Source organism: Victivallis sp. Marseille-Q1083 (genome assembly GCF_903645315.1).
In the GTDB taxonomy this organism is placed as follows: domain Bacteria; phylum Verrucomicrobiota; class Lentisphaeria; order Victivallales; family Victivallaceae; genus UMGS1518.
The window spans coordinates 403,700-519,042 of sequence record NZ_CAHJXL010000001.1; the positions used below are offsets into that span (position 1 = coordinate 403,700).

The following is a 115,343-nucleotide window of genomic DNA, read 5'->3' on the forward strand; positions in this document are numbered from 1 at the left end:
AACCGACGACTGCGGTCATCGTTCTGGTTTTGAGTTTTCTTTTTCTGTACTGTCCCTGGCTGCTCGGCAGCAAGGAACTCTACTGGGAAGAGGTCAATTACGCAATTCAGGCGGTGGAAAACACCTGGTTTCCGCCGCTGAGCATCGAACAAGCCGTCGCCGTCGCCAACGGCTTCCCGCTCTATCCGCTGATGGCCAGGCTGCTCTATGAACTCGGCATTCCGATGGAGCTGGCATTGCGCTTGCTTTCCATCGCCTCGCTGGGCATCCTGGCGACAATGGTCTACCTGACCACCGTCCGCATCGGCGGTACGATGGCCGGCGCCACGGCAACCGTCACTTTGCTGGCCAGCAACATCGTCATCGAAAAAGCGCTCAACGGTTATCCGAACATGTTGATGCTGCTTTTGCTGACCGCCGGCCAGCTCAGTTGGTTCACGCTGGGCGCCCGCCGCGGCAACTGGAGCGCGGCATGGCTGGCGGGCTTCGGTTTCACCGCGCTGGCTTTTTACGTCGGCGGCTTCATGGCCATCGTCTATTTCATCTTTCCGCTGATTTTCCTGCGGCGGCCGCTGAGCGTCAGCACCAAGCTGAACCGTCCCGGCTTTTATCTCGGCCTGGTGCTGCTGGCGCTGGTGATTCTGTTCTGGAAACTGCCGATTCTGCTCTACGACGGCAATGTCCAGAGCGACCCGTTCTGGCTGGCCCTGCCGACCGTCGGCCAATACCTCTATCACCTCTGTTTCTTCCCGCTGGATGTGATCGTGCGGTTCCTGCCGTGGACGCTGATCGCCTGGACTCCGTTCTGCGTCGCTTTTCAGCCGCTGGACCCGGTGCCGATTTTCAGCCGGTATCTGCGCACGCTGTTCATTTCATTGTTCTTCCTGCTCTGGTTCAGTCCGCTGACCGAACCGCGCGACATCATTCTGCTGGCGCCGCCGCTGGGAATCATGACCGGCATCAACTACTGGCTGCTGGTCCGCCGTTACGGCGGCCAACTGCACAAGCTGCTGACGCCATTCCTCTGGCTGACCGCCGCCGCCGGGATTGCCATCCTGGGCTTTTATCTGCTGCCGCCGGAATGGTGGACGCAGTTTTTTCCGCTGGAACGCAGTCTGGAGTTCAGGCACTCGCTGTTCGCCAAGACCAACGGCATCCTGCTGGGCACGCTCGCACTTTTCATCGGCATTTTCCTGTGGAAAATGTACCGGCATATTCCGATTTGGCTGACGCTGCTGCTGCTGACCATGGCTCCGGTACTGTTCTACTGGAGCATCACCCGACCCTACAGCGATCAGGAGAACAGCAAGCGGAAATTCGCCCTCTCCCTGCGCAACGCGCTGCTGACGGACACCGGCGACCGGCTGCCGGCGGTTTACATCAACGACATCCGCGGGTTGTACGGCGAATGTTTTTACCTGGGCGGCAAGGTTTATAAATTATCCTCGCTGCGCGAATTGCCGCAGGATGCGCCGGTCGTCTATCTGATCAGCCCGGATTATCCGGAATCACGCGCCGGCCGGAACTGGAAAAATCTGCTGGACAAAACCTATCAAGAGAAACGCATCTGTCTGTGGCGGGGCGAACTGGACCCGACGACGACGGCGCCGGAGCCCTGACCATGTCGTCCTGCTTGCCATCCATCCTGACCGTGCCGGAGGCGGAATTACAGGCATTTTTCCGCGACAACGGCGAAAAATCGTTCCGGCGGAAACAACTGCAGGAGTGGCTGTACCGCCGTCACACGTTGCAGTTCGCCGCCATGACCGACCTGCCCGGCGCTCTGCGGCTGGCGCTGACCGAACGTTTTGCCGACTGCTCTTCCACGCTGGCCGCCACGCTGCCGGCGCCGGACGGGACGGAAAAGCTGCTGCTGCACCTGGCCGACGGCGAGGCGATCGAAATGGTGCTCATCCCCTCTCCCGGCCGCATGACATTCTGCCTGAGCACCCAGGTCGGCTGTCCGGTCGGCTGCCGTTTCTGCGCCAGCGGCCGCGACGGTTTGATCCGCAATCTGCACACCCACGAAATACTTGAGCAACTGTATCACGGCAGCGCCCGCATCGGCCGGCTGCCGGACAATATCGTTTTCATGGGCATCGGCGAAGGCCTGCTCAATTTGAAACAACTGCTGCCGGCCATCACGATGCTGATCGCGCCGGAGCGGTTCGGCATGGCGCCGCGACGGTTGACCGTCTCGACCAGCGGTTATGTCCCCGGCATTTATGAACTGGCGGCATTCGGCCGGGAGTTGAACCTGGCCGTTTCGCTGCACGCCGTCGACGATGCGACCCGGGCCGTCCTGATTCCGGACACCCTGCGCTATCCGCTCGCCGAAATCCTGGCCGCGGTGGATGACTACCAGCAGAAGATCGGCCGGATGGCGACTTTCGAATACACCCTGATCGAAGCCGTCAACGACCAGGACAGCGCCGCCCGGGCCCTGGCCCGGCTGGCCCGGCGTCATCACGCCAAAATCAACCTGATTCCCTACAACGCCACCACCGAACTTTTCCGGCGGCCTTCCAACGCGGTCATCCGGCGGTTTGCCGAACTTCTCGAGGCGGAGGGCGCCAAAATGACGCTGCGGCTGGAAAAAGGCGCCAAAGTCGCCGCCGCCTGCGGCCAGTTGCGGGCAACCCACCGCCGAACCCCAGCCGCGACGGAATGACGCACCGTAATTTCCAACGATTGAAAAGGTTCGCCGTCCTGCTGCTGGCCGGAGCATCGGCGCCGGCCGCGCTGGCAACGGCCGGCGGCGGCAATTTGTTCGGCGGCGGATTCGACGGCGGAGGGCTGCTTGACTTCGGCGGCGGCGGCGACGGGTTGCTTTACCTCTTCTGGTTTCTCCTTCGCCTGACAATTCAATATCCGCTCATCGGCATTCCGGCGGACATCCTCGTCATCGCATTTCTTTACTGGCAGATCTATCTGTTGAACCGGATGTACAAAGACCGTCTGAACCGCCGGAAACATCTGGCGCGGGAGCAGTTGAATTTCGACAAGCACAGCCGGGAATTCCGATTGCGCAATCCGGAATTCTCCGAAGCGGCGTTGTGCGGCCGGGTCGCCAGAGCATACCGCCTCATCCAGGAGTGCTGGAGCAACCAGGATATGACGCCGGCCCGGGCTTTTCTTTCCGACGGCATCTTCGAACGTTTCCAGCTTCAATTGCTGATGCAGCGTTCCACCGCGGTGCACAACGTCGTGACGGTGGAGGAAATCGAAAACGTCCGGATCGTCGCCTGCAACGCCGACAATTATTTCGACCGGATGGATTTCCTGGTTACCGCCCGGCAGAGTGATTACTATCTCCACGCGGCGACCGGCAAACAACTGTACGGAAGCCGGAAAGCGGAAAAGTTCTCCGAATACTGGACGCTGGTCCGCCGCAAGGGCGCCGGGGAGAAAAATAGCGCTTCTGTCTGGGAAAATTGCTGTCCGAATTGCGGCACGCCGCTGGAACGGCTGGACCGCTGCTGTTGTCCGAGCTGCGGCGCCATCGTCAATTCCGGCGATTACGACTGGGTGCTGACGAATCTGACGCAGGTGGAAGCCTACCGGCGTCTGGAAGACGAGGCTGTCCGGCCGGGGATCGCCCGGTTGCAGCAGCATGACCGGACCTTCAGCCCCTATGCCGTCGCCGACCGGACCGCGTTGATTTTTTACCGGTACCAGGCCGCCCGGCTGCTGGCCGACAGCCGCCAATTGCGCAAAGTGGCCACGCCGGAATTTATCGCGGCCAATGCCGCAACTTTCCAACCGGACGCCGGCGGCGAACACCGCTTCCTGGCGGACGCGGCAATCGGCAGCATCGAACTGCTCGGCTGCGACAGCGAAAGCTCGGCGGAATTCGACTTCCTCACCATGCTGGTGGTATTCAGCGGCCACGAAACCGCCGCGCCGATTCCATCGTCGCTGCCGGTCCGTCCGGACCGGTCGATCCTCTACCGCCAGGTCTTCGTCCTCGCCCGGCGCAAAGGGGTCAAAACATTTTCGGAACGGGTTTTGAGCAGTACGTTCTGTCCGAATTGCGGCGCGCCGGAAACGCCGGAGGGGGTCGACCGCTGTGAATATTGCGGGACGGTATGGTCCGACGGCAGCCGCAACTGGGTACTCACCGCCCTGCAGAATTATCTGGAACAAGCCGATTTCAGCGATCCCGGACTGCTGGCGGCGCCGGACCGGCCGGATAACGATTTGCAGCTCGACTCGATCCCGCATGTCGACACGCTGCTGGCCGCCGCAGCCTGGATGATGCTCAAAGACCACGAGGAAGCGCCGGAAGAGCGCCGGTTGCTGGAGCAACTGGCGCGGGCGGTCAACGTCAGCGACGCCCGCCTGAAGATGATTCTGTCCGCCGTCAAGGACAGCAGTTTCGAGCTGGTACTGCCAGAAGATCCGATCGCCGCCAACCAGTTTCTGCAGGCCATCGCCCGTATGGCGCTGATCGACGGCAAATTATCGCCGCGGGAAGAGAAACTGCTCCACGAAATCGGCGAAATGCTGCATTTCAGCCGTTACGACGTCAGGCAGGCCATCAACCGGCAGCGCACCTGCCTTTACCATCTGAACCGCCGCCGAAACGGCTGAGCCGCCCAACGCCGGCGCCGAATATTCCAATCAAGTTCGATAAGTATGGTTTGACAAGATTTTAATTCATGGCATAGTAGATTCGTACCGCCCTGAAGGGCGAAATATGGATCGAGAGAGCCAATGCGAAGATGTACAGCAACAACACTGCGGTCCTTCCTGGAACGTTGACGGCGGCGGCGAAAACGGCGCGTTACGGCGTACCGGCCGCGTTGAGCAACTGCGCGGTTTCCAGAAACGCGGTCAGATGATCCGGCGGCGTCGCCGGATCGAACGAGGATCCGACGATCTGGTAATGATCCTGCAATTCCGCCGCCATCCGTTCCAGATTGGCGCCGATCTGCTCCGGAGACTCATTGAGCAGCGCCGCCGCCGAATAAAAGGCGATGATTCTGGTGTCCGGAAACAGTCGACGTGCCTGGGCCAGGTCGGTGCCGTAGCCGAGCTGGAGCTCCTCCAGCTTCGGAATCCGGGTGAAGCTTTCCAGCAGATGACTGGACGGTCCGCAAGAGTGCTGGACGCAGCCGGTATAGCCGCCTTCCCCGATGATTTTTTCGGCCAACACCAGATTGAAGCGTTCAAACCAATCCGGCGACAGCATCGTCGCCGCACAGTCGCCAAAGTGAATTTTGGTGATCCTCCAACCGGCCAGCCGACAGAAATGTTCCGCCTGACGGCGGTACTGCCGGTAGATGTACTCGAACAGCGCCATCGCCACCTCCTCCTCGAACATCATCAGCTCGAAGATGCGGTCGCCCAGCAGCCGGAAAGCGGTCGTATAGGAGCTGTGGGTAATCAGGATCGCCTCATCCCCGCCGGCGTGGAACGCGCATTGCAGCCCGGTCGGCCGCCCGGCCGGATCGGCGGCCCGCAGTTGCTCGTACTGCGCCAGCAGATTCCGGTACAACGGTTCCGTCTCCCAGTCGATTTCCGGCAACGCCCTGACATCATCGAGCGTTTCAATGTGGCTCAGCGGCTTATCCGGCGTCCAGACCGCTTCCGCCGGCATGAATTCCAGCCGGCCGCCGAGCGCCGCATTCAAAAAATCGAGCGGCTGGATGCCGATGCCGTCGAGCACTCCGGCGTGTTCCGCCGCCGGCGCCGGAAAGAGGCCGTACTGTCCGAAACGGTTGTGCAGTTCCTGCTGCACACGCCGCCACTCGCGGGCCCGTAAAAACGGGTCGGCGTGATACGCTTCGCCAAAATCGACCCCGAAGTTATCGTGGAGAAACTTCGGATGAAAATCCACGGAGACTTTTTGCGTCATATGCTTCCCTCTTTTCCTGCTGGCGGCATTACTTTTTCACATCCGGCAACGTCAATTGGCGCGGATTGAAAATCCGGGAAATATCGGTTGTATTCACCCATCCTTCCGCGTTGTTGACGGTGCGGACCCGGTAATAATCCGTCCGGCTTTCCAGGATGGTCAGCGGCGTTCCGGCCGGCAGAGTCTGTTCCACCTGGCCGGTCGTCTCGCTCGGCAAACTCCGCAATCTGGTATGCGCGGCAATGGTCAACGCCCGGTCCGGATTGTACGGGCCGGAACGCTGGAAGCTGGCCGCCGTCAAACACAGCCCGATCAAAACGACCAGCATGCCGAGCAACACATAAAATTTCCCCGGTCCGATCCGGCGGCGCAGCAGCAGAAAGAGAAACGCCGCACTCCAGAAAACAGTCGCCGCCATCAGCCACTGATCCGGCCGCAGCAGGTCGCGCCAATAAACGATCAGCTCCTTCGGATTGGTGATCTGGCCGGTTTCCGGCAGAAACAGTTTGCGCCGGACGAAATTGAGATTCTCCTGTATCGCCGAATCGCGCGGCGCCAACAATTTCGCCTGCTCGAAAGCGAGCAGCGCTTCCGCATAGTCGCCGTTCTGGCACAACGCACAACCCAGGTTGTAAAGCAGGTTCGGCTGCGGCGCCTGACGGCTGAGCTCCTGCCGGAAATAACCGGCCGCCTGATTGTAATCGCCGCGGTCGTAAGCGGTCAAGGCATCGGTGAACTCCGCCGGCGTCCCGGCCTGGACGCCGAGCGCGCCGAACAGCACCGCCCAGACGGTAAAATGTTTCAACGCTTTCAACAGCTTATCCCGCATCCCGTCGACCCCGGCGGCCGCCGAATGGCCCGGCAAATAACTGGAGTTCTCCGCCGCGCTCAGACAGGAAGCCAGCTCTTGATTCTGTAATTTGGCAGCCAGCTCGCCGGAAGCAGTCCCCGGCGGCAAATCGAAATAGTCGTTGAGGAACGGCACCACTTCGGCGTTGACGAACTGCGGCAAATCGGCTTCCGGGGTCTGCCGCAGCTTGCGCAGCAGCGCACTGCGCCGCTGCCGGGCCAGCATCCGGCGCTGGCCCCCCTGGTCGGCCGCCAGTTTCTGCTGCTGGAACCGCCGCCAGGCTACCAGGCCGAAAATGACCGGTCCGAGCAGAAAAATCAGCGTATAGCTGAACAGATAATTGCGGTAAAGCGGCAAATAAACGCTGCCGCCCGGCTGCTGCTTCAAGTAAAGGATGCCGCTGCGCCTGGGCGCTGCGGCGGGTTCGGCCGGCAGCGGCGCCTCCGGCATCTCGATCGCCGTACTGACATGGCTGCTGCCGGCGGCGCCCGGCGCCGCCGGCTCCACATTCAACGTCCGGGTGAACGGAAATTGCTGGTACTGGCCGGTCTGAATGTTGAATGCGCCCAGATTGACCGACAACACGGCAGAACCGGCTTTCAACGGAATGAAAGTGTATTGAACCGTCCCCTGGCTGATGCTGCTGTTGGAACGGGTATTGTGAAGGATTTCCGGCGGATACACCCGGAAATCCGGAATTTTCAACCCCGGGGCGGACAAATTGTCCAGGGAACCTTCACCACTCAAGGTCACGGTCAGCGTCACCGGTTCGCCGACCCGGAACGTGTCGCTGGAAAGTTGATAGTCGATCTTCCAGTCGCCGATCAACCCCAGCGGCGTCACTTCGGCCGGAGCGGCCGGCAGCGGCTTGACGGTAAACGCCGGCAAATCGACATTCATATCGTAGGGGTAACGCTGGTAGGAACTGCCGAAAAAGCTGTCCCAGGGATCGCGGCTGCGGCTCTGATTGGGGATTAAAATCACGCTGGAAACGGTGATGTCCGGCCGGAATTCCCCGGCGCCGATCATCCGGAAAGCGGTGCGGAAGCGGTAGACGCCGAACGGTTGCCCCTGAATGGAAGCCGTGCCCTGCTGCGGCGGCGCAAAGCGGGAATCTTCCGGATTCAAATTGGCATAATCGTGAAAAACCGCCTTGTCCAACTGAATTTGCGGATAACTGGTCAACTGCAGTTCCAGCGGCTGCCGGTAGTAGACGTTGATCTCCAGCGGAATCTCCTCGCCGACGTAAAACACGGTCCGGTCGTTGAGGAAACGGGCGTTGGCAAATACGCTGTCCTTGACGGAACGGGCGCCCCCCTGGGCATCGGCTTCTTCCGGCAGTTTCACCTCGGCCGCCGGCACCGCCTTGACGACGATCCGCTCGGTCAGATAGGAGTTCCGGCCGACTTTGACCTCCAGCGGCGGAATGACGATCTCGCCCGCCGCCGTCGCCAGCAAATGATAGCTGACCGAAGATTCGACGTTGCGGTTGACCAACTGCATCGAACTGGAATAGCCCGGCAGCCAGCGGGCATTGGCGATGTCGGGCTGACTGTTAAGCACCGGCTGCTCGCGGCTTTCGGTTTTCAACGTCAAAGAAAACTGCCCGCCGACAATGACCTCCGGAGTATCGACCGAAACTTCCACTCCCGCCGCGCCGGCCAGCGGGCCGACCGCCAGCAACAGCAGAAAAATGAAACTGTACCAGATAATTTTCACTTTATAACCGCTCCTGTTCTGTAAACACGATCTCTTACCAGTCCTTCTCAACCTCTTGCAAACGCCCCGCCCGTTGGCGGGCCGCTTTGATCTGGTCCCGCAATTCCTGTTCCTGACGGGCCATCATTTCCAGAATAGCCTTGGCCTGCGCCGGATCGATTTCCGGCGGCTCTTCTTCCGAACCGGCCTGGCCGGCCGCTTCCGTGCCGGGCTGCTGGGGCAACTGCTGGTCGGACTGATTATTTTCCGAAGGCTGCGGCGGCTCCGGCGGTTGCTGGCCGCTGCCGTCCTCCGATTCCTTCTTCTCCTGTTCCTGTTGCCGGGACTCGGATTGATCCTCCTGGTTCATACCAAGCTTCTGCAACGCTTCCTGCAATTTTTCATCGGCGCTGCGGTAATCCTGCTGCTGTTGCGCCGCTTCCGCTTCCCGGAGATTCTCTTCCGCCTGCCGGGCATTTTCCTGCAAAGTCCGCTGCTGCAGGTTCTCCGCCTGCTTCTGCAGTTCCTTCACCGCCTCCTGCGCCTGCTGCATCGCATCGTTCAATTGCGATTGCTCGGCACCCTGCTGCTGATTTTGCGGTTCGGCATTTTGCTGATCCGGTCGGGACTGCTGATCTTGAGAGTCCTGCCGGTCCTGATTCGATTGGTCATCAGCGCCTTGCTGCTGGTCCTGACTTTGCTGCTGTTGATTATCAGCATTTTGCTGCTGTTGCGATTGCTGCTGGTCCTGACTTTGCTGCTGTTGCTGGTTCTGCTGTTGCGATTGCTGCTGGTCCTGACTTTGCTGATTATCAGCATTTTGCTGCTGTTGCTGATTCTGCTCTTGCGATTGCTGCTGGTCCTGCTGGTTCTGCTCTTGCGATTGCTGCTGGTCCTGACTTTGCTGCTGCTGGTTCTGCTGTTGCGCCTGCTGCGTCTGCTGCTGCGCTTCCTGTTGCTGTTTTTTCAGCTCTTCAATCGCTTTTTTCAAATTTTCGATATTTTCCCGGTCATCCAGCAACTGCTGCTGCTGTCGGGCGGTCAGCTCTTCCACCTCCTGCCACTCCTGCCGCTGCTCCGGCGTCACCGGTCCGGTCGGTTTGATGCTCAGGGATTTTACATACAGCTCTTCCGCCTTGTCCAACTGCCGGGCGGCTTCCGACAACGATTTCAAAGAACCATCCAGATCTTCGCTCTTCAATTGCTGGGCGACGGTCTCCAGAATCCGACGGGCCTGGCTGTGTTCCGCCACCGCCAGATTGTGGAAAGAGTGCTGGCGAACCACCGGCTGACTGTCGGCGGCGTTGATGGCATTCTCATACAATTTTATCGCATCTTTGGAACTGTTCTTCTGCAACTCCAACGCCTGGTTGTAAGCTTCGACCGCCGAAGCCGGCAGCAATTCGCCGGCCGGCAATTCCGCGGCAGCTTCCGGCTCCGCCGCACCGGGCAATGCCGTTTCCGCCGCCGGGGCCGCCGCCGCAATCCACGGCAGAACTCCCAGCAGCAGCCATACCGCCACTCCGGGAGAATGATATTTGTTCGGACGTTCGGAAAGAAAGAGATAGAGGAAAAACAGCACAAGCGCCGCCAGCAGGAAATAGTGGAACCGCTCGATCGGCAGAGTCCGTTCGCCGCTGCCGACCGTATCCGGCGTCAATTTCCGGATCGCGCTCAGCAATGTCTGTTCGCCATTGTCGGTCACGGTGCTGCGGACGTAGATGCCGCCGGATTCCAGGGCGATCTTTTCCAGCAGCGGTTCATTGAGCTTGCTTTTGACCAGTTCGCCGGAACGGTCGCGTTTGAATACGGTCGCGCCGGCACCGGACTCCGGCACCAGCGCCGGCACGTTCGGATCGCCGAGGCCGACGACGAAAAGCGGAATGTCCTGCTCCTTCAGTTTGGCCAGCGACCGGCCGGTATCGCCGGACAACTCGTCGCCGTCGGTAATCAGAATGATGGCGCGGTGATTGCCCTCCGCCGCATCGAAGGCCGCGACGGCGGTATTCAACGCCTGTTCCAGATTGGTGCCGCCGACCGGAATGCTGTCCGGCGACAATTCGTTGATATATTGTTCAAAACTGGTTTTGTCCGAAGTCAGCGGACACTCCAGAAACGCCGTACCGGCAAAAGCGATCAAACCGAAACGGTCGCCGCCGGTTTTCTGAACCAGATCATTGACCAGCATCCGGGCGTGCGCCAGCCGGGAGGGAGCGATATCGGTGGCCAACATGCTCTTGGAAACGTCGAAAACGAACAGCAGGTCGCGCCCTTTGCTTTCATAGGGAATCAGGCGCTGTCCCCACCACGGCCGGGCGACGGCGATGCCGAGCAGCGCGATGACCGCCAGCAACAGGACGAAACGCCATCCCCGCTTGAATTCCGACAGATGAACGGACGCCGCCGCTTCGGGCCGGTTGCCGGTTACCATTTTCAGCGCCGCCCGCCGTCTGGTATTGGCATGAAAATAAACGATGACCATCGCCGCCAGCACAAACGGCAGAATCCAGAATACATAGCCGTTGATAAAATTCATTCTCGTTTTTCTCCTGCTTTTGAAAGCGCTGTCTTCCATCGGCCTTTCCATCCCGCAGACGCCAAAAAAACGCTTCCGGAGAAAAACCGGTGAAATTCAAATTACATTATCCTCTACCGGTAATGTAGCATATGAATGCTAGACATGCAAAACATTTCAGCGTTCAATTTTTTCAACTTTTTTTCGGAATTTACCCGGCGGCGCCCGATTACAAACAATAGTTGACATCACAAGCGTTGCGCTGCCGCCATTCGCGCGGCGAACAGCCGACGGCCGCCTTGAACAGGCGGTTGAAGCTGGACAGCGAATTGAAACCGCTGCCGAAAGCGATCTCGCCGATCGACCGGTTGCGGTCGGCCAGTTGGGCCAGGATGCCGGCCAACTGAAGCTGCCGCTGATAGCCAAGCGGCGAAGCGCCGGTAAACCGCCGGAAAAGCCGGCGGAAATGGGTTTCACTCAAATTGCACAACCTGGCCAGGTCGGAAACCTGAAAATTCTCATGATAGTGGCCGTTCAGATAATGCAGCGCCGGGCTGAGCCGCTCAAGCAGCTCCGGCGAAATCTGCCGGGAAGGCGTTTCTGGCGACGACGGAAAAAGCGCCTGCAGATCGATCATCAACAGGCAGAATTCCGCGATAGTCTTTTCCCACCGGTAACGGTGCTCCTCCTGCATGCCGACCGCAATCTGCCGCAGCCGCCGGCTGATCGCCGGATAGCGCGACGCCGGCAGGATGCCGGGGAAATCCGCCCGCCAGCAGAAATGAAAGTTGCTCAGCGCAGTTTGACGGGTCAGCCGGCAGAACAGTTTCGGCAGGTCGACGTAAATCCAGTCCCAGCGGCTGCAGGAATTCGGCAAACTCTGCGCCAGATGCAACTGGCGGGCGTCGATCAAAGAAACATCGCCGGCCTGGTACGGAATCATCCGATTGTCGATCATGAAAATGCCGGCCCCTTCGTAACAGTACCCCAACTCCGGCAAGGAGTGGGCGTGCAGGAAGTCGATCGGCCGGTCATCCTGCCGGTCGGATGCGATAATTCTGACCGGCCAATCGGCATTCAACGCGACGGCATCGAAAACAATCGGCATATTTGGTCGTTTCTGCATAGTTTATGATTGAATGTAAGATGTTTTTAAAGTTAAAATACACTATATTATACAGTATTCAAATACCAACAGAAAGGGTTGCACACAATGTTGATCGCCGGTTATGACACGCCGCTGAATTTGCTGAAATTGGAACTGGTTCAATTGTCGGAAAGCGGCTACACGGTGCCTCCGTCGTTGAAGGCGCGCATCGAAGCACTGCATCCGGTCTACGATGCCTACAATGATTCCCTGCAGCATTTTTACGACGAATTACAGTCATTGGAGCGTTCCGCCGACTATCCCTACGTCGAGCCGGATGACCTGGCGGACATCCGCCGCGAACGGCCGGCCGGTCCGCGGCAACTGGTGCTGCAGTTGACCGAAGCGGAACTGATCGACCGCTGGCACGGCGCCTGGAGCGGCCGCTCGGCCGGTTGCGCCCTGGGTCAGGTGGTCGAAGGCTGGTCGGACGCGGCCATCAAGGAATATCTCCAGAAAATCGGCGACTGGCCGTTGACCGAGTACATCAGCCGGCGCGGCCTGGAACCGGACAGCTGGGTCTATAACCATCAGTCGGTCCGGGAAAATATCGACTGCATGGGGCCGGACGATGACATCCATTACACGCTGATCGGCCTCAAGGTTCTCGAGCAGTACGGCAGGGATTTTCAATGGAACAACGTCGCCGACACCTGGAACGATTCATTGCCCTACAACCAGATCTGCACCGCCGAAACCCAGGCCGTGCTCAATTACAACCTGCGGCGGACGCGCGCCGATACGGCGCGAAAAAGCGCCGCCACCAAGGAATTCACCCGCCGTTTCAACAACCCCTACCGGGAATGGATCGGCGCGCAAATCCGGGCCGACTTCTGGGGTTACATCAATCCGGGCAACCCGGAACTGGCGGCGGAATACGCCTGGCGCGACGCCTCCTGGACCCATGTCGCCAACGGCATTTACGGCGAAATGATGATGGCGGCGATCATCGCGGCCTCTTTCGTCGAAACGGATTTCGAGCGGCTCGTTGAAATCGGTCTTTCGGAAATTCCGGCCAACTGCCGCCTCGCCGCCGCCGTCCGGGAAGCGCTGGACTGGCTGCCGGAATGTCCGACCTTCGAACACTTCATGGTCAAACTCAACGAACGTTACGCGGCAATGCATCCGGTGCATACGATCAACAACGCGCTGATCGTCATCATGTCGCTGTATTACGGCCGAATGAATCCGGACCGTTCGCTCTGCATTGCGGTGATGGCCGGCAAGGACACCGACTGCAACGGCGCGACGGTCGGTTCGATCGTCGGGGCAGTGCACGGCCGCCGGAATTTCGGCGGAAAACTGCTGGAGCCGCTGCACGATCTGGTCAAACCGCTGGTTTTCGGTTTTCAGGAAATCACCATGCGCGCCCTGGCGGAACGGACCGCGGCACTCTATCGCAAGTTCAACTGAAAAAACGCGCCCGGCCGCGGCCTGTCCGCCGCAAACGGCCGGGCGCGGCCGCTTCACCGGTAGTATTTCTGCTGGAATGCCTTCAGCCGGCGCGCCATTTCCGGGACATCCCGACTTGACATGACAATTTCGATGTAGGCGCCGCCGTCATGGTGCTTCAAACGCGCCAGGACCGCCTCCCACTCCCGGCTCGAATGCACCTGCCCGACCAGAAACTCCCGGCAGCCCAAGGCGGCCGGCAACAGTTGATAATCCCAACGCGGCAAATCGTTGTAGCGGCGGTCGGGATCCGGATCCAGCAGCCGCTCGATCAGATAACCGTCATTGTTGACCACCAGAATCAACGGCCGCAGCCCGAACCGGCCGAATTGCGACACCTCCTGGGCGGTGAGCTGATGGGCACCCTCGCCGGTCAGGAGGATAGTGCGCCGCTCCGGCGCCGCCAGCGCCGCCCCGAAAGCGGCCGGCGTCGCCCAGCCGATCGCCCCCCACAACGTTTGATTGACAAAGGGAACGCCATGCGGCAATCTGGCCGTCATCATGCCGAACGCCACCGTGCCGGTTTCCGCCACCAGAATGTCGCCCGGAACGATGAAATCGGCCAACTGCCGGTAGACGCAATCGGCGTAGGACTCCTCCCAACCGCCCTCCTCTCCCCGTTCCGCGAAAGCCAGTTCGTGCGGTTCCAGCAATACCGCCAAGCCGTCGACGAAATCGGCCATTTCAACTTCGTGGAAGATGACATCGCCGATCTTCACCTGATGCAACCCGACGACGATCAACTTGTCCTTCAATACCTTCGCCGAAAAATTACCGGTGTTGAAATCGCTCCAGAGCGCACCGATGTTGATCAGGCAATCGGCATGTTCCACCCGGTCGTGCACCACTCCCGGCAACAGCTCGCCATCATAAAAGCCGAGGAAACGGTGCGACGTCTCGTTGAGCACCCCTTTGTCCATCATCATCGTCGCAAACGGCAGATTGCCGTACTCCAGAATCCGGTAGAGCGGTTCCTCGAGCCGAAGCCGCTGCACCAGGTAGCCGGGCAGCACCACCGGATTGCTCGCTTCATTGATCTTCTCCGACGCCAGTTTCAAGGCGGTCGCCAGCACTTCCGGATCGCTTTTCGGCAGCGTCAACGGCGCTATTTCCGCTTCGATCCGGCATTGGGCATAATCCAGCGGCAAAGCCAGATAGACCGGCTGCCGCTCATAAAGCGCCGCAGTCAATACCCGCTTGATCTCCCGGACCGCATTGTCCGGGGTCAACACCGTCCAGGCGCAAGCCACCCTGGCGGCCATTTTCGCATAGATGTCGAACCGGCCGCTGCCCAGCGTGTGATGAATGACCCGGCGGTCGGCCATGCTGTCGCTGGACGGCATTCCGACCAGATGAATGATCGGCAAATGTTCGGCAAAGGCGCCGGCAATCGCGCCGATGGCCGAAAGTTCTCCGACGCCGAAGGTCGTGCACAGCGCCGCCATTCCTCTGATCCGGGCGTAACCGTCGGCCGCATAGGCGGCATTCAGTTCATTGCAGCAGCCGATCCAGCGCAATTCCGGTTCATTTTCGATTGCGTCATCGATTGCAAACGCATAATCGCCCGGCACGCCGAAAATATCACGTATTCCCAACGCCTTCAACTGTTTCAGTAAATACTCGACAATGGTAACCGACATTTTTTCCACTCCTCATTTTGGTTTTTCCGGATACAAACGATCTGTAACGCCAGCAATTTCCTCCATCACTACAAGTATAAATCCGTTCGAGCTGTTTGTCAAATACGGCAGCCGTTCCTTTCGAACGGCAATGTTTTCCGGCTGGATTTTCCATCGGAAGACTTGTATTTCCACCCAAAAGCCGATACGGTATCGGAAAACCGCGAGGCATTCCGATGAAATTATTGTTCAAACAGCGTTTTTTCTCCTGGCTTGACAGTTACGATATCTTTGACGAAAACGGGACGCGCATTTTTACCGTAAAAGGCGTCCTCGCCTGGGGACACTGCCTGAAAATTTTCTCCGACGACGACCGGGAACTCGGCATGGTCAAAGAACGGCTGCTGACATTTCTGCGTCCCCGGTTCGACATTACCATCGCCGGGGAAGCAGCCGGCGTGCTGACCAAGGAATTCACGCTGTTCCGTCCGCGGTTCACGCTGGATTTCCGCAACTGGGAAATCATCGGCGATTGGCTCGAATGGAATTACCGCATTTCCGGCGCGGAAACGGTCGCGTCGCTCCACAAACGGCTATGGCAATTCACCGACACTTATGAAATCGACCTCAAACATCCGGAGGACGCCTTGAGCGCCCTGGCCGTCGCCCTCGCCATCGACGCGGTCAAATGCGGACAGAATAAATAGTGCTCTCCCAGTCCGTTCAGCCTCCGACGAATTTGCAATCCGCGGCAACCGGTTTATGTGAATGACCGGCGGATCTAAAAATTGCCAGAAGTGTCGGTTTTCCTTTTTACCGGCTCTTCCCACCGCATTGCCTGCCGGGGTTGCTGATCAGTGCACGCCCTATCTGATTCCGAATCGGCTCCACTCCGAACCGGTTTCTGGAGTGCTGGCCAAGCGCCTTCGTGAACGTTACTCGCGTTCGCCGGCGCGTGCCGGCGAGAGCAAGCCCAGCCGGGGGGAGCGTCGAAAAACTTTAACTCCGGCGTGGACAAATCAGCGTTTTTATGCTATTTTTCTAACAACGATAATGACAAAAAACACGAGCGACCGATGAAAAAGAAGATCATCTGGATTATTGTAATTCTGCTGCTGGCGGCCGGCGCATTTTTCGGTTACCGGCAATATAAAGCCCATCGGAAGCCGTCGGAATGGCTGACGCTGTACGGCAACGTCGACACCCGGCAGGTCACCGTCGGCTTCCGGGTGCCCGGACGCATCGAGTCGATGACCGTCGATGAAGGCGACGAAGTCAAGACCGGGCAGGTTTTGGCCACCCTGGACCAGACCGGTTACCGGGCGGCATTGCACCTGGCTCAAGGCGACCTGGCCCAGGCGGAGGCCAATCTGGCCAAACTGCAGAACGGCAACCGCCCCGAGGAAATCGAACGGGCCGAAGCATTGGTAAAAAGCCTCGAAGCGACGTTGAAAAACGCCGTCGCCCAGCATCGCCGCGACGCGGAGCTGATCGATACCAAAGTCATTTCCGAGCGCGAATTCGACCAATCGCTGGCCAAGCGTGACGAATCCGACGCTCAACTGGCGCTGGCCCGCGCCAATCTGCAATTGCTCCGGAGCGGTTTCCGGCAGGAAGAAATTCAGGCAGCCGAAGCCAAGGTACTGTCAGCCAGGGCCGTCGTCAACAGCCGGGCCTTCGATCTGGCCGACTGCACGTTAAAAGCTCCGGCGGACGGCATCATCCAGACCCGCATCCAGGAGCCCGGCGCCATCGTCGGCGCCGGCAGCGGCATTTTCACGATCACACTGCATTCGCCGGTCTGGGTGCGCGCTTATGTGCCGGAGCCCGAACTCGGCTGGCTGCGGCCCGGCATGCCGGTGGCCATCTACAACGACTCCGACCCGGAACAGCCGATTTCCGGCAGACTGGGCTTTATCTCGCCAGTGGCGGAATTCACCCCGAAGAGCGTCGAAAGCGCCACCCTGCGCACCGACCTGGTCTACCGGCTGCGGATCGTCGTCGACAATCCGGACGGCCGCCTGCTGCAGGGCATGCCGGTGACCATCCAGATCAAACGGGCCGATTGACATGGATTCCATCGTTGAAATTTCCGGTCTGGACAAAAGCTTTGCCGGCCAGCCGGCGATTTCCGATTTGACCGTCCAGCTTCCCCGCGGCCAATTGACCGGCCTGGTCGGCCCGGACGGCGCCGGCAAAACGACCCTGCTGCGGCTGATGACCGGCCTGCTGCGGCCCGATGCCGGCACAATCCGCCTCGAAGGCCGGAGCGTGATGGAACTGCGCAAAACGCAACCGGCTTTTTTCGGCTATATGCCGCAGAAGTTCGGCCTCTATGAAGATCTGACGGTTCAGGAAAACCTGAATCTTTACGCCAAACTGCACGACGTCACCGTCACGGAACAACCAAAACTGTTCCGGCAAATGCTCGAATTCACCGATCTGACCCGTTTCACCGACCGGCTGGCCGGCAACCTGTCCGGCGGCATGAAGCAAAAACTCGGACTGGCCTGTTCCCTGCTGGGCAAGCCGAAGCTGCTGCTGCTCGACGAACCGGGCGTCGGCGTCGACCCGATTTCCCGACGCGATTTGTGGGAGATGGTCAGAAGCCTGATGCGAGGCGGCATGACCGTGCTGTGGTCGACCTCCTATCTGGACGAAGCGGAAAAATGCGACCGGGTACTCCTGCTCAATGAAGCGAAACTGCTGTTCGACGGACTGCCCGGCCAATTGACCGGCCGCCTGGATGGCCGCGTCTACCAGGTGCGGCGGATTGCCGGCGACCGCCGGAAACTGCTCGGCGACCTGCTGAATCACCCGCAGATCATCGACGGCGTCATTCAAGGCAGCAGTTTGCGGCTGGTCGCCGGCGCCGGAGCGCCGCCGCTGACGTTGCAGAGCCTCGGAATTGCCGCGCAGGCCGAAGCGCTCACCCGGGTTCCGCCACGTTTTGAGGACGCTTTCATCGATCTGCTCGGCGGCGGCCCCGGCGGCAATTCCGCTCTGGCCGACCAGTTTCAAACCATCGGCGGCGATGACGCCGCCATCGTCGCCGCCGAACAATTGACCAAACGCTACGGCAATTTTACCGCCGCCGACCGGATCAGCTTTTCCATCCGGCGCGGCCGGATTTTCGGCCTGCTTGGCCCGAACGGCGCCGGCAAATCCACGACCTTCAAAATGCTTTGCGGGCTGTTGAAACCGACCGCCGGCCGCGCGTCGATCGACGGGGCCGATCTGGCCCGTTCCGGGGCCGCCGCCCGTCGGAAATTGGGCTATATGGCGCAGAAATTCTCGTTGTACGAAGGGTTGAACGTCCTGCAGAATTTGAAATTTTTCTCCGGCATTTACGGCTTGCGCGGCGTCACGCAGCAAACGGCCATCCGCCGGATGGTCGAAGTCTTTCACCTCAACAGCTACCTGAAAGCCAATGCCGGAGAACTGCCGCTCGGCATCAAACAGCAGTTGGCGCTGGCCTGTGCGGTCATGCACCAGCCGGCGGTGCTCTTTCTGGACGAACCGACTTCCGGCGTCTCTCCGGTCACCCGGCGGGAATTCTGGACGCACATCAACCATCTGGTCGAAAAGGGCGTGACGATCATGATCACCACCCACTTCATGGATGAAGCGGAATATTGCGACCAGATCAGCCTGATCTACCGCGGCCGCGCCATCGCCGACGGCACACCGGACGAATTGAAACAGCGGATCACCACGCTGGAACTGCCGGAACCGACGCTCGAAGACGCCTTCATCGCCCTGGTGAAACAATTCGACCGGGAGCACCCGCTATGAACCCCGCCCGTTTGAACGCCCTGATCCGCAAGGAGTGTTACCAGATCATCCGGGACCCCAGCAGCATCCTGATCGCGCTGGTATTGCCGATCCTGCTGATCTTTATTTTCACTTACGCGGTTTCCCTGGACATCAACCATTTGCGGCTCGGGGTGGTCATCGAGGAACAGACCGCCCCGGCCCGCGAACTGGCCGGAGCCTTCATCAACAATCCGGATTTCGACATCACCACCGCCACCGACCGGCGGCAGTTGGAGGACGCTCTTATCGCCGGTTCGCTGCGCGGTTTGTTCATCATTCCGGCCGATTTCAGCGCCCGGCTGCAGCGCGGCGACGCCGCCTTGCAGGTCATCACCGACGGCAGCGAGCCGAATACCGCCACCTTCGTCCGCAACTATTGCCTCGGCGTCTGGAGCAACTGGCTGGCCCAGCAGCAGAAATTGAGCGGCCGGGAACAGCTTCCGCCGGTCGACGCCGATATTCGCGTCTGGTACAATCCGGAACTGGAGAGCCGTAATTTCCTGCTGCCGGGCGCCCTGGCGCTGATCATGACGCTGATCGGCACCCTGCTGACGGCGCTGGTCATCGCCCGGGAATGGGAACGCGGCACGATGGAAGCGTTGCTGAGCACCGCCGTCACCCGCAGCGAATTGCTGCTCGGCAAACTGATCCCCTATTTTCTGCTGGGCATGGTGTCGCTGATTCTGTCGGTGGCGGCGATCATCCTGCTCTTCCAGGTGCCGTTCCGCGGCTCTTTCCTGCTGCTGCTGTTGACCGGAGCGGTATTTCTGTTCACCGCGCTGGGGCTGGGGTTGCTCATCTCGACGACGGCGCGCAACCAATTCGTCGCCTGTCAGATCGCCTTCCTGTCGGCCTTCATGCCTTCTCTGATGCTGTCCGGCTTCCTCTTTGAAATCAGCTCGATGCCGACGGTCATTCAATGGCTGTGCCAGGCAATTCCGGCCAAATATTTCATCAGTTGCCTCCACGCGCTCTTCCTGGTCGGCAACATCCGCGCCATCCTGCTGCCCAACCTGCTGCTGATGGCGGCGGTCGGCGCCATTCTGTTCGGCCTGACGTTCGTGAAAACCGGAAAGCGGCTCGACTGACATGTGGTATCGCATCAAAACCCTGATCATCAAGGAACTGCAAATCCTGCTGCGCGACCGGAAAACCCGGATCATCATCATCGTTCCGCCGATCCTGCAACTGGTGGTGTTTTCATTCGCCTCGACCCTGGAAGTCAAAAACATCACCATCGGCATCCTGAATCGCGACACCGGCGCCGAATCGCGCCAACTGATCGAATCCTTCCGTAATTCACCGTCCTTCACACAGCTCTTCTTCCTGAAAAATGAAGCGGAAATCCAGTCGTTTCTGGACGATCAGCAGGGTGTTATCGTTCTCAATATCGCTCCGGATTTCTCCCGGAAAATCGCCGCCGGCACGCCGACTTCGGTACAACTGCTGCTGGACGGCCGGCGCAGCAACGTCGCTCAAATCGTCAGCGGTTACGCCAGCACGATCATCACCAATTACAACCGGCAGCTCCAGCCGGTTCAGCAAATCCAGCCGCCGGCGGTCCGCAACTGGTTCAATCCCAATCTGGACTATCTATATTTCACCCTTCCTTCCCTGCTGGGAATCCTCTGCATGGTCATGGGCATCACCATTCCGGCCTTGTCCGTCGCCCGGGAACGGGAATTCGGCACCTTCGACCAAATCCTGGTGTCGCCGTTGAGCAGTACCGAAATCCTGATCGGCAAAACCGTCCCGTCACTGTTGATCGGCCTGGCCCAGGCAACCGGCATGTTTCTGGCGATCGTCTGGTGCTTCAAAGTGCCTTTCGTCGGTTCGCTGCTGTTGTTTTATCTGGGAATCGTCATTTTCATCACTTCGGTAACCGGTGTCGGCCTGTTCATCTCCGCGCTGTGCAAAACCCAGCAGCAGGCGATTCTCGGCGCTTTCGTCTTCACAGTGCCGGCAGTGCTGATCTCCGGGTATGCGACGCCGGTGGAAAATATGCCGCAATGGCTGCAGTACCTTGCGCTGCTCGACCCGCTGCGCCATTTTCTGGTGCTGATCAAAGGAATTTTTCTGAAAGCGATGCCGTGGAGCATCGCCTGGAACTGCATCTGGCCGCTGTTGTCGCTGACCGTCGCCAGCTTGGCCTTCGCCGGCTGGTTCTTCAAGAAAAAACTGGATTGACCGCCCGAACCTTTACGGCCATAACGTCTCTTCCAGAAACTGCCGATAGACCGGCTGATATTTTTCCAGCGAAAACTCCCGGCGACGGCCCAACGCCGCCCGATGCTGCGCCTCATAAACGGCCGGCTCCGTCGCCAGCGTCCGCAGCGCCGCCGCCCACTCTTCCGGCGCCGACGCCAGAAAACCGTTCCAACCGTGCTGCACCACCTGCCGGTTTTCACCGACGTCGCTGGCGATCGACGGCAGGCCGGCCGCCTGGTATTGAATCAGCTTGAAGGCCGATTTGCCGCGGGCGAAAGGTTCGTCGCGCAACGGCATGATGCCGACATGACTCCGGGCCAGCAGTTCCCCTTCCGTCGCCGCCGACCAGTCGACATAGCGGCACTTCACCCCCTCGACCGGCCGGGCCGCCAACTGCCGGCCGCCGATGATCAGCAATTCGAACGCCACCTGCCGCGCCATCGCCCGCAGCGCTTCCGACGCCTGCTGCAAATAAGGATAAGTCGCCGGCGAACCGATCCAAACGACGGTGAATTCCCGGAATTTCTCCAACCCGACCGGATAAAGGTTCAAATCCACCACCGTCGGAATTTTAATGACCCGGGTATGAAGCGGAGCTACGCGCTCACGCAGAAACTCGTTGGCGACAATCACCCCGGCCGATCCGCTTACCAAACAATCGAACTTATCATGGAGCCAGCCGATCCGCCGGTACTTTTCCCAGACGTTGTCATCGAAATTGAGCACATAACGCCGGTTGCGCAGGAAAACTTTTTCCAGGCCGTACGGCAGAAACGGCAGCAGTTCATATTCGATGACCGCCGGATTTTTCGTCACCAGCGCCTGCGGCAGCCGCCGCCCCAACGCCCGCGCCGCCGCCAATTTCGATTTGCCGCCGCCGCGGTAGAGCCGTGCCAGGTAACCGGCGGGAAAGAACGGCTCCAGTCGGACTTCCCAGCCGATTTCCCGCAAGTACGCCGCATACGAATAGAACCGGTAACGGCTCGAAGCGCCGGCCGCGTCATAACGGGTGAAAAAATCAACGCGCCGTTCCATATTCAGCGTTTCCCGGCAATACAGCGCATCAGCTTATGGCGGACACGCTGCCAGAAAGTCGGCAGGTTCCGGCGGTAGAACCGACGATAGGCCGCCGCGATTTCGGCAGTTTCCAGCGGCGGATTTTCATCCAATGCCAACGGCTGCCGCCACAACTCGGTGTCATAAAAACATTCCAGGCCGCAATGTTCGCCGCTGGCGTCGACGCCGATATTCCTCACCAGCGGCCGGCCGGCCTGCAGATAGAATTTTCCCGCCAGGAAGGTCGAAGCATGCCAGCGAATCGCCCAGGAGTCGATTTTCCCGGCCGCCTGCGCCTGCAACATTCTGGTATAAGGATAACAGCCCCCCAAATCGAATTCCCGGGTCAGATGACGGCGGCGCAGCTCCGCCAGCAGGGCCGTCGCGTCCGGATTGAACCATTGCCACCGGTCCCGCCAGGTCGCCCATCCCCAGCAATCCGCCCCGCGCCGCAGGAAACAATCCGGCAGCGGCACCTCCAGCCGGCTGAGATAGCCGTGAATCGAATCGATGCGCCGGTCCTCCGCCAGACGCTCCAGCGCTTCGTTCATGAAACGCAGGAAATAAGGGGCGCAAACCATGTCGTCCTCCAGCACGATCACCCGGTCGCATTCCCGCAATGTTTCGGAAACACCGGCAATCACCGACGCCGCCAGACCGCGGTTCACTGGAGACGCCGCCACCCGGACATGCCGGAAACCGGGCACCTCCCGCAGCAGCAGCCGGGTTTTCCGCACCCCCTCGGCGTCGGCGTCCCCTTTGGCGCCATCGGCGTAAACGATCAATTCGCTGTCCGCCGCTTCCGCATTCCGCCGGAGGGCTTCGAGCGTCCGCTGCAAATGGCCGGGCCGTTTATAGGCGAAAAGAACAATCGGAGCGAACCTTCTCATCTCTGCGTCCTCCAGCGCCACAGCCACCGCGGGTCCAGAGCCGCCAGTTGCAAAACCGCCAACCGGCGGGTCGTCCTGGATGACAGCGGCAGCAGATAGACCGCGATCAAATTGGTCAGCACCGCCGTCGCCGCCGCGCCGAGCACGCCGAAACGTCCGATCAGGATATAATTGAAGAGAACATTCAACCCCATCACCACCAGGGAAAACCACATCGAATAGTGCTGCAGATTCTCACTGAGATAATAGTTGCTCCCTCCCACTCCCATCGCGCAAAACAGAATGCGCCAGATATAGATCATGAAAATCGGATAGGAGGCGGCATAGGCGGCCCCGTACAAGCCGATCGCCAGATGGCCCAAACAGGCCATGCCCAGCACCAGTCCCAGATTCAGATAGAACAGCAATGAAAAAAAACCTTTCAACCGCCTTTGATAACCATCGATCGAATCCCGTTTGGCTTGCAGGATCGGCGGAAAAAGGGTCCCGCTGAGCGCAATGCCGACAAAATAAAAAATTTCCACCAGCCGGACCGCCGCCATATAGCAGCCGACTTCGGAATCGCCGAGCATATTTTTCAACATCACCTGATCGATGCGCATCGCGCTAATTCCAGCGGTGGCGGCAACCCACAACGGCCAGGTCTGGCGGAGCAGATAACCCATCTCTCCCCACCGGCAGGACCAGGACCACTGCCGCACCCGGCGATAATAGAAAAAACAATATCCGGCCTGGGTCAGCACCATATTGCCGACCTCGGCGGCAGCGAAACAGATGACCGGACAGTTGTTCCAAGCCAGCAACAACCGGACCGCCGACATCGCCAGCAAAGCGGTCATCTGAGCAATGGCGACATAACGGCTCTCAACCTTCGCCTGGAAATAGGAATCCAACACCAGCAGAGTTTGGCTGCAATAACCGCCCATCAACAGCAGAATCAGGCTTTTGGTCTCCCAATCCTGTTTCGAAACGGCCATCAGAATGCCGACGATCAGAAACGCCGGCAGCCAGGCGGCAAACTTCAACAGCCAGGCGCTGCCCAGAATCCGGTCCCGCGCCGCCGGGCGCAGCACCAGCTCCCGTACGACAACCGGTTCCAATCCCAAACCGCACATGACGCCCCAGATCGCACAATAGCTCAGGGAATAGCTCAGGACGCCGAATTCCGTCGTGCCCAATTGCCGGGCGACATAGGTGCCGACGCTGAATCCGACCGCCATCCGCAGAAATTTTTCGGCAAACAGCCACAGGAGGTTGACGCCGTACTGCCGGAAACCGACCTGCCGCAGCAGCCGGGTAAAAAATGCCACCACCTTTTCTTTCAACTGGACTCCCCGCCACATTCGGCCGCTTCTGAAAATTGCATGAGACGCCGCCACTCCGTCAGCCGAAATTCCGCTTCAAAGCCGTCCCAGCCGGGCCGCTTCGCGCACCAGCAGTTCGTCCAGCACCTTCCCGAGCAACTGCACCGTCCAGGCGACGTCCGCCCCGGCCCGGTGCGCCTGCATTCCTTCCAGCGTATCTTCCAGCCTGAAAATCCGGCGCAAATTCTGCAAGCTGTAGCTCGGCAATCCCTTGTAAGTCTGCCGCACCAGCCGCAGCGAATCCATCGTTTTCCCCTGCCACAGCGGCAGACCGCAACGCGCCAGGCTCTCCTGCAGAAACGACAAATCGAACCGCGCATTGTGCGCCACCAGCGTCGAACCGGCCGCCAATTCGAGGAACCGATAGGCCACCTCGCTGAATCCCGGCGCCGCCGCCACCATTTCATCGGTGATATGGTGGACGGCTGCCGCACCGTACGGAATCCGCCGGCCGGGATTGACCAACGACTGATACGCCGTCATCGTCCCGTCCAACTCGATCCGAACCGCCGCCAATTCGACGATCCGGTCATGAACGGCGCTCATGCCGGTCGTTTCCAGGTCGAAAACCGTGAACGGCCCGAGCGAATGCCAGCGCGGCGCCTTCGCCCCGGCCGCTTCGCCGCAACCATCCGGCACAGGAAATTCAGCGTTCGTAGCCATCCGGATATTTCTGCCGCCACTTCCAGGCCGACGCGATGATCGCTTCGGCATCTTCGTACTGCGGAGTCCACTTCAACAGCTCTTTCGCCCGGTCCGAACAGGCGATCAATTTCGCCGGGTCCCCCGGCCGGCGCGGCGCGATCTCCACCGGAATCGGCTGGCCGGTCACCTGACGGGCGGCCTCGATGATCTCCTTGACGCTCAAGCCATTGCCGGTACCCAGATTGTAATGACCGCTCTCCGGCGCGTCCAGCGCCAGCAGATGCGCCTGGGCCAAGTCCAGAATATGGATGTAATCGCGCACGCAAGTGCCGTCCGGCGTGTCGTAATCGTCGCCGTAAACCATGATCTTGTCCCGTTTGCCGGCGGCGACCTGCAGGATCAACGGGATCAGATGGCTTTCCGGCCGATGGTCTTCGCCGAATTTCTCCGTCGCACCGGCGGCATTGAAATAACGCAATGCCGCGTATTTGATACCGTGAATCCGGTTGTACCACTTCAAAACCTTCTCGAAGCACAGCTTGGATTCACCGTACGGGTTGATCGGCTCCTGCCGGTCGCCTTCGGCAATCGGAACGCGTTCCGGCTGGCCGAAGGTCGCCGCCGTACTGGAAAAAACGATCGTCTTCACTCCGCCGGCGACGGCGGCATCGGCCAGATTGATGCCGTTGGCCAGATTGTTGCGGAAATATTTCGACGGATCCTGCATCGACTCGCCGACCAGCGAAAAAGCGGCGAAATGCATGATCGCATCGAATTTCTCCTCCCGGCACAGCCGGATGATCAATTCCCGGTCGGCCAGGTCGCCGCAGACAAAATCGGCACGTTCATCCACCGCATCCTCATGGCCCGTCACCAGCGAATCGAACACCACCACCTCGTGATCCCGGTCCAGCAGATATTCGGCACAGGCGCTGCCGATATAGCCGGCGCCGCCGCAAACTAAAACTTTCATATTCTCATTTCCTATTGATTGGCCGGCCGGCCCGTCTTACTTGGAATGCAACCGGCACATTTTTCATTTCCTTAATATAGCATCCGAATCGGATTATTCAGCCCGCAAAACGGTAATCGGGTTCTGCTGCGCCGCTTTCCAGGCCGGATAAGTGCCGAAAACCACCCCGACCAGCGAGGAAATAATCAGCGACAGCACAATACTCCACCAGGAATATACCGTCGGCATATCCGCGTAAATGGTAATGAGTTGTGAAATCCCAACCCCGACGATAATGCCGAGCACGCCGCCCAGCGAAGTCAGAAAAACCGTCTCGATTAAAAATTGCAGCAAAATATCGGATTTCTGGGCGCCGAGCGCCCGGCGCGTCCCGATCTCCTTGCGCCGCTCAAAGACGCTGGCCAGCATGATATTCATGATGCCGATGCCGCCGACGATCAGCGAGATCGCCGCGATCGAGCTCATGACGATCGTAAAAATATTCTGGGTCGCCTCTCGTTGCTTCAACAGATCCAGCGGCACCAGAATATCCCAGTCCTTCGTCGCCGAATGGGTTTTCGTCAGGTAACCGCTGATCCGCTTGGAAGTGTCGTCGATGTAAGCGATATCCCGCACCTTGACGACGAAGACGTCGAACTCGATCAATTGAATACGGACATTCCAGCCATCGACCAGATAAGCGTAATTCTTGTACAATGCGTCGGACACCGTCATCGGAATATAAATGATGTCGTTGACGTTGCCGACTTCCGGGTACTGGGTGCCGCGGTCGTTGTCCAACACGCCGACAATCAGGAACCGGTCGCCTTCGACGACGACATGCCGGCCGATCACATCGGTGGTCCCCAGCGGAAACATCCGCCGTTTGACATTTTTGCCGATGACGCAAACTTTGGTGTAATTTTTGAAATCCGATGCCGAAAACCAGCGTCCCTGCTCCAACATCGAACCGGAATCCTCCAGAAAATTCATGCCGACGCCGGCCAGCTTCAAATCCAGCCGGGTCAGACCGCGCAGGATTTTCTTGCGGGCTTCCCGCACCTGCGTCACCCGCAGCACGTTGTCCATCCGGCTGATGTTGCTCAAATCGACGGCATTCAAGCCGTAAGGTTCATCGAACAATCCCTGCCCGGACTGCGACGCTTCGTTCTTGCCCTCCAGCGGCGGCTTCTTCGACGACACGATGATGTTGTCGATGCCCATCGCCTCGATCTGCGACAACGCTTTGCGCTTGGCGCCTTCGGAAATCGCCAGCATCGCGATCACGCTGCCGACGCCGAAAATCACGCCGAGCGACGTCAGCACCGACCTGACCTTGTGCAGCAGCAGATTGGAGAAGGACAACCGGAAAAGGTCGTGCACCAGCATCATGATTGCACCGCCATTTCCTCTTCCGGCAACCGCTCGGCCACCTGGCCGTCGCGCAGCCGCACCACCCGGTGAAACTCGTCGGACAACGCCGGGTTGTGGGTCACCATGATGATGGTCATGCCGTTCTCGTTCAGTTCGTGAAACAGCTTCATAATTTCACCGCTGGTCTTCTCGTCCAGATTGCCGGTCGGCTCGTCGGCCAGCAGAAAGGCCGGCTGATTGCTCAAGGCGCGGGCGATGGCCACGCGCTGGCACTCGCCGCCGGAGAGCTGGGTCGGCCGGTGGTCGAGCCGGTGGCCGAGCTTGACCCGCTCGGCCAATTCACGGGCTCGCGCCCGGCGGACCCGCGACGCAATCCGGCCGTAAATCATCGGCACTTCGATATTCTGCTCGACGGTCAGATGCGGAAACAGGTTGAAACTCTGGAAGATGAAGCCGATCTTCCTGTTGCGGATCGTCGCCAATTCGACGTCGGTCAGTTTATTGACCTCAATCGTTTCCAGAATGTATTTGCCGGAAGTCGGCACGTCGAGCATGCCCAGAATATTGAGCAGCGTCGACTTGCCGGAACCGGACGTGCCGATGATGCCGACGAACTCCTTGCGGCAAACCTTGCAGTTGACTCCCTTGAGCACCGGCACTTTCAGCAATCCGGTATCATAGGTTTTGCGCAAATCGATCAACTGGACGATCGGATCGTCGTAATCGATGCGGGTTTTATCGAATGCCATCGGCGCTATTCCTGTTTCTTCTGATAAGGCCGGTAAAGGTAGACGATGTCCCCTTCCTCGATCCCTTCGGTAATCTGCACGAAATTGTTGTTCGACTCGCCGATCTTCACATCGGCTTCCACCGGACTGCCGCTGACATACTTGTAGACGAAATAACGGTCCTTGTCCTCGAACACCGCCTCAACCGGCACAAACAGCGTCTGCGGAATCACCTTGGTCACCACATCGACCTGAACACTCATGCCGTTGACCAGGGCCGGATTCTGCTCATCGAGCACGACGCGCGATTTGTAGATCTTCGGCGACGCGGCATCCCAGATGATCAGCGGCACCGGCAGCGTGTCGATCGATTCGATCGAACCGGGCGCCTTGATCCCCGGCAGCGAATCCGGCGTGATCACCACTTTGTCCTTGACGTTGACCTTCGCCCGGAACTGCTCCGGCAGGTCGAAATCGACCAGCAGATTGCCCATGTCCGGAATCGTCATCAGCACCCGGCCCTTGTAGACATCCATACCGGTCTTGATATCCTCGTTGCCCCAGCGGCGGTCCGGGTCGCCGTAAATGACCACGCCATCCACCGGCGCCACCAGCTTCATCTGTTCCAGATAGGAATTGTGCCGTTCCAGGTCGCTGGTTTTCCGTCTGATCTGGACTTTCAGGTTGTCGATGGAGCGCTTCTTCTGCATCAGATTCGCCTCATTGGACACCTGGGTCTTCTCCAGGTCCAGCACCGCCTGATCCAATGTGTTGACCAACGTTTTCAGCTTGGTCGGGTGATCGTAACGCTTGAACACCTTGCGGTTGGTCTCCGCCTTGTCCAACGAGTTCTGGGCGGTGGCCAGCGCATCCTCGAGATTGCGCAGCTCTTTCTCGTTCGCCGCCTCGACCTCTTTGTCCACCGAACCGGCCTGCATGATTTCCACCTGCCGGGTATCGTAGGAATCCTTCGCCTCCTTGGCCTTGGTTTCGGCATTCTGAATGGCCAGCTCCAGGGAATCGCGCTGTTCGGCCCGCTCGAATTTGCGGTATTTCCGCAAAGCGTCCTCGGCCTGAACCACCCGGTCCTGGGCCGACCGCAGCGCCGCCTCGTTGCTGCTGACCAGAATACGTTCCGCTTCCTTTTCGACCAGCAGATCCTTTTCGAGATTTTCCAACTCGATCTTCAGGTCGTCAATTCGTTCTTTCAGCGTATCGGTTTCGAATTCGGCCAGCACATCGCCTTTTTTGACGATGCTGTTTTCATCGACCACCGACAGCAACTTGGTATTGAAGTTCGCCTGCAGCGACAGCCGGTATTTCTCCCGGGCGTTGACCGTCCCGCTCAACGTCAGCCCCAGCGTCAGGTCGCCGCGCTTCACCACATAGGTCCGGTCGACCACCCCGCTGGAATTCTGCGCGTCCGTCGCGGCGGCGTCCAACGCTTTCTGCATCCCCCGCCACAGCCAGTAACCGTAGATTCCGCCGCCGACCAGCAGCAGAACCACCACCGGCAGCAGATATTTTTTTATCTTCGCCTTATTCATCCTTGCTCATTCCGCCTCGGTTGTCGGATTTTTGATAAATTCGTCGTCGACCTGCTCGATCGTCGATTGAATTACCGGGAACGTCGGCGGTCCCTGCAGCATTTTGCCGATGCTCTCGCTCTCCGCCGCCAGCGCATCCGGATCGAAAAGGATGCCGGCCACCGTCTCATCCGGCTGGATGATATGCACCCGGAGCACGAACACCAGTTGAACGATTTCCTTGGTGCGACTCTTGGAAGTGAACAGTTCGCCGATGTACGGCACGTCGCTCAGGAACGGAATACGCTCCTGCATCAGCACCTCGCGGTTGCTGTACAGACCGCCCATCATCACCACCTGCCCGGACTCCATCGTCAGCTCGGTTTTGACGCTGCGCACCGAAATGACCGGCACCTGGAAACTCATCGCGTTACCGGAAGCATCCGTCCCCTGCGTCACCTTCTGGTACTGCAGCACGTTGGAAACCTGCGGATAAATCACCAGCGACACCGTGTTGCCGTCGATCAGCTTCGGCTCGACCTTCAGCGTCACACCGACATTTTTAAAGGTGGTGGCCACCTGGTTGCCGGAGGCGGTCGTCTGCAACGTCTGGATCGGGATGTCCTGACCGGTGTTGATCGTCGCATCCTGATTGCGCGACACGACGATATTCGGCGACGAAAGGATTTTGGCGTCCTGGGCATTGAGCAGCCACTGGAACGACAGTTTGATGTTTTCCTTGCCGTTGACGTACGGATACCAGTCCATCATCGCCCCCTGGTTGGGCGCATTGGAGCCGAGCACGCTGGTGGACGCTCCCAGCGACGAGTTCAAATCGGTCGGGCTGCCGGTGCCGGTCTCGCCTTCCTTGGCCTGGTTGAACATCACGCCGAGGTTGCGCTGCATGCCGTCGTTGAACAGAATTTCGACGACCTTGGCTTCCACCAGCACCTGCGGCGCCGGAATATCCATCGCCAGCACCGCTTCCTTGATTTCGTTGATCCGGCTGCTTTTTTCCTTCAGCACCAGCATATTCTGGCTCGGATTGCTCTCGACGTAGCCGTTGTCGACCAGGCTCTCGACGCTCTTGGCCAACTCCGCCGCATCGGTAAAGCGGCATTGATAGATCAACGTCGACGTCGCCTCCTGCAGATCGGTGCCGTCGGCATTGGGAATGACTTTGAGGTAAGGCTGAACATTTTCACGCTGCTTCAAGATTTTTTTATCGAGGCTGGCCGGCGTCAACAGCGCCTCCAACTGCTCGTAAACCGACTGGACATTGCGCTGCCCCTGCTCGACATCCGCTTCGGTCCGGACGATCGTCTTGGATTCCGAAGTGGTGGCATCAAAGTCCGGAATCCCCTCCTCCGCTGCCCAGCAACACGCCGGCATCAAAAATGCCGCCAACCAAACTTTCGACCGAAAAACCGCCCTGCTCGTCTTGTTACCCCGGGAACTCATGACCGATTGTCAACTCCGTGTTTCATAATGGATTAGCAACAACGTGAAAATACATATAAATTTGATAATAATACCGGAAAAACTTTTTTCAAACCGCTTTATCGTCTGCAATGATAAAAAACCGTTTTTTTTGACTACAAAATCTCCATTGCCGGATTATAGTATGGCATTGCAAAACTTTTTTAGACACCGGTATGATTCTCCAACCACGCAGAAAAAATTGGAATGATGAACGATAATCTACTCTCCGGACGGACCGTCGCCGTCATCGGACTCGGTTTGCTGGGCACTTCGCTGGCGATGGCGGCGCGGCAATTGCCGGTCCGGCTGACCGGCTGGACCCGCCGGCGCGAAATCCGCGACTGGGCAGTCGCCGAAAACATCCTCGACGACGCGGCGGCCGAACCGGACGGCCTTCTCAGCCGGGCCGACCTGACCATCCTCTGCCTGCCGGTCCCGGCAATCATCGAATTCGGCCGGGCCCATGCCGGCCATTTCCGGCCCGGCGCCGCCGTCACCGACATCGGCAGCGTCAAAGGCGTCATCGTCGCGGCGCTCGAACCGCTGCTGGCGGCGCACGGCAGCCGTTTTATCGGCAGCCATCCGATGGCCGGCACCGAAAAAAGCGGGCCGAGCGCCGCGTTTCCAACCTTGTACGCCCATGCCGAAGTGTTCGTCACCCCGACGGCGCAGAGCCATCCGGAAGCCTTGACCCTGGTCGAACAATTCTGGCAGGCGATCGGCACGACGACGCACCGGATCGCACCGGAGGCGCACGACATTCTGGTGGCCCACACCAGCCACATCTCCCATCTGCTGGCGATGGCGCTCACCCATGCGGTGCTGGGCTGCCCGGACGCCGCGGAAAAGGAACAGCGATTTTCCGGCTGCGCGACCGGTTTCCGCGACACGTCGCGCATCGCCTCGTCGTCGCCGGCGATGTGGCGGGAAATCATCGAAAACAATCGACCGGCAGTCCTCAATTCGATGGATTCGTTCGAACGCTACTGGCGGGAACTGCGCAAGATGATCGAACAAGGCGATTTCGACCGCTTCGAATCGGAGTTCGCCGAAAGCAAAACGATGCGGGACGCCTGGATCAAATACAAAAACGACAACTACAACTGCAACTGGTAATGCTTATGTCAGACTCTCCGGTTATTCAAGTGAAAAATGCCACCGTCTACCTCGGCGGCAAGGTTATCCTAAAAGACATCAACTGGCAGCTGAAAGCCGGCGCCCATCATTTTATCCTCGGCGCCAACGGCGCCGGCAAGACGACGCTGGTCAAAATGCTGATGGGCTACGCCTGGCCGCTTTACGGCGCCCAAATCCAGGTGCTCGGCCATACCTACGGCCAGGTCAACCTGGCCGAACTGCGCAAGCAGATCGCCTGGGTCAGTCCGTTCATGCAGCAATGGACCAGCCCGGACTGGACGGCGCTGGAAATGGTCATCTCCGGGCTGGACGGGACGCTCGGCTTGTTCCGCAAATTCACCGACGAGGAAGAAGCCGCCGCGCTGCAGGTCCTGTCGCAACTCGACGCGGTCAAGCTGCGCGACCGCAAACTGCACAACCTGTCCAGCGGCGAACAGGTCAAAGTCCTGATCGCCCGTTCGCTGATGACCGCGCCCCGGCTGATGATCCTCGACGAAGCAAGCGTCTATCTGGACATCACCAGCCGGGAATACCTGCTGAACAACATCGAAGCGATGGCCCGGACGATTCCCGGCCTGACCATTCTTTTCATCACCCAGCGCATCGAGGATATCACGCCGGTGTTCACCCGCGGCATGATTCTCTCCCACGGCCAAATCGTCGCCGAGGGCGAACGGGACGAGGTGCTGACCGAAAAGAATCTGGCCGACGCCTTCAACCTCAATATCAAGCTGGTGCGCAACGCGGCCGGCCGTTTCTGGCCGATCATCGAATAACTCGACCGAGGCGGCGCCCGGTTCGTTCCCAGCCGAAACCATGTCAAGGAGTTGCAAAATGCCGGAACCCGATGAAAATGAAATCAAACGTCTGTTGCTGGAAGTCGAAATGGCGGAAAAAGACCTGCCGAACGATTACCCGGATTGGGCGCGGGCGCGCCGCTGGCTGCTGTGCGGCGCACTGCCGATGATCGTCATCCTGCTCGGAATCGGCCTCGCCGGCCTGCTGGCCTGGAACTATCTGCTCTTCATCGGCGGAACGGCAATTCTGCTGTGCGGCGGCCTGGGCGCCTGCTATCCGCAGAAATGACCGCCATGCCGGAATCCCCCCTCCTCGTCCGCTTCATCCAGGGCACCCTCGTCGTCGAAAACTGCGACTACGCCCGACTGCCGCTCGCCGTGCGGATGCTGGTCAAGTTCGACGAACGCATCCAAGCCGGCCGGGCCCGCGCCTGCGATTACGCCGCGTTGATGCTGGCGCTGCGGGCCGCCGAACTGGCGGTCGAGGACCAGGCCGCCGAATTCGCGCCGCTGGCGCTGACGCTGCACGGCAGCTTTCAACCGCGGCCGCACCAGGCGACCGCATTCCAACGCTGGCGCGAAGCCGGTTACCGGGCGCTCGTCGCCCTGCCGACCGGCTCCGGCAAAACCTTTCTGGCGGTGCTGGCGATCCACCGTCTGCAGCGGCCGACGCTGGTGATGGTGCCGACCATCGACCTGGTTCAGCAATGGGCATCGACCCTGCAGCGCTTCTTTCAAATTCCGATCGGGCTGCTGGGCGGCGGCGCCCGCCAGATCGAGTCGATCACCGTCAGCACCTATGATTCCGCCGTGCTGAACATGGAATTTCTCGGCAATCAATTCGCTTTCCTGGTATTCGACGAGTGTCATCACCTGCCGGGCGCCGTCAACCGGACCGCGGCGGCGATGTCGCTGGCCCCCTACCGGCTCGGGCTGACCGCCACGCCGGAGGTCGGCGCCGAGCAGGAGGCGGTGCTGCACGATCTGATCGGACCGCTCGCCTGCCAAATTCACATCGACGAACTGGAAGGCCAGGTGCTCGCCCCCTACCGGACCATCCCGGTCGAACTCTCGCTGGATGCCGAAGAAAAGGAGCAGTACGTCGCCAAGCGGGCCATTTACACCGATTTCCTCAAGCGTCATCAGATCAGCTTCCGTTCGCCGGACGACTGGCGGCGTTTTCTCGGCTTGTGCGCCCGGCTGCCGGACGGCAAAGCGGTATTCGACGCTTTTCTGGAACAGCGCCGCATCGCCCGCAGCGGCCGGGCCAAAATCCGGGCGGTCTGGGAACTGCTGCAGCAACATGCCGGCGAGCAGATCATCATCTTCACCGCCGACAATGCCACCGCCTATCAACTGGGCCGGGAATTTTTCCTGCCGGTGCTGACCCACCACACCAAACTGGTCGAACGCAAAGCGATGCTGGAAGCGTTCCGTTCCGGGCGCTGGCCGGTGCTGGTCACCAGCAAAGTGCTGAACGAAGGCGTCGACGTGCCGGAAGCCAACATCGCCATCATTCTTTCCGGTTCCGGCAGCATCCGGGAACACGTCCAGCGGCTCGGCCGGATCCTGCGGGCCGCCCCCGGCAAAGAGGCGATCCTTTACGAGCTCTTAAATGCCGACACGGCGGAAATTTACGTCAGCCGCCGCCGCCGCGAACACCGCGCCTACCGCCACTAAATCGGCGGGAAGTCGACCGCCCGTATTGATCACTCGATCTCCGGCGGCCAGGAAATCAGCCACAAATTCGGACGGCCGTCAGTGACGGCGGTAAAAAGCAACTGGCGGCCGTCCGGAGAAAAAGCCGGCGGATAACGGCCGTCGAGTTCCGCCGACAACTCGACGGCGACACCGTCTTCCAGCGTCAGGCAGAACAACTTCGCCCGCTCCGGCGCCTCTCCGGACGCATAGAGCAGTTGGCGGCCGTCCGGCGTGAATACCGGAGCGTAAACACCGACTTTGCCCGTCCCGCCGAATCCTTCCAGCAAATGCCGCAGCTTGCCGGTGGCAATCTCAATGACTTCCAAAACCGGACGCTCCGCTTCTCGCCGCTCGACGACCGCCAGACGGCCGTCCGGAGAAACCGCCAGCGTATGATCCGGCAATTCGAACGCCGGCTCGACGAAATCCCGTTGATTCAGGTCATATGCCTGGGTCACCGCTTCGGCGGCCCAGTAAATCAGCCCGCCCGGCAGAACCACCGCCGGCCCGTCCGGCGTGGCTTTGTCGGTAAAATCCCGGCTCTGCCGGTCGGACGGCCGGAAGTATTCCAATACCGGGAAATGCCCCGGCGCCAGAAAGAGAATCCATTCGCTGTCCGGCACCCGCTGCAGCTTATCCCCCCTGACGCCAACCGCAACCGTTTCCAGCGTTTCCAGATTGCCGAGCCGCAGTTCCTCTTCCCCGTTTGTCCCCCTGGCCACATAGACAATTTCTCCGCCGTCCGGCGCAAAAACGCCATTCCAGCCGCCATCCGGCGTCACGCACCGCGGCAGTTCGGACCACGCCGCCATTCCCATCAGCAATCCACCAACCATTCCGTACCAGCCGGCCCGTTTCATCGTTGCTCCTTTCCCAGTCAGACATCAGCAATCAACCCGTCATTATTTCCCGGTAATATGTCCGGCGTTTCGGGGGTTGTCAAATTTGAACTGCCGCCCAAACCGGAGTATTTTATTTAAGAAGAAAACAAACGATCAATGCCAAGGACCATCGCCTGCTTATGACCACGCGTCCCAAACCCAAAATCATCGCCGCACTGTCCGGCGGCGTCGACTCTTCGGTCGCCGCGGCGCTCTACCAGCGCCGGGGCTACGAAGTCATCGGCGCCACCCTGCGGCTGAAACATCCCGATCCGGCATTTTCCGCCGCCCAGACCTGCGCTTCCCGCAGTGACCAGGAAGCAGTCGAGCAAGTGTGCGCCAAACTGGGCATCGAACACGTTTATCTCGATGAATACGCCGATTTCGCCGCCCGGGTCCTGCGCCCGGCCTATGACGAATACGCCGCCGGCCGCACCCCCAATCCCTGCTGCTGGTGCAATCCGCGCCTCAAATTCGGCAAACTGCTGGCGCTCGCCGAAACGCGCGGCGCCGCGGGCCTCATCACCGGTCATTACGCCCGGCTGGTGCGGACCGGCGACACCGTCCGGCTGCGGCGCGGCAGCGATCCGAACAAAGACCAGACCTATTTTCTCTACCGGCTGAGCGCCGAACAGTTGAACCGGCTTCATTTTCCGATCGGCGAGCTCGACAAAGCGACGGTCCGCGCTGTCGCCCGGCAGTTCGACCTGAAAAATTCCGAGAAAAAAGACAGCCAGGACGCCTGTTTCAACGTGCCGGGCGAGTGTTTCGCCGAAACGCTGCGCCGCCTGTTCGGCGCCGAGCCCCGGCCAGGTCATTTCCTTTACCACGGCAAGGTCGTCGGCCGCCATGCCGGCATTCACCGGTACACAATCGGCCAGCGCAAAGGGCTTGGCGTCGCCCTCGGCATTCCGGCTTACGTCCGAAGCATCGATCCCCTGTCCGGCGATATTGAACTGACCACCGACGGCGACGAACTGCTGACCGGCCGTTTCGAAGTGCATGACTGGCACCGGCAGTCCGCCCGGGAGGACTGGACCACCCCGCGGGAATGCCTCGTGCAGATCCGTTACCGCAGCCGGGCGGTTCCCGCCCGGCTGGAACCGTTGACCGCCACCAGTTGCCAAGTCACGCTGCAAACGCCGCAACGGGCGGTGACGCCGGGCCAGGCCGCCGTTTTTTACGACGGGGAATTCCTGCTCGGCGGCGGCGTCATCGTTTTGTAACGAAAGAACTTCACCATGCTGTTCAAGCTCATTTCCATCGGCAGATTCAAGGATCGCCACCTGCAGGCCAAAGCGGAAGAATTCCTCAAATGGCTGTCGCCCTACGCCAAAGTCGAACTGCTCGAGCTGCGCGACTCGACCAAAGAAAAAGAGTCGCAGGCCATTCTGAAAGCGCTGGACAAAAGCAAAGAGTTCGTCATCGTCCTCAGCGAGGAAGGCCGGGAATGCACTTCGGTGGAATTTGCCGGCTTATTGAACCGGATCGACCGCAAAATCACCTTCGTCATCGGCGGCCCTTACGGCATGACGCCGGAATTGAAAGCGCAGGCTGACCTGCTGCTTTCGCTGTCGAAGCTGACATTCACCCATGAGATGGCCAGACTGTTCCTGTTGGAGCAGCTCTACCGGGCAATTTCGATCACCAACGGCGGTAAATATCACAACATCTGATCCGGTTTCGCCATTCCATCATCATTCACGCCAGGAGCAGTTTTTTGGCCTCCCTTCCCGGGCCGCCGCTCCGCCGGTTCGGGCGTCGGCAGGCGCCGGAATACCGGCGGCGCATCAATTCGAAAAAACACCACCCCGGATATGTGGCCGAACAACTCGGCTTCCTGCAAAAAAACCGGGACCGGTCCGGCGAACACCCTCATATTCACCATCCCGATCCCGGTAACCGCCATGCCGATTTTTCACATTTACCCGATGGAACCCAAACAGAACTTTTTCATGGAATGCATGGCGGGCCAGGAGACACAATTACCCCGTCCTTTCCCTCTTTCTCACCTCATTCATGCTCATCTCCCTTTCGTTTGCGCAACAGCGCAAACAAAGAAATCAGAATCGCCGCTCCGATAAAGCAGAAAACGACGCAATTGTCCTTCAGCAACCGCTCCACCGTCTCCACCGTCTCATGCTTCTGCTCTTTGAGCTTCAAGCCCCGCACTTCCTCCTGAGCCTCCGCCGCCGTACCCCGGTTGCGGATGGCATCAAGTGTGGAACGGTAATTCTCCAGCAGCGCCGGGTCAACAAGCTGCTGCTCGATCATTTCCCTGAGCTTGGCGTTGTCGCAGACGAATCCACTGCAGCCGGCGCCGTGATCCCGGACCAGTTCGACATGCAGTTCGGCAATCTCCCGGATCGTCTCGGCATCGGCATTCCACAGGCCTTTGCGGACCGTTTCGAGCATGACAGCCGTCATTTCCTGCAGCGCATAAGGATTTTTCGCCTCGAAATAGGCCCGCATATTCAACTGCAGCGCGTCGTCGATATAAACGTGCTTGTACTCTTCCCAGAGGTGATCCTTGATCATGTCCGGCTTCATCACCTCCCAGCCGTAGGTGTTGCGGAATGCCTCGGCAAAGCTGCCCGCCGCCGACGGCCCTTCCTCCATCATCTCGATGATGAATTTCGGGTTGAGCAGCGTCGTCCGCGCTTCCGCCATCGCCGCCCGGCCGGCTTCCTGGATCACCGCCCGGCCCGGAGTCCGCAAATCGTTGAAATAGGCATCCGGTTCCCTGCCGGTGACATTTTTCACCGCCAGATTCATGCCGCCCATGAACTCATAAACATGGTCGAGCGACAGCGGACCGTAACTGTTGCTGGAACGCGGCTGGACCACCGTATCGGTATTGGTCAATTGCGCCGCAAACACCCCCGGCACCTGTTCGCCCCAATGCCCGTCGGTATAAAGCGCCCCCATGTTGTTCAGATAACGGTCGGCAATCGCCGCGGAATCCTCCCAGCGGTCGCCGGCTTCGACCATCCCCATGACGCCGGTGCCGAAATTGCCGTCGACGCCGCCGAAGATCCGGGCGTCGGCCAGTTCCTTGGCCTGCTGCGGCGGCAATCCACCGGCCAGCATCGCTTTCAACGCCGCTTCCGAACCTTCGGAGACGTAATTGCCGTATTCGCCGGCCGGGTCGGCGGCCGCCAGCCGGACCGCCTTGTCGATCAACGACATCCGGCTCGACGCGGCGCTGCGGAACTGTCCAGAAGTCTGAACGACGACGTCGATCCGCGGCCGCTTCAGCTCTTCCAGCGGAATCAATCTGACATCCAGTACCCGGCCACGGGAATCCCAGACCGGTTCGACGCCGAGCAGGAAGAAGATCTCCCCGATGTTGGTCCCGCTGCTGCGGATGAATTCTCCACCCCACAGCGTAAACGCCACCTTCTTCGGATATTCACCGGTCGCTTTCCGTTTTTCCGCCAGCAACGCTTCTCCAAGCAGCCTGCCGACCGCATAGCTTTCCCGGGTCGGGGTCCGCTCCGGATCGACGCCGTACAGATTGCGGCCGGTCGGTACCGTCGACGGGTTGCCGACCGGATCGCCGCCGGGACTCGGCGCCAGATAACCGCCGTTGAAAGCATTCACCAGCGCGGCCAATTCCGCCTCGGTCGATTGCAGCAGCGCCTGCCGCGCTTCGACGCCGGTCAAAACGGCCTGCCGGTAGGAATTCCCGGGAGTGTCCGGTAATTTCTTCTGCGACGCCGTCATCCCGGCGGCGACTGCCGCAGCCGGTTCCCGCAACGCCTGCTCCAGCGCTTCCCGGGCCGGCGTCAGATACTCCTTTTCATACCAGACCATATCGTCGCGCGCCTCTTTTGCCGCTTTGCCGGCCGCAACATCCGCTTGAAAACGGACATCGGCGACATGATCGACGCTCATCAGCACGGCGGTTTCAGCCGCCTCGGCCCCGGAATAAGGCCGGCCGATGACATACAAGCCGCGGTTGACTTTGCTGTGCTCCAATTCATGCAGATAATTATGCAACCGGCGTTCGTCTTCTCCGGTCAGCACCCCTTGTTTGAACTCCTCACTCAACGGCAATTCGTCATCGATCTTCTGTTCTTTCACCTTGGCGACAATCGAGTGAGCGTACTCCTCTTTCAGCAGCGGATTTTCCGCCATCTCCCGGTTGTGCAGCAACTCGTCGAGCGCGTGCAGTTCTCCATACAGCCCGGCGTTCATGAACGGCGCCGTCAGGTGGCTGACCATCGTCGCATAGCTGCGGCGCTTGGCCACCAGCGCTTCACCGATGTTGTTGATAACATACAGATAATAGTGCGGCATCTCACCGATCAATACATCCGGCCAGTCATGACTGGAAAGCGCCACATTTTTCCACGGCGTGAATTCCAGGCTGCCGTGGGTGCCGAAGTGCAGCAACGCGTCCGCCTGGAAACCGTAGCGAATCCACAAATAGGTGGCCAGATAACTGTGCGGCGGCGGCGCTTTGACGCCATGCACCAGCTTTTCACTGTCATCGCCGGTGCCCGGCATCATCTGCGGCAGCAGAACGATATTGCCGAAGCGCACCACGCCGAGCGCCAGATAATTCTGATTGTCGCGCCGGAAATTGAAATAATTGCCGGGCGCCGGCCCGAATTTCTCCTCGACGGAACGATAGAGGTCTTCCGGTATCGCCTGTTTCACCCATTGCAGATAAGTTTCCGGCACAATTAATTCCAGTTCGGCCGACGCCAGGAATTTTTCCATCGCGCCTTCGGCATAAGTGCCGAAAATGGCGGCATTGTCCTGGATTTTCCGCAGCAAATCCGCCGCCTTCTCCGGCAGTTCGCCGGTCGTATAGCCGGCCGCCTGCAATTTCCGCAGCGTATTCAGCAACGAATCGCCGACTTCCAGGCCGCCGGCCTCCAGCGCATTCTGACCCGGCCCTTTGTAATAAACGATAGCGATTTTTTTATCGGCGTTGTCCTTGCGCTGCAAGGTCAGGGTCTTCCGAACCAGATCGGCAAACCGTTCCACCCGGTCCGGAATCAGCCGATACTCCTGCAGCCCCCGTTCATTGCGAAACAGCGCCGACAGCACGAACGGCACCGCCGCGCCGTCCAGCTCCGGCATGGTGATGCTCTGGCTCATCATCCCGCCGGTCATGCCGCGCTGGTCGGTCAGGTATTCCTCGTAAAGCTGATTGACCTTGATCGGGCAGAAAAGCGGGATATTGCGCTCCGCCAACAGTTTGACAACTTCATCCGGCGTCGAACCGGTCAGCCGGCCATGCGGAAAATAGATCACCAGGTCGGGTTCGACTTCGTTGATCTTCAGCGCCGCATTCCACATGCCGGGGGTCGCCACCACCGTGATATGCCGCTTTTCCAATGCTTCGATCAAACCGGACAATGCGCCGCCGTTGCCGGCAAACAACAGCACTACCGGATTTTCCGCCGCATAGCCGGGCAGTTGCCGGTAATACTCCCGGAAGGAAGCCCAATCCTCAAAACCGTCCTCTTCGTCCCGATGGAAATAGGCAACCCGCTTCGGCGGAATCGGCGGCAGCGGCGCAGCGGCAAACAACCGCTTGCCGTCCAGTTCATAACGCGTATAATCCAGCAGGCGTTGAAAGTTCTCCCGGTCGCCGCCGTCCAGATAAGCGGCAACCAGCGCCGACTGTTCCTCCGTCAGCGTATCGAGGCCGGTTTCCACCCGGGTCGAAGCGGTGACGTAAAGCGGTACCTTCGCGGCGGCAAGCTCTTTCAGCAACACTTCCTGCCGCGGGGTAAACTTCAATCCCATGCCGAAAAAATAGATCGCATCAAATTTTTTCAGCTCCGGCCCGCTGGTTTCCGTCCATTTCATCACCTCGGGACGGACGAAAAAGTCCGGCTCCCCTTCCAGCAGCGGCGCGATAACGTATTCCGGATAATTCACCAGCGCAATCCTGGTCGGGCTCATATAACGCCAGCCGATGCCGGCGGCCACTGCCGCCGCCAGCAGGAGAACAACGATCAGCCAAACCGATTTTGAAATTTTCTTCTTCGACATCTTCTTGATTTACCTGTTCAATTTTCCGGCACGTAAATGATCTCGCCGTTCTCCAGTTCGTAGGCGACGCCGACCTTCCGGCCCTTGCCGTTGCCCCGGGAAGCCTCCGACTGATAACGGGTGATCTTGTTGTCCTTCTTGACGATGATCTCCATATCCGGCTTGCCGGCATTCTTGACGTAAGTGACGTCTTTGTCGGTCAGGAATTCGGTCAACTGCGTCCGCAGTACAAAAGCCACCATCAGCGCGACGGCGAAAACCATCGCCACGTCGAACAGATTGGCCAGCGAGGAAATCGGGTCGACGTCTTCGCCGTCATCCAACCAGTTGTAACGATTGCGCCGGTTCATGAGAAACCGCCTCCCTGAGTTTCAAATCCAGAATATATTGCAAGTCGGCGATTTCCGCCGCGTACCAGTGCCGTTTCACCGAATAGATCAACAAACCGATCCCGGCGATGACGATCCCGACCACCGTCGTCGCGAAAGCGATCTGCATGTTATAGGCCATCGACGCAATGTCGCCGGAAGCCAGACCGGCCAGCGCCGGCCCCATCGGAATCAACGTCCCCATCAAGCCCAGCATCGGCCCGATTTTCATCATGAATTTAGCCTGTTCCAATTCCCGGGCGCAGACCCGGTTGAAATCGGCAATCCGCTTCTCGCAGTGAATGGCGTCCCAGTTCAACGCCGCCAGTTCCCGGATCCGGCGGACAAATGTGCCGCTGCCGAGCGATTCCAGCGCGCCGGGCCCTTCCTCCTCCAGCCGCCGCATCACCGCCTGCTGCTTTTTCTGCTCCTTGACCTGTTCCCAAAGCCGGGAGCAGAAAGCGCCCAGCGAAAATAAGCCGATGACCACGCCGGCCAACAGCAGCACCACCACCGGCAACATCAGACTCATCGAAATCCAATTCAAAATTTCATTCAAATACTGCATTTTTTCTTCCAAGCTCACCATTCAAACGTTTTTTACGAATCCACCGGCCGGCAACCGCGCCACAGCCGACTATCGCCGCTAAAGTCAAAGCGGCGCCGGCTTCCCGCCAGCCCAACGGCACAACAGGCACTTCCCGCGCCCAGGCCGCCCGGTGCGCCAGCGGCAGAAACACCGCCAGCAAACCGGCCAGATAGCCCAGCACCAAACCGCTCCTCACCCGCGCATCCCACCGCCGGCAGCAGCGGAAAAGAATCCCGAATGCCAGCGTCGCCAGCCACAGCGCCCCGACCACCGTCCAGGCGGTCTTGCCGTAATCGAATTCCGGAAAGGCGTTCACCGCCAACGCCACCAGCCAAATCCCGCCCGGCACGATCAGCAGCGACGGCACCAGTACCGCATAATACCAGCGGCGGCTTTTTTCGCCCAGCTCGCGTTTCCGATACCAGACCAGGCCGAACGCCAGCGACAAGAGTTCCTGCGCCAACACCAGCACGCACCAATTGTTCAGCGTCGCTTCGTTTTCCCAGATCCGGCTGATCTGGGCCAGGCTGTACGCGGTGGCGGTATCGCTGTTCAAGCCGACCGCCAGCAACAGACCGCTCCAGATCAGCGCCGCATAACGGAACCGGACCAGCGACAGTTTGACGATACTCAACAGCCAGGCGCTCAGCAGCAGCAAACCGATCAGCAATTTCATTTCATCTCTCCCGGCAGCACGTAAAAGCCGCAGAATTTCCAACCGTCCGGACTGCCGGCCTCCCGGCTGAACGTGAACTGATAACGGCCGCCGGCCGGATTGGCGAAACAGACCGTCACCAGCCCCGGCTGTTTTTCCAATTCGCCGCTTTCGATGACCACCGGATTTTCCGGCAACTGCGCCTCACGCATTCCGTTGAAAAACAACCGCATCTCACCGTCGTTCGGCTTGCGGCACAACTGCAGAAAATCACGTTGTTTGTTTTTCTGCGCCAACCGCACCAGTTTGACGGCAAATTTGCCGGCGGCCTCGACCTCCGCATCGGAAACCGCCGTCTTCCGGGCCCCTTCCGGCATATCGACCGCAGTCAAATGCCAGACCGTCAACCCGGCCGCCGCCAACAGCAGCACCGCCGCCAACAGCAGTTTTTTCTTCTCTTTCATCACGGCAAACCTCTGACTTCCTCAACGGGATTTGTAGAAATCATCCTCACTGCCGCCCAGATGGCCGATGTTGTTCTTCAGCGACACTTCATCGGTATTCAACTCGCCGACCGGCTCCGAGGAGACATGGCCATCGCACCAGGCGATGTTCGCCCGTTCCAGGTGACGAAAATGAATCGTGCCGGTCGAATACAGCGTGCCGTCCGGCTTTTCCTTGCAATACATGAAAATCTGCAACTGCGGCGGATTGTAAACCCGCGATCCCATCGACGCCCGCGCGTTGTCGCCGAACGCCGCCACTTCAGACGGATTTTTCACACCGCTGGATTTCTGGCCCGGATTGCCGCGGTAAGCGCCCAGCCACTGGGCATTGTAGCCGTATCCGAAACCGTTCTCCGCCTCCTCCATCGTCCCGGCCAGCGTCACCTCCGGACAGACCAGCGCCCTGCTGCCCTCCCCGATGTACGGACCGAGCAAATCGTTGTCGGTCGCATCGTAAATTCCGCTTCCCAGACAATAGCCCGCCCAGGTCATCCCGGCGCCGCCCATGCTGTCCGCCGCAGTGTGGATGACGAAATAATCCTCGTTATCGCCGGCATAAAGGAGATTCGCCAACTGAACCTGCTTTAAATTGCTGACGCAGGAAATCCGTTTCGCCGCGCCTTTGGCCTTGCCCAGAGCCGGCAGCAGCATCGAAGCAAGAATCGCAATGATCGCAATGACGACCAGCAATTCAATCAAAGTAAAATCTTTTGGTTTCATTTCTTTCTCCTTGATAGGTTTTTAACTTCCTCATCCTCGTAAATTAGCCACATCTAACAAACTGAACAAAAAAAAGAGAAACACCGGTTATTCCTCTGTGTACTGATTAATATAAAGACAAAATTTCAAAATACAACTCGAAAATTAGAGAAAGCTAATAAAAAAATCGTCATTCCTCATTTTCCCTTACGAAAAACAATGACTCCCAGCCTCCTCAAAGAAAACCGGCAGGACGGTCCGGTTATCGAAAAATAACCGCTACCTCCTTAATTTGGCTTTGAGTTTAAGACTTATCGCGACAACCGCCAAAGCAATGCCCAGACCGCATAATACCCAAGCGGCCGTGTCCATGACCGCCAACGGCCCCATCCAGGCAGTCTGCCACCCTGTCCATGACGGTTTGGCAGCATTCGCCTGCGTTTTTTTATTTATTCGATGAACAAGATCCTTCAATTCCTCCCTGAGCAAAGGAACTTCCGAATAAAGATCTTCCGGAGTGGTAAATAACTCCGATGACAATTCGGCATTTTTCTCCAATTTTCCAATTTCAATGGCCAACAACAGTTTACCGAAGCGGTTATAGTGCTTGCGTGCATAAATAATATTATCCTCCTTCCCGATCCAGAGCACCCGGGTCGAAGGACGCTGATGATTAAAGGGGCTATTCTTGTTTTCAACTTGATCTATCGTCATTCGTGACATTCCCGCCACCAGAATCGGATCGTCCGGATCGCGAACCGTGACCTGATAGCATGAAATATCGCGATAGCGGCTTTCCTCAATCGTATATTTGCTGAACAACGTTTCAACTTCATTAAAATCCTCGAACAGCAACTCCAGTTTCGATAAAATCAGCGCCTCCACCATTCTGGCGGAAACATTACCGATGGTACCGTACTGCCCTGTTTTATTCTGAAGATAAGTTTCCGCCCACTCGTAATTCTTATATAACTCAACTTTTTTATAAACAAAGCCATCCTCATCAATCCAACGATAAAACCGGCCGGAAGTGATGGAATTGTCGTGGAGGTCAGGCCGATTGACCATGGCAATGTAAGTAAAATTTTTACTTGCCAAGGGAGCCTGAGTAATTAATTCTTTTCCTCGCTGGTACTCCGTCAGGGCAAGACAAGGGTAACAAAATAATAATATTGCCAGCATTTGAAATAATTTTAGCACGATTTTCAAAATTATTTCCTTTAATCATTTCGGATTTACATAACTCACATTCGAAAAAATACCTCCATAGGCCCCTAAATCAGAAGTCAGATATCATTCACTATTATGCCGCCCACAATTAGTCAGTTGAGGCGGATGACGTTCTGTATGCGGAGCATATGTAGTACTGATCAATTGAGGAGCACCTGCTTTCTCCGGCGTTTCAGTTAAAGGATTTATAACATACTCTTGACTATAGCGGGGAGTTGCCATTACAGCAATATTCGCGGCTCCTTTGTAATTACCATTTCCAGTTCCGTTATGAGGAGAAAAATTCAAAGGAGGAGCAGTAACGGTCAATGTATAGACGATAGTCCAGATTCCCCCATAATCTGCCCACCCCAACTGTTGCCCCATATCTGCATTATTTGTACGGAATGGAAACGCTCTTGCTGCACTGTTTGCACCTTGTCCACAATACGTATAGACTGGAGTACAATCACGCTGAGTTGCAATATAAGGAGTGCCAGCATATTCGACGAAATACGCATTCAGATTCACAACAAGACAAAAAGTCAACATCACAAAAGCTGCAATTTTTATAGTCATAAGAATTATTTTCCTATTAATTAAAGTCATTTTTGAATCATGACATACCAATTAATTCCGCGAGCAACAACGATATCATCACCGCCCAAATATTCAATATCCTTCACCTCCTTTTGAACTCCAAACGTTAGTACATTGAAGGTATATTTTCCTTGCTCCGTATCAGAAATCTCTCGATCAATACTAACTTGAACATCCCCCATTGCCAATATGAAAGGGAAATTGGCCATTTGAGTCAATGGACAACCGATACGGTCTGTATAATCTTCATTTTCAACATAAACAACAACATTCGGAATACCATTATACGGACTTTCTCTATAAATATATAAATCTTCTTCAGGAGAATCACTTAGAGAATATGTAAAACAAAAATAAATAAATACGCATAAGAAAGACAACGTAATAATTGCAACTGTAACAGTTAATAATATTTTTCTTTTCATCACCATCATAACCCTTGCACTATATTAGCGATTCTTAAATATTTTTTTATTTTATATGAGTTACTCTGTATGATTAGTACAAGGGCTATAACTTGAAGGCAGAGGTTGAAAATGAATACTATAAATTGTCCTCACAAATATTAATGGACCAAACTTCTCTACCATTCCAGTTGCCGGACTGATACGATATTCTTGTTTATACTCAGAAGTGCCCATAACCACATAAGCGGCTTTTGCACTGTTATATCCATTCCCCGTTCCATTATGAGGACTAATCGTTAATCCAGGCGCGGTAATATTTGCGCTATAGGTTTTTGTCCAATTTGTTCCATTTTGGAAAAAACCCAATTGAGACCCGATATCTGAATCAATCGTATCAAATTGAAAATATCTTATTTCTGTCTGAGACTCCTGCCCACACAATGCCTTAACTGGTGAACATGTCTGAGTAGTAACAGTCTGAGGAATTCCTTGTTGTGATACAAAATAAGCTTTGGTATCCACCCCCAAGAACAGCAATATAAGTAATATATAATTCTTTATTTTCATAAACATATTCCTTGCGATTTACAAATTTATCAACATATCAAACTAACACTTTATTTTGATTATATCCTCTTAAGCCATCTACTTATATTTTTCTCCTGATTTCACTAGAACAATGTGCATTCTGCGAAATACATTAAATTATTTATTTTTAACTATTTACAATGCATTGAAATTTGAAAAATCCTCCAACTGAAATTATATTGTAATCTTCTAGCAATCAAAATCATAACTCCAGAAGGAGGAATAAAAACCAATGCAACTATCTTTATTCTGCGATTATCGCGGGTACGCCAACTCCAAATACGAGAGCCTGTTTCTTGCGCTGGAAGAATCTCATACTAGTGTCGCTAAGAAGAAAGGTCCTGGTCGTATCGGCTATGGAGATTTGGCTTACCTCAAAGCATACGTTTACAAGCACGCGGAGGAAATCAAAAGCATTCCGGAGCTCTTGCGCAATCTGCAACGGAATCCGGTGATCTGCGAAATGATCGGTTTCCAGTATGATTCGCTGCCGGACTCGTCCCGTTTTTATACATTCCTGAGCAAGACAAAAAACTCCGAAATCCAGGCGATTCATCATGCGGCGGTTCAGTCGCTGATCGGCGGCGGCGTGGTTTCGCTTGACGTCCTGATCGTCGATTCCAAACCGGTCATGGCCAATACCAAGCACAACAATCCCAAAAATCCGAGTCGCTCATTGGATAAAGAGGATAAAATCCCCCGCAATCCCAAAGCGACTCTCGGCTATTATTCTTACTTGAAACAGCCATTCGGCACGGGCAAGCAATTCAGCTTTTTCTGGGGCTTCCGGACGCACGTATTGGTCTCCGAAGAAGGCGTTCCGCTGGTCGAAATCACCAAGCCGACCAACATCTCCGACGAACAGATTGCGCACTCGCTCTTACGCAAACTCAAACGGGTCTACGGACAGAAGAAAGGCCGAGTTTTTATCGCCGATTCCGCCTATGACCACCGCCAATTCTACGACTTTATCAAGGACGAAATCAAAGGCCAAGCATGCATCCCAATCAATCCGCGCAACCAGCAAGCGGCCAAACTTCTCGGCGAAAAAGGCTGTCCCATCTGTCCCGGCGGACTCGAAATGAAATATTCATGCATCACCAAGAGCGAAGGCCGCACCCGCAAGAAATTCCGCTGTCCGATCATCGCCGGAACGCGCCCGGAAAAAGCCGAATTACCTGGCCAATGCCCTTGCAATCATCAACGATTCTGTACCGGCAGCCGCTATGGCTGTACCGCTTACATCGACGTTACCGATGATGCACGCGCCCAGGTCCCGCGCCAAAGCGCATGGTACAAAGAGACTTATACCAAACGTACCGGCGTCGAACGCTATTTCTCGCGCCTCGGCTCGCGCGAGGTCGAACAGACCACGCATTTCAATTACCGAGCCATCCGCAACCAGATGAGCATTGCACATCTGACGCTCGCGCTCACCGCCGTCGCCGCCGCATTCATTCTCGAACAGCCGGACAAAATCCGCTGTTACAAATCGTTTGCTGACGCCGCATAGCTTCGCGATAATCTCAAATTTTTCAATCAACCCCGGCGAATTCACATCCGCCTTAATTCTTCACGCCTTTTTTCAGCGATTTTTTACCCAATTCTGCACCAACTCGTACTGTTTGCTTGTTTTCAAAGCTTTTGCCGGTGGCTCAAACTGCTTCCTGTTCACTTTTCCTCTATTTCGCTGAATTCATATTCTCATTCTGCAACCCGACAGTTATCGCAATATATCCACAAGACAAACGACACAAACTTTTTACACCCCCAAATCACGGTTAAAACATCTCAGGAAAACTATTACTTATCGGAACTGGTCTCCTCTCTAGCAACTTCAGCAATAAACGCATTCCAAATATCATCTCCATCGTATTTTTCATCCATGGCAAATACGGTTGAAGTTATCCCTTCCGGTAAATCCGGCCAATTATGCGAAAACATCATATGCAGCGGAATCAAATCGTTCTTCCAAGCCGCCGCCAGCGACAAGTGCGGAAACGGGCTGTCAAATTCGGCATCCAACGTGATAATCCGTTTGATGCGCTGATCTGGCTGGCGGAGCACTGCTAAGGCAGCCAGTTGCCCTGCCATGCCACTCCCAGCCACATAAATCGGTAAAGCTGCCCATTCCGGTCGTTCCAATACTTGCTTTAACTGCAACTCCATTTGTTCTGGATGCTCCAGATAATGTTCATCTACCGGCAAAGAAATTGGAATCGCCCCTGCTTCAGCCAGCCGAAGCAAGCCATCCATACGGGAGCCGAAGCCAATATGATCCATTCCACCGGCCAGAAGGATCACTCTATTGGCATCTGGCAATGGCGGATAGACCAGCAATTCATCCGAGACGCCTCCTTTCGGCTGCAGCCAACCATCGGTCACCGTCTGCGGTAAGGTCTGCCAAAGCATCAGAAATTCCGGCGAAGGAAACTCCACTCCCATCTCGCGGCTGCGCATCGCGTCGATGATGAATTGTTGAATCAACAGATAGGCGATTTCACCCGGAGCATGATAATTCCGCAATTCCCGGAAATGCGGTGGTGTGATTCCATGCCACACCTCACCACCGACCTCCCGCTGCCACCGGACAGCCTCCAGCGTAGGAATCATGCCCGGACACCCCCAAGTGTTCAACGCCAACAGTTTGGACCGGTTCGGTTTCGCCGGTTTCGCCAAATTAGTCGCGCCGCACCACGCTGCAGCAGCAATCCGCTCCGGCATCGCCGTCGCCATCTGGCCGGCCAGATTGCCGCCGGCAGATTCCCCGACGACAAAGAAAGGCCGTTTTTCAATTTCGAATTCAGTACAAAGATGATCCTGAACCGCACAAACGACTTCAAACCATTCTCCGCCCAGATAATTGCCATAGGAATGTCGAAAGCCCTGAGGATTAATCTTGACGAACATACTGAAAACCGTGCAGTTATTTTCAAACCAAAATGCCCCCAACCAACCACGATTGGCCAAAAAGGTACTACCATCCTCACCGTTAAACGGAGCATAGAACACCATATTGGAAGCAGCTGGAAGCGGTCTTCCCTCCCCGTCAACCGGAATCACATAACTTACCTGAGTGGTCGGTGTTTCCGGGAATCCTATCCGTACCTGGAATTCACCGACCAAAAACGGCCGGCCGCTGATCAGCCGGACCTCCCGCTGTTCACGACGAGCCCATTTCCACGGTTCGCTCCGCCAGCACCAAACCATTGCAATTCCAATCATTATTATGACCAGAACCACAACGAACGTCCAGCGCCTTCCTTCTTGTTTTCCCATTGATGATTATTCCCTACCATAATTAAGCAAAATGCTGCTAAACCGGAGCATATTCTGCTTCAATATAGATAAAGATTTCCCTTTTCATCCAGCAACGGAGACCAGTAAACATCCATGCGCAGCAAATCCATCCCCTCAACCGATTCAGCATGCCCATCGAACATCGCAACGCCAGCCTGTCCGTCATGACGGGCACTGATCGGATAACTGCCGTTATTGCGTACCTGTCCCGGAAATACGCCATGATCGCCGGCCAGGAAAAACGGACTGAACCAAGGCAACTTGGCCTTCAAACCGGTCTCGGCCGTCACTGAATCGCCGAGATAAACTAATTTGGCTGCGGTACCATACTTGAGGATCTCGGCAGCCTTGTGTGGCCTACTCCATGGATCCTTCTGCTCACAATAATTACCCAAGTTGCCAAAGGTCGTTTTGTTCATCCCATAACTACCGACCGGTTGCCATTCTGGAGCGGTTCCATTCAACAGCACATCGCGGCTACCGGTCGAATTAAGGGCAAGTGGACAGCAAAAAGTTTCCGGCGTTACACCGTAATTATCGATCAGTACTGCCCACCAGACCGGTTCCCGGTTACCGTCGCGCCAACCGGTAGGCGTTAAACACCAGTTGTTGTAATCGCCCTGATAAAGAGTTACGGCCTCAACCATCTTCTTCAAATAAGCCAGACACTGTGTTCCGCCGGCCGATTGCTGCGAACGCCCCATAATTCCCAACAACAATCCGGCCAGTACGGCCAGAATCGCAACCGCTAACAACAGTTCCACCATCGTGAATGTTCTTTTCATATTTCCCACTCTTTCTCGTTCATTACAGTTACCGGATTACGACTCAATGTTCTCCAATTTTCGTATACCAATAGAGCTGCCCACGCTCATTCAGCAACGGCGACCAGTAAACTTCCGTTTTCAACAACTCCGGCAACTCAAGTGCCGCAGCATGTCCGTCCAGCATGGCGACATTGGCCTGCTGACCATGCCGTAAATAAACCGGATAACTGCCGTCCTCTTTCAAATGATCCGGAAACACGCCATCATCCGCTGACAGATAAATCGGATGAAACCACGGCAACCCGGCCGCACGGCCCTCTTCATAGGTCACCGAATCGCCAAGATAGATCAAATTCGAACTGTTTCCCATGCCGTAGACCACACTGGCCTTGCTGGGCTTGTCCCACGGGTCGCGATTTTTCTCCATATAGCCACCCAAGTTGCCGAAGGTTGTCTTATTCATCCCATAACTGCCCTGCGCCAGCCAATCCGGCCCGACACCGTGCAACAATGTTTCACGGTCATCCGCATCATTCAGCGCCAGCGGACAACAGAAAATTTCCGCCGAGCAACCGTAATCGTCAATTAACACTTCCCACCAATACGGTTCCCGTTTTTCCCATCGCCAACCGGTCGGCGTCAGGCACCAGTCATCATTATCACTCTGATAGAGAATGGCAACGGTGATCATCTGTTTTAAGTTATTAATGCAACGAACATTCTGGGCTGCCAACTTTGCCCGCCACAACGCCGGCAACAGCAATCCCGATAAAATTGCAATAATGGAAATGACTACGAGCAATTCCAGTAATGTGAACTTCTGTCTCACCTTCCCCTCCCAACTGTTTAATAACATAATATTAATCTCAAACTAATCAATAAGTAAATCATTATAAAATTTATGGAATTAAAAACAGTCTGTTACCCTAACAGAATCCACATCTATATAGTACTTTTTACTTTAATTAAAATAGTATCACATAATAACTCAATACAATTCATTATTATATCATTCATTTTGACAAACTGATATGCAAAAACCAGTCCGCCCGGCGAACCACGGTGACGGCCGCTTCGCCGGAATAAGGGAAATCGGTAATTTGTTGAATGCCGTTGAAATCCTCGATCGTAAAAGAATAAAATGTGGTTTCTCCCTTCTGGCCGGTCGAATGAAACATGATGCGGCCGTCATCGTCACCAATTGAGATATTTTCCATCGCTTTGCAGAATTCCACCGCACTTTCTTTCCCGGAATCGTGAATTATCAAAATTTGAGGGACTCCAGGGTCACTTTTTCCTACAATTTTTTCCGCAAGATAATCATTTTTCTCTATTATGGACTCATCATGCCCTTCATCCACGCCGCGGGAAGAATGTTTTGACGGCCCCCAAAGTATCACCAATAGAACAGTCAAAACAATCAGTGCAAAAACCGTAACTGAAATTTTTACCGGTACTTTCATCGCCGTCTCCTAAAAGAGCTTTATACTTTCTCCATCTGTTATTATCGCTGTTTCCGATACTTCAAGAAAACAACACCGGCAGCCGCCACGACAGCCACACCGAAGGCAAACCACATGCCATAATTCAACAGCCAATTCATCCAATTCCGACCGGGCAATCCACCGGTTGAACGGGAACCGGAAGAAGCCGCGGCAGAATGTTGCTCGACCAACTCTTGAAAGTTGCGGAAAAACAACACATGGGCGGTAATCTTTTCCGGTGTTTCAAATAATTTGCTGTCCGGCTTTTCCCGGTTTTCAATCGAACCGATTTCCCGGTTGAAGATCAATTCGCCGCGGGAATTGTAGTGCTTCCGGGCATAAATCTGTTTGGAATCCCGGTCGATCAGAAAAGTTCTGGTATAGGCATAGCGCGAGAAAAAAGCGTCTTTGGGGTCACTGAGCCGATTGGCCGGATAGCCGGTAACGGAAGAGAGAAAAATCGCCTCCGGCAACGTCATCGTCACTTCATAACATGGTTTCTGGCAATAATCAGCCTCCCGCACCGAAAAGGAACTTCCCTCAATTTCTTTGGCCGGCACTTCCAGATACAGGGAATCCCAATACCACAACGGCGAAGCCTCATCGATGCGGGCGACAACCGCCGGGGTGATACCGTATTGGCCGGTATCATTCTGCAGATAAGTCTCGCCGGAGTCCAAATCCAATCGGCGGCATACGGAACCGTCGCGGTTGACCAGATAAGCAAATTTCCCCTTTACTCTCCGGCCAGCCGGTTCCGAATATTCCACCCCCGCCGCATAGCTGATTTTTTTACCAAACTGCAGCGCCTCAATCAAAATTTCCTTCTCCGGCAGCTCATCGGCACAAGCTATCGCACAAAATAATAGACCAATCAAAAATACTACTATTTTTCTCATTGTTATTCTCTATATAAAAATTATAACTATAGAGTGCTTAATTATATCCCAGCATGAGAAGTACACGATTCCGAGTACCGAGGATGTGTATAATCTATATAATATTTACTATCAATCAAAGATTGGGAAACAATTGCTCCTGTTGTACTATCTTTGTCTCGACGATAAGTACACTTTCTCCTCAGATACAAATGCGCTTCTCGACGAGAATAGCCATTTCCTGACCCATCATGTGGTGGTGAAGAGAACCCTAAAGTATCTAATAAAAATCTCTGCACATATCCTGTTGTACCAGATGGCAAACCTAAATCACTGGCTGCATCTGCATTTACACCTACTCGTAAATAAATAATGTCTGATATGGCCTCATCTCCACATCGAGCCGTTCGACTGTTACTGTCGCTTGCAATAGTATAGATTTCTGTTTCTGTCACAGTAACAATGATTCCAAATGCAGACCACGAATAAAACATCATGCCAATAATACCAGCGACAACAAGAATTCTCGACATCATATTTTCCTTTGCCTTTCTATTATTACCGAGAACTTTTAATACCATGTATTCTTCTAGGGCTACAATGAACTTAAAATATCTTTAAAACGATCGCAAAATACATGATATTTTGAGTTCAAATTTTTCAACGGTCAACATCCCACATTATTTGCGACTCTAAAGGTTTAATAATTTTTCAATTCTCTATTTAACTCATTTTTACGTCTCCTAATTTCACGTGATATCAAAAATCATAAAACAACTTCTACACCTATTATAAACTACCCCCCTCCCTTCTAGTTAAAAAAATAAACCGTATATCCATTCTCGCCATAAAATATTCAATAACCAATACCCCTATTAATTTTTTATAATTCAGTATAGCAAATTTTCACAAAAAAGTCAATACCCGATGATGATTTTTTACTAAAAACATCAGGACGGCATTCAAGCAAACCCTCTTTCGGCAATTCCAAAGTGACGACAAAAGCCGGTTTAGATTTTCGTTGCGGATTTCCGACGGTGATGCCGCCACCATCCCGCCGCCGCCAGGGCTAAAATCCCCACCGTCAGCAACCAGCCGGAAAGTGTTGTAATATCCCTCGGCCAGAGCGATGACAACCAGCCGCCGAGACGGGACAGCGGCGAAGGAGCCGGTTGTCCAAAGACGGCTTTCATCTCTTCCTCGGTCGAGAAAGTTGCCTGCCTGGCGTCCGGTGAAATTTGAAACAACTCCGGATTCAAAGCGACATCCAGTTGCACCTTCGTAAGATTCAGGTCGTAAATTTCCATTCCTTTCCCATTGAAAATTCTGGTGGAATAGATGAAATCATCCGCCTCTCCGATCAGGTAAACTTCGCGGAAGCCAACATTATTCAGCATGCGATCCCGATTTTCACGAACAAACTGAATCGAGTTGCCGGTCAATTTCACAATTGCATCATCGTCGGTTGAAAATTTAACCGTCACTTGGCGGCAGGGAATGCCATGATAATTACTTTCAGTCATCGACAATTTCGCCATCGACAATTTTTCCGGCTCAATCACGCTCCCCGGTCCCCAGTCAAAATTGGCATATTCATCTTTGCCGGCCACGTCATCGATGATCAGGAACCATCCCGCTTCATTGAACAGCTTGCTCTCCATCAGGCGATTCGCCCGAAATAAGTCACGCCGTTTCAACACGGTATTGCCGTCCGGCGAACGCATCTGATAATGAATCAACCGGCAATTGTCCGATTTCCTGACTTCTTCGGCCTGAAAAGTTCTTTGCCGACTGCTCTCCCTGGCCGTCAACAGCAAATCCCTGATCTCCTGCTGCGAAAAGCCCTGCACCACTCCGCAGCCCGCAATCAGCACAAAAAAGACAAACAACTTTTGGAGATAGACATTCATATTTTCCTCCTCCTTCGTAATCTTCTTTGATTTTTCAAACTTATTCGAGAATTCATTTGCAGTCTATTCATCCGCTTTTTGACAAGTATAGCAATTCTGACATGTATGGCAATTATTACATTTCTGACAAGTATGACAAACTTGGCATGTATGACAAACCTCACAGTGAGTGGGATCATCACATTTAGAGCAATCACCTCTTCGTGGCACAATTTCACTGCTATTTTCCACCTTCTCCCCCTTACTGTTCCCCAGCAACCAAAAATGGCTCAAAACTCCCACACCAACCAATGCTCCTATTATGAAAAAGTCAAGAGACTGACTCTTTCTTTGTTTGTATTTTTCCTGTTATTTGTTGTTATTTGCGAAACTCCGCCTCAAAGGGCAGAGGACTTCCATCTGTAAATATTTTTACAGTCTTCCAATTAAAGATTATCTTCTGGTTGCGGTTCGGGCAAAAATCGGACACTATTATTGACGACAACTCTTGAATGAATTCAAGGTTTCGCATTTTGCTGTTCCACTCTGAAATAGCACTCGCAAACTGTTTTACATGATCCCCTCGGATCAAGGAGCAAACGAACGACGTGCTAAAAAGAACCGAATTTCACAGTCACAGCAAACAGAATCTCCGAAACTACTTAAATCTTATTCACTTGCGGATACCATGTAATCACGTTCCTGGAGCCACACGGCCCGAAGCGCATAGAGCAATTTCTTGCCGATGATCGAAATAGCCCGTTGTGGACTGGCCCCCTTATGAAGCAAGGCTCCATATCTGGCCCGAATCTCCAGATTGTACGACACCGACCTCCACGCCGACTGGATCAGGATGGCATGCAGTTGCTTTTTCTTGCGATTCCCGGCGGATTTGACGGCCTCGTGTTCGCCGCTGCCGACCAACCTCGGTGCGAATCCCACATACGAGCTCAGCGAATCCTTGTCTTCAAAGCGCAGCAAGTCCCACAATTCGGCCTGCAGCATCACCGCCGTATGAAACCCGACGCCAGGTATACTCTGTAGATGCTTCTGTACTTTGTCGCGCTTCAAACGCTTCAGACACCGCCGTTCATCGCGGATCACATGCAGTTTCTCTTCTCTGAGAAAACGCAGTTCCCGCAACATGCTCTGCAAGGCATAATCGTAACGCTTTGCCGCGTCCGCATACATCATTTTCAAAGAACTTCCAGACCAACTTCCAAACTTCAACCCCATGAAATTCAGGTGTCCTTTGATCCGGTTTTTGACCCTGGTTATATTGCCGGTCAGTTTCGTTTCACGTCTGACCAGGTTTCTCAATTCCAAATTATCTTCAGGCGGAATATAGATCCCTTCCAATGTCCGGTTCTCCAGTTCCCGCGCCAATTTTCGGCTGTCCACCGCATCGTTCTTGCGGTCGCGCTCCTTGCCGCTGGTCGGCACGTCCGCCGGGTTGATTACGATATTCTCAATCCCGAGCTCACACAATCGCCGGTGCGCCCAGAATCCGCTGAATCCTGCCTCGTAAACGCTCCGGTACTCGGCGCCCGGATAGTTCATCTTCAGATACTTCGCCAACATCTCAGGGCTCGGATTCATGCTGAACTTGTCCAGTTCACGGTGGCAATGCCGCAAATTCACCACCCAACTTTCCTTGTGCACATCAATTCCGACAAATATCACTTGACCTTCGAACGATACCGTGCTACATTTTCTCATGGCTGATGTCTCCTTTTGTGATGTTTTAACTGTCTGCATGACTCTGTCCGTCAGAGCCGATGTCTTATTTTACAGTATCACATCTTTGAGAATCAGCCTCTTTCATTTCATAACCGCTACCTCATTCCTTTTTACCATAGCAACTGTTTTACTAATAAAAGCACGACGGGATATTCCATTTTCTTTAATATCGTTCGTCGGTATTTTTTGATTGTTGTCTTGCATTTCTTTTTTCCTTTGTTTAGCCGTCAAAAAAGTACGGTCTCGAATTAGTATTTTTACACTACGCTTGAGAGTCCGATTTCCAAGCCCAAAAATATACGCGATGTTCTATCGTATCTTTTTGACTATCACAATGACTACCGTTTTGATAGAAATCCCCATCCTTCATCATAATATCAGCCGGACAAGGCCCTTGACAAATCGCTGCAGCCCAACATTTCTCACAATTTTTGATAGCTTTCCGATACTTTTTCCAAAAATCTTTATATATATTTAGACTAGGCAAATCGTTAATATTCCCCAAACGCCAGTTTTTCATACCACAAAAATGATGACAAGGATACAGATCTCCCCGCGGAGAAATATACAAACATCCTTTTGCCGCTCCACATTTTACCGGGAAAATACTGGGAACCAAATTATCTATCCCTCTATCAAAACGGTATGGATCATAAAACAACGCTTTTCCTGCCGCAATATCTTCCAGCATCGATGGGATCAACTCTTCATTCTGAGTAGCAAAATCTCTATAATCTTCGTCGGTAAAATCACTCGGCGTGGGGTGAAAAATCGGATTAGAAGCTGGACCTAAGAAACAATCTGAAAACCCGAACTCTTTGAAAAATACAATCAATTCTTTGATATTAGGGACCGGGTGTACCATTGTCGCTCGTGCAGTTGTATGCTCCTGATGTTGAATAATATGTTTTGCCCCCCTAGAAGCCATTGCATATGATCCACGCCCATCTTTGGTTAGACATTGGCCATCGTGAATGTGTTGTGGTCCATCAAAACTAACCAGTACTTTTACCTTATGCTCAGTCAAATACGTCGCAAATTCCTCATCGACCAATGTAACATTACTTGTCGTGCTGAATCGGACTGCTTTATCATACTCTTTCGCCAACTGTTCGCTGTATTCAATCGCGGAACGTAGTACTGTTTTATTAAGAAATGGTTCTCCTCCAAAAAAACAAATTCTAACTTCATTTTCTGTATTTATCTGGAAGAGCCACTTGATCGCACGACAGGCGATCTCTTCAGTCATGAATCCTTCGAAAGGCATGTCTGCATCTCGGGACGTATTGCAATAGCAATAGGAACATGCTAAATTACAAGTATCTGTCAAACCTAATAGAAACTCCGAAGTACCTACGGAAAAATACCTATCTAATATTTTATCCAAACAATCATCTTGCAGAGAATAATTTGTTTGTTCAAACAACCCATGTTCAGCTAGAAGGGCAATTTCAGCAGCCGCATTATAAATTTCGTCAACAGGAAATAAATTTTCCTTACTTAATTGTTCAACAGCGATATCCAGCGAAACAGAAGAAGAAAGAAGCAAAAGTTGATATGTTACTTCATCAATACGGTAAAAACGACAAGCTGTCGTATCGAAAACAAAATATTGTTCCAAGACTTTGAACACATGGTAAGGTGGAGGGAAATTTTCTTGAGTAACAGACCCACAAATCGTTTTATATTTCTCAGGTATCCTCAATATGGCAGACATTATAACTTTTATCCCCTAAAAATATTTGAAAAGGATTTCCATTTTTCAAAAAAAATCACTCAGACAAGGATACTATCATGCATTCCAAGCCATTATTCTCTATTTTCTAACAACTCCCATAAATTATTTATTTATAAATAAAAGTATAGCAAACTTATACCAAAAAGTCAATACTTCTGGTAATTTTTTTAAAAAAAATTAAAATATCAAAAAATTTCAGAGAATGGCAAAACTTCGCAGTCCATGCAATTTTTTGACCATAAAAAAAAGGCCAACCGGCGAACCGTTGACCTTTGAATTACAGCGGCAAGACAGGCAGTTATTACAGGAAGCCGAAGCTGAGCACTTCCACCTGGTTGTCGACCGTGCCGGCAACCAGACGGAACAGCAAATCCTGCTCGATCTCCTGTTCCTGGGTGCCGACCCGTTCGAATGTCACCTGCCAGATCAAATTCTTGACCGTCGGTGTTTTCAGCGCGGTGAGGAACTTGAATTCTTTAAGCTCGCCGAACTGCTTCGTAATCGTTTCACGGGAGGTGTCGAAATCCTTTTCGGTCATCTCGCCGGCCAATTCGCCGCGCAGGACCGAGGCAAACAACTTATAATTATTTTCCTGGATGGCTTTCAACAGTGTATCGCCCACTTTGATCTCCCTGGCGTCGGCCGGAATTGCCGCCGCCGCCGCTTCCGCCGGCTTTTCCGGTGCTTCACAGTCGATGGCGCGGCAGCCACAAAGGCCGCCGGCCGCCACCAATGCCGCAATCAAAATTCCGAATTTCATTTCAAACGATTCCTCCCTTATCACGGTTTGGTAATGGACTTGCTCTTGGCCGGCTGCTCCGGCTTGTCCGGGACGGCATCCCATTCACACTCCCCGACCACCACCAATTCCGAATGCTTGATCGAAGTCGATTCGGTTGAAAAGAGATAACCGAGGTACGGAATGTCTTTCAGCCACGGCAAACCGCCGGACGATTTCACCGTCTCCTGTTTTTTCAGGCCGCCGATGACGAAACTGTTCTTACCGTGCGGCAGACTGACCGTCTGGGTGACGACGCTGTTGCTGGAAATGCGCGGTTTGCCATTCGATTCGAAGCCGATCAGGCTGGAATTGCTCAACGCGACGGTGAAATTGGTTTCGTCGAGGTTGACCGAAGCATTTTCAATTTTCAGCGAAAAACCGAAGCCGTCGAATTTTTCGACGATCTGCTGGTTGCCTTTGCCGACCGGGACGTCGTTCGGATTGATGTCCTTGCCGACCAGCGACGACAGGATCTCGTACGGCCCCACCCCCAGATCGGGATCGGTCCGGGCATCCGGCGCCGGCTGGGAAACATCCATATAGAACACCTGGGTTTTCCGTTCCAGCGCCGCCGGGGTGTTGTTGCGGATGCACAATTCACCGGAGTAGGTCACCTTCGCGTTGCCTTTGCTGGTCAGGAAGTCGATATAACGGGTATTCCACTTCGGATTGAAGTTGTAGAAACTGGTCCGTTCCGAACCGGTCTGGCCCATCGCTCCGCCATAGACTGCCGACCAGTTGTCGCGGTAACGGCCGCCGACCGAAAAGAGATCGACCCCCTGGTTGTTCTTCCAGGCCTGGAAATCGAGGCCGATCTTGTCGTCGTTCTCGCTGTAAATTTCATAAACGGTAATTTTCAGCTTGACCTGCGGAATCGGCACGTCATATTCGGCGAGCATTTTGGCGATGTTGTACTGCGAATAATTCGTCACGTCGAACACCAGCCAGTTCAGCAGCGGATCATAGGCGACCAGGTCCTGGCCCTGCCAGATCTCGGTGACGTCGGTGATGTTCATGCCGACGTTTTCAATCAGCGGCATCAAATTGCGCGCCGGCACAAACTTCGGAATGTAGAAAAATGTCTGCGTACCGTAATTGGCGCCCATCTGCGGTTTGTCGAGAAATTCGACCAGCGAGTCGAAACCCATGCCGCCGTCGTGGTCCTTGAACCGGTACTCCTCCGCGCTGATGATCAACAGTCCGGTACCGTCGACGTATTTCAAACATTCCACCGCCGTATTGCTGCCAAGCTGGAGTTCCGGATTATAGCCCGGCTGGGCGGTCGCCGGCGTCGTCAGTTCGGCGCTGCTGACCGTCGCGGTATACGGCATCGTCGCCGTATTGCCCGGATAAATCTGCTGCATGCTGGTGTTGCCGACCCGTTTGGCCTGCACCATCTGGCGCAGGTAATCGCGGAATTCGTAAGCATCGACATGCTTCAGCAGGTAGGTCTTGGTCACCACCCGCGGATCGTTGTTGTCGCGGATGAAATGGACGACCCTGGTGTCCTCCTTGACCGGCACCAGCAACTGGGCTTCCACCCGGGTGCTGTCGTAACCGCCGGTGTTGTTGAAATTGGAATCCCGCGGCACGCCGGGAATTTCGGCCGCCTGGCAGAGCGTCAGGCACGAAAACAGGGAAACGATAACTGGATATTTCATGACTGCAACTCCTTATTTCAGCTTCTGCAAACGACCGATTTCCTCGCTCTGGATCCCGGTGTTGAGCATTTCCGCCGTGACGGTCAGATAAACGTGGGTTTTCTCTCTGCTGGTGGTCGTCGTGCTGAACAGATATTTCAGAATCGGAATGTCGGAAAGGAACGGCACCCCGATGGTCTGCTCGGTTTCGTCCTCCTTGTCCCAGGCGGCCAGCACTTTTTCCTTATTCAGTTCAATATTGGAATTGCCCTGGATCTGGCTGGTCTCGATCAGTTCAGCGCCGTAATTGTTGCGCTCCACGACGTTGGCGGTCTGCACGTCGTAACCGAAATAAAGCGTGCCGGGGATGGCCGCGTACTGGCCCGGCCGGTAGTTGGGAATTTCAAAATCCAACTGCGGCCCGCTGTGCAGGCAGACGATCGGCTTGATCACTTTCAGATAAATCTGGCTGAGGCCCTGCTGCTGGGAAATCGCACTGAGAACGACACTGGTCTGGTCGTTGTTGCTCTTGACGATATTCTGCAACTGCGGATTGAACAGCAGCTCATAGGTTTTGCTGTCGGAATTCGACACCGTCAAACTGGCGGTGTTCTTGATGTCCGCCTTGCCGTCCTGCTGCAGAATCCGGATGAAGCTGGCGTCGAACTGCGGCGCAAAAAAGAAACCGCCGAGCGGTCCGGAGGCCGCCTGTATCGCCGCGGAACCGCCAGACGAAATGCTGAACACATCCCAGCCGACCTGAAAGAGATTCAGCCCCGGTCCATTTTTCCAGGCCAGATATTCGATCCCCATGTCCCGCAGCGTGCTTTCACGCACTTCGTAAACATTGAAGACCAGGTTGATCTGCGGCGCCGGCCGGTCCAGCCAGCCGAGGAACTGATACATGAACTCGGTATTCGTCGTGTTGTCCTTCCAGTAGATCTGGTTCGAATTCTGATCGTAACCGTAAACCGAACCGTAAGGACCTTCGTTGATGAAAGCGTTGACGATAATATTGATCAAATCCTGTCCGGAACGGTATTTCGGCCGGTAGACCGCCCGGGTGATGCCGGTGCCTTTGATGACGTCGCCGGGTACTTTGCCGTCGACTTCGATATTGCGGTCGACCTTGGCGATGAAATCATCGACATACGGCATCATGCCGACCGGACAGGTGACGGTCAGAATCTGTTCGTTGTTGTTGCCGTATTCGATACAGTTGACCACCGAATTCATATTGTAGCGTTTGACAATACTCATCACCCAGGGGGTGATATCGTTCGCCTGCACGTACTTGAGCACATAAATCTTGGAAACCATATAATCCTGCGCGTCGTCTTGAACAAAACGCAATTTCTGGGTTCCCGGCTCCTCGCCGTGCAGGACGAAGGCGGCCAGCAGCAAGGCGCACGCCTGTCCCATCCATGTTTTGATCCTCATAATCTCCTCCATAAGTTGGTTCTACTAGTGCATTCTGCGAAATACATTAAATTATTTATTTTTAACTATTTACAATGCATTGAAATTTGAAAAATCCTCCAACTGAAATTATATTGTAATCTTCTAGCAATCAAAATCATAACTCCAGAAGGAGGAATAAAAACCAATGCAACTATCTTTATTCTGCGATTATCGCGGGTACGCCAACTCCAAATACGAGAGCCTGTTTCTTGCGCTGGAAGAATCTCATACTAGTGTCGCTAAGAAGAAAGGTCCTGGTCGTATCGGCTATGGAGATTTGGCTTACCTCAAAGCATACGTTTACAAGCACGCGGAGGAAATCAAAAGCATTCCGGAGCTCTTGCGCAATCTGCAACGGAATCCGGTGATCTGCGAAATGATCGGTTTCCAGTATGATTCGCTGCCGGACTCGTCCCGTTTTTATACATTCCTGAGCAAGACAAAAAACTCCGAAATCCAGGCGATTCATCATGCGGCGGTTCAGTCGCTGATCGGCGGCGGCGTGGTTTCGCTTGACGTCCTGATCGTCGATTCCAAACCGGTCATGGCCAATACCAAGCACAACAATCCCAAAAATCCGAGTCGCTCATTGGATAAAGAGGATAAAATCCCCCGCAATCCCAAAGCGACTCTCGGCTATTATTCTTACTTGAAACAGCCATTCGGCACGGGCAAGCAATTCAGCTTTTTCTGGGGCTTCCGGACGCACGTATTGGTCTCCGAAGAAGGCGTTCCGCTGGTCGAAATCCCCAAGCCGAACAACATCTCCGACGAACAGATTGCGCACTCGCTCTTACGCAAACTCAAACGGGTCTACGGACAGAAGAAAGGCCGAGTTTTTATCGCCGATTCCGCCTATGACCACCGCCAATTCTACGACTTTATCAAGGACGAAATCAAAGGCCAAGCATGCATCCCAATCAATCCGCGCAACCAGCAAGCGGCCAAACTTCTCGGCGAAAAAGGCTGTCCCATCTGTCCCGGCGGACTCGAAATGAAATATTCATGCATCACCAAGAGCGAAGGCCGCACCCGCAAGAAATTCCGCTGTCCGATCATCGCCGGAACGCGACCGGAAAAAGACGAATTACCTGGCCAATGCCCTTGCAATCATCAACGATTCTGTACCGGCAGCCGCTATGGCTGTACCGCTTACATCGACGTTACCGATGATGCACGCGCCCAGGTCCCGCGCCAAAGCGCATGGTACAAAGAGACTTATACCAAACGTACCGGCGTCGAACGCTATTTCTCGCGCCTCGGCTCGCGCGAGGTCGAACAGACCACGCATTTCAATTACCGAGCCATCCGCAACCAGATGAGCATTGCACATCTGACGCTCGCGCTCACCGCCGTCGCCGCCGCATTCATTCTCGAACAGCCGGACAAAATCCGCTGTTACAAATCGTTTGCTGACGCCGCATAGCTTCGCGATAATCTCAAATTTTTCAATCAACCCCGGCGAATTCACATCCGCCTTAATTCTTCACGCCTTTTTTCAGCGATTTTTTACCCAATTCTGCACCAACTCGTACTGTTTGCTTGTTTTCAAAGCTTTTGCCGGTGGCTCAAACTGCTTCCTGTTCACTTTTCCTCTATTTCGCAGAACTCATTGGTTCTACTAAATTGCCGGCCGCTTCACTCCGGACGGCAAAACTCCTCCGCTCCGCAAATTTCAGAAACCGTTTCCGGCTTTCGGCAACAATGCAGCCGCCCGGCCCGACGGACCGGAACAAAAATTATCATGGGACGATAAAACAGGAAGGGCAACCAAGCAAGTCTTCGGAAATCGCCGCCGCAACGGCCCGCCGCGCCATTTCAGCATTTCCATCGCTTCGGCGGCAACGATGCCGCCAGGCCGCGAAAACGGCAGCCGACAATACGCCGAACCTGGAAAATGCGGACACGCCAAAAGACATTTTGCCTCTCCTCTTCAGCAAAACATAATTACTCTCTTAAAACTAAAAATACCATGGGAAACCGGCGCTGTCAAGCCTTTCGCATTTTTTTCCCGCAGAAAAATTTCACTCCGCCACCGCCCGCCGGACCGCCTGCCGCCACAGTTGGCCGAAGCCGGCATTCTTTTCCGGTTCGAGATATTCCCAGGCCGTACAGGGATCCGGCTGCTCCGGCAAGGCAGAGGTCGAACACAACATCAGCAGCGGAATATCGCTTTGCGCCCGAAAGGCTTGAATGGACCATTGCGGAAAGGGCGATTCGTAGTCGGTATCCAGCAGAACAATCCGGCGGATCCGGTCGCTGCCGTTGTTCAAAGCGGCAATTGCCGTCCGCTGGCCGGTCAAATCCATGCCGATCACGATCAACGGCAAATCGCGCCATCGTTCCTCCTGCAAAATTTTTTCCAGCATTTCCGGCAAAAAATTCTCCGCCGTCAACTTCTCCTCGTCGGCCGCCACGACAACCGGCACAACCTTCCGGGCCGCCAGCTCCGCCAACCCGTCCATAAAAACGGCGGGATCCGGAAATTCGGCGGAAAATACCAGCAACGCCAGACGATCCGCCTCCGGCGAAGCCGGATAAGCCACCCAGCCGGCTTCCGGCGTTTTACCGCCGCACACCGCATCGGTCACCTCCCGGGGCAACCCGTCCCATTGCGCCGCAAACTCTTCCGACGGCAACCAACAGGTTTGGCCGTCGATCTGGCGGCGTACCGGCCAATGCGCCACCGCCGGCAGCACCCCGCCGTTGGCGTCACGCAAGGCAACCACGCCGCGGATGAAAGAACAGATCAGCTCGTACGCCCGGCGACCGGTGGAGTGATGGCTGATGACGCCCGGTCCCAGATCGGGCGGCGTCAGCGCCCGCAGCACCTGGCGGCCCTGCTGCCGAAGCGCCGTACCCATTGCATCGGAAGCCTCGCTCCCCGGACAGCCCCAGGTGCTCAACGCCAACAGCGCGCCGCGGCCCGGTCCGGCCTCCAGCCGGTAACGGGTGCCGCCGCACCAGGCCGCCGCATCGACCCGATCCGGTTCGGTGACGGCCATCTGCTGCCCCAGGCTGCCGCCGGCGGATTCGCCGACCACCAGCAGCGGCCGTTTTTCCAGTCCGTACTTCCGCACCAGCTCATCCTGAATCCGCCAGATGACCTCGTACCAGCCGCACTCCGGATAAATATAATACCGCGTCACATCATCGGTCACTTTCAGATTCGTCCTGGCCAGCAGCGAGAAAACCGAATAGCCCTGTTCCAGCCAGAGATTTTCCAGCCATTTGGCATTTTCAAAAAACAGATGCCCCCAATCCCCGTTGAACGGCGCGTAAAAAATCAGATTCGATGCCGACGGCAGCGGTTTGCCCTCCCGATCGACCGGAATGACGTAACTGACCGTCGTGTCCCGGTTCAACGGCAGATTGACGCGCATCGTAAAACTGCCGCGCTGTAAAAAAACGGTCTGTCCGTGATGTTCCTTCTCCAACACCATCTCCTGCCAGTCGAAGATCTGCCGGGCCTGCCACCACCACGCCGCAATCCCGGCTGCCGCCAGCAGCAGAACCAGACCCGATCCCCAAATTTTCTTTGCCGACAAATTCATAACCCCTCCCCGTCCTTTTCCCCGCCGGCCGGCTCGACCTGGCTGAGCCGCCGCCAGGGTTCCAGCAGCCGGCGGTCCGGCAGCCAGACCGCCGCCAAAGTTCCGGCCGGCACTTCACGTTGACGGGTTTCCAGGTCAATCCAGACGCCCTCGCCGGGACGCCCCTTCAAAATCCGGTCGAAATAATCGATCACGAAAGGAATGACGACATGATCGAGACAATGATCGCCATTTTCCAGGCCGACCCACAGCCACCGATAACCGCAGCGCCGCCCGTCGAGAAAATACTGCGAAGAAGCCTGGAAACGCGGATCGGCGTCACCGCAAATCACCATGCCCGGCGGCAAATTACGGTCCGGCTGCGGTTCATCCCACCAGCCGGCGGAATAAGCCGCCCAGCCGGCGACCCGCTCCGGACACCATTGAGACAGCCGGGAACTAAAATGCGCGCCGCCGGAAAAACCGAAGATCACAATCGGCAGCGGCCCGTCACCCCACAAATCGGCAATCGCCTGCAGCAACACCGTGCCGGAACCGTTGACGACATAGTAATATCCCTTGCCGTTCGACAAATCCTTTTCTTCCGAAGCGAAGGCGAGTTCGACCAGCGCCAGTTGATTGCGTTCGGCCCACTCCTGCCACTGCGGCAGCCGGATCAGCCCGCCGCTGGTATCGTTGTAGCCGCCCGCCACCACCAGCACACCGCGCGGCTTCGCCGTCCAGGAGATGTAATAAATACCGGCTTCGGTCATCCCGGCAACCGGTTTCAATGACCGATAGCGCACCGCCGGCATCGTATGCAGGAGCCAGGCCAGCGCCAACGATACGCAGGCCAGCGCGGCCAGCAGCCAGTCGAGGTGCTGACGCAACCAATTCCGGATTTTTCGCCGTCTTTCCATCTTCCTGTCCATTCCGTTTTATTTTTCGGCCGTCACCGCTGCCGCAAACCGTTCGATTTCCGCAATAAGTCCGGCTTCCGGCAGCCGTCGCCGCTCGACCGGCAAACCGCGTTGAAGCCGCGGAGCGGCCAGGATGTCGACCTCTTCCGGTACCGTTGCGGCGTCGTCGTCAGCCGCGTACAAAAGCAGCAGCCGGCCGGGACAGCGGTCGACGAATTCCAGCGCCGAAAGCCCTTCAAACGGCCAACTGGCCGGCGCATCCAGCACCACCACTCCGTTGATCTGCGGCGAACCGTTCTTCGCCGCCGCAATGATCGCCTGTTTGCCGGCCGCGCCCTGCCCGAACAACACCAGCGGCCAATCCGGATGCTCCGCCAACGCGCCGGCCAACACCTGTTCGGCATGCGCCAGCCCGCCGAAGCCGCCGTCGGTCTGCGCCACGGTGATCACTTCGTTCCGCGCCAGAAACGGCCGCACCGTCGACCAGATCACTTCACCGGATTCCGACGACAAACCATTTTCGAACAAATACACAATCTGCCGGCCGTGGTGCTGCGGCGGAACCGCCCGCCAGACCCGGTAGGATTCCTCCTCGATTTGATTGACGGAGACAATGTCGAGCTCCGCCGGCAGAGTGCGATTCACCCGCCAGCCCCAGACCAGCAGCGCCAGACACACCAGCAACGCACCTCCCAGCGGAACGACCGCATCGAACCATTCGGCCGACCGCCGCCGGCGGATCATGAACAGAAGCCAGCCGGCCGACGGCACCAGCAGCGCAAGAGCGAACCAGAACAGCTCATCGTGTTCGTACATCGTGCTGAACGAAGCACTGACGAAATAGGCAACCAGCGCGCCGAAAGCGCCGGCAAACAGCGCCGGCGCGCCGCCTTTCCGGCCATAGAAGCGAAGTCCGAGCCAGAACGGCAGCGCAAAGCAGGCCAGATAGAGGAACACCGCCCAGATGCCGTAATTGGCTCCCAGCGTCAAATAATCGTTGATCATCGTCCGGTAATGTTCATCGATCGACAACGGCAGATACCAGGCGCGATAGAGCTCGCCCGGCGCGTTGACGCCGGCCAGCCAGTGCCGTTCGATGATGCCGGCGGCGCCGCGCCAGAGCCGGAAGCGGTTGGCAATCGAACCGTCCGACACTTCCGCCATCGAACGCACCCGGTCGACGCCGTTCGACACCAACAGGACCATCGCAACCGCCGTCAAGCCGAAAACCACCGTCGCCCGCCGCCGCAACAACAGCCAGGCGGCAACGAAACCGGCCAGCAACGCGACGAAACCGCCGCGGGAATAAGTTTTGGCCAGCAGCAGCTCCAACCCCACGATGAATACGGCCAGCAAGCCGGCCGGGATGAACTCGCGCCAATGCCGCCGCGGCAGCCAGAGAAAAATTCCGACCGCCAGCAGAATCGTCATCGCCAGAAAGGCGGCACAGACATTCGGCGAATAAAACCACAACTGCAGCCGTTCATTCCCCAAAAAATGATACATCGCAACGCCCCTGTCAATATGGCTGAAATGTTCCCCCGCGCGTTTCTCCGGCCAACCGCCATCGAACTGAATATAAAATTGCAGCGATCGATTTGCAAATCCATTTACGGCTGAAAAAAGTTTTCACGGCAAAAATAGCGATCAAAAAATTCGCTTTTCCAGTCTTTCATTCACTCTTTCGGCGTTTCCACCGTCGCCAATATCCGCCGCAACTTTTTCCGGACCGGTTCCGGCACCGTTTCATCCGCCGCCAGACGCCCGCAATAACGCCGGACCAACTCATGCTGCGCCGCCTGCCGCCCCAGCGACCATTCCGCCGCCGAGGCGATCAGATAACGCACCAGTTTCCGCCGGTCCTCCGGGGTCGGCTGTTCCAGCGCGGCAAAGGCTTCCGGCGACATGCCGTCCTCCATCAAAGCCAGCGCGCCGGCAATTTTTTCAATCGGCCGGCATCGGCCGGTCACGGTGAACTCCGTCCAGAGAAAATCCAACTGCATCGGGGCAATCACCTGCGCCGTTTCGAAATACCCCGCCTCCCACCGGTCACCGTAAAACCGGGCAAAATCGCCGAGCGGCGCCAGGATTTCCGGTGGCGCTTCCAGCTGCAGCAGCAGCGCAGTCGTCACATCACGCGCCGTCTGGCCGGATTCTTCCAGCACGGCGTCGACCAGCGCCGGCCACAATTGCGGGTTCAACTTGAACGCCTGATAAAACCAGCTCAACACGACAATCTTCCGGTCATCCGGCGCCCCGGCGGTTGGAAACGTTCGCAGGAAATCGAAATAGAGCGAAATCAACGCACCCGGCTCCGGCATCAGGTAATAGAAACTCATCGCAAAGCGGTTATCCGGTGCGGCAGCCCCTTCCGGCTGCCGGCTGACCGGCGGCAAAGCCTCCACCGTCAGCGCGGCCGGCCGGCTCGTCCAGACTTCTGCCGGTTCCTCGTCCACTCCTTCCGGCGTCACCTCCCGGACCGTGGCCTGCAATGTGATCACCGTGCCCGGAGTGCTGCCAGCCGGTACCGTATAAACCCCCAGCAATTGCAACGACCGGCAATCCGGGGCCGGTTGCAGCATCCCACCCCCGGCCGCCGCGCGGAATTCCGCCGCCGGCAACACCGCCGCGGCGCCGTCGGCAGCCAGCCGCTGCAACCGCCCCTCCCATCGGGCGGTCCCGGCGGGCGGCGCCTCTCCCTGCAGGGCGACATAGACATACACCAACTGGCCGGGCAACACTTTTTCCGCCGCCGGCAGCAACATCAAATCGGACGACACCTGGGCGATATCCACGCCGGCCGGGCCGGGCGACAGCCGCAATTCCGCCTCCAGCGCCCAGACGGCGATCCCGGACAACCACCAAACGGCAAACCACATCCTCCACATCGGCACGACTCCTTTCCTGTGCATAATGTGGAATGAACCGGTTGAAAAATCAATTCGGAATACAAAAAAAAGAGTTTTTTGCCACGGTTGCCGGTCGAAAAATCAATGTTTTGTGCCATATTATGCAGGTATTTGGATGGAAGGATTTTAAAATTGGAATATGAACTGATCCGATCGACGCGGCGGACCATCGGTTTGTCGCTGAATCGGGATGGCCGGCTGACCGTCCGGGCGCCCCGGCAATTGAGCGAAGCGGCAATCGGCAAAATCATCGAACGGCACCGGCGCTGGATCGTCCGCAAACGCCAGGAGCTGGCCAATGCGGCGGAATGGCAGTCCCCTTTCCGGCCGGAGCCGGGCTGCCGGCTGCCGCTGCTGGATGAAAGGTTCGAAGTGCGCTTGTCCGGCACGGCCGCCGCCGCATACCGGGACAATGTTTTCCTCGTGCCGTTTTCCCGGCACGGCCGGCTGGCCGAAGAACTCGTCCGGTTCTACCGGCAAAAGGCGGCCGATTATCTGCCGGAACGCACCGCCATGCTGGCCGAACGGCACCGCGTCGGCTACGCCCGGGTCAGGATCAGCAACGCCCGGCGGCGCTGGGGTTCCTGCTCGTCAAACGGCAATATCAATTTATCCTGGCGGCTGATGCTCTGTCCGGCACGCATCGTCGACCATATTATCCTTCACGAGCTGGCGCACCGGACGGAAATGAACCATTCGGTCCGTTTCCGCCAACTGATCGCCCGATACGACCCGGATTATGCCGCGGCGCAGCACTGGCTGAAACAGTACGGCCCCGCTGTCGGCGACTGGCTGACCTCCACCGAAAGCCCCTCCGGCCACGCTGAAAATTATCATGAAAACACAGGAGATTTGAAACGATGAATGAGGCAAAAGGCAAACGCGATAACTGGAGCGGCAGTCTCGGGTTCATTCTGGCGGCGGCCGGTTCGGCGATCGGCCTCGGCAATGTCTGGAAATTTCCCTACATCACCGGCATGAACGGCGGCGGCGCCTTCGTGCTGGTCTATCTGGGCTGCGTGCTGCTGGTCGGCTTACCGATCATGCTCTGCGAATTCACGCTGGGCCGGCACACCCAGCAAAGCCCGGTCGGCGCCTTTCAGAAATTGTGCAACAAATCGGCCCGCAACGTTCCGTCGGCCCGGCTGATCGGCTTGCTGGTGATTTTCGCCGTCCTCGGCATGATCTGCTTCGGCAGTTACGGTTATGCCGCGCTGCTGGCAATTTTCGGCATTCTGATCTTCCGGTGCGGCTGGGTCAGCGTCGGCATCGTCAGCGTCTTTTCGGCGGCAACCATCCTCGGTTACTACGCGGTGGCCGGCGGCTGGACGATCACCTACATCTTCCGGGCGCTCGGCGGCGGGCTGAACTTCGTGGACAAAAGCGCGGCACAGGAATATTTCAAGAGCATCGCCGGCGATCCGTTGATCTCCGTCTCCGCCCAAGTGGGGTTCATGCTGATTTGCGGCCTCGTCGTCTGGTTCGGCATCCGGCGCGGCATTGAGCGGGTCAGCAAAATATTGATGCCGATCCTGCTGTTCATGCTGTTCATCCTGATCATTCGCGGCTTGACCTCGCCGAATGCGATGGGCGGCGTCCAGTTCCTGCTGACGCCGGATTTCAGTAAATTGTCCACCGAAGGAGCCCTGGTGGCGATGGGCCACGCTTTCTATACGCTGAGTCTCGGCATGGGCATTTCCATCACCTACGGCAGTTACCTGGACCGTCAGCGCAATATATTCCTCTCGTCGCTGGCGGTCATCGGATTGGATACGCTGATCGCCCTGATGGCCGGCCTGGCCATTTTTCCGGCGCTGTTCGCCATGAACATGGATGCCCAGGAGGGCCCCGGCCTGGTCTTCCAAGTGATGCCGATGGTGTTCAACGCACTGCCCGACCAGATCGGCTGGCTGTGGTGTGCGATCTTTTTCCTGCTGCTGGCGATCGCGGCGGTCACCAGCGGCATCAGCCTGCTGGAAGTCTGCGTAACCTTCTGCATCGACCAATTTCGCTGGGAACGGCGGCTGGCGACCTTGTGCGCCACGCTGGTGATCAGCGCTTTTGGAATTTTTTGCGCGCTGAGCGTCCAGGACTGGAAATATATTCCGTGGCTGCAGCAGGCCTTGTTCACCGCTTTTGGTGAGGTGCGCGGGAACTTTTTCGATGTCGTCGATGTCTTCAACAGCAATTACCTGTTGCCGCTGGCCGGAATTTCCACGTCGATTTTCGTCGGCTGGATCTGGGGAACGCGGCGGGCGGTCAATGAAATAAGGCATGGAGCGAATAACTTCGCCGACATTCATATCATCACATTGCTGGCCGGCTTGAAAAACGATGGACGGCGGCCGGCAACCGAGGTGGTGTGGACTCTGGCGTCGCTGTGGGGGATTTTCATCCGCTTTATTACGCCGAGTGCCATCGTCATTACCTTCCTGCACGCGATCGGCTGGCTAAAACTCGGAGCTTGAAATTTGTAGGAAAGCAAAACAGATGCGAAAAATTTTTCTGTCATTGGCCGGTGCCGCCGTCGCCGGCATGTTGCTGGGCGGTTGTCAAAGCGCCTCCGATTCGCAATCACCGCTGACCGGGACCGTCTGGATCCTGGAACAGGACTCCCTGCCGGGCCGTCAGGCCAACTGGGAAAAACCGCAGCAGCCGATCACGCTGGTCGTCGATGAAGCCGACCGGGTTTCCGGCTGCGCCGGCGTCAACCGCTATTTCGGCAGTGTCCGGTTTACCGGCGACAACCAGCTGCAATTCAGTCAGATGGGTTCGACGCGGATGGCCGGGCCGGGACTGCAATACGAGAGCGCCTATTTACAGGCTTTGCCGCAAGCCGACTCCTATCAGGTTTCCGGCGATCGGCTGACGCTGCAGGACGGCGGTCAAACGCTGCTGCAATTCACCCCCGGCAAAAAAGCGGTGGAATGAACGAAATGCAACCGGAAAACTGCGGACGGGCCGCGATTTTCCGCAATCAACTCAACGGATCGAGAGGAACTGAAATTATGAAGAGAACGACTTTGCCGCTGTTCGTCGGCGCGTTGACGATCGGCACCCTGGGACTCGGCACTCTGGCCGGCTGCGGAGAAAGCAGCGAACCCAAGACGCCGCCTCAAGCCGAAGTGAAAGCCGACAGTCCGCTGATCGGCACGATGTGGGAACTGGAGCTGGATTCGCTGCAAAATGTTCCGGCCGACGCAGACAAACCCGGCCGCGACATCACGTTGCAGATCGATGCGGATCACCGGGTGGCGGGAAGTGGCGGCGTCAACCGCTACTTCGGCCCGGTAACTTTGGATGAAGCTGCCGAAACAATCAAATTCGGCAATCTGGCCAGCACGATGATGGCCGGGCCGGGCATGAATTATGAATCCACCTATCTGAAAGCGCTGGATACGGTCGACGGCTACCAGATCTCCGGAGAGGAACTGGTCCTGACCGCCGGCGGCAAACCGGTGCTGAAATTCGAAGCCGTCGAGGCCGAAAATGACGGCAATGCCGACCAGTGAACCGATGATTCCGGCGGTACAGCTTCCGGCTGTACCGCTTTTTCTTTGTCCGGATTCACAATGAAAGGAAATAAAATCATGGATTGCAGCGGAAAAATTGCCGTCGTCACCGGCGGCGGCACCGGTTACGGCTACGGCATGGCGCAGGCCCTGAAAGCGCGCGGCGCCCGGGTCTGGATCACCGGCCGCCGCCGGGAAGTCCTGGAAAAAGCGGCAGCCGAATTGCAGGTCGATTACCTGCCGGCCGACGTCGGCAGCCCGGCCGATTGGGACCGGTTGTTCGCCGCCGTCGGACCGCGGCTGGACATCCTGGTCAACAACGCCGGCGGCGGCATCAAAATCGCCCCGCTGACCGAACAGGACGATGCGGAAATCCTCCAATCGCTCCACACCAACCTGCTGGGAGCGATTCTCGGCTGCAAGCGGGCCGCGCAACGAATGAAAACGGCCCGGTCCGGTCTGATCGTCAATGTTTCCAGCATCTGCGCCCATTACGGCTGGCCGAACTTCTCGGTCTACACCGCCGCCAAAGCCGGGCTGGACAAATTCAGCCGGACGTTGTACACCGAACTGCGCCCATACAATATCCGGGTGACGGTGGTGACGCCGTCCTGGGGCAGCACCGAATTCAGCCGGGCGGCCGGTTTGCCGGAAGCCGCGCCGGCCGCCGCCGCAAAAATGATGAGTCCGGCCGAAATGGGCCGCCTGATCGTCCGGCTCTGCGAATTTCCGGAACACCTGGTATTTCCGGAAGTCATGGTGCAGCCGCTGGAACAGGAGATTGTGCCATTTTAAAGTTCCGACCTTGACTTGAACGGCAAACGGGTTATTTTAGGCGGAGCACAATGGCGACCGCTCAATGAAAAAGGAGTTGTAAATCATGGCTAAAAACAAAGACGTCAAAAAAGAAACCAAAAAAGCGCCGCAAAAAACGCTCAAGGAAAAACGGGCTGAAAAGAAAGCCAAGCACAATTCCTGACCGTATCCTTCCGGTGTTCTCTCCCGGCCCGGGTAAATTTCCAGGCCGGGAGTTTTTTCATTATCACTCCCGGAAGTACAAAGTCTCCCCGGCCGTCAGTTCCAGCGGAACGTCCAGAAGGACGGCGCCACCGGCCGACCGGAACGGCAACGGCCGTTTGCCATGCTCCACCCGTTCCACTTTCAGCGGTATTTCGAATTGCCGAAGCGTCAATTTGCCGTAAAGCAGCGTCAACGCCGCCCGGCAATCCGCCAGTTCGAATTGCCCCCAGCCGCCGTCCAGCGCCCAGAAACAGCGGAATGTTTCACCGGGCTGCCGGCCGACCGGCTGAAAACCGATCCGGCCGACGGTCAAGTCGAACCGGAAACCGGCAAAGGCGTTCAACAGCGCATAACTGGCCATCGAGCGGGCATAGTTGCTGCCGCATTCGATCTCATTCCAGGGATTGCGCCTGACGCCATCGTAACGGTCGCGGACCGCTTTGACCAGCTCCACCCCTTCGGCCGTCATGCCGCGGAGGATCATATGGCAGGCGGCCTGGTATTCGAACCCGTGCATCGTTTCGGTCGCATACGGAATCGGTATCGCCGGAACATCGCCGCGCGGCCAGCTGCAGATCACCGTGCCGGCCTCGTCGTTCAAGCCGTAAACCCGCCAGAAATTCGTATGGTTGCGCAGGCTTTGCTGAAAGTTGTAGCGGTAGATGGAACGCAATGCCGATTTCACCCGTTCCGGGTCGAATACGTCGTCCAGACCGAGCAGTTCGGCATGCCACTGGGCCAATATCTGATCGATGCCGCAGCCGTTGCCGATCTGATATTTGATCTGGCAGGCTTCGGCATTCCAGTAATACTCCTCCGCGTCCGGAAAGGCGGCCAGCAGTTCCCGGTCGCCGCAATCGATCTTCTGGACGTAATATTCGCCGTTGAAAAGCTCCGTTTCGACCTGCCGCCGGCCTTTCGCACGGATGCGCCGGTACTCCGCCGCCGTCTCCGGCTCGCCGAGCGCCTCGGCCATCTTCGCCGCGGCATCCAGCGCCGCCAGATAAAAACCGGTCAGCCAGGCGTTCGGCCCGAACAACTCGACATCCAGCGTATGATGCTGCCGGCCGGTCAGGACGCCGCTCCGCGCCGGGTCCCATAATTCACTGCTCTGCGGATTCCAGGCGTATTCCAGCGCCCGTTTGACCGACGGGAACCAGCGGCGCAGCCAATCGGTATCGCCGGAAATTTTCCACTCCCGGTACATCTTGATTATACCGCCGAAGGTACCGTCCGCGCACGGACGGAAGGAAGACGGCTCCCGGCCGAGCGGCAACTGCAGCCGGAAGGCCAAACCGTCGTCCGGCTGGAAATTGTAGGTGTAATCCAACTCCCGCATCGACCGTTCCAGTGCCGGAAACAAAAACGGCAGCGCATAAGCATAATTCCAGACGTGGGTACAACTGCCCTCGCAACTGCCGACCAACCCGGAACAGCCTTCGAATGCGTAAAATTCGCCATTTTCCAGCCGCAGGCAGGTCGGGGTTTTCAAAATGGAAATGTTGGCGGAAACCGCTTCCAGCACCGGCGCCGGCAGGGTTGAAGCAAACAGCGCATCGTGAAACAGCGTCGTTTCCGCCAGCAGCCGGTCATAATTCGCCAGAAAATAACCGGCCACCGCGGCGGCGCTGTCGAATTTCGTCGCGTACCAGTTGCGCCAGCCGGGATACTGGCCGGCGTTCGGCTGCCAGGAGTTCCGGACATTCGGATAGTACCAGCTCAGCACGAAACGGATCCTCCCCTTCGTTTTCGCCGGCAACGCCAGCCGGCCGGCAACCGTACCGGTGTCGCCCCAGTTTTCGGCGGACGGCTCCGGATAATCACGCGCCGGCAAAGGACCGGGCCGGGCAAAGTCATTCCAGAACATATTGATCTCATCCATCCAGGCGCCGCGATACCAGTACCGCTGAATCGATCCGTCGCCGGCATCGGTCGCCACCGCCAGTTCGCCGTAAAGATCGCTGTCGGCCGGATGACGGCGCTGTTTCAGCACCAAACACCGGCCGGAAACCTCATGCCAACTGCAGTCGGCCGGATTGTGTACCGAAAGCGCCACGGTATAATCGATCGAACAGTCAGTCGGATTCTCGAATTCGACCTCAAAGGCGGCCGCCGGCAGCGACGAATCGAAATCGTTCGACGGAATGAACGGATTGAACGCCCTCAATTTGACCGCGCCCGGAAAGGCCGGCTCCTGAAACGTAATCGAAGCCAGCGGAAATTCGCCGTCGAAACAGGTATCGCGAAAATGCGGCATCCCCGGCAGCAATTGCCGGTTGGCGCCGAAACCGAAGCCGAAAAAGATGGAAGCCTCCGCCGGCTCCGGCATCCCGGTGTACGGCGGCGGCAGATCGCCGTTCAGCACCCGGGCGTCGATCAGCCGCCCGTCCGTTTCCGCCTTGACGGCAAAATGGCTGTAGCCGTTATGGCTCAATTTATTGGGATGATTGGCGATCTCCCAGTCGATCAGCCGCCCCGAACCGGACAGGCCGATGCTGCCGGCGCCGATGCCGCCGAGCGGAAAGGAAATCATGCTGCTCTGGTTGCTGGCATACTTCATTTTGAACAAACCCTTTTCTGATGGTTGAAATTTCGGTTCCGATAGGATAGAGTACTGGCGTTCAAAGAGATTGTCAAATGCAATAACAGCGACAAAACATATACATTCATGGGATTGCGCAAACACGACACCGCCACGGCGCTGGCCAATCAACTGCATTGCCGCATCGTCGAATTCGGAGAGGCCGATTTCGTCTGGCACGGCCGCAACCGTCACAGTTTCAACCGGCTGTTCCTGGTCACCGCCGGAAGCGGCCGCCTGAACAATCACACCGCCGGGCAGGTTCTGGTCATGCGGAGCGGCCGAATGATCTTCATGCCGCCGGGACTCGACCTCGAATTCGATTTTCCGGCCGGATTCCGCTTTTATTCACTCCATTTCCAGTTGGAATTGCTGCCGGGCATCGACCTGTTTGCCCGGCAGCGGCACTGTCTCGAGCTGCCGCTGTCGGCCGGGCGGCGGCAGCGCTGCCAGAGCATCGCCGCCGGAAGCGGCTGGCCGCAACTGCTGGAATTGAAACTGCTCGTCTTCGAACTGGCCGGCCAGCTCTGCCGTCGGTTGCCGCTCGACCTCGAAGGCGACCTGTCGATCCAGCGCACCTACGGCCCGCTGCTCGACTATCTGGCCCGCACGCTCTCCGCCCGCACCAGAATCGATGAGCTGGCCGCCGCCGCCGGCCGCAGCCGCGATCGGCTGAGCCGGGAATTCAGCCGTGATTTCCGCCTGCCGCTCAAGGAGTTTCTCGGCCGGGAACTCTGCCGGCGGGCGGAATTTGAACTGCTCTGCGGTTCCGGCAGCATCAAGGAACTGGCCGACCGGCTCGGCTTCAGCAGCGAATTCTATTTTTCCCGATTTTTCCGCCGTCGGACCGGTTTGTCGCCGCGCGAATTCCGCCGCCGCCACCGGCGCCCCATAACGTCCGGGCCGGTTTAGGCGCGCGTCGCCCCGCCGCCGGACTGGAACGCTTTGCGCCGTGCTTCCCGTTCCACCCGGGATCAGTTTTGAAAACGATCGAATTGAAAGGTTGCTTCAAGCACCCGCATAACGCCGTTTTCACTATTGGGCGGAGCTGAAAAATTGCATACGGCGGCAAGTCCGGGATGCGCGTTGGCCATCGCGTAGCTGTAATAGCTCTCCCGCATCATTTCCGTATCGTTCAGATAGTCCCCGAACGTCATGGTTTCCAGCGGCGTAATGTTGAGCCGCGCCTGGAGCCGCCGCAAAGCGGCACCTTTGTGAACGCCCCGGTTCATCAGGTCGAGCCAGTTCCGCCCGGAAAGCGCCATCTGGAAACCGGCACCGAAGGAGCGGCGCAGCGGCCAGAGGTTCTTCTCCGTACTCTCGGAATCGAACAGGGCAATTTTACAGATCCGGTCATTTTGCGCCGCGTCCAGAAGCGATTCCGTCCGGATGATCCGCTCGTAATAGTCGGCGGCGTGCGCTTCGCACTCCTCATTGCCGCCGGGCAGATAGGCGCAGTCCACTCCGCAGAGGACGGCGGCGGCGGTCGGAACAGTCCTGATCGCCGCGAGCGGCCGGGCCAGCCGGCCGAACGAAATCGCCTCGGAAAAGATGTTCCGGTCGCCGTCGAAGATGATTGCGCCATTTTCGCAGATGAAGAACAGCTTCTCCCGTATTCCGTAAAAAAGTTTGCGGATATTGTAATACTGCCGTCCGCTGGCAATGGCGAAACGGACGCCGCGGTCATAAAGCATTTCCACCGCCCGGTTGAAGTGCGGCGGAATCTGCTTTTCCCGGTCGAGCAGCGTGCCGTCGAGGTCGGTTGCAACGAGCTTGATCAAACGCTTCCCTCCATCGGGAAACGATCCCGGGGAATGGTCCGGTTGCCGGCCAGGATTTCCGGCTTGCAGTTCATGCTGTCCGCTTCCGTAATTTCCCGGATGACGCTGCAGGGGCACCCGGCGGCGAATGAATTCGCCGGAATGTCTTTGGTGACGACGCTTCCGGCACCGATCACGCAGTTGTCGCCGATGGTCACCCCCGGGCAGACCACCACGTTCGCGCCGAACCAGCAGTCATTGCCGATCCTCACCGGCCGGGCGTAACAGAGATGTTTCGGCTTGCCGTCCTGATCAAGCATGACCCGGCGTTCGTCGGGAAGCATCGGATGAAGCGGCGTAACGATGGTCAGGTTCGGCCCGAAATTGTTATCGTCGCCGATGGTGACCGGCGCATCATCCTGGATGGTCAAATTGTAATTGAAGAAGTTGCGCTTGCCGATCCGGGTGTGTTTGCCGTAATGAAAAAATACCGGCCCCTGCATGAAGCTGCCTTCGCCGAATGCGGCCAGGAGCTGCCGCGTCAATTCGCAACGGAGCTCCACCTCGTCCTCCGCGGTCCGGCTGTACCGGGCGCTGAGTTTATGGGAGCGCAGTTTGATCGCCTTGAGTTCAGGGTCGGCGGGACAAAAGAGTTCGCCGCGAAAAATCTTTTCTTCTTCTTTCATCGCTGTTTCCTTGATTGCTGCGGTTTCACTTTTCAAGCGGAAATTACGACTCGACCATGCCTATCGACAATCCGGTTCATCCGTTCCAGCATTACCGCCATCAGCGCCAGGATGACCAGCAGATAACACGGATACCAGACGATGCCCGCATATTGGGCGATAATACCGAAAACCGGCGGCACCACCGTCGTTCCGACATAGGCGCTCGCCATCTGAATTCCGATGATCGCCTGGGAATTGCAGGCGCCGAAGTTGGCGGGGGTCTCATGGATAATCGCCGGATAGACCGGAGCGCATCCCAGACCGACCAGCAACAGCCCGGCCAACGCGATTGCGGGAGCGGGAACCGGCAGAAGGATTGCCAGAACGCCGAGCAGAATCAGGCTCAGCCCGGCCCGGATCATATTCCGGTCGCCCACCCGGTCGGACACGAAGCCGCTCAGGAAACGGCCGACGGTAATGCCGAGGTAATAGAACGCCGCCCACCGCGCCGCAATTTCCTCCGCCACTCCGCGATTCAAAACCAGATAGGTACTCGCCCACAACCCGGCGGATTGTTCCAGCGCACAATAGCAGAAAAAGCCGATGAGAATTTCCCGGACGCCCGGTATGCGGAACGCGCCGCGGAGCCCCACCGGGACAGCGGCGTCCCTTTTTTCCTGAACGAGCTTTTTTTGCCTTGCCCAAAGCGGCAGACTGAGAAAGAGAAATGCCGTCAGGACAATCTGAATGATCGAAACCCAGCGGTATCCGGCCTGCCATCCGGCTCCGGACAGCAGACAGGAACTCATGATGAAGGGACTGAGCGTCACGCCGACGCCCCAGAAACAATGCAGCCAGTTCATGTGCCGCGAAGCATAATGCAACGCCACATAATTGTTGAGCGCGGCATCCACCCCGCCCGCGCCCAGGCCGTAGGGCACGGCCCACAAACACAGCATCCAGAATTTCCCGGAAACGGCGAATCCGAAGAGCGCGACGGCGGTCATCAGCACGCTGAACGCCGTCACCTTCCCCGCGCCGAAACGCCGGGTGGTGCAATCGGACAGCAAACTGGAAATAACAGTGCCACAGGAGATAATGAAAGTGATGATTCCGGCGAATGAAATCGGCACGTCCAGATCCCGGTACAGAACCGGCCAGGCCGAACCGAGCAACGAGTCGGGCAGTCCCAGACTGATGAAAGCCAGGTAGATGATCGCAAGCAGAAGAGAAGCCATTCAAAACCCCCGTTGATAAAAACTGTTTCTGGCCAAATTGAGAAGCCCGGCAAAATTGTCCGGCAAATAGTCGGGAATGATGCGCAATTCGGGAAGGAAATCGGGATGCGCCATCTTCCGGATTTTTTCCCGGAGCAACTCTTCCGAAGCCGGCAAATCGGGACTGGCGACCACAATCAGTGCCGGATCGAGCAAAGCGGTGACGGCACGCAGGACGGCCGGCAGCATCTCCGCAAGGCCGTGCGGAGCATTCATCGTATTCCACTGCTCCTCCCTGGTCTGATCCTGAATGTAAAGGATTTCCCCGGCGAAGCCGCGGGTCCCGTGCAGCAGATGCCCTTCGGCAATCAGTCCGCAGCCGGGAAGATTTTGCGGCGGAAAACCGATGTAAACCAAATCGCGGATATTCTCTTCCGGATGGCGGATCAGGTATCCCTCGGCAGCGAGATTGATATCATTTTCGATCAGAACCGGTATCCGGGTGTGTTCCTCAATCAATTTTTTGAGATCGAAGCCGTTCAATTCCTCGATATCGCCCCAGCAGGAAGTTTTCCCGTCAAGGACCACGCCGGGATAGGAAACGGCAATGGCGCCGACATGCGAAAAATCTTTGGCCGCATCGACGATGAACTCCAATAAAATATCCGGAGCAAGCACCGCCAAAAGGCCGGATTCCCGCCGAGCCACGACCTTTCCTGCAGCATCGGCAACCAGAATTTCCAGTTGCTTCCCCGTCGGAACATTTTTGATCCGGCACAGAAGCCAACTGACGAATCCGGCATTGTACCGGTAACGGCACGGCGGCCTGCCGCCCGCCGGCCGGCCCGGAGCGAGCGCTTCGACTTCAGCGGTCTGCAACATCTCCATGAGAATATTCCGGCAGGTAGCCGCACTCAAGCCGGTCGCCGCCGCCAGCGATTCCTTGGTGTGAACCGCGCCGGACAAAAGAAATTGCCGGATCAGGTTCGTATTGTTCCCGCGCACTTGGGAATTATTGATTTTTCGCATGCATACCACTTACATTAAGTATTAAAGTAAGTATTACTATAATAGGCCGCAAGAAAGATTCAAACGACGGGGAAAGAATTTTTGCATTCGCAATTTCCAACGGTGCCCGGAAAATCCGAAAACGGGAAACGCCGGTATTCCGGCGTTTCCCGAACTTCAGCTTTGCCCCCTGGCGGGGAGCGCCCGGCGGCGTCCGCCCGCCGGGTTACGTCCGGGTACGGCCCGGAACATTTTTTTTTCGATTCAGTTTTCTTCGAGGATTGCGGCGATCGCCCGGCGCACCTGCCGCACCTGCTGCGGATCGCGGGTGTACTCGGTGAACGAAGTCGTCACCTGCCGGCACAGTTCATCGGCTTCCGTCTTGCCGATTTTTTCCTGCAGCAAGGCCAGATAGTCGTAATCCTCCATACCGTCGCGGATATTTTCAAAAGCGATGCTGCCGATCGGACCGTCCTTGCCGTAGAGCAGAATTTTGCCGTCGCCATACAAGTCGTCGAAAATCTGTCCCGGCTTGCCGGTCCGTTTGCTCCACTTCTCATAAGGACCGTCCGCCGGATCGACCAGCTCCCTGGTTTCATCCAGGCAACCGCCCTGCCAATACTGATTCAACCCCCAATAGAGAAAGCCGTCCAGTTCCTGCTGATAGCTCTGCCAGCCGATCAGACGGCTTTCAATCAGCGGATATTCCAGCATGAAGTTGGCATACGGATAACCGGGCTGGAAGCTGATATAGCTCCATACCTGCAATTCCGGCGCCTCCGCCCGCACCTTGCGCGCTTTTTCCAGATCGTAATAGTCGAACATCACGCACAGCCAGTCGATCTCTAAATCGCGCATCGCCTCCGGCGTAATGTCGACCGCCGTCGAGGTGGTCAAAGTCGGAATGCCCGGATACATTTTCTTCAAGCCGCCGAACGCTTCCCGGACGGTATCCTTGCGCTCGCCGAGAAATTCGTCGAACCCGTAAAAATAGGCCCGGTCGGCCAGCGGCGAATCGTAGACTTTATCCAAATGCGCTTTCCAGCCGGCTGCTTTGGCCACCTCGGCCGCCGCATCATTGCCGCCCAGCGGCGGCGCCGCCGCGATCGTATTGATCCGTTCCTCCAGACCGCTCATCAGCCCCGGATCGACCGGCTCCCTGGCATAAAGCGAGAACGGCGAAATGCGGTGATCGGTGACGTATTCGATGTACTTCCGCTGGATTTCCGGGAAACGTTCCTCGCCGTAAACGCTTCTGATGTCGGCCCAGTCGATGTCGAACGACGTCTTCAGGGCCGGACGGTCCGGCAAAGTGAAATCCCAGACCCGCACCGTCAACGGAATTTCCACCGCCGCCGCGCCGGCCGGACGCAAAGTCACCGTCCCATGATAAAGGCCCGGCGCCGTCTCTTTCCCGGTCCGGACATTGAACCAGACGCCGAAGGTATTGTCATCCGGGATCAGCAGTTTTTCAACCGGCAGCAAACCGTCCGGCCACCAGCCGGGCTCGCCATAAGAGCTGGCGACATGCGGCGTCAATTTATCCAGTTTCAAATAACCCACCTGAAAAAACGACAACGCGTCGGCCGGCAATTCCGCCTTGCCGTCTTCCCGGCGCAACGGCGAAACTTCCACCGCCACCGGCCCGAGCTCGACTCCGGGCGCCCGCCGCAACGCCGCCTGGAAGCCCTCCGCCTCGTTGCGCGCCAATTCAACCGTCACGCCGTCGACAACGCCGTTGCCGCGGCCGGGCAGTTCCTGCGGCATGATCTTCTCCATCGAATCGGCCGTCCAGACCATATAGGGCCGGTAGCCGGCATCCTTCACCGCCGGGACCGTCACCGTCTGCCGAATCCGGCCGTCACCGTACTGCTCGCTGGCGGTGACTTCCACTGTCAACGGCCGGTCATTCGGCACGTCGAACAGTTGCTGGATACGCCGGCCGCGGCCGGAGGCCTCCGCCAGCGTCTTCGTCCCGTCCATGACGGCAACCCGGTAGTCGACCAGCCGGTTGGCGACCCCGTTGACCGTCACTCCGCGGTCCCCGAACACGCCGCCGTTGACCGCCAGCTGTTCCCCCGCAATCCCGCTGTCATCGACAAACGGCGTCAACGCCACATCATCGATGAAAATATCGCCGATGCCGCGGAACATGACTTTGACCGCCACATCGGTCACCGGCGCCGCGCCGCGCGGCAGCACGAACTCTTTTTTCTCCCAATTCCGGCCGGCATTCAATTTGAACTCTTCGCGACCGATCGAACCGTCGGAACGGAAAACCGTCACCCACAGCTCGGGATAGCCCTCGTTGTTATTTTCCACCCTGGCGTAAAGCGAAATTTTCAACATCCCGGTCAACGGCGGATCGAAATGCAGCTTCTGAATCGCTTCGTTGGTATCCGACCAATCGGCAAACCGCTCCGTCCGCGCCATCTTCAGGCAGTTCCCGTCGCCGTTCACACCGCCGGGAACAATCTCAAAACTCTTCAAGTCCGAACTCCAATCCTCCCGCCCGGCCTCGAAATTACCGTTGCGCATCAGATTGTCGTCCGCCGCCAAGCCGACCAGACTGCCGCCCATCAGCAAAACTCCCAATATGGTTCGATACAATTTCTTCATTGTCATTCCTCTTCGCGTCAGCTTGAAGTCAAGCTTGTTCTGTCTCCGGCAACGGCGGAACTTCCAGCGGACAACCGCCGCTGCGCAGCGATTCGGTGGCTTTACAGCCGACGGCAACCGCCATCCTGGCGCTCTCCATCGTCGCAGTCGGGGTACGGCATTCGCCGCGTACCAACTGTAAAAATTCTTCCATAATCGTCACATCGGCGCCGCCATGCGCACCGCCCGCCGGCGCCGGGTCGCCGCGAAAAACCTGATCGCCGATCATCCGGTAGTGGTCGTCGCAACGCCGGTTCCACAAAAAAATCGGATCGTCGGGACCGTCGCCGATGTTTTCCAGCCGTCCCTCGGTGCCGATCACCGTATAGTTGCGGCAGGCATCCGGCGTGAAGTGGCACTGCAGATAGGCCCCCATCACGCCGTCGCCGAGCTCCATCAGCACCATATTCTGATCTTCGACATCGATATTGGCGCTGAAGCCGCCGACCGCGGTCGGCGGATAGCGGTGATCGTTCTGGTTCCAGCCTTTCTGCTGCGCGGGTTCCCCTTCCCGCCGGCGCGGCTGCCGGTCATAGACCGACAGGCTGCCGAACGCCGTCACCTTTCTGGCATAACGGCCGCTCAGCCAATGGATGACATCCAGATCGTGCGCCCCCTTCTGCAGCAGCAAACCGGTGGTGTTGCGCCGCTCGCTGTGCCAGTCGCAGAAATAGGCGTCGCCGCCATAGGAGATGAAATGGCGGCACCAGACGGCCTTCACTTCCCCGATTGCGCCGGCATCGATCAACTGTTTCATTTTCCGGAAGATATTCATATACCGCATATTGTGGCCGACGAACAGCGGCACGCCGAGCCGGCGCGCCGCAACCAGCAGCCGGTCGCAGCCGGCGACCGTGATCGCCATCGGTTTTTCCAGATACACCGGTTTGCGCGCTTCCAGCGCCGCCAGCGCCTGCTCCTCGTGACAATAATCCGGCGAACTGACGATAACGGCATCCACCTCCGGAAATTTCAACAATTCCCGATAATCGCGGGTCAGCCGCACCCCGGCGCCATACCACTCTTTGTTCTGCTCCAGGGCGCTGTCTTTGACATCGCAGCAAGCAACCACCTCAACCTGCAGCGCCGGATTGTCCTGCGCCCATTTGGCAATCACCCCGCGGCCGCCGGAGCCGATCACCCCCAACCTGATTTTCTGTGCCATGAAAATTCCCGTCGTTTGACCATTTTCGCCGGCGGCCGGAAAAAACATACCGCATTTTTCCGGCCGCCGGCCGCTCTTCGTAAAGTATAACGCGTCGCTATACCTTATTCAAACCACCATTTTTCGTTTTCGTCGCCGCGGAAAATTTCCTCGTCGTTGTGCAACTGATCCCACTTGTAATATTTGGCGCTGCCGTCCAGATGCAGATAGTTGCCGCCGGTGTTGTGCCGTTTGGCGAAACCGGTCGCCGTCCCGTACCAGCTCGACCAATGGCTGTCCCACGGCATGAACGTCAGGGTTCCGGCATCATTGCCCAAATCATGCGAATCGCCGGCGCTGATCACCGTGGTGCTGGCGACATTTTCAATCGGCCGGCCGTCGGAATACTGCATGCTCAGCGCATAGGACAGATAACCGTTGTGCGCCGTCGCGCCGTTCCAGCTCATCGCCGGGCAGAGCAGATAGGCCGGCATGGTGTTGTCCCAGTAACGGATGTTGGCGGCGGCGTCGCTGTAACGCGGTCCGTCCATCGTATAAGGCGCGATGAAAGTCGGCCAGTAGACGCCGTCGGCATGGCCGTACAAGGTCGGCGCCATCCGGCTGTTGTTGTCGTTCCGGTACATGATCATTCCCAGCCCGATCGTCTTGACGTTGTTCAAGCATTTGATGCTCTGCGCCGACGCCTTCGCCTTGCCCAGAGCCGGCAGCAGCATGCTGGCAAGAATGGCGATGATCGCGATAACGACCAGCAATTCAATCAATGTAAAATTTTTTACCTGTTTCTTCATCTTCCCGATCCTTTCATAATATGGTTTTTGGGTCTACGTTTTTGATTCCCGCCATCGTCTCCGGTCAGGCCGATTCCCTTTTGACGATTTGAGGAATAATTTGAATCGTATCCGCATCGCGCCAGTCGCGCATGCCGGTATAATACTCCATGATCATTCTGGCCGTCTCATCGAACGACTGGTCGAAGGTCGTCAACTTCGGCGACAGACTGCGGCCGAAATCGAGATTGTCGAAGCCGATCAGCGCCACCTCCTCCGGAATCCGGCAGCCGTGATCCCGCAGGACGCTCATCATCTGCAAGGCCCAGTAATCGTTGCTGCAGACGATGCCGTCGCATTGCTGCCGGTTCACCAGTTCCTCCAGCGCCATTGCCGCCAGCTCTTCCTGCATCAGAGTTCCGCCGTGGACATTCAACTGCCGTTCCAGCGGAATTTCATCGAGCAGATCGCCGGCAGCCGGACGGGCGGCGGCAACACTCTGCGCCACTTCCCGCTCCAGCAAAATGCCGATGCGACGCCGCTGCCGTTCCGTCAAATAGCGGATCGCTTCCGTCACCGCACTGCGCCGGTTCAACGCAACATAGACAAACGGCGCCCCGGCAATCCGGGAAGACGGCATGTAAATGACGATATTCTTGAACTCCGCCTGATTGCGGGCGACGAGATTCAACTGTTCGCCGGGCAGATAGCAGAACAGGTGCCGGACGCCGGACGCCTGCAAATCCCACAGCCGCGGTTCGAAGTTATCCCCTTCCATCACCCTGCTCAACAACACCTTGAAGCCGTACAGCGAAGCATACTTCTCCAATCCCAGCAGCAGTTCCATGAATGACTGGGTAAGGCTCAGCGCTTCCGTGCCCGAATACATCAGTATGGCGATCGTCTTGCTGTCGATCCCCTTGAGCTGGCGGGCCGCCTGATTCGGCCGGAAATTCAACTGGCGGGCCAGCCGGCGAACCAGGTCGGCCGTCTCACTGCTGACCCGAATCCGGTCGCCGCCGGTCTCCAGCAATACTTTGCTGACCGTCGTCCGCGATACATTCGCCAGTTTCGCGATATCCATCAAACTGCATGTCTGTCGGGGCATTGTTCCATTCTCCTGATTGCACGTGTCATCGCCGTACAGAATCACTCGAAAACCGTTCTCTTTTTAATTTCACGTGTTATCATAATTGTAGTATAGCAAAAAAAAGATCAAAAGTCAATATCATTTCATGAAATTTCGCAAAAAAAATCCGCGTCCGGCTGGAAAATGAGAAAAGCGCCGGTCAAACCGGCGCTTTCAGCTCAATCGGCAACAGGCTTTCTCCGCTTCAAATATCCAGCTTGCGGCCGGACAATGCTTCGTAGGCTTCGCGGTATTTCGCCGCCGTCCTGGCAACCACCTCGGCCGGCAACTCCGGGCCGGGAGCCGTTTTATTCCAGTCGAGCGTCTCCAGATAGTCGCGGACAAACTGTTTGTCCAAGCTGACCGGGCTGGTGCCGATCCGATACTGGTCGGCCGGCCAGAATCGGCTGGAATCCGGCGTCAGCACCTCGTCGGCCAGGATGATTCCGCCGTCCAGCACGCCGAACTCGAACTTGGTATCGGCGACGATGATGCCGCGCTTCTCCGCATAATCCCGGGCGGTCTTGTACACTTTGAGCGACAGGTCCCGCAATTCCGCCGCCGGCTCCCGGCCGATCAGCTCCGCCACCCGGTCGAAAGAAATCGCCTCGTCGTGGGCACCGATTTCCGCCTTGGTCGACGGGGTGAACAGCGGTTCGTCGAGCTTTTCCGCCTGCCGGTAGCCGTCGCGCAGCCGGATGCCGGAAACCGTACCGTTCTTCTGGTAATCCTTCCAGCCGCTGCCGACCAGATAACCGCGAACGATGCACTCCACCGGCAGGATTTTCACTTTGCGGACGATCATCGAGCGCCCCTGCAAATCCCCGGCGTAGGCAGCCAGTTCGGAGCGAGTCGTGACATCGTCGGTGATCAGATGGTTGGGAACGTCTTTCAACAGCTCCAGCCAGAACTTGGAAAGCTGCGTCAGTACCTTGCCCTTGTTCGGAATCCCGTTGGGCAGAACGACGTCAAAGGCGCTGAGCCGATCGGTGGCGATAAACAGCAAACTGTCGCCCAAATCATAAATATCACGCACTTTGCCGCGGTTGATCAACGGCAGCGACGGGATGTTGCATTCCAGCAGCGCGCCATTTTCATCGTACAACATGACAGACGTTCCTCTCGTATGATAAAGAAAAAATTACGCGTTGATCGCCACAATCCGGACGCGGGTAAGCTCCTGCCGGTGACCGCGGGTCTTGCGATAGCCCTTGCGGCGTTTCATTTTGAACGCGACGACTTTTTTGCCGCGGAACTGGTCGACGATTTCCGCTTCGACCTGGGCGCCGCTCACCGTCGGGGTGCCGACGTTCAGCGCACCGTTTTCCTCGCCGACGGCCAATACCTCGGCGAAAGTCACTTTGCTGCCGGCTTCGCCGGTCAAACGTTCAATATCCAAACAGTCTTCGGCTTTCACTTTGTACTGTTTGCCGCCAGTCTTGATGATTGCGTACATGGTTGTCTCCTTCACAGATTATGTGTAAAATTCCGATATTGGCACAATGTTGAATTTATAATTTACAGCGAATCGACCGTTATGCAAATCCGCATCCGCGCCGGAAGGCGGTTTTTTACGAAAAAATTACGATTCCGCAACCCGGTCAGAACGACCGAGTTCCGGCAAACCCGGGCGGAGCGCCTCCTCCACTTCCCGGCTCGAAAGTTCCCGCCAGCATCCGGCCGGCAGCCCTCCCAGCGTCAGATGTCCGACACTCAACCGGGTCAGCCGGACGACTTTGCCGCCGGCGGCGGCAATCAGCCGGCGGATTTCCCGCTTGCGACCTTCGTTCAGCACCACCCGATAAACCGCCGGACCGACCGGTTCGAGGGAATGCGGCTGCAAAAATTCGCCGGCATCGACGATGCCGCCCCGCAACCGCCGCAGCGCCCGGTCCGGCAGCGGGCGGCCGGTGGCGACCTCATACACTTTCAGAATTTCAAACTTCGGATGAGCAACCCGGTAAATGAAGTCTCCGTCATCGGAAAACAGCAGCAGTCCGTCGCTCTCCTTGTCCAGCCGGCCGGCCGACACCAGCCGCACCCCCGGCAGCGCGATCAAATCCAGCGCCTTGCGCGCAGCGTGAATGTCCTCATTGGTGCAGACATAACCGCGCGGCTTGTTGAGCATGACGTAATGCCGGCGCCCCAGCGGCGCCACCACCCGGCCGTCCAGCCTGACTTCCGCCGCCGGCGGCACCGGATCGGCCGGATTGTCGACCGTTACGCCGTTGACCGCCACCCGGCCGGCCCGGACCAGTTCCGCCGCCCGCCGCCGCGAAGCGGCGCCGTTGACGCTCAAAAACTTGGCCAGATAAATTTTTTCGCCGGAATCGCTCATTGAATTGTTGTTTTTTCGGTGATCAAAGGTTATTATATTACGAAATTGAATAATATAAGCCAAACCGTTCGGTTTTACAATCCGGGATCGACATGAACAAACACGATGACGGCCGGCTATTTCTGGTCAGCACGCCGATCGGCAATCTCGAAGACATCACGCTGCGCGCTCTGAACGTGCTGCGCGAAGCGGACCTGATTGCCGCCGAAGACACCAGACATACGCGCCGGCTTCTGACGCATTTCGACATCCACAGCCGCCTGACCAGCTTTCACGCGTTCAATGAACACGGCAAATGCGACGCCCTGCTGGATGAAGTCGCGGCCGGCGCCAGGGTGGCGCTGGTTTCCGACGCCGGGACGCCGGGAATCGCCGATCCCGGCTTTCTGCTGGTGCGCGAGGCGCGAAAACGGAATGTGCCGGTGACGGTAGTGCCGGGGGTTTCGGCCTTGACCTTCGCCGCCGTCGCCTCCGGCTTGCCGATCGACCGGCTGGCGTTTTACGGTTTTCCGCCGGTCAAATCCGGACGGAGAAGAAAATTTTTCGAGCGGGTGGCCGCCGAAGACAAAACGGTGTTTCTCTATGAATCTCCGTTTCGCATTTCAAGCGCCCTGGCGGAAATCGTCGCCTGCGGCGGCGAGCGGCGGCTGATCGCCCTGGTCAGGGAAGCGACCAAATTGCACGAGGAGGTCATTTACGGTCCGGCCGGAGAGATCCAGGCCCGGACGGCGGAACGCAACTGGAAAGGCGAATTCGTCATCGGCGTCGCCGCAATCGACGCCGGCGACGAAGATTCGGTGGAATACTTGGGAGAAACAGATGGCAAATGACAGTTACCGGGACGCAGTGACAAGGCCGGACGACCGGGAAATCGACGGCGAACTGACTTATTTGAACCGTTGGCAGCAGCACACGCTGGAACTGCCGTCGGAACAGCAGTGGATCAAATTCGTCGCCCAGGAGAGCGGCTATTACCGCTTTGAATTCGAAAGCGACAAGCAGGCGCTGGATTGCGCGATTTACAACAACCGTATTCCGATCGCCAACGTGAGCGGCAGCCGCGGCGCCCAGGATGTCTTTTTGGCCGCCGGCTCGGTCTATTACCTGCAATTTTCCACTTCCGCCGCCGGCAGCGTGGATTATCTGGTCAAGGTCAACGTCAAACCGGACGCCTGGGACCCGGACGATGATTACCGCGCCGATGCGGTCCGGATCCAAGTCGGCCGGAACTACGAACATACGCTGGGCATCGGCGACAACAATGACTGGATGACTTTTACCGTCGCCGAGAGCGGCAATTACCTGCTGCAGACCGAAGGCGGCAATGTCGTGGTCATCCTGTATGAGGACGATAAGCAGATCGCGTTCACCATGGGCCCGAACGCGTCGCTCACCTTCGATGCCGTCCAGGGGGCCGCTTATTACCTGCAAATCTCCTCCGGAGCCAGCTACACGGCCTCTTACCGGCTGCAACTGGCCGACAACCCGGCGGTGAAGAGCTGGGAAAATTTACATCAATACAATTTTTACGGCGGCGGGACCGCAGCCGGGACCTCGGTGCATCTGGCCGTCAACAACGATTCGACAGAGAAACGGGTCAATTATTTCTACGGCGGCGGCTTCGGCATCGGCGCCGATGTCAACGGCTATGTCGATGTGACCATCGCCGGCGGCAGTTACTGGAAATTCTACGGCGGCGGCGCCGACAGCGACGTCACCGGCTCCATCCGGCTGCAACTGCAGTCCGGCGAGATTACCAACGTACTGTATGGCGGCGGCATCGGCAATGTCGGCGGCAGCATCGATTTGACCATCGAAGCGGCGGTGACGTTTGTCTCCAGCCATCTCTACGGCGGCACGCTGAACGGTTACACAAAAGACCTCAACAGTGCCAAAGGCGGTGATCCGGTCGTCAACGGATCCGGTTCCGTCTACCGCGTCGCCGGTGATATTACGATGAATTTGAACGGCATCTCACTGTCGGGGCTGGTGCACGGCGGCAATTACAACCTGGCGACCGACCCGGCGGCCGGTCACTCGGAAATCGGCGGCCGGGTCACCCTCAACCTCAACGGCGTCACCCACCACGGCCCCAACAATACCAACGCCTGGCTGTTCGGCGGCAGTTATGCCAACCAGGCCGGCGCCAGCGATCTCATCCGCGGCGGAGTTGTGCTCAACATCGCCAAAAGCAAACTTGATTACGTGCTGGCCGGCGGCCGCAGCGGTTACGGCGGCAAAACTGAAATCCAATCGGTGGACATCACCGTCAGCGGCAGCCGGATCGCCAGGAATCTCTACGGCGGCGGGTTCAGCAACAACGGTCAGGCCGACGTGCTCGGCAACGTTCACATCACCATCGATTCCAGCGCCAGCAGCAATTCGCTGCTGGGGTCGATCTTCCTGGCCGGTTACGCGGTCGGCGCCGGCAATACCGCCAACGTTTACGGCGACGCCACTCTGACTTTGATCAACAGCACCATTTTCAACGGCTATATCTATGGCGGCGGTCATGAAATTTCCGGCGGCCAAGCCCAGGTCAGCGGGGCGACCACGCTGGAAATGGCCAATTACCGGGGAACATTCAACGGCGTGATCATCGATTTCGACCGTCTGGTCCTCCGCGGCAACAGCCGGGTGGAGTTCGGCAAGGAACAGGCCGGCAATGGTTTTTCGGCATACTGCTTCGATCTTTCCGACCGCCAGATTTCCCAGAGTACCTGGGCAATGCTGACCCAGACCAACGGCATCGATTTTTCGCTGGCCGCCGCCGATACGCAGCGGAGCATCACCATCTCTTCCGCTGCGCTCGACGGCCGGAGCGCCGGCAGTTATTTCCTGGTGGATTCCGAATATTCACTGTTGAAAAAACTGACCGGCCAGACTTTCGAACTGAATTTTGAAGACGCGCTGGCTTCGCTGAAAGTCGACGGCGATGCCGTGGAGCTGGGCGGTTATCAGTGGGAACTGAAACTGGCCGACGGCGACTTGACGCTGTATTGGCGGAACTTCGCCGCGGCTCCGCTGGAAACGGCAGCCAATCTGGCGCCGTCGGAAGCCGACCTGATCGGCTGGAGCGAGTCGCGCAACCATCAAGGTTTTCTGGCCTGAACCAAATAAGGAACCAATCAGATGAAAAAAACCCTCTTCCCGTACGAAAAACCGCAATTGACCAGTTTCTCGCTGTCCGCCACCGTCCGGGGCAACGATGTACCGCCGGAGCCGGGCGAAGGCGGCGGCGGCAGCGGCGTGGAGCCCAACAGCATCGGCAAAATCTGGCTGCTTGACGAGAACGGCAATCCGGTCGACGAATTCGGCAACCCGATCCGTTATTGAACAAATTCAGCGTCCGGCCCGGCTATTCCGGCCGGACGGATGCCGAAAACCCGCCGGAACGCCCGGTGCAGCGCTTTGTCGCAATAGCGGTCATCGGCAGCCGGTTCCAACTCTTCGGCGGTATAATTGGAAGTGACCTGCAGCACTTCGATCCGTTGCGCTTCCTCGTCCAGAGCGAAGCGGATCCGCCAGGTCCGGCAGCCGATCTCCCACTGTCCCGCCGGCAAATGTTCGCACGACAACCGTTTTCGCCGCCGGTCCAGCGGCGAAAAGGCAAGCTGGACCCGGCAGAAGTTCGCCAGATCCGGTCCGCCGTGCTCCAACAGCCAGTCGGCGGTGCTCCGGAATCCGGCGGTCAATATCACGTCGTAACGCCGCCGGTCCGCCTCTTCCAGCCAGCCGCAGGCGGCCCCGGCAAAGGCATCGACGGCCGGAATATATGGCTTGATATCCAGAACCGGCGTCCCGTCCAGCAAATCGAAATTGCGGATGAACAACCGCCGGCCCTCCACTTTTTCCAACTCGACGGCGCTGATGCCGATCGGATTCGGCCGGTAAGGCGCCCGGGTGGCGAACACGCCGACTTTACGGCCCGGCGGCGCCACCGGCGGCTTGACCTTCGGCCTCCAGTTGCCGTTCAAATGAAACACATAGATCAGCCAGATCCGTTCAAAGCCGGCCAGATCGGCCAATGCCGCCTCGTAATTGCAATGCTCGTCCAATTCGACCCAGCCGCTTCCGGCGGCGAAAACGGCCTGACGCGGCGCTTCAAAGCGGTATTTCCGGTCACAATGCAGCACGCCGACCGGCCGGAACGTGAACGAACCGGCCAACTTACAACTCCCGCCATTCGGTCAGCCGATCGGCGCCGGACGGACCGGACGAACCGGCCGGATAAAGCTCCAGCGGACAACATTCCGGATTCCGCCAGGCTTCCAGAACCGGCGTGAACAACCTCCAACTGGCGGCAATGATGTCGCTGCGGATGAACAAAGTCTGGTCGCCGAGCATCGCGTCGAGCAACAACCGTTCATACGCTTCGAAGCTTTCCCCGCCGGCCAGTTCGGCATAATTGAAGTGCATCATCAAACCGCCCATGCACAATTTCGGACCGGGTTGTTTGGCCTGGATGGTCAGCGACATGCCCTCTTCCGGCTGCACGCTCAAAACCAGCGTATCCGGCGTCATGTCCTGCGCCCGGATCGGCTGGAAAATCGAATGCGGAACCGCTTTGAAGGTGATGGCGATTTCGCTGAGACGCCGTTTCAGCCGTTTGCCGGAACGCAGGAAAAACGGCACGCCGCGCCAACGCCAGTTGTCGATCAGCAACTTGGCCGCCACGAACGTTTCGGTCGTCGAGCCGGCCGCGACCCCCTCCTCCTGGCGGTAACCGGCCAAGTCGCCGGCCGCGGCATACTGCCCCCGCACCAGTACCGTTTCCAGATTCTTCTGCGGAAACGGCCGGATCGCCCGGATCAGTTTCAATTTTTCATCGCGAATCGCATCCGCCGAGAACTCCCCGGGCATCTCCATCGCCACCATCGACAGCATTTCCAGCATGTGATTCTGGAACATGTCGCGCAGCAGGCCGGCCGATTCGAAATAACCGGCCCGGCGGCCGATGCCGATCTCCTCGGCGGCAGTGATCTCCACTTTGGCGATGTAATGCTGGTTCCAGATCGGTTCGAAAATGATGTTGGCAAACCGCAGCATCAGGATATTCTGCACCGTCTCCTTGCCGAGATAATGGTCGATCCGGTAAATCTGCCGCTCTTTCAAATAGCGGTGCAGTTCCAAATCCAATTCCTGCGCCGAAGCGGTATCCCGGCCGAACGGCTTCTCCATGACGACATGGCGCCACGGCGTCCCCTCGAAATCCTCTTTCAGCAGACCGGCGGCCGACAGCTGCGGCACGATCGTCAGATAAAGGCTCGACGGCGTCGCCAGATAAAAGGTGTAATTCAGCGGCATCGCCGCATCCAGCTTGCCGAGTTCCTCCAGCTTCGCCCCCAGTTGCCGATACGACTCCGGATCACCGTAATCGCCGCGCAGGTAATGAATCCGCTGCAGGAATGCCTCCAATTGTTCCGGCTCCGCCGGCGGCAACACGCCGCGCAGCAGTTCACGGAACGAGGCCGTGTCGTAATCGTGCCGGGCGCAGCCGACAATGTGGGAATCCCCATGCAGCAGCTCGCGGCGAAACAAATTGTAAATCGCCGGCAGCAGCTTCCGCCTGGCCAGATCGCCGGAAGCACCGAAAATCACCAGGATATCCGGCGTCGGGCTGACCTCCAGACAGAAATTGCCACGCCAGTAATTGCCGTTTTCCATAACCTCACACTCTCCTCAAAAAATTTGACCGGACTGCAACACGGGAACAAAACGGCCGGTATTTCGCTTGAAATACCGGCCGCTTCGTTCCGGACTCAATGCTTGGCCAGATAGTCGGCGATACCCCGGGCATCGGCCACGACGCCGTCTTCGCCCTGCTGCCAGTTGGCCGGACAGACATCGCCGTGCTCTTCAAAGAACCGCAGGGCTTCCACCATCCGCAGCGCCTCGCCGATATTGCGGCCCAGCGGCAGATCGTTGACCACCTGATGACGGATCACCCCGCCCTTGTCGATCAGGAACAACCCGCGCAGCGCGACCGAATCATCGAGCAGCACGTCATAATCCCGGGAAATCTTTTTGCTGATGTCGCCGACGATCGGATATTTGACATTGCCGATACCGCCCTCTTTCGGCTCCATCGACTTCCAGGCGAAGTGCGAATAAACCGAATCCACCGATACGGCAATCACTTCGGCATTCAATTTTTTAAACGCTTCGAACTGCCGGTCGAAGGCAATCAGTTCAGTCGGACAGACAAAAGTGAAGTCCATCGGATAGAAAAACAACACGACGTATTTGCCGCGATAATCGCTCAGACTGATTTTCGCAAACGTATTGTCCGGCATAACCGCATCCGCCGTGAAATCCGGCGCCAGTTTCGTCACCATAGCCATGATAACATCCTCCCCAGAATTTAAGTTATCGATTCTTCGTTATAAAACAATAAACGCAAATTTACAATTTTTCAAATCGATAATGATTATTATTTTTTAATCTTTATCCAACTCCAACATCAGATTCTCATATAACTGGACCAGGTTCAGATCCGCCGTCTTGCCGGAATTCAAAGTCGTCCGGCGCAATTCGCGGGCCAGATCGCGCCGCCCCAAGTCGCGGAACAGTTCCGCGCCGTGCCGGAGCGCCAGCGCCAACTCCAACCGGGCTGAAGGCCGGGCCGCCGACAACGCCGGATCGTCATTTTCCAAAGCGGTTTTCAGCAGTTGAGCCGCCTGGGCCGACGCCGTGCCGACAATTTCCGGAAATTTCCGTTTGAACTGATCCCGATACTGCCCGGCCGCCAGCAGGTAACTGGCCGCCGTGCCCGGCAACAGCTTCAACTCGCCTTCCGCCACATAGCCGTCCAGCGTCCCCTGATAATGCTCCGCCACGCCCTGCCCGGTCGCCTGCGTCGCAAACCAGACCAGATAGGCCTCCGCCGGCGCCTGGACGACGCCGCGCAATTCTTCGTATTCATCGGCGGCTTCCAGCAACGCATAAACCGTCAGATTGGCGACATCCGGGATGACGGCAACTTCGTTTCCGGTCGTGGTCATCCGCAACGCGCCGTCCGGCATCTGATGGCGGACAATCGCCGCAACCAACTCCTTCACCCGGGCCGGAGCCGGATCATCATCGGCCCGGCAGCCTGCCCACAGACAACATAACAGCAACAACACCCAAGTCCATTTTTTCATTTTTTCACTCCTCAATAAAAAAGTTGAAAATCGGTTGCTACATTCATTATAATGTAAAAAGAGCCGTTTTGCAAGAAAAAACCGGTAAAATGTTCACGCCCGGACGGCCGGAGAAGAAAAACGCCGGCCCGCCGGGAAATCTCCCCACGGGCCGGACACGCGACTTTATCGGGCCGCGTTGCATCGCACTTGTATGATTTCCGACCGGCCCGGTCACAGGGCGCGGCCGCTCTCCTGTTCAAACAGATGCGCTTTGGCGGTATCGAACCGGAATTTCACCGTGTCCCCGGCATGGAAACCGGTCTCCGGCGCCACCCGCGCCACAAAGGTATGCCCGCCGAGCCGCAGATGCAGATAGGTTTCCGCCCCCATCAGTTCCCGCACCTCGATGACCGCCGCCATGCCGTCATCGGCAATCACCAGATTCTCCGGCCGAATGCCGAACACCACGTCCGGCCCCGCCGCTTTGGCCGCCTTGTCCTTCCAGGCTTCCGGCAAAGTGAAAGTCATTCCCTCGGAAGCGAAACAGAGCCGTTCGCCGCTCTGTTCCAGCCGGCCGTTGAAAAAATTCATCGGCGGCGTGCCGATAAAGCCGCCGACAAACTGGTTGGCCGGCCGGCTGTAGAGGGTCAACGGATCGGCCACCTGCTGAATGACGCCGTCTTTCATCACGCAGATCCGGTCGCCCATCGTCATCGCTTCGGTCTGGTCGTGGGTAACGTAGATCATCGTACTCTCCAACTGGTGGTGGAGCTTGCTGATCTCGATGCGCATCTGAACGCGCATCTTGGCGTCGAGATTCGACAGCGGCTCGTCGAACAGGAACGCTTTCGGCTTGCGGACGATCGCCCGGCCGACCGCCACCCGCTGCCGCTGACCGCCGGAAAGCGCTTTCGGCCGCCGGTCCAGATATGGCTCCAGACCGAGAATCCGGGCCGCTTCCATCACCCGCTTCTGAATCTCCGCCTTGGGGAACTTGCGCAGTTTCAGACCGAACGCCATATTGTCGAAAACCGACATGTGCGGATAAAGCGCGTAATTCTGGAACACCATCGCAATATCCCGCTGCTTCGGCGGAATGTCGTTGACCACCGTATCACCGATCCGGATCGTCCCCCGGCAAATATCCTCCAGGCCGGCAATCATCCGGAGCGTCGTCGACTTGCCGCAGCCGGACGGTCCGACCAGCACCATGAATTCCCGGTCACGAATATCCAACGAGACGCCCTTGACCGCCTGGTAACCGTCGTCCTCGTAAATTTTCCACACATTTTCAAGAATCACTTCCGCCATAATCCGTCACCCCTTTACACCGCCGAGCATAATGCCTTTGACCAGTTGCTTCTGCATGAATACGAAAATTAAAATCATCGGCACGACGCTCATCGTCACCGCCGCCATCAACAAATTGGTCACCTGCCCCTGGGTGCCGTCGAATGCCAGCAGTCCGATCGGCAAAGTGTATTTCTCCGGATTCTTGATCATCACCAACGGCCAGAACAACGCATTATAGGTGCCGATAAAGGTGAAGATCGACAACGTGATGATCGCCGGACGCGACAGCGGCAGGATGACGTTCCAATAGAGCTGCCACTTGCTGGCGCCGTCGATTTCGGCCGCCTCGTCCAGCGATTTCGGAATGCTGAGCATGAACTGCCGCATCAGGAAAGTGCCGAACGCGGTGAAGGCCGCCGGCAGAATCAGACCGGTGTAGGTATCGACCAAGCCGAGCGAAATCATGATCTGGTAGTTCGGAATCATCATCACCAGCCCCGGCAGCATCATCGTCCCCAGATACAGCAGAAATACTTTATCGCGCCCTTTCCAATGCAGCCGCGAGAAGCTGAACGCCGCCAAGCTGGAGGTGAATACCTGCAGGAAAGTCGTCCAGGCGGCCACCAGAATACTGTTCCAGTACCAGCGGCCGAACTGGATGCCCTCCATCGAGAAAACATCCGGATAATTGCTCCACAGCAACACCTTCGGCAACCAGGTATCCAGGCCGGTTTCCGGCAGCGATTTCAGGCTGGTCAGGATCATCCAGGTGAACGGCAGCACCAGCGTCAGCGCCAACCCGCCCAGCACCAGATTGAGAAAAAACAGATTCAAGCCTTTTTTGAGTTTGACATTCATCGTTTGCCGATTCCTTTTTTCAATTTGTTCTGCCATCAATCATTGCTGTAGCGGTTGCCGAATTTCCAGTTGAAGAGCGTCACCACGAAAATCAAAGCGAACAGCATCCAGGAGATCGCCGAGGCATATCCCAGCCGCCCGACATCGAAACCGGCGGTGTAAATGTAATAGCTCAGCGTCGTCGTCGCGCCGGCCGGCCCGCCGGCGGTCATCGCCCTGGCCATCTCAAAACCGCCCTGCAGACCGCCGATCACCGACATGACGAAGATGAAGAAGGTGACGCCGGAGAGCTGCGGCCAGGTGATATTCCAGAAGCGCTGCCAGCGGCCGGCGCCGTCGATGTCCGCCGCTTCGTAGAGCTCCTGCGGAATGCCAGTCAAGCCGGCCAGATAAAGCAACATGTTGTTCGAGCCGATCGCCGCCCAGAAGCCCATCAGCAGCAGGGCCGGTTTCGCCCAGTAAAAATCCACCAGCCATTTCGGCGCATTCAAACCGGCCCGGGCGTCGGCCGGCAACTGCAGCACGACCAGCGCGAAGCCGATCAAAGTCAGTCCAACGATCATCGAAATGCCGTCCAGCAGCATCGAATCACCGATGCCGCGGTCCAGCGCGGTACGATATTCCCGTCCCCGCGCTACCGCTGCCGCGGCGCAGCACCAGCCGCCGGCGGCGACGATGCCGAAGACCACCCAGCGACAGCCGTAATCGGTCCAGCAGCAAGCCAGCACCGGCGGCACGGTCAGGACCGCCAATCCCAATACCAGACTGACCGTACCGGCCTCGCCATCCTTCCACAACCGGATTTTACGCCGGAAACCGTAGACCGTCAGCAGAACGACGCCGGCGAGCAGCACCAGGCTGACCGCATTGGCCGCGCCGTCGGACAACCCGGCAAAAACCGGGCTGACCGCATCCAGCACCGGCTGCAATGCGCCGTTGATCGGACCGGTATCCGGACTGTACATCTTTTTCCAGAGGATGAATGTGGCCACGCCGCTGGTGAAACAGGGAAAGTAGAACAAAGTCCGGTACAACCCCTGCCCGACCGCGGTGCCGGCCACCAGGATGGTGCCGAACAGCGACAGCAGCAGGATGAACAGCGCACTTTTGCCCATGCCGAAGGCGACCAGCACCAGACAGGCGGCGGTGAGGACGAAAGTCAGCAGCACGATCAGCCAGATCCGGCGCGAACCGGATTTGAAATCGCAGTTCAACAGCAAGGCGGCAAACAGGCTGCCGGCCATGCCGAAGGGAATGCCGATCATCAGAAAGAGCGTATTCCAGAGATACTGGTAAAAATCCGGTTCGGAAAACAACTCCAGAAAGTTGTCGAACCAGACGAATTTCACCGAAGCGTTCTGGAACATATTGTGAATCTCCAGATTCCAGTTGGTGAAAGCCATGATTATGCTGATGACCAGCGGGATGGCGCTGAACACCAGAAAACCGAGCAGATTCGGCAGGATAAACGCCGTTCCGATTCCGAGTTCACGCCACTCTTTCCTTCGCATCCCCCACTTCATTCCTGCAACATCCCTTTCGCTCGATAATAGGCTTTGAGAAAACTGTTTTTGATCCAGGCGGCCGGCAGTTTTTTGCCGGCCGCCTTATAGTCGTCGACCCGCTTCTGCAATTCGACATCCGCCTCATACTGCTTTTTCAACTCCGGATTGGCGGCGATGTTGGTCTGAATGTCCCTGGCGTAGCGCTCCTCGGCTTCCGCCAGCGCCGCCAGCGCCGACGGGCTGCGGTCGTTGCAGTATTTTTCATAAGCGGTTTTCATCCAGTCGATCGTCACGCCTTTGATATAAGGGGAAACCGGTTGGATGAAACCGACCTCCTTGGCCCAGATCGTACTCTGCCGGGTGGTGTCGCCTTCGTTCGGAAACCTTTCCGGATGACCGAAATTCGGATCGGCCAGCGAATAGGCCGGATTCGACGGCAGGCCGTCGCCGCCGAGCAGGATGTATTCGTTGTATTCGCGGCTGGCGATATATTTCAGAAAGGTTTTGGCTGCTTCCTGATTCCTGCCGCCCTTGTAGAGGCCGGCGGCGCGGGAATAAATGATCGTGTTGGGAAATTCATACATCGGATGCTGGGCGATCGCCAGCCTGGGCCGTTCCTCCTCCGGCAGCCCGCGCAGCCGGATCAGCAGATGGCGGCCGAAATAGACCGTCGCGTAATTGCCGATGCAGAACTGCGACAGATCGTTGCCGCCGTAGCCGGAGGAGGAGCTCATGCTCTGGACATCGGACGGCGACGGTGACAGCCGCAGCGGAATTTCCGGCCGGTAACCGGGAACCAGCCGGTCGAAATCGAGCGGTTCGCCCTCGGCGTCCCTGAACGACCAGACATCCTCGTAAGTCCAGCGTTTCAACATCTCCAGCGCGGCGACATGCCAGGGATCGGTCAGCGTCGCCGCCGTCAGCGTTTCGTTATAACGGTCGACGCCTTTGCTGCGGGCGATGACGTCGAGCTGCATGTTCGGTACCGCGGCGTTGGTGAAAAATACCTCCTGCCGCTTTTTGCCGGCATTGGCGCGGATGACGAATTCGGCGCCGATGCGCTCGAATTCTTCCGGCGTCCACTCCAATCCGGGCGGCGCCATGCCGACGCGTTCAAACGCATCGACGTTGATCCAGAAGGAGATGTTGGCAACGTTGAACGGATAGGCGTACTGTTCGCCGCCGGCCATCAGCTCATCCTCCAGTCCCGGATAGGTGTCCGCCAGGCTGAAGCCATTCCGTTTCGCCTCCTCGGTAAAGGGCTGCATGACCCCGAACGGCTGATAAGTCCGGATGCCGTAAACATCGAACACGTCGCTGCCGACGCCGGAAACCAGTTGGATCAGCATGCTCTGGTTGGTGGCGGTGTCGAGGTGCAGTCTGATCTTCGGCTTGCCGGCTTCATCGACGATGCCGTTGGCCAGTTGCCACTGATAGAAAATATCCCGCTGGTCGTAACGCTGCTCGTTCGGGTCGGTCGCCCAACTGATCGCCACCCCGTCCCGGTCGCGTTCGCCGGTGTGCAAGGCGGTGACGATGGAGGCGAAGATCAGAAGCGCCAGGATCAGGAGAAAAATTTTCTGCGAATTCATTGATGATGTCCCAATTTGATGACGTGGATGGATTGTTTGACCAATCTGCCGACTCTTTCCTGTTTCGATACCGTTTCATTTCCGGAAATCAACCGCGGCGGGAACGCCTTCTGGCGGCCCGCGCCTGTGCTGGCCGGATTGCCCCGTCAGGAACCGGCGCTGAAAGCATGCCCTCTCATATTATAAATAAATCTTACGGTTTTGGCAATCCCCGTTATTTTCAAAAACTATCGCCAAATTATCAAAAAACCGTATTTTGAAAAAAATTGCCTCCTTCCTTCACCGCCCAATCACTCAAGGGCGTCATCCGGCCGGGCGGCCGGATGCGTCTTGCCCCAGATCTGGATATCGTCGATGTGATAAGCGCCGCCGGGATTGCGGATGATGATTTTGACATATCTTGCATCAGGAGCGTCCGGCAGTTCGACGACATTGTTCCAGCCGCCGCGCGGCACCGGCTGCAGTTTCCGGTCGGAAACGACCGGCGCGGTATAATGGACGCCGTCGGTGCTGCAACGGACTTCCAGCGACTGATAGAAACGCTCTTCCTGCACGAAAACCCGAACGTCGTCGATCGTATAAACATCGTTCAGATCGAAGATGACCTCCACTTCCGGCGAACGGACGTCAACCCGGCGGGTCCACCAGCCGTAGTGGCCGTCGATCAGGCCGGGCAGCGGTTTTTCCCTGGTCGGCTCATCGTCGCAATCGGCCGGCGAACCGTCCGGACGGACGATCCGATAAGTGGCGCCGGTGGTCTTGCGCAGGAAGTACCCCTCCGGAACGCTGTTGTTGTCGCTGAGCAACCGCGAAGCGCTTTCATAGATCTCTTCCGGAAAATCGATTTCGACGACCTGGTTGCAGACGGCCACCCGTTCACCATTCTCGAAATATTCGGCCAGCATCGGGAACGGCTGGTTGGGTTCCAGTCTGGTCAGGTCCTCGGTCACCTGCGCCTGCACTTCGAACTCCCGGAACTGGCCGGCTTCCAGCGGTCCGACGGCAATGGCCGACGGCGAAATGCTCCAGCCGTCCGGCAGCGTCAGGCGCAATTCCCCTCCGGTCGGGTTGACGGCGGCAAGCTGGATAATCCAGGTGAATTTCTCACCCGGCCGGAATTTCGGCGTCCGGCCGTCCACTGCCCGGACCGCGGACGCCGGCGTTTTCTGGCCCAGCAGCGGCGCGTGCTCCCGGAAGCAGTAAACGACGCCGGCGTTGCCGAGGCCGGGCAGCGTGAAATGAAACCGGCCGTCGGCCAGGCGGTCGAACTCCAGCGGGTACAACGCATATTCTTCCGCCGGCGCCCAGAAGGCCCGGGTGGCGGTATCCTCCGGCAGGGTCAGCGTGAACGCCACTTCACCGACGCCTTCTTCGACGTTGTTGCCGATCAGCAAAGCCAGGTTGCCGTCTTCATCCGCCTGCGGCGTTTCCACCCGGCCCTGCCGGTGAATTGCCGGCATCGTCCGGCCAGCGACGGCGGCGGGCGGCTCGACCTCGAGCCGGTCCAACAGATTCTGCAAGATTTCATCCGCTTCGGTTCCGGCGTCGATCCGCTTCGGATCGCCGGAAGCATTTTTGACCGCCGGGTTGCGCCAGGCGCCCAGTCCGGTGGCCAGCAGCAGGCTGCGGCCGTCGCCGTAACGGTGACAAGCGATCAGGCCGTCGGTAGACAGTTCCGCCCCGGCCGGCGTGTAAAACGCCCGGGTCCGGCTGCTGACCGCTTCGGACAGCGGCACTTTCTCGTGCCAGTTCTGCTTCGCCTGGAACCCGACGCCGAATACGGCGGCGGTTTCCGGGCGCACTTCCAGATTTTCATTGAAATAGCCGCAGCGCAAATCACCCAGCACCTTGCCGCCGTTTTCGATATATTCGGCGACGGCGGCAAATTCCGCGTCGGTGAGCAACTCCGCGTTGCAGAGGAACAACACCTGGTACTGCTTCAGGAACTCCGGCGTCAACTTGTGGTAAGGCAGCACGTCCACCCAGTAACCGAGATTGCGCAGCCGGGCATACAGCGCCTGGCGGCTGTTCTCGCCGGCATCCCAGACTCCGCCCGGATCGTCTTCCAGCAGATTGTCGCGGTGCGAATTGAGCAGCGCGACGCGCGGCACCTCCGCCGCCCGCGCCTGTTTCCAGAATTTCTCGCTGCGGTGCAGCATCGTCGCGAAACGCGGCACATAGAAATAACGCTCGCGGATGCGGCCGTTGCGGGCGATAAAGCCGAACACCTCCGGATCTTCGCTGGGATTGTCGCCGAAATCCCCCATACAGAAGAAATCGACCGCTTTCAGGCCATTGCCCAGGCTCCGCCAGAAGGTGTCGGCGAACTGCCAGCCGGGGCCACCGTGATTGTTGGTTTCAAACAGATTGACGCCATACCAGGAGGAATCGTCCGGGTCAGTCGGCCGGGCACAGTTGTCCAGAAAGCTGATTTCATACTCGAAGGCGTCGTTGTTGCCGTAAACATCGCAGCCGAGCCAGCCGCCGGTGAAGTCGCGCGTCTTTTCGGCCAGGTCGGAAAAGTTGTGCAGTTTGCGCTTCGTCCAATGTGAGAAATCGATGCAGCCCTGCACCGCTTTCAGGCCGACCGGCCGGTGCAGCGGATCGCCGCGGTGCATCGCCTCAAACCGTTCGCGGATGACGTCGCTGAAGTTTTCGCTCTGGAAATAGTACCAGTTCAGCCAGTTGACCGCCTCGGTTCCTTCCGGGCGCCGCCGCGGCACCTGCGGCGGCGGCTCGATTTCATCGAACGAGGCGTAGGCGCTGCGCCACACCCGGTTCAGTTCGTCGAGCGAACCGTAACGCTTTTCAAGCCACCGGCGATACAGTTCGATGACCAGCGGCTGATAATCGATCATCCCCTGCCATTCGTTGTCCAGCGACCACATATAGAGTTGGTCGCGGCCGTAGCGGCTGCCGTAAAGCCCGGCCAGTTCACCGTCGTAGGCGGCAATATAACGCCGGAAATTCGGATTGAACAAAGTGACATGGTACAAATTCTGCAACTTGCCGTCCTCGTCGAGAACATAGGTTACGTCGCCGAAATCCCTGGTCGAGGTCGTAAAAGCGAAGGTGTGCGCGCCCCAACTGCCCATATGGAACAGCGAACCGGAAGGCCGGGCCAAATCCAGCATGTGCATCGGAGAACCGTCTTTCCACTGGTAATCGCAAAGACTCTCCTCTCCCCAGTTCAAACCGCTCCGGGTTTTCTGGATATCGGTGCCGCGCAGGGTGCCGACCGGAAAATAGTTTTCGGTCGGACCGTCAGGCGTAATTTCCAGCGAATAACTTTCCACTTTATCCAATCTGGACGGCGAATCGGCGGCAGCCAGACACAGCAGGCCGGACAACAGGAAGGAGCAGGAGAGTAATTTTATCATCATGACAAGATCCTGAGAAGTTGCGGGAACAAAATACGTTTCCCGGAGGGTTGGGAAGCGGGAAACGTATTTTTAAGAATGAGAACGGACCGGCAGAATTTTACGGCACATAGAAAAACGGACCGTAAAGCCAGCCATTGTCTTCCCACAGATTGGTCTGTGGAATCAGATACATATTGATCGAACCGGCGCCGGGTTTGGCTTTCAGGACATGGCCGTCAACCCCGGAGAACAGACTGGCCTGGCCGCCGTGGTCGCGAAGCCAGTTGCCGTTGGTGCCGTATTTGGTAAGACATTCGTTGGAATAGTTGGACACACCGTCACTGCCTTCGGCGATGATGCTTTCAAACATCAACACTGTTTGGGCCGGAGATTCCACTTTGGACAGTTTCCCCTGAACGCCCTGAAATCCCCATACCGGTACGGAGTTGATCAAACCACGTCCATTCAGAGCATAATTAACCTGCCCCTTGTCGGCGCCCCACTCCCAATGGTTGACGTAACCGATCTGGGCTTTATAAACGTCGGATTCTTCGACCTCCATCACCGTCGTATGGCTCGGACACTGCAATGAACCATAGCCAATGCCGTAATTTTCCACCAGTTCCCCCATCCAGAAACGGTCGGACCACATACTATCCCAGTCGTCCAGCCAGGAAGTTTTACGGATCGGCAGGGTATCATTGTAATCCGTCGTATAAAGAATATTGGCGAGCGACAACTGCTTTATATTGTTAGTGCATTTGATGATCTGCGCCGCCTGCTTGGCTTTGCCGAGCGCCGGCAGCAACATGCTGGCCAGGATGGCGATAATAGCGATCACGACGAGCAGTTCGATCAGTGTGAATCTCTGTTTTCTCATTTTCCAGTTCCTTCCTGTAAAGGTTGCTTTTCATCGACTGCCAGCATAGCCGGCGCAAACTTTTGAGTAATCGCGCAAACATTTTTCGTTCGCTCTTAAGAAAATTATAGCAAATTTTGCGCAATAAGTCAATATCCAAAATCAAAAAAATGTAAAAATTTTTGCCTCGACGTTGGAAGTTTTTGTAAAACCTTATCGCCACATTCAGTAAAAATAAAAAGTAAAACATTAAACACCAAACCATTAAGCCAAGCGGCAAACAATGCCGACCAAAGTGCAGGCTTGGCGAAAAATCAAAAAAATTGATTTTTTTCATTGGCCGGTTGACTTCTCACGAAAAATTTACTATAATTATAAAAGAAATACAACGCAAAATTGCGTAAATTGAAAACTCAACAACGAAAAACATTCCAATCATGGTTGGCAGGATGAATCACAATCGCCCGGTTATCAATATCAGCACCATCGCGCAGGAGTTGAAAACGACTGCCAGCACCGTATCGCGCGCCTTGAACGGCCAATCCGGCGTCAGCCGGAAGCGGGCGGAGGAAATCATCGCTTACGCCGCTCAGCGCGGTTATCGCCCCTCGCCTTATACCGGCAAACGGTCGAACTGCCTGGCGATGCTGTTCGACGACAATCCGGAATCGTCGTCGGACACCCATTTCCAGAGCCGCTTGATCTATGCGGCGGAACGCTACGCCTCCAAACTCGGCAAATTCCTTTTCATCAGTTCGATCGACTCCCGGCACAACCGACTGCCGGATTTGCTGCGCGAACACCGGATCGACGGAGTGCTGCTTGCCTCCTTCCCGCCGGTTTCGCTGGTGGAGATGATCCGCCGCTATGAACTGCCGATGGTGGCGCTGGAGGATTTGACCTTGCGGCTGTCCTGCGACTGCGCGATCACCAACCCGCAGGCCGGCTCGGCGGAACTGATCCGCCGGCTGGTCGCCGCCGGCCACCGCCGCTTCGCCTTTGTCATCACCAACCGGCATTTCCCGTCGGTCGACCGCCGTTTTCAAGTGATGGAATACGGCCTGCAGGCGGTCGGCCTGCTGCCGCCGCCGGCCTATATCCTCAATGATACGCCATCCTCGATCAACGGCGGCATCGAAGCGGTTAAACGGCTGCTCGCCCTGCCGGAGCGCCCGGACGCGATCATCTTCACCAACGACCTGCTCGCCATCGGCGGCATGACCGAATTGAACCGGGCCGGCGTCGCCGTGCCGCGGGAAATCAGCGTCGCCGCGTTCGACAATTCGGAATTCTGCGAGATGACCACCCCGCCGCTGACCAGCGTCGAACTGCACACCGAGGCGCTGGTCCACGCCGCCGTCGACCGGCTGCTGGATCTGGCCGATTCCGACCATGTTCCGGACCGCTACGCGCAAATCGAAATCAAATCGGCCCTGGTCTGGCGGCAGAGCTGCCGGGGCTGACCGCTCCATATGTTTCATCAATCCAGTCGTCTAAAAAGGGAATCAGCTATGAACATAGCCAAATGCCTTCCAGCCGTCCTGGCGCTGCTGACCGGCGCGGCAGTGTGGGGAAACTCTCCGACATTGCGGGGGAAAAACTTTCAACTCACCGCTTCCGACCATCGGCAGTTGTTCCTGACCACGCCGGACGGCGAACGGCAACTGCTGGAATTCGGCGGCCTTCCCTTCGGCTGGTCGGACCACGCCGCCGAAATCGCCTCGATCAAACAATTGGACGACCGGACGCTGCAGGTCGATTACCGCATCACCAACGATCCCGGCCGCCAGATGACCGGTTCAGCCGTCTATACCGTCGACGGCGACCGGCTCAAGGTCGCTTATCAACTCGACGTGCCGCGCGACACCGAGGTCGGCGGGGTGATGTATGTCCGCATTCCGCGCGACGGCAAGCTCGGCGGGCTTGTCAAAAGCGGTTTCTGGACCCGCCATCCCGGCGGGGGCGTCCCGTATGAAGCCGTCGGGCCGGTGCTGCGCCGCATCGACGGCGGGGAGCTGACCGTCTGGGAAGAGATCAACGGCAACGCGTTATGGAGCGGCGACTGGAATCAGCATCTCTCCTTCCGCCGGCAGGACGACGGAGGGCATTATACCGCGTCAAATTCTTTTCTGGTCACGCCGAAAGCAACCGACGGCGAACAGGCGGCGGCCCGGCTGGCCGGACGGCCGCTGGCCATCTCGTTCGCCGGCGGGCAGCCGAACCACCTGTTCCGACCGGGAGAAGCGATGACGGTGGATTACCGGATCGCCAACGTCTCGGACGATGAGATCGCCGGACGGCCGCTGGTTATCACCGTTCACGACCTGGACGGCGGAATCGTCCACTCCGAGACGGGCGCCGTCACGCTGGCGCCCGGCGAAACGCGGCAGAAAATGCTGACGCTGCCGGCGGCGGACGAACCGGCAATTTATTTCGTCGAAGTCGCTTCGCCGGGCGAACCGGAGATCTTCACCCGAACCACGCTGGCCTCCCTGGACGAAACGCCGCTCCGCCACCCGGACAGTTCAATCTTCGGCATGGCGGCAACCTTCCCGATCCCGGACCGGGAAGCAGTCTATCGGCTGCTGTCGAAGCTGGGCGTCCGTTATCTGCGCAGCGGCGACAACAACGAATGCGCGCCTTACGGCCTGGTCGCCTTTTTCCACAGCCATTACAGCCCGGAAGAGTGGCGGCAACTGTCGCCGGCGGACCAGCGGCAGCACTTTGCCGATTTGATCGACCAGTGCGACCGGCAACGCAATCCGGTCTGGGAGTTCGGCAATGAAAACAGCTTCAAAACGGTCGAAGAGGCCGCCGAATACGTCGCTTATCTGAAGCTGATCCGGGAATTGATCCGGGAAAAGCAGTCTCCGCTGGAGCTTTGCAGCATCGGCTTCGCCAACGGCTTCGACGGCATCGGTTCGCTGCAAAACGTCCACGCCGCCGGCGGCTGGCCGCTGCTGGACAGCATCGCCTATCACCTCGGACGCGGCAATATGACTCCGGACGACGAGAGCCTGTCGAGCACCTGGAACTATCTGCCGAGCTTGAAGGAGCTGCGTTCGCTGCTGCGGCAATACGGCGACAAACCGGTTTATTTAACCGAAGTCTACGCTTACACCCGGCCGAATTTCTGGTGGTGCGACACGATGCGCCGGGCCGCCGAAAACGTCGTGCTGAGTTACGCGCTGGCCAAAGCCGAACAGGTCAAAGTAGTCTTTTTCTATCAACTGATGGACAGCATCTGGGCTGACATCGGCGGCGTTTCGGAGACCGACGGCGAATATTTCTACGGCTTGTTCGACCGTTTCGGTGCGCCGAAAGCGTCGGCGCTGAGTTACGCAGCGACGGCGCGGCGGCTGGACGGCGCTGAATTCGTCCGCTATGTCGAACCGGCCGACGAGGTTCGCGGCATCGAGTTCAAAACCGCCGACGGCGCACCGCTGTTGCTGCTGTGGGACCGCGCCGAAGGCGGCATCCAGAGCGAGGATTCGCCCGGTTACGCCGGCCTGGAACCGTGGGAAAAACACTGGCGCCAAAGCCGCAAACTGTCGCTGCCGGCGACGGGGGCGGTGACCGTTTACGATTTCATCGGCCGGCAACGGCAATTGACGCCGGCCGGCGGCCGGATTGAACTGGAACTGTCCGGCGAACCGGTCTGGGTGGCCGGCGCGACATTGTAACTGCAGGAGGGAAAAGGAGATGTGGAAAGCGATGATCGTTTCAGGAGCGTTGTTGACGGCCGCCTGGCAGGAAGCGGCGGGCAAAGAAGCCGCCGCGATTGCCGATACGCCGTATTTTTCGACCGAATTGAGCAGCGACATGCAGCCGAGCCAGTTCTATTTCCCGCTCGGCATGCTCGGCGACCGCAACTTCGACCAGTTGCCGGCAATCGGCTTCAACCTGACCGAAAACGCCCATTGCTGTTATGATTTCATCGAAGGACGCGACTGTCCCGGCGCCGGAAGTTCGGAGGCTGAAAACGGTCTGTTCTTCTACAACATCTGGGCGGCGCATTCGCTGTGGCATCACGGCAACAAACCGGGGGAGCCATTTCGGAAAGCCCAGCGGCCGGACGGCAGTTTCTACGGCGGACCGTGGATCAACTATTTCCACCAGCCGACCCGGCAGCGGGTGCTGGAATGCGCCGCCGCCAGCGTCGAACATGTCCTGCGCGGCAATGCGAAAATCTGGAAATGGGGCATCGACAACGAATACGAAGCGCAACTGGATTATTCGCCGGAAGCGCGCGCCGCCTTCCTCGCTTACCTGGCCGACGCCTACCAGCAGGATATCGCCAATTTGAACCGGTGCTGGCAGAGCAATTACGCCGACTTCTCCGAAGTGGAACTGCCGCGGCCGGAAGAGCGGCTGGAAAAGCCGGCAGCCTGGCTGGATTTCCGGCAGTTCCACGAGGAGGCGTTCACCGACTTCCTGGTCGAATATTTCCAGGCGATCCGGAATGCCGATCCGTTGAAACGCGATGTCATCAGCAAATCGACCCAATGTTCGCTGGAGATGACCTACGTAGCGCGCAACCGGATCAACAACCAGGCGATGCTGGCCGAGAAAACCCGCCGGTTGAGCAATGGCTGGTACGGCATCGACATGTACGGCCACAACGACCGGGACATCTATGAAGTCAATTACCTTTTCAACGCGATGCGGCCGACCGATGCGCAGAAAGCTTCCGGCGCCCCGGAAGCGAAAATTTTCACCGCCGAATGCAACAACCACGCCGGGCCGGGCAGGCAGTTCGCCGAAACGTTCTGGCGCTATGCCGCCAACGGCGGCAAAGGCTTCAACTTTTTCGTCATGGGCAGCTTCCAGGCGGAGAACGACTATTCGACCTTCTCGTTCATCGACGCATCCGACGGCCAGCCGCGCGACCGGCTCTTCTACGCGGCGCGGCTGGCGACGATGATCCACCGGACCGAACCGTTCTGGTCGGAATGCCTGCCGGTGCAATCCGCCGCCGGCAAAGCCGCCATCCTGATGCCGCAGCGCGACGTGCAGTTGTCGGCCGACACCAACCGCTCCTGGTGGGATTACGGCGTCAACAGCCGCCTGACGGTTTTCAGCCGGCTGCGCGACCTCGGCTATTTCGTCGATATCCTGCCCTACACCAAACTGGATCCCGCCTATCTGAAGCGTTATCAGGCGCTGCTGCTGGTCTCCGCCGACCATCTGACCCGAGCGGAATGCCAAGCGATCGAACAGTACGTCGCCGACGGCGGCGTGCTGCTGGCCGACACCCAGGCCGGTTATTTCGACGAGCGGCACCGGATTCAACACGGCCTGGACCGGGTGCTGGGCATCGATCTGCAGGGCGTTTACCAGGGCATTCACTTCTCGCCGGACGATGTCTGGTACGCCAATGAAAACGGTTTCGTCCTGCGCAGCGACGGCCGGATCAACGCGACGCTGGACGGCGCCGAACTGGTCAACGCCGTCGATGTCAAACGCAACGCCAAAAGCGCCTGGCTGACCCGCCACGATTACGGCAAAGGCCAAGCGTACTGGTTCAGCACCAAGCTCGGCGCCCTGCGCGCCGAGAGCACGCCGGACCGGGCGGTCAGCGATTTTCTCGGCGATATCCTCGCCGCCGCCGGCGTCCGGCCGGCTTATCAACTCGAAGGCGCTTCGGCGGAACAATTGCGCCTCGAAGCCCCCTTGGCCGATTCACAGGGCAACCTGATGCTGATCGCCGCTTCCAATTCCACCGAACCGGTACAGCCGTGCCGGTTGACGCTGGCGCTGCCGGAAACGCCGTTCGCCAGCGTCTGGCTGGCACCGGCCGACAACAACTGGCTGCTGCCGGTAGCCTATACCCGCCGGCCCGACGGCCGGCTGACACTGGAACTGCCGGAAATTCAGAGCGCCGCGGCAATTTATCTTTTCTCGTCGGCCGCGCCGTTCCTCGGCATCCGGACGGAAAACAGCGGCTCCGCCGCCAAGAACGACCCGAATACACCGCGGCTCGCGCCGGGCCAACCGGCCACCGTCACCGTGCAGATCGTCAATCCGGTCGCGACCGCCTGGCCGGGCGGCCGGCTGACGCTGGCGGCGGCGCCCGGCTGGCGCGTCGAGCCGCAGCAGCGCGAAATCAGGCAACTGGCGGCCGGGGAACAGACTTCGGTCAGTTTCACCGTGACGCCGCCGGCCGATCTGACCGGCCGCCCGCCGTTGAAGATCGACCCGCTGCTGGCCCAACTGGCCGGCCGCGACGGCAATGTCATCGCCACCGTCAACCAGACGGCCATGCTGCAATTCGATCCGGTCCGTTACGCCAGCCTGCTGTCCGACAACAAACCGGCCGGCGCCCTGTCCGCCCACTATCTGGCGACCGGAGCGACTTATTCGGTCGAATGCAGCGGCGGTTGGACCGATGGACGCAGTTTCCGCGATCCGCGCGACGGCGGCAAGCCCAATGTACCGGGACGCGGTTTGCTCAGCGGCGTCCGGAACGACTGGAACGTCATCAACGATATTCTGTTTGAAGGCGTCCCGGAAGCGACCGTGCAGTTCGACCTGCAGCGCGATTATCTGTTGACCGAACTGAAAATCGGCCGGGGCAGCTCGGACGGACTGGCCGCCGTCGAAATTTCATTCAGCCGGGACGGCCAAACCTTCGCCGACGCGATGACGCTGGACGGTTCCAAGCTCGGCACGAAACCGCAGGCCGTTTCACTGGCCGATATCGACGCCCGGTTCGTCAAGCTCAAACTGACTTTTCCCGGTCAAACCGGCACCCTCGGCGCCGTCGAAATTTACGGAAAAGCCAAATCGGCGGACAAGTAAACCGGTTCCCGGGAAAGCGGGCAGGAGGATTTTTGCGGGAAACGCTTCTTCCGGCAACCGTTATTGCCGGAAGCGGTCGCCGGGTTGCGCGGTGTGCAGCCAGCGCTCCACTTCTTCCATGCCCGGTTCTTTCTCCGCCGGCGCCCAGGCGGCCATATCTTCCGCCGGCGGCCGGTGATACGGGCCGCGCTTGATTTCCATGACGACGCTGCCGGGTTCCTCGGCGACAAAGGTATGCCAGGTCTCACAACCGAATTCCACCGCCACGCATTCACCGCCCGGCGTCATTTCGTGGACTTCCTCGACCACTCCAGCATCATCGAAAGTCACCAGCCGCACCCGGCCGGCCAGCACGATGAAAAGCTCCCAGCGGCGGCAATCGAAATGCCGGTGCGGCCGGATATACGTTCCCGGCTCGGCGGCGATGCACAGCCGGTGAAACTCGTCTTCGAGCGTCTCGTGCAGGTTGTAATGGGTGCGCCGGCGGTCCGAGGCCGCCGCCCCGGCGCTCAATTCATTCAGCAATGTTCCGGAAATGACTTTCATGAAAACCTTCTCCCAGCCTTGTCGTTCGTTTCAGAAAAATATCCTGTTACTATACCACCGGGGCACCGGGATTGCAATATAAACTTTACCCATTCAGACAAAATAACTTATCGACACCTCAGTTGACGGCTTCCCTTCCGGTTGGAAAATCCAACCAGCAAGGAGGGCATCATGCAACTGAAATATCTGAACAATCTGGCTTTCGCCGTCGCCGCCGACGGCCGCTGGAGCCGGCGGAACGGCTGGCGGCTGTTTCCGGATTCCTCCATCGCCACCGAGGCCGAACAACTGGCGTTTCGCAGCGAAGTCGAAGCCTGGGCCGGAGCGGCCGGAGAAGCATTCCGGCTGCCGGCGGCCGACGGCGGCGGCTTTGAATATGACACCGGCTGGCAAGTGACTGCCATCCACTGCCACCCCGGCGAAGACAATTCCTATGAAATCACTTACGAAGCGATTCCGGTCGGCCTGACCGGGGAGTTGCTGCACAATCGGCAACTGTCGAGCAATATCTTCGGCGAACGCGAGCGTCAGGCCGTCTGGCTGGTCAAAACGGAACAACTCGACGGTTTCCTGCCGGATATCGGCCAGGAGCTGGATTGGGCCGGAGAGCATTTCCGCTGCGAATCGGTCGACTGCCGCAACACCGGCGTCAATCTCTGGGAAGTGACCGTCCGGGCCAAGGATATGCAACTGCTGCTGCTCGGCGAACCGTCCTATCACTGCAGCGACAGCTTCGAACAGCTCAAAGAGGGCCGCTGGCAGGTCGCGTCGGCGCTCTATGCCGAATTTCTGGCCGCCAACGCCGTCAATCAGCCGGCCGACTGGGCCGGAAAAGATTATTTCGTCATCCGGTTGTCCGCCGAGCCGCTCGGCAAACTCGGATTTCTGGTCGCCGTCACCGCCCGGCATATCAGCGTCCGGCAGTTGGAGGTCCGCCGTCTGGAGACCTTCAGCGGTTTCGATGCGTTTGGCCAGCCCAAGCGCAACCTCCGCTGGCTCGGCCGCTGGCGGGTCCGCGCCGACGCCAGAGAACAGTTCGAAAACATCACCGCGCTGGCGCCGGCCGACTGGGCCAGCAGCGACTGCATCGTCACATCAGTGACGCCGCGCCGGATCAACGACCTTGAATCGGAGTACCTGCTGGAAGCCTGCAGCCGCAACAATGTCCTGAATATCCTCAACGGCAACCGCCGCAACGACGAC

General features: G+C 57.3%; 97 protein-coding genes (2 of these 97 running past the window's edge). 31 read left to right on the top strand and 66 right to left on the bottom strand.

What is annotated here, in order from left to right:
• The 3 genes in view from HWX74_RS01540 to HWX74_RS01550 are tightly spaced (each overlapping or abutting the next) and all read left to right on the top strand, a layout consistent with a single transcriptional unit that may run on beyond the window.
• Positions 1 to 1,619, top strand: partial view of a glycosyltransferase family 39 protein gene (locus HWX74_RS01540; protein ID WP_176011850.1) — the 3' portion only. 28 nt of this gene lie to the left of the window's left edge; the window shows 1,619 of its 1,647 coding nt (coding positions 29–1,647); its start codon lies beyond the left edge, outside the window; it ends in the stop codon at positions 1,617 to 1,619.
• On the top strand, positions 1,574 to 2,671 hold the full coding sequence (gene rlmN / locus HWX74_RS01545; protein WP_176011851.1) for a 23S rRNA (adenine(2503)-C(2))-methyltransferase RlmN: 1,098 nt from the start codon (positions 1,574 to 1,576) through the stop codon (positions 2,669 to 2,671). The genes HWX74_RS01540 and rlmN overlap by 46 nt, the downstream gene beginning before the upstream one ends.
• Entirely contained in the window at positions 2,668 to 4,593 is a 1,926-nt protein-coding gene (locus HWX74_RS01550) for a TIM44-like domain-containing protein (protein ID WP_176011852.1), read from the top strand. Before rlmN ends, HWX74_RS01550 begins: the two co-directional genes overlap by 4 nt.
• A 193-nt stretch (positions 4,594 to 4,786) precedes the next feature.
• Here the strand turns inward: HWX74_RS01550 and HWX74_RS01555 are convergent, their stop codons facing one another.
• From HWX74_RS01555 to HWX74_RS01570, 4 genes are all read right to left on the bottom strand, one after another.
• Positions 4,787 to 5,860, bottom strand: a complete 1,074-nt coding sequence (locus HWX74_RS01555; protein ID WP_176011853.1) for a uroporphyrinogen decarboxylase family protein — start codon at positions 5,858 to 5,860, stop codon at positions 4,787 to 4,789.
• Between the two features lie 28 nt (positions 5,861 to 5,888).
• Entirely contained in the window at positions 5,889 to 8,429 is a 2,541-nt protein-coding gene (locus HWX74_RS01560; RefSeq protein ID WP_176011854.1) for a BatD family protein, read from the bottom strand.
• A gap of 34 nt (positions 8,430 to 8,463) precedes the next feature.
• The gene (locus HWX74_RS01565) at positions 8,464 to 10,944 is read right to left on the bottom strand and encodes a VWA domain-containing protein (RefSeq protein WP_176011855.1); all 2,481 of its coding nucleotides are present in this window, start codon (positions 10,942 to 10,944) and stop codon (positions 8,464 to 8,466) included.
• Positions 10,945 to 11,152: 208 nt separating this feature from the next.
• Positions 11,153 to 12,031, bottom strand: a complete 879-nt coding sequence (locus HWX74_RS01570) for an AraC family transcriptional regulator (RefSeq protein ID WP_176011856.1) — start codon at positions 12,029 to 12,031, stop codon at positions 11,153 to 11,155.
• Positions 12,032 to 12,136: 105 nt separating this feature from the next.
• On the opposite strand from HWX74_RS01570, the gene HWX74_RS01575 reads away from it, so the two are divergent.
• Positions 12,137 to 13,483, top strand: a complete 1,347-nt coding sequence (locus HWX74_RS01575; RefSeq protein WP_176011857.1) for an ADP-ribosylglycohydrolase family protein — start codon at positions 12,137 to 12,139, stop codon at positions 13,481 to 13,483.
• 53 nt (positions 13,484 to 13,536) lie between these two features.
• Here HWX74_RS01575 and HWX74_RS01580 read toward each other — a convergent pair whose 3' ends face one another.
• Entirely contained in the window at positions 13,537 to 15,162 is a 1,626-nt protein-coding gene (locus HWX74_RS01580; protein WP_176011858.1) for an alpha-keto acid decarboxylase family protein, read from the bottom strand.
• 215 nt (positions 15,163 to 15,377) lie between these two features.
• Between HWX74_RS01580 and HWX74_RS01585 the strand changes: the two genes are divergently transcribed.
• From HWX74_RS01585 to HWX74_RS01605, 5 genes are all read left to right on the top strand, one after another.
• Entirely contained in the window at positions 15,378 to 15,848 is a 471-nt protein-coding gene (locus HWX74_RS01585; RefSeq protein ID WP_176011859.1) for an LURP-one-related/scramblase family protein, read from the top strand.
• A gap of 369 nt (positions 15,849 to 16,217) precedes the next feature.
• A complete protein-coding gene (hlyD, locus tag HWX74_RS01590) occupies positions 16,218 to 17,210 on the top strand; it encodes a secretion protein HlyD (protein ID WP_176011860.1) in 993 nt (330 codons plus the stop codon).
• A 1-nt stretch (position 17,211) separates the two neighbouring features.
• The gene (locus HWX74_RS01595; protein WP_176011861.1) at positions 17,212 to 18,936 is read left to right on the top strand and encodes an ATP-binding cassette domain-containing protein; all 1,725 of its coding nucleotides are present in this window, start codon (positions 17,212 to 17,214) and stop codon (positions 18,934 to 18,936) included.
• A complete protein-coding gene (locus HWX74_RS01600; protein ID WP_176011862.1) occupies positions 18,933 to 20,045 on the top strand; it encodes an ABC transporter permease in 1,113 nt (370 codons plus the stop codon). The genes HWX74_RS01595 and HWX74_RS01600 overlap by 4 nt, the downstream gene beginning before the upstream one ends.
• 1 nt (position 20,046) lies before the next feature.
• Positions 20,047 to 21,144 (top strand): ABC transporter permease, encoded by a 1,098-nt coding sequence (locus tag HWX74_RS01605; protein ID WP_176011863.1) that lies wholly within the window; start codon positions 20,047 to 20,049, stop codon positions 21,142 to 21,144.
• A gap of 12 nt (positions 21,145 to 21,156) precedes the next feature.
• On the opposite strand, the gene HWX74_RS01610 is transcribed toward HWX74_RS01605, so the two are convergent.
• From HWX74_RS01610 to HWX74_RS01650, 9 genes are all read right to left on the bottom strand, one after another.
• Positions 21,157 to 22,200 (bottom strand): glycosyltransferase family 4 protein, encoded by a 1,044-nt coding sequence (locus HWX74_RS01610; RefSeq protein ID WP_176011864.1) that lies wholly within the window; start codon positions 22,198 to 22,200, stop codon positions 21,157 to 21,159.
• Positions 22,201 to 22,202: 2 nt separating this feature from the next.
• Positions 22,203 to 23,111 (bottom strand): glycosyltransferase, encoded by a 909-nt coding sequence (locus tag HWX74_RS01615; RefSeq protein WP_176011865.1) that lies wholly within the window; start codon positions 23,109 to 23,111, stop codon positions 22,203 to 22,205.
• Complete coding sequence (locus HWX74_RS01620) at positions 23,108 to 24,454, bottom strand: flippase (RefSeq protein WP_176011866.1); 1,347 nt, start codon at positions 24,452 to 24,454, stop codon at positions 23,108 to 23,110. The genes HWX74_RS01615 and HWX74_RS01620 overlap by 4 nt, the downstream gene beginning before the upstream one ends.
• A gap of 57 nt (positions 24,455 to 24,511) precedes the next feature.
• The gene (locus HWX74_RS01625) at positions 24,512 to 25,138 is read right to left on the bottom strand and encodes a PolC-type DNA polymerase III (protein ID WP_176011867.1); all 627 of its coding nucleotides are present in this window, start codon (positions 25,136 to 25,138) and stop codon (positions 24,512 to 24,514) included.
• Complete coding sequence (galE, locus tag HWX74_RS01630; protein ID WP_176011868.1) at positions 25,122 to 26,093, bottom strand: UDP-glucose 4-epimerase GalE; 972 nt, start codon at positions 26,091 to 26,093, stop codon at positions 25,122 to 25,124. Before galE ends, HWX74_RS01625 begins: the two co-directional genes overlap by 17 nt.
• Before the next feature lie 93 nt (positions 26,094 to 26,186).
• Complete coding sequence (locus tag HWX74_RS01635; protein ID WP_176011869.1) at positions 26,187 to 27,464, bottom strand: ABC transporter permease; 1,278 nt, start codon at positions 27,462 to 27,464, stop codon at positions 26,187 to 26,189.
• A complete protein-coding gene (locus HWX74_RS01640; protein WP_176011870.1) occupies positions 27,461 to 28,195 on the bottom strand; it encodes an ABC transporter ATP-binding protein in 735 nt (244 codons plus the stop codon). Before HWX74_RS01640 ends, HWX74_RS01635 begins: the two co-directional genes overlap by 4 nt.
• A gap of 5 nt (positions 28,196 to 28,200) precedes the next feature.
• Positions 28,201 to 29,721: an efflux RND transporter periplasmic adaptor subunit gene (locus HWX74_RS01645; protein WP_176011871.1), complete on the bottom strand. Its 1,521-nt coding sequence runs from the start codon at positions 29,719 to 29,721 to the stop codon at positions 28,201 to 28,203.
• A 6-nt stretch (positions 29,722 to 29,727) separates the two neighbouring features.
• Positions 29,728 to 31,092: a type II secretion system protein GspD gene (locus HWX74_RS01650; protein WP_176011872.1), complete on the bottom strand. Its 1,365-nt coding sequence runs from the start codon at positions 31,090 to 31,092 to the stop codon at positions 29,728 to 29,730.
• Between the two features lie 294 nt (positions 31,093 to 31,386).
• On the opposite strand from HWX74_RS01650, the gene HWX74_RS01655 reads away from it, so the two are divergent.
• From HWX74_RS01655 to HWX74_RS01670, 4 genes are read left to right on the top strand one after another with little or no spacing between them, the layout of a single operon-like run.
• Positions 31,387 to 32,298, top strand: a complete 912-nt coding sequence (locus HWX74_RS01655; RefSeq protein WP_176011873.1) for a prephenate dehydrogenase/arogenate dehydrogenase family protein — start codon at positions 31,387 to 31,389, stop codon at positions 32,296 to 32,298.
• A gap of 29 nt (positions 32,299 to 32,327) precedes the next feature.
• Entirely contained in the window at positions 32,328 to 33,095 is a 768-nt protein-coding gene (locus HWX74_RS01660) for an ABC transporter ATP-binding protein (RefSeq protein WP_176011874.1), read from the top strand.
• Between the two features lie 58 nt (positions 33,096 to 33,153).
• A complete protein-coding gene (locus tag HWX74_RS01665) occupies positions 33,154 to 33,405 on the top strand; it encodes a hypothetical protein (protein WP_176011875.1) in 252 nt (83 codons plus the stop codon).
• A 5-nt stretch (positions 33,406 to 33,410) separates the two neighbouring features.
• Entirely contained in the window at positions 33,411 to 34,796 is a 1,386-nt protein-coding gene (locus tag HWX74_RS01670; RefSeq protein WP_176011876.1) for a DEAD/DEAH box helicase, read from the top strand.
• 29 nt (positions 34,797 to 34,825) lie between these two features.
• Here the strand turns inward: HWX74_RS01670 and HWX74_RS01675 are convergent, their stop codons facing one another.
• Positions 34,826 to 35,677, bottom strand: a complete 852-nt coding sequence (locus tag HWX74_RS01675) for a PD40 domain-containing protein (RefSeq protein WP_176011877.1) — start codon at positions 35,675 to 35,677, stop codon at positions 34,826 to 34,828.
• 161 nt (positions 35,678 to 35,838) lie between these two features.
• On the opposite strand from HWX74_RS01675, the gene mnmA reads away from it, so the two are divergent.
• Positions 35,839 to 36,924, top strand: coding sequence for a tRNA 2-thiouridine(34) synthase MnmA (mnmA, locus tag HWX74_RS01680; RefSeq protein WP_176011878.1), 1,086 nt, complete (start codon positions 35,839 to 35,841; stop codon positions 36,922 to 36,924).
• A gap of 15 nt (positions 36,925 to 36,939) precedes the next feature.
• Complete coding sequence (locus tag HWX74_RS01685) at positions 36,940 to 37,374, top strand: 23S rRNA (pseudouridine(1915)-N(3))-methyltransferase RlmH (protein ID WP_176011879.1); 435 nt, start codon at positions 36,940 to 36,942, stop codon at positions 37,372 to 37,374.
• Positions 37,375 to 37,711: 337 nt separating this feature from the next.
• Here HWX74_RS01685 and HWX74_RS01690 read toward each other — a convergent pair whose 3' ends face one another.
• The 10 genes from HWX74_RS01690 to HWX74_RS01735 all read right to left on the bottom strand — a co-directional run bounded on the left by HWX74_RS01690 (position 37,712) and on the right by HWX74_RS01735 (position 47,313).
• A complete protein-coding gene (locus tag HWX74_RS01690; RefSeq protein WP_176011880.1) occupies positions 37,712 to 41,713 on the bottom strand; it encodes a cobaltochelatase subunit CobN in 4,002 nt (1,333 codons plus the stop codon).
• A 17-nt stretch (positions 41,714 to 41,730) separates the two neighbouring features.
• On the bottom strand, positions 41,731 to 42,063 hold the full coding sequence (locus tag HWX74_RS01695; protein ID WP_176011881.1) for a DUF2149 domain-containing protein: 333 nt from the start codon (positions 42,061 to 42,063) through the stop codon (positions 41,731 to 41,733).
• The gene (locus HWX74_RS01700; RefSeq protein ID WP_176011882.1) at positions 42,029 to 42,649 is read right to left on the bottom strand and encodes a MotA/TolQ/ExbB proton channel family protein; all 621 of its coding nucleotides are present in this window, start codon (positions 42,647 to 42,649) and stop codon (positions 42,029 to 42,031) included. Before HWX74_RS01700 ends, HWX74_RS01695 begins: the two co-directional genes overlap by 35 nt.
• Positions 42,633 to 43,346 carry a hypothetical protein gene (locus HWX74_RS01705; RefSeq protein WP_176011883.1) on the bottom strand — a complete coding sequence of 238 codons (714 nt, stop codon included), beginning with the start codon at positions 43,344 to 43,346 and terminating at the stop codon, positions 42,633 to 42,635. Before HWX74_RS01705 ends, HWX74_RS01700 begins: the two co-directional genes overlap by 17 nt.
• The gene (locus tag HWX74_RS01710; RefSeq protein ID WP_176011884.1) at positions 43,343 to 43,789 is read right to left on the bottom strand and encodes a hypothetical protein; all 447 of its coding nucleotides are present in this window, start codon (positions 43,787 to 43,789) and stop codon (positions 43,343 to 43,345) included. Before HWX74_RS01710 ends, HWX74_RS01705 begins: the two co-directional genes overlap by 4 nt.
• A 21-nt stretch (positions 43,790 to 43,810) precedes the next feature.
• Positions 43,811 to 44,551, bottom strand: a complete 741-nt coding sequence (locus HWX74_RS01715; protein WP_176011885.1) for a prepilin-type N-terminal cleavage/methylation domain-containing protein — start codon at positions 44,549 to 44,551, stop codon at positions 43,811 to 43,813.
• Positions 44,552 to 44,809: 258 nt separating this feature from the next.
• Positions 44,810 to 45,739, bottom strand: a complete 930-nt coding sequence (locus tag HWX74_RS01720; RefSeq protein WP_176011886.1) for a hypothetical protein — start codon at positions 45,737 to 45,739, stop codon at positions 44,810 to 44,812.
• An 84-nt stretch (positions 45,740 to 45,823) separates the two neighbouring features.
• Complete coding sequence (locus tag HWX74_RS01725; RefSeq protein ID WP_176011887.1) at positions 45,824 to 46,318, bottom strand: hypothetical protein; 495 nt, start codon at positions 46,316 to 46,318, stop codon at positions 45,824 to 45,826.
• A gap of 26 nt (positions 46,319 to 46,344) precedes the next feature.
• Positions 46,345 to 46,764, bottom strand: a complete 420-nt coding sequence (locus HWX74_RS01730) for a hypothetical protein (RefSeq protein WP_176011888.1) — start codon at positions 46,762 to 46,764, stop codon at positions 46,345 to 46,347.
• Between the two features lie 60 nt (positions 46,765 to 46,824).
• The gene (locus HWX74_RS01735; RefSeq protein WP_176011889.1) at positions 46,825 to 47,313 is read right to left on the bottom strand and encodes a hypothetical protein; all 489 of its coding nucleotides are present in this window, start codon (positions 47,311 to 47,313) and stop codon (positions 46,825 to 46,827) included.
• A gap of 253 nt (positions 47,314 to 47,566) precedes the next feature.
• Between HWX74_RS01735 and HWX74_RS01740 the strand changes: the two genes are divergently transcribed.
• Positions 47,567 to 48,847 (top strand): transposase, encoded by a 1,281-nt coding sequence (locus tag HWX74_RS01740; protein WP_176011890.1) that lies wholly within the window; start codon positions 47,567 to 47,569, stop codon positions 48,845 to 48,847.
• A gap of 290 nt (positions 48,848 to 49,137) precedes the next feature.
• Here the strand turns inward: HWX74_RS01740 and HWX74_RS01745 are convergent, their stop codons facing one another.
• The 13 genes from HWX74_RS01745 to HWX74_RS01800 all read right to left on the bottom strand — a co-directional run bounded on the left by HWX74_RS01745 (position 49,138) and on the right by HWX74_RS01800 (position 62,991).
• A complete protein-coding gene (locus HWX74_RS01745) occupies positions 49,138 to 50,613 on the bottom strand; it encodes an alpha/beta hydrolase fold domain-containing protein (RefSeq protein WP_176011891.1) in 1,476 nt (491 codons plus the stop codon).
• A gap of 59 nt (positions 50,614 to 50,672) precedes the next feature.
• Positions 50,673 to 51,419, bottom strand: coding sequence for a type II secretion system protein (locus HWX74_RS01750; RefSeq protein WP_176011892.1), 747 nt, complete (start codon positions 51,417 to 51,419; stop codon positions 50,673 to 50,675).
• Positions 51,420 to 51,462: 43 nt separating this feature from the next.
• On the bottom strand, positions 51,463 to 52,230 hold the full coding sequence (locus HWX74_RS01755; protein ID WP_176011893.1) for a prepilin-type N-terminal cleavage/methylation domain-containing protein: 768 nt from the start codon (positions 52,228 to 52,230) through the stop codon (positions 51,463 to 51,465).
• 184 nt (positions 52,231 to 52,414) lie between these two features.
• Positions 52,415 to 52,864, bottom strand: a complete 450-nt coding sequence (locus HWX74_RS01760; protein ID WP_176011894.1) for a hypothetical protein — start codon at positions 52,862 to 52,864, stop codon at positions 52,415 to 52,417.
• Positions 52,865 to 52,905: 41 nt separating this feature from the next.
• Complete coding sequence (locus HWX74_RS01765; protein WP_176011895.1) at positions 52,906 to 53,784, bottom strand: hypothetical protein; 879 nt, start codon at positions 53,782 to 53,784, stop codon at positions 52,906 to 52,908.
• A gap of 41 nt (positions 53,785 to 53,825) precedes the next feature.
• Entirely contained in the window at positions 53,826 to 54,344 is a 519-nt protein-coding gene (locus HWX74_RS01770; RefSeq protein WP_176011896.1) for a hypothetical protein, read from the bottom strand.
• Between the two features lie 429 nt (positions 54,345 to 54,773).
• The gene (locus HWX74_RS01775) at positions 54,774 to 55,673 is read right to left on the bottom strand and encodes a hypothetical protein (protein WP_176011897.1); all 900 of its coding nucleotides are present in this window, start codon (positions 55,671 to 55,673) and stop codon (positions 54,774 to 54,776) included.
• Positions 55,674 to 56,321: 648 nt separating this feature from the next.
• Entirely contained in the window at positions 56,322 to 57,371 is a 1,050-nt protein-coding gene (locus HWX74_RS01780; RefSeq protein ID WP_176011898.1) for an IS110 family transposase, read from the bottom strand.
• 102 nt (positions 57,372 to 57,473) lie between these two features.
• Positions 57,474 to 57,596, bottom strand: coding sequence for a hypothetical protein (locus HWX74_RS20405; protein WP_303048080.1), 123 nt, complete (start codon positions 57,594 to 57,596; stop codon positions 57,474 to 57,476).
• Between the two features lie 58 nt (positions 57,597 to 57,654).
• Positions 57,655 to 59,109 (bottom strand): radical SAM protein, encoded by a 1,455-nt coding sequence (locus HWX74_RS01785; protein WP_176011899.1) that lies wholly within the window; start codon positions 59,107 to 59,109, stop codon positions 57,655 to 57,657.
• Positions 59,110 to 59,431: 322 nt separating this feature from the next.
• Positions 59,432 to 59,890, bottom strand: coding sequence for a hypothetical protein (locus HWX74_RS01790; RefSeq protein ID WP_176011900.1), 459 nt, complete (start codon positions 59,888 to 59,890; stop codon positions 59,432 to 59,434).
• A gap of 20 nt (positions 59,891 to 59,910) precedes the next feature.
• On the bottom strand, positions 59,911 to 61,572 hold the full coding sequence (locus HWX74_RS01795) for a type II secretion system protein GspD (protein ID WP_176011901.1): 1,662 nt from the start codon (positions 61,570 to 61,572) through the stop codon (positions 59,911 to 59,913).
• A 12-nt stretch (positions 61,573 to 61,584) separates the two neighbouring features.
• Entirely contained in the window at positions 61,585 to 62,991 is a 1,407-nt protein-coding gene (locus tag HWX74_RS01800) for a hypothetical protein (RefSeq protein ID WP_176011902.1), read from the bottom strand.
• A 166-nt stretch (positions 62,992 to 63,157) separates the two neighbouring features.
• On the opposite strand from HWX74_RS01800, the gene HWX74_RS01805 reads away from it, so the two are divergent.
• Positions 63,158 to 64,438, top strand: coding sequence for a transposase (locus HWX74_RS01805; RefSeq protein WP_176011903.1), 1,281 nt, complete (start codon positions 63,158 to 63,160; stop codon positions 64,436 to 64,438).
• A gap of 598 nt (positions 64,439 to 65,036) precedes the next feature.
• Here HWX74_RS01805 and HWX74_RS01810 read toward each other — a convergent pair.
• The 4 genes from HWX74_RS01810 to HWX74_RS01825 form a co-directional block, all read right to left on the bottom strand.
• Positions 65,037 to 66,566, bottom strand: a complete 1,530-nt coding sequence (locus HWX74_RS01810) for a hypothetical protein (RefSeq protein ID WP_176011904.1) — start codon at positions 66,564 to 66,566, stop codon at positions 65,037 to 65,039.
• On the bottom strand, positions 66,563 to 67,465 hold the full coding sequence (locus HWX74_RS01815) for a hypothetical protein (protein ID WP_176011905.1): 903 nt from the start codon (positions 67,463 to 67,465) through the stop codon (positions 66,563 to 66,565). Before HWX74_RS01815 ends, HWX74_RS01810 begins: the two co-directional genes overlap by 4 nt.
• An 18-nt stretch (positions 67,466 to 67,483) precedes the next feature.
• Positions 67,484 to 68,971 carry an O-antigen ligase gene (locus HWX74_RS01820; protein WP_176011906.1) on the bottom strand — a complete coding sequence of 496 codons (1,488 nt, stop codon included), beginning with the start codon at positions 68,969 to 68,971 and terminating at the stop codon, positions 67,484 to 67,486.
• A gap of 170 nt (positions 68,972 to 69,141) precedes the next feature.
• The gene (locus HWX74_RS01825) at positions 69,142 to 70,353 is read right to left on the bottom strand and encodes a hypothetical protein (RefSeq protein WP_176011907.1); all 1,212 of its coding nucleotides are present in this window, start codon (positions 70,351 to 70,353) and stop codon (positions 69,142 to 69,144) included.
• Between the two features lie 153 nt (positions 70,354 to 70,506).
• On the opposite strand from HWX74_RS01825, the gene HWX74_RS01830 reads away from it, so the two are divergent.
• From HWX74_RS01830 to HWX74_RS01850, 5 genes are all read left to right on the top strand, one after another.
• Positions 70,507 to 71,238 (top strand): M48 family metallopeptidase, encoded by a 732-nt coding sequence (locus HWX74_RS01830; protein WP_176011908.1) that lies wholly within the window; start codon positions 70,507 to 70,509, stop codon positions 71,236 to 71,238.
• The gene (locus HWX74_RS01835; RefSeq protein WP_176011909.1) at positions 71,235 to 72,842 is read left to right on the top strand and encodes a sodium-dependent transporter; all 1,608 of its coding nucleotides are present in this window, start codon (positions 71,235 to 71,237) and stop codon (positions 72,840 to 72,842) included. The genes HWX74_RS01830 and HWX74_RS01835 overlap by 4 nt, the downstream gene beginning before the upstream one ends.
• Before the next feature lie 22 nt (positions 72,843 to 72,864).
• On the top strand, positions 72,865 to 73,305 hold the full coding sequence (locus HWX74_RS01840) for an META domain-containing protein (protein WP_176011910.1): 441 nt from the start codon (positions 72,865 to 72,867) through the stop codon (positions 73,303 to 73,305).
• Between the two features lie 77 nt (positions 73,306 to 73,382).
• Positions 73,383 to 73,886: an META domain-containing protein gene (locus tag HWX74_RS01845; protein WP_176011911.1), complete on the top strand. Its 504-nt coding sequence runs from the start codon at positions 73,383 to 73,385 to the stop codon at positions 73,884 to 73,886.
• Positions 73,887 to 73,946: 60 nt separating this feature from the next.
• A complete protein-coding gene (locus HWX74_RS01850; protein WP_176011912.1) occupies positions 73,947 to 74,681 on the top strand; it encodes an SDR family oxidoreductase in 735 nt (244 codons plus the stop codon).
• A gap of 247 nt (positions 74,682 to 74,928) precedes the next feature.
• Here the strand turns inward: HWX74_RS01850 and HWX74_RS01855 are convergent, their stop codons facing one another.
• Entirely contained in the window at positions 74,929 to 77,466 is a 2,538-nt protein-coding gene (locus HWX74_RS01855; protein WP_176011913.1) for a GH116 family glycosyl-hydrolase, read from the bottom strand.
• Positions 77,467 to 77,574: 108 nt separating this feature from the next.
• Here HWX74_RS01855 and HWX74_RS01860 point away from each other — a divergent pair, with 108 nt between their 5' ends.
• Positions 77,575 to 78,399: an AraC family transcriptional regulator gene (locus HWX74_RS01860; protein ID WP_176011914.1), complete on the top strand. Its 825-nt coding sequence runs from the start codon at positions 77,575 to 77,577 to the stop codon at positions 78,397 to 78,399.
• Between the two features lie 62 nt (positions 78,400 to 78,461).
• Here the strand turns inward: HWX74_RS01860 and HWX74_RS01865 are convergent, their stop codons facing one another.
• The 11 genes from HWX74_RS01865 to HWX74_RS01915 form a co-directional block, all read right to left on the bottom strand.
• Entirely contained in the window at positions 78,462 to 79,268 is an 807-nt protein-coding gene (locus HWX74_RS01865) for an HAD family hydrolase (protein ID WP_176011915.1), read from the bottom strand.
• A complete protein-coding gene (locus HWX74_RS01870) occupies positions 79,265 to 79,933 on the bottom strand; it encodes a sugar O-acetyltransferase (RefSeq protein WP_176011916.1) in 669 nt (222 codons plus the stop codon). Before HWX74_RS01870 ends, HWX74_RS01865 begins: the two co-directional genes overlap by 4 nt.
• Positions 79,934 to 79,965: 32 nt before the next feature.
• Positions 79,966 to 81,153 (bottom strand): sugar MFS transporter, encoded by a 1,188-nt coding sequence (locus HWX74_RS01875; protein ID WP_176011917.1) that lies wholly within the window; start codon positions 81,151 to 81,153, stop codon positions 79,966 to 79,968.
• Positions 81,154 to 82,161: an ROK family protein gene (locus HWX74_RS01880; protein ID WP_176011918.1), complete on the bottom strand. Its 1,008-nt coding sequence runs from the start codon at positions 82,159 to 82,161 to the stop codon at positions 81,154 to 81,156.
• 243 nt (positions 82,162 to 82,404) lie between these two features.
• Positions 82,405 to 84,759, bottom strand: coding sequence for a glycoside hydrolase domain-containing protein (locus tag HWX74_RS01885; RefSeq protein ID WP_176011919.1), 2,355 nt, complete (start codon positions 84,757 to 84,759; stop codon positions 82,405 to 82,407).
• A 28-nt stretch (positions 84,760 to 84,787) separates the two neighbouring features.
• The gene (locus HWX74_RS01890) at positions 84,788 to 85,963 is read right to left on the bottom strand and encodes a Gfo/Idh/MocA family protein (protein WP_176011920.1); all 1,176 of its coding nucleotides are present in this window, start codon (positions 85,961 to 85,963) and stop codon (positions 84,788 to 84,790) included.
• A 104-nt stretch (positions 85,964 to 86,067) separates the two neighbouring features.
• Positions 86,068 to 86,751 carry a type II secretion system protein gene (locus tag HWX74_RS01895; RefSeq protein WP_176011921.1) on the bottom strand — a complete coding sequence of 228 codons (684 nt, stop codon included), beginning with the start codon at positions 86,749 to 86,751 and terminating at the stop codon, positions 86,068 to 86,070.
• Positions 86,752 to 86,815: 64 nt separating this feature from the next.
• Positions 86,816 to 87,838, bottom strand: coding sequence for a LacI family DNA-binding transcriptional regulator (locus tag HWX74_RS01900; protein ID WP_176011922.1), 1,023 nt, complete (start codon positions 87,836 to 87,838; stop codon positions 86,816 to 86,818).
• A gap of 226 nt (positions 87,839 to 88,064) precedes the next feature.
• Positions 88,065 to 88,967, bottom strand: a complete 903-nt coding sequence (locus tag HWX74_RS01905) for a phosphoribosylaminoimidazolesuccinocarboxamide synthase (protein WP_176011923.1) — start codon at positions 88,965 to 88,967, stop codon at positions 88,065 to 88,067.
• A 33-nt stretch (positions 88,968 to 89,000) separates the two neighbouring features.
• Entirely contained in the window at positions 89,001 to 89,315 is a 315-nt protein-coding gene (gene rplU, locus HWX74_RS01910) for a 50S ribosomal protein L21 (RefSeq protein ID WP_176011924.1), read from the bottom strand.
• A gap of 126 nt (positions 89,316 to 89,441) precedes the next feature.
• Positions 89,442 to 90,197: a pseudouridine synthase gene (locus HWX74_RS01915; protein ID WP_176011925.1), complete on the bottom strand. Its 756-nt coding sequence runs from the start codon at positions 90,195 to 90,197 to the stop codon at positions 89,442 to 89,444.
• Between the two features lie 92 nt (positions 90,198 to 90,289).
• Between HWX74_RS01915 and rsmI the strand changes: the two genes are divergently transcribed.
• Genes rsmI through HWX74_RS01930 form a run of 3 tightly spaced genes read left to right on the top strand, consistent with a single transcriptional unit; the run spans position 90,290 to position 93,533 of the window.
• Entirely contained in the window at positions 90,290 to 91,027 is a 738-nt protein-coding gene (rsmI, locus tag HWX74_RS01920) for a 16S rRNA (cytidine(1402)-2'-O)-methyltransferase (RefSeq protein ID WP_176011926.1), read from the top strand.
• On the top strand, positions 91,017 to 93,308 hold the full coding sequence (locus HWX74_RS01925) for a hypothetical protein (protein ID WP_176011927.1): 2,292 nt from the start codon (positions 91,017 to 91,019) through the stop codon (positions 93,306 to 93,308). The genes rsmI and HWX74_RS01925 overlap by 11 nt, the downstream gene beginning before the upstream one ends.
• Before the next feature lie 21 nt (positions 93,309 to 93,329).
• The gene (locus HWX74_RS01930) at positions 93,330 to 93,533 is read left to right on the top strand and encodes a hypothetical protein (protein WP_176011928.1); all 204 of its coding nucleotides are present in this window, start codon (positions 93,330 to 93,332) and stop codon (positions 93,531 to 93,533) included.
• Here the strand turns inward: HWX74_RS01930 and tsaA are convergent.
• From tsaA to HWX74_RS01970, 8 genes are all read right to left on the bottom strand, one after another.
• On the bottom strand, positions 93,527 to 94,366 hold the full coding sequence (tsaA, locus tag HWX74_RS01935) for a tRNA (N6-threonylcarbamoyladenosine(37)-N6)-methyltransferase TrmO (RefSeq protein ID WP_176011929.1): 840 nt from the start codon (positions 94,364 to 94,366) through the stop codon (positions 93,527 to 93,529). The two genes, HWX74_RS01930 and tsaA, sit on opposite strands and share 7 nt — an antisense overlap.
• Before the next feature lies 1 nt (position 94,367).
• Complete coding sequence (zwf, locus tag HWX74_RS01940) at positions 94,368 to 95,864, bottom strand: glucose-6-phosphate dehydrogenase (protein ID WP_176011930.1); 1,497 nt, start codon at positions 95,862 to 95,864, stop codon at positions 94,368 to 94,370.
• A 95-nt stretch (positions 95,865 to 95,959) separates the two neighbouring features.
• Positions 95,960 to 96,541, bottom strand: coding sequence for a peroxiredoxin (locus HWX74_RS01945; RefSeq protein ID WP_176011931.1), 582 nt, complete (start codon positions 96,539 to 96,541; stop codon positions 95,960 to 95,962).
• Positions 96,542 to 96,637: 96 nt separating this feature from the next.
• The gene (locus HWX74_RS01950; RefSeq protein ID WP_176011932.1) at positions 96,638 to 97,342 is read right to left on the bottom strand and encodes a hypothetical protein; all 705 of its coding nucleotides are present in this window, start codon (positions 97,340 to 97,342) and stop codon (positions 96,638 to 96,640) included.
• A gap of 213 nt (positions 97,343 to 97,555) precedes the next feature.
• Complete coding sequence (locus tag HWX74_RS01955) at positions 97,556 to 98,635, bottom strand: ABC transporter ATP-binding protein (RefSeq protein WP_176011933.1); 1,080 nt, start codon at positions 98,633 to 98,635, stop codon at positions 97,556 to 97,558.
• A gap of 6 nt (positions 98,636 to 98,641) precedes the next feature.
• Entirely contained in the window at positions 98,642 to 99,475 is an 834-nt protein-coding gene (locus HWX74_RS01960; protein ID WP_176011934.1) for a carbohydrate ABC transporter permease, read from the bottom strand.
• 35 nt (positions 99,476 to 99,510) lie between these two features.
• Positions 99,511 to 100,998 carry a carbohydrate ABC transporter permease gene (locus HWX74_RS01965; protein WP_217704821.1) on the bottom strand — a complete coding sequence of 496 codons (1,488 nt, stop codon included), beginning with the start codon at positions 100,996 to 100,998 and terminating at the stop codon, positions 99,511 to 99,513.
• Complete coding sequence (locus tag HWX74_RS01970) at positions 100,995 to 102,572, bottom strand: ABC transporter substrate-binding protein (protein ID WP_176011936.1); 1,578 nt, start codon at positions 102,570 to 102,572, stop codon at positions 100,995 to 100,997. Before HWX74_RS01970 ends, HWX74_RS01965 begins: the two co-directional genes overlap by 4 nt.
• 2 nt (positions 102,573 to 102,574) lie before the next feature.
• On the opposite strand from HWX74_RS01970, the gene HWX74_RS01975 reads away from it, so the two are divergent.
• Entirely contained in the window at positions 102,575 to 102,832 is a 258-nt protein-coding gene (locus HWX74_RS01975; RefSeq protein ID WP_176011937.1) for a hypothetical protein, read from the top strand.
• Between the two features lie 30 nt (positions 102,833 to 102,862).
• Here HWX74_RS01975 and HWX74_RS01980 read toward each other — a convergent pair whose 3' ends face one another.
• The 3 genes from HWX74_RS01980 to HWX74_RS20115 all read right to left on the bottom strand — a co-directional run bounded on the left by HWX74_RS01980 (position 102,863) and on the right by HWX74_RS20115 (position 107,130).
• Positions 102,863 to 105,955: a beta-galactosidase gene (locus HWX74_RS01980; RefSeq protein ID WP_176011938.1), complete on the bottom strand. Its 3,093-nt coding sequence runs from the start codon at positions 105,953 to 105,955 to the stop codon at positions 102,863 to 102,865.
• A 97-nt stretch (positions 105,956 to 106,052) separates the two neighbouring features.
• Positions 106,053 to 106,775 (bottom strand): type II secretion system protein, encoded by a 723-nt coding sequence (locus tag HWX74_RS20595; RefSeq protein ID WP_368506813.1) that lies wholly within the window; start codon positions 106,773 to 106,775, stop codon positions 106,053 to 106,055.
• Entirely contained in the window at positions 106,687 to 107,130 is a 444-nt protein-coding gene (locus tag HWX74_RS20115; protein WP_254872294.1) for a hypothetical protein, read from the bottom strand. The genes HWX74_RS20595 and HWX74_RS20115 overlap by 89 nt, the downstream gene beginning before the upstream one ends.
• 112 nt (positions 107,131 to 107,242) lie before the next feature.
• Here HWX74_RS20115 and HWX74_RS01990 point away from each other — a divergent pair, with 112 nt between their 5' ends.
• From HWX74_RS01990 to HWX74_RS02000, 3 genes are read left to right on the top strand one after another with little or no spacing between them, the layout of a single operon-like run.
• A complete protein-coding gene (locus HWX74_RS01990) occupies positions 107,243 to 108,256 on the top strand; it encodes a LacI family DNA-binding transcriptional regulator (RefSeq protein WP_176011940.1) in 1,014 nt (337 codons plus the stop codon).
• Between the two features lie 48 nt (positions 108,257 to 108,304).
• Positions 108,305 to 110,476 (top strand): hypothetical protein, encoded by a 2,172-nt coding sequence (locus HWX74_RS01995; protein ID WP_176011941.1) that lies wholly within the window; start codon positions 108,305 to 108,307, stop codon positions 110,474 to 110,476.
• Between the two features lie 19 nt (positions 110,477 to 110,495).
• Complete coding sequence (locus HWX74_RS02000; protein ID WP_176011942.1) at positions 110,496 to 113,594, top strand: beta-galactosidase; 3,099 nt, start codon at positions 110,496 to 110,498, stop codon at positions 113,592 to 113,594.
• Between the two features lie 60 nt (positions 113,595 to 113,654).
• On the opposite strand, the gene HWX74_RS02005 is transcribed toward HWX74_RS02000, so the two are convergent.
• Positions 113,655 to 114,140: a WbuC family cupin fold metalloprotein gene (locus HWX74_RS02005; protein WP_176011943.1), complete on the bottom strand. Its 486-nt coding sequence runs from the start codon at positions 114,138 to 114,140 to the stop codon at positions 113,655 to 113,657.
• 171 nt (positions 114,141 to 114,311) lie between these two features.
• Here HWX74_RS02005 and HWX74_RS02010 point away from each other — a divergent pair, with 171 nt between their 5' ends.
• Positions 114,312 to 115,343, top strand: the 5' portion of a protein-coding gene (locus HWX74_RS02010) for a hypothetical protein (protein WP_176011944.1). Its footprint extends 477 nt past the window's final position; the window shows 1,032 of its 1,509 coding nt (coding positions 1–1,032); its start codon is at positions 114,312 to 114,314; the stop codon falls past the right edge of the window.

Excerpts from the sequence above, each read along its gene's own strand:
- HWX74_RS20405 (WP_303048080.1), bottom strand. The coding sequence starts at position 57,596 with ATGCAAGACAACAATCAAAAAATACCGACGAACGATATTAAAGAAAAT.
- HWX74_RS01840 (WP_176011910.1), top strand. The coding sequence starts at position 72,865 with ATGCGAAAAATTTTTCTGTCATTGGCCGGTGCCGCCGTCGCCGGCATG.
- HWX74_RS01655 (WP_176011873.1), top strand. The coding sequence starts at position 31,387 with ATGATGAACGATAATCTACTCTCCGGACGGACCGTCGCCGTCATCGGA.
- HWX74_RS01925 (WP_176011927.1), top strand. The coding sequence starts at position 91,017 with ATGGCAAATGACAGTTACCGGGACGCAGTGACAAGGCCGGACGACCGG.
- HWX74_RS01790 (WP_176011900.1), bottom strand. The coding sequence starts at position 59,890 with ATGAAATTCGGAATTTTGATTGCGGCATTGGTGGCGGCCGGCGGCCTT.
- HWX74_RS01930 (WP_176011928.1), top strand. The coding sequence starts at position 93,330 with ATGAAAAAAACCCTCTTCCCGTACGAAAAACCGCAATTGACCAGTTTC.
- HWX74_RS01820 (WP_176011906.1), bottom strand. The coding sequence starts at position 68,971 with ATGTATCATTTTTTGGGGAATGAACGGCTGCAGTTGTGGTTTTATTCG.
- HWX74_RS01860 (WP_176011914.1), top strand. The coding sequence starts at position 77,575 with ATGGGATTGCGCAAACACGACACCGCCACGGCGCTGGCCAATCAACTG.
- HWX74_RS01640 (WP_176011870.1), bottom strand. The coding sequence starts at position 28,195 with ATGGCATTCGATAAAACCCGCATCGATTACGACGATCCGATCGTCCAG.
- HWX74_RS01690 (WP_176011880.1), bottom strand. The coding sequence starts at position 41,713 with ATGTCGAAGAAGAAAATTTCAAAATCGGTTTGGCTGATCGTTGTTCTC.
- HWX74_RS01805 (WP_176011903.1), top strand. The coding sequence starts at position 63,158 with ATGCAACTATCTTTATTCTGCGATTATCGCGGGTACGCCAACTCCAAA.
- HWX74_RS01800 (WP_176011902.1), bottom strand. The coding sequence starts at position 62,991 with ATGAGGATCAAAACATGGATGGGACAGGCGTGCGCCTTGCTGCTGGCC.
- HWX74_RS01645 (WP_176011871.1), bottom strand. The coding sequence starts at position 29,721 with ATGAATAAGGCGAAGATAAAAAAATATCTGCTGCCGGTGGTGGTTCTG.
- HWX74_RS01705 (WP_176011883.1), bottom strand. The coding sequence starts at position 43,346 with ATGAAATTGCTGATCGGTTTGCTGCTGCTGAGCGCCTGGCTGTTGAGT.
- HWX74_RS01780 (WP_176011898.1), bottom strand. The coding sequence starts at position 57,371 with ATGAGAAAATGTAGCACGGTATCGTTCGAAGGTCAAGTGATATTTGTC.
- HWX74_RS01665 (WP_176011875.1), top strand. The coding sequence starts at position 33,154 with ATGCCGGAACCCGATGAAAATGAAATCAAACGTCTGTTGCTGGAAGTC.
- HWX74_RS01945 (WP_176011931.1), bottom strand. The coding sequence starts at position 96,541 with ATGGCTATGGTGACGAAACTGGCGCCGGATTTCACGGCGGATGCGGTT.
- HWX74_RS02000 (WP_176011942.1), top strand. The coding sequence starts at position 110,496 with ATGTGGAAAGCGATGATCGTTTCAGGAGCGTTGTTGACGGCCGCCTGG.
- HWX74_RS20115 (WP_254872294.1), bottom strand. The coding sequence starts at position 107,130 with ATGAAAAAAATCAATTTTTTTGATTTTTCGCCAAGCCTGCACTTTGGT.
- hlyD (WP_176011860.1), top strand. The coding sequence starts at position 16,218 with ATGAAAAAGAAGATCATCTGGATTATTGTAATTCTGCTGCTGGCGGCC.
- HWX74_RS01980 (WP_176011938.1), bottom strand. The coding sequence starts at position 105,955 with ATGATGATAAAATTACTCTCCTGCTCCTTCCTGTTGTCCGGCCTGCTG.
- HWX74_RS01960 (WP_176011934.1), bottom strand. The coding sequence starts at position 99,475 with ATGAATGTCAAACTCAAAAAAGGCTTGAATCTGTTTTTTCTCAATCTG.
- HWX74_RS01650 (WP_176011872.1), bottom strand. The coding sequence starts at position 31,092 with ATGCCGGCGTGTTGCTGGGCAGCGGAGGAGGGGATTCCGGACTTTGAT.
- HWX74_RS01770 (WP_176011896.1), bottom strand. The coding sequence starts at position 54,344 with ATGGTATTAAAAGTTCTCGGTAATAATAGAAAGGCAAAGGAAAATATG.
- HWX74_RS01715 (WP_176011885.1), bottom strand. The coding sequence starts at position 44,551 with ATGAAACCAAAAGATTTTACTTTGATTGAATTGCTGGTCGTCATTGCG.
- rsmI (WP_176011926.1), top strand. The coding sequence starts at position 90,290 with ATGAACAAACACGATGACGGCCGGCTATTTCTGGTCAGCACGCCGATC.
- HWX74_RS01855 (WP_176011913.1), bottom strand. The coding sequence starts at position 77,466 with ATGAAGTATGCCAGCAACCAGAGCAGCATGATTTCCTTTCCGCTCGGC.
- HWX74_RS01730 (WP_176011888.1), bottom strand. The coding sequence starts at position 46,764 with ATGAAAAGAAAAATATTATTAACTGTTACAGTTGCAATTATTACGTTG.
- HWX74_RS01620 (WP_176011866.1), bottom strand. The coding sequence starts at position 24,454 with ATGTGGCGGGGAGTCCAGTTGAAAGAAAAGGTGGTGGCATTTTTTACC.
- HWX74_RS01885 (WP_176011919.1), bottom strand. The coding sequence starts at position 84,759 with ATGAAGAAATTGTATCGAACCATATTGGGAGTTTTGCTGATGGGCGGC.
- HWX74_RS01765 (WP_176011895.1), bottom strand. The coding sequence starts at position 53,784 with ATGAGAAAAATAGTAGTATTTTTGATTGGTCTATTATTTTGTGCGATA.
- HWX74_RS01735 (WP_176011889.1), bottom strand. The coding sequence starts at position 47,313 with ATGAAAATAAAGAATTATATATTACTTATATTGCTGTTCTTGGGGGTG.
- HWX74_RS02005 (WP_176011943.1), bottom strand. The coding sequence starts at position 114,140 with ATGAAAGTCATTTCCGGAACATTGCTGAATGAATTGAGCGCCGGGGCG.
- HWX74_RS01900 (WP_176011922.1), bottom strand. The coding sequence starts at position 87,838 with ATGCCCCGACAGACATGCAGTTTGATGGATATCGCGAAACTGGCGAAT.
- HWX74_RS01555 (WP_176011853.1), bottom strand. The coding sequence starts at position 5,860 with ATGACGCAAAAAGTCTCCGTGGATTTTCATCCGAAGTTTCTCCACGAT.
- HWX74_RS01965 (WP_217704821.1), bottom strand. The coding sequence starts at position 100,998 with ATGAAGTGGGGGATGCGAAGGAAAGAGTGGCGTGAACTCGGAATCGGA.
- HWX74_RS01975 (WP_176011937.1), top strand. The coding sequence starts at position 102,575 with ATGATGTCCCAATTTGATGACGTGGATGGATTGTTTGACCAATCTGCC.
- HWX74_RS01905 (WP_176011923.1), bottom strand. The coding sequence starts at position 88,967 with ATGTTGTACGATGAAAATGGCGCGCTGCTGGAATGCAACATCCCGTCG.
- HWX74_RS01825 (WP_176011907.1), bottom strand. The coding sequence starts at position 70,353 with ATGTGGAGGATGTGGTTTGCCGTTTGGTGGTTGTCCGGGATCGCCGTC.
- HWX74_RS01895 (WP_176011921.1), bottom strand. The coding sequence starts at position 86,751 with ATGAAGAAACAGGTAAAAAATTTTACATTGATTGAATTGCTGGTCGTT.
- HWX74_RS01880 (WP_176011918.1), bottom strand. The coding sequence starts at position 82,161 with ATGCGAAAAATCAATAATTCCCAAGTGCGCGGGAACAATACGAACCTG.
- HWX74_RS01565 (WP_176011855.1), bottom strand. The coding sequence starts at position 10,944 with ATGAATTTTATCAACGGCTATGTATTCTGGATTCTGCCGTTTGTGCTG.
- HWX74_RS01990 (WP_176011940.1), top strand. The coding sequence starts at position 107,243 with ATGAATCACAATCGCCCGGTTATCAATATCAGCACCATCGCGCAGGAG.
- HWX74_RS01695 (WP_176011881.1), bottom strand. The coding sequence starts at position 42,063 with ATGAACCGGCGCAATCGTTACAACTGGTTGGATGACGGCGAAGACGTC.
- mnmA (WP_176011878.1), top strand. The coding sequence starts at position 35,839 with ATGACCACGCGTCCCAAACCCAAAATCATCGCCGCACTGTCCGGCGGC.
- HWX74_RS01955 (WP_176011933.1), bottom strand. The coding sequence starts at position 98,635 with ATGGCGGAAGTGATTCTTGAAAATGTGTGGAAAATTTACGAGGACGAC.
- HWX74_RS01915 (WP_176011925.1), bottom strand. The coding sequence starts at position 90,197 with ATGAGCGATTCCGGCGAAAAAATTTATCTGGCCAAGTTTTTGAGCGTC.
- HWX74_RS01625 (WP_176011867.1), bottom strand. The coding sequence starts at position 25,138 with ATGGCTACGAACGCTGAATTTCCTGTGCCGGATGGTTGCGGCGAAGCG.
- HWX74_RS01760 (WP_176011894.1), bottom strand. The coding sequence starts at position 52,864 with ATGAAAGTACCGGTAAAAATTTCAGTTACGGTTTTTGCACTGATTGTT.
- HWX74_RS01845 (WP_176011911.1), top strand. The coding sequence starts at position 73,383 with ATGAAGAGAACGACTTTGCCGCTGTTCGTCGGCGCGTTGACGATCGGC.
- HWX74_RS01970 (WP_176011936.1), bottom strand. The coding sequence starts at position 102,572 with ATGAATTCGCAGAAAATTTTTCTCCTGATCCTGGCGCTTCTGATCTTC.
- HWX74_RS01850 (WP_176011912.1), top strand. The coding sequence starts at position 73,947 with ATGAAAGGAAATAAAATCATGGATTGCAGCGGAAAAATTGCCGTCGTC.
- HWX74_RS01890 (WP_176011920.1), bottom strand. The coding sequence starts at position 85,963 with ATGGCACAGAAAATCAGGTTGGGGGTGATCGGCTCCGGCGGCCGCGGG.
- HWX74_RS01635 (WP_176011869.1), bottom strand. The coding sequence starts at position 27,464 with ATGATGCTGGTGCACGACCTTTTCCGGTTGTCCTTCTCCAATCTGCTG.
- HWX74_RS01570 (WP_176011856.1), bottom strand. The coding sequence starts at position 12,031 with ATGCCGATTGTTTTCGATGCCGTCGCGTTGAATGCCGATTGGCCGGTC.
- HWX74_RS01600 (WP_176011862.1), top strand. The coding sequence starts at position 18,933 with ATGAACCCCGCCCGTTTGAACGCCCTGATCCGCAAGGAGTGTTACCAG.
- HWX74_RS01795 (WP_176011901.1), bottom strand. The coding sequence starts at position 61,572 with ATGAAATATCCAGTTATCGTTTCCCTGTTTTCGTGCCTGACGCTCTGC.
- HWX74_RS01995 (WP_176011941.1), top strand. The coding sequence starts at position 108,305 with ATGAACATAGCCAAATGCCTTCCAGCCGTCCTGGCGCTGCTGACCGGC.
- HWX74_RS01870 (WP_176011916.1), bottom strand. The coding sequence starts at position 79,933 with ATGAAAGAAGAAGAAAAGATTTTTCGCGGCGAACTCTTTTGTCCCGCC.
- HWX74_RS01605 (WP_176011863.1), top strand. The coding sequence starts at position 20,047 with ATGTGGTATCGCATCAAAACCCTGATCATCAAGGAACTGCAAATCCTG.
- HWX74_RS01785 (WP_176011899.1), bottom strand. The coding sequence starts at position 59,109 with ATGTCTGCCATATTGAGGATACCTGAGAAATATAAAACGATTTGTGGG.
- HWX74_RS01710 (WP_176011884.1), bottom strand. The coding sequence starts at position 43,789 with ATGAAAGAGAAGAAAAAACTGCTGTTGGCGGCGGTGCTGCTGTTGGCG.
- HWX74_RS01580 (WP_176011858.1), bottom strand. The coding sequence starts at position 15,162 with ATGTCGGTTACCATTGTCGAGTATTTACTGAAACAGTTGAAGGCGTTG.
- HWX74_RS01725 (WP_176011887.1), bottom strand. The coding sequence starts at position 46,318 with ATGACTATAAAAATTGCAGCTTTTGTGATGTTGACTTTTTGTCTTGTT.
- HWX74_RS01775 (WP_176011897.1), bottom strand. The coding sequence starts at position 55,673 with ATGAATGTCTATCTCCAAAAGTTGTTTGTCTTTTTTGTGCTGATTGCG.
- HWX74_RS01875 (WP_176011917.1), bottom strand. The coding sequence starts at position 81,153 with ATGGCTTCTCTTCTGCTTGCGATCATCTACCTGGCTTTCATCAGTCTG.
- galE (WP_176011868.1), bottom strand. The coding sequence starts at position 26,093 with ATGAAAGTTTTAGTTTGCGGCGGCGCCGGCTATATCGGCAGCGCCTGT.
- rplU (WP_176011924.1), bottom strand. The coding sequence starts at position 89,315 with ATGTACGCAATCATCAAGACTGGCGGCAAACAGTACAAAGTGAAAGCC.
- HWX74_RS01575 (WP_176011857.1), top strand. The coding sequence starts at position 12,137 with ATGTTGATCGCCGGTTATGACACGCCGCTGAATTTGCTGAAATTGGAA.
- HWX74_RS01745 (WP_176011891.1), bottom strand. The coding sequence starts at position 50,613 with ATGGGAAAACAAGAAGGAAGGCGCTGGACGTTCGTTGTGGTTCTGGTC.
- HWX74_RS01675 (WP_176011877.1), bottom strand. The coding sequence starts at position 35,677 with ATGAAACGGGCCGGCTGGTACGGAATGGTTGGTGGATTGCTGATGGGA.
- HWX74_RS01685 (WP_176011879.1), top strand. The coding sequence starts at position 36,940 with ATGCTGTTCAAGCTCATTTCCATCGGCAGATTCAAGGATCGCCACCTG.
- HWX74_RS01595 (WP_176011861.1), top strand. The coding sequence starts at position 17,212 with ATGGATTCCATCGTTGAAATTTCCGGTCTGGACAAAAGCTTTGCCGGC.
- HWX74_RS01950 (WP_176011932.1), bottom strand. The coding sequence starts at position 97,342 with ATGAAAAAATGGACTTGGGTGTTGTTGCTGTTATGTTGTCTGTGGGCA.
- HWX74_RS01610 (WP_176011864.1), bottom strand. The coding sequence starts at position 22,200 with ATGGAACGGCGCGTTGATTTTTTCACCCGTTATGACGCGGCCGGCGCT.
- HWX74_RS01810 (WP_176011904.1), bottom strand. The coding sequence starts at position 66,566 with ATGAATTTGTCGGCAAAGAAAATTTGGGGATCGGGTCTGGTTCTGCTG.
- HWX74_RS01615 (WP_176011865.1), bottom strand. The coding sequence starts at position 23,111 with ATGAGAAGGTTCGCTCCGATTGTTCTTTTCGCCTATAAACGGCCCGGC.
- HWX74_RS01750 (WP_176011892.1), bottom strand. The coding sequence starts at position 51,419 with ATGAAAAGAACATTCACGATGGTGGAACTGTTGTTAGCGGTTGCGATT.
- HWX74_RS01550 (WP_176011852.1), top strand. The coding sequence starts at position 2,668 with ATGACGCACCGTAATTTCCAACGATTGAAAAGGTTCGCCGTCCTGCTG.
- HWX74_RS01670 (WP_176011876.1), top strand. The coding sequence starts at position 33,411 with ATGCCGGAATCCCCCCTCCTCGTCCGCTTCATCCAGGGCACCCTCGTC.
- HWX74_RS01815 (WP_176011905.1), bottom strand. The coding sequence starts at position 67,465 with ATGGAAAGACGGCGAAAAATCCGGAATTGGTTGCGTCAGCACCTCGAC.
- HWX74_RS01740 (WP_176011890.1), top strand. The coding sequence starts at position 47,567 with ATGCAACTATCTTTATTCTGCGATTATCGCGGGTACGCCAACTCCAAA.
- HWX74_RS01700 (WP_176011882.1), bottom strand. The coding sequence starts at position 42,649 with ATGCAGTATTTGAATGAAATTTTGAATTGGATTTCGATGAGTCTGATG.
- HWX74_RS01835 (WP_176011909.1), top strand. The coding sequence starts at position 71,235 with ATGAATGAGGCAAAAGGCAAACGCGATAACTGGAGCGGCAGTCTCGGG.
- zwf (WP_176011930.1), bottom strand. The coding sequence starts at position 95,864 with ATGGAAAACGGCAATTACTGGCGTGGCAATTTCTGTCTGGAGGTCAGC.
- HWX74_RS01585 (WP_176011859.1), top strand. The coding sequence starts at position 15,378 with ATGAAATTATTGTTCAAACAGCGTTTTTTCTCCTGGCTTGACAGTTAC.